The organism is Cytophagaceae bacterium ABcell3 (genome assembly GCA_030913385.1).
Taxonomy (GTDB): domain Bacteria; phylum Bacteroidota; class Bacteroidia; order Cytophagales; family Cytophagaceae; genus ABcell3.
Genome location: CP133159.1, coordinates 3,002,027 through 3,117,369, shown reverse-complemented (window position 1 = coordinate 3,117,369; position 115,343 = coordinate 3,002,027). Strand labels below are relative to the sequence as shown.

75 protein-coding genes (2 of these 75 running past the window's edge) are annotated in these 115,343 nt (G+C 38.6%); 31 read left to right on the top strand and 44 right to left on the bottom strand.

The window, feature by feature from the left end; translation table 11 throughout:
* The 3 genes from RCC89_12600 to RCC89_12590 form a co-directional block, all read right to left on the bottom strand.
* Nucleotides 1–268, bottom strand: the start of a protein-coding gene (locus RCC89_12600) for an MgtC/SapB family protein (protein ID WMJ73997.1). It extends 440 nt beyond the left edge of the window; 268 of the gene's 708 nt are visible here — the first part of the coding sequence; it begins with the start codon at nt 266–268; its stop codon lies beyond the left edge, outside the window.
* A 314-nt stretch (nt 269–582) separates the two neighbouring features.
* Nucleotides 583–1,149: an elongation factor P gene (efp, locus tag RCC89_12595; protein WMJ73996.1), complete on the bottom strand. Its 567-nt coding sequence runs from the start codon at nt 1,147–1,149 to the stop codon at nt 583–585.
* A gap of 105 nt (nt 1,150–1,254) precedes the next feature.
* On the bottom strand, nt 1,255–1,911 hold the full coding sequence (locus RCC89_12590; GenBank protein ID WMJ73995.1) for a hypothetical protein: 657 nt from the start codon (nt 1,909–1,911) through the stop codon (nt 1,255–1,257).
* A gap of 743 nt (nt 1,912–2,654) precedes the next feature.
* On the opposite strand from RCC89_12590, the gene RCC89_12585 reads away from it, so the two are divergent.
* The gene (locus tag RCC89_12585) at nt 2,655–3,002 is read left to right on the top strand and encodes a hypothetical protein (GenBank protein WMJ73994.1); all 348 of its coding nucleotides are present in this window, start codon (nt 2,655–2,657) and stop codon (nt 3,000–3,002) included.
* Nucleotides 3,003–3,588: 586 nt separating this feature from the next.
* Entirely contained in the window at nt 3,589–3,963 is a 375-nt protein-coding gene (locus tag RCC89_12580) for an STAS/SEC14 domain-containing protein (GenBank protein WMJ73993.1), read from the top strand.
* Between the two features lie 71 nt (nt 3,964–4,034).
* Here RCC89_12580 and RCC89_12575 read toward each other — a convergent pair whose 3' ends face one another.
* Nucleotides 4,035–4,397: a DUF1622 domain-containing protein gene (locus RCC89_12575; protein WMJ73992.1), complete on the bottom strand. Its 363-nt coding sequence runs from the start codon at nt 4,395–4,397 to the stop codon at nt 4,035–4,037.
* A gap of 155 nt (nt 4,398–4,552) precedes the next feature.
* On the opposite strand from RCC89_12575, the gene RCC89_12570 reads away from it, so the two are divergent.
* Complete coding sequence (locus tag RCC89_12570; protein WMJ73991.1) at nt 4,553–6,190, top strand: ABC-F family ATP-binding cassette domain-containing protein; 1,638 nt, start codon at nt 4,553–4,555, stop codon at nt 6,188–6,190.
* Between the two features lie 552 nt (nt 6,191–6,742).
* Here RCC89_12570 and RCC89_12565 read toward each other — a convergent pair.
* The 3 genes from RCC89_12565 to RCC89_12555 form a co-directional block, all read right to left on the bottom strand.
* On the bottom strand, nt 6,743–14,479 hold the full coding sequence (locus tag RCC89_12565) for a glycosyl hydrolase family 8 (protein ID WMJ73990.1): 7,737 nt from the start codon (nt 14,477–14,479) through the stop codon (nt 6,743–6,745).
* 563 nt (nt 14,480–15,042) lie between these two features.
* Nucleotides 15,043–15,762, bottom strand: a complete 720-nt coding sequence (locus RCC89_12560) for a hypothetical protein (GenBank protein ID WMJ73989.1) — start codon at nt 15,760–15,762, stop codon at nt 15,043–15,045.
* Between the two features lie 130 nt (nt 15,763–15,892).
* A complete protein-coding gene (locus tag RCC89_12555; protein ID WMJ73988.1) occupies nt 15,893–16,699 on the bottom strand; it encodes a hypothetical protein in 807 nt (268 codons plus the stop codon).
* A 270-nt stretch (nt 16,700–16,969) separates the two neighbouring features.
* On the opposite strand from RCC89_12555, the gene hrpB reads away from it, so the two are divergent.
* From hrpB to RCC89_12540, 3 genes are all read left to right on the top strand, one after another.
* Nucleotides 16,970–19,291 carry an ATP-dependent helicase HrpB gene (gene hrpB / locus RCC89_12550; protein WMJ73987.1) on the top strand — a complete coding sequence of 774 codons (2,322 nt, stop codon included), beginning with the start codon at nt 16,970–16,972 and terminating at the stop codon, nt 19,289–19,291.
* A gap of 574 nt (nt 19,292–19,865) precedes the next feature.
* A complete protein-coding gene (locus RCC89_12545; GenBank protein WMJ73986.1) occupies nt 19,866–20,573 on the top strand; it encodes an MgtC/SapB family protein in 708 nt (235 codons plus the stop codon).
* Between the two features lie 115 nt (nt 20,574–20,688).
* Entirely contained in the window at nt 20,689–22,206 is a 1,518-nt protein-coding gene (locus RCC89_12540; protein ID WMJ73985.1) for a DUF5982 domain-containing protein, read from the top strand.
* Nucleotides 22,207–22,281: 75 nt separating this feature from the next.
* Here RCC89_12540 and RCC89_12535 read toward each other — a convergent pair whose 3' ends face one another.
* The 9 genes from RCC89_12535 to RCC89_12495 all read right to left on the bottom strand — a co-directional run bounded on the left by RCC89_12535 (nt 22,282) and on the right by RCC89_12495 (nt 36,760).
* The gene (locus RCC89_12535) at nt 22,282–23,229 is read right to left on the bottom strand and encodes a DUF3365 domain-containing protein (protein WMJ73984.1); all 948 of its coding nucleotides are present in this window, start codon (nt 23,227–23,229) and stop codon (nt 22,282–22,284) included.
* 18 nt (nt 23,230–23,247) lie between these two features.
* Entirely contained in the window at nt 23,248–23,862 is a 615-nt protein-coding gene (locus RCC89_12530; GenBank protein ID WMJ73983.1) for a class I SAM-dependent methyltransferase, read from the bottom strand.
* Between the two features lie 36 nt (nt 23,863–23,898).
* Nucleotides 23,899–24,381, bottom strand: a complete 483-nt coding sequence (locus RCC89_12525; GenBank protein ID WMJ73982.1) for a YeeE/YedE thiosulfate transporter family protein — start codon at nt 24,379–24,381, stop codon at nt 23,899–23,901.
* 13 nt (nt 24,382–24,394) lie between these two features.
* Nucleotides 24,395–24,958, bottom strand: coding sequence for a YeeE/YedE thiosulfate transporter family protein (locus tag RCC89_12520; GenBank protein WMJ73981.1), 564 nt, complete (start codon nt 24,956–24,958; stop codon nt 24,395–24,397).
* A gap of 15 nt (nt 24,959–24,973) precedes the next feature.
* Nucleotides 24,974–26,386: an MBL fold metallo-hydrolase gene (locus RCC89_12515; protein WMJ73980.1), complete on the bottom strand. Its 1,413-nt coding sequence runs from the start codon at nt 26,384–26,386 to the stop codon at nt 24,974–24,976.
* Between the two features lie 11 nt (nt 26,387–26,397).
* Nucleotides 26,398–27,204, bottom strand: coding sequence for a sulfite exporter TauE/SafE family protein (locus RCC89_12510; GenBank protein ID WMJ73979.1), 807 nt, complete (start codon nt 27,202–27,204; stop codon nt 26,398–26,400).
* Between the two features lie 56 nt (nt 27,205–27,260).
* On the bottom strand, nt 27,261–27,572 hold the full coding sequence (locus RCC89_12505; GenBank protein ID WMJ73978.1) for a metalloregulator ArsR/SmtB family transcription factor: 312 nt from the start codon (nt 27,570–27,572) through the stop codon (nt 27,261–27,263).
* A 290-nt stretch (nt 27,573–27,862) separates the two neighbouring features.
* Entirely contained in the window at nt 27,863–32,662 is a 4,800-nt protein-coding gene (locus RCC89_12500) for an immunoglobulin domain-containing protein (GenBank protein ID WMJ73977.1), read from the bottom strand.
* Between the two features lie 48 nt (nt 32,663–32,710).
* Nucleotides 32,711–36,760, bottom strand: a complete 4,050-nt coding sequence (locus tag RCC89_12495) for an immunoglobulin domain-containing protein (protein WMJ73976.1) — start codon at nt 36,758–36,760, stop codon at nt 32,711–32,713.
* A 363-nt stretch (nt 36,761–37,123) separates the two neighbouring features.
* Between RCC89_12495 and rpsU the strand changes: the two genes are divergently transcribed.
* Entirely contained in the window at nt 37,124–37,318 is a 195-nt protein-coding gene (gene rpsU, locus RCC89_12490) for a 30S ribosomal protein S21 (GenBank protein ID WMJ75657.1), read from the top strand.
* Between the two features lie 27 nt (nt 37,319–37,345).
* On the opposite strand, the gene RCC89_12485 is transcribed toward rpsU, so the two are convergent.
* Nucleotides 37,346–39,070, bottom strand: a complete 1,725-nt coding sequence (locus RCC89_12485) for an FAD-binding protein (protein WMJ73975.1) — start codon at nt 39,068–39,070, stop codon at nt 37,346–37,348.
* Nucleotides 39,071–39,362: 292 nt separating this feature from the next.
* Here RCC89_12485 and wrbA point away from each other — a divergent pair, with 292 nt between their 5' ends.
* Nucleotides 39,363–39,980, top strand: coding sequence for an NAD(P)H:quinone oxidoreductase (gene wrbA / locus RCC89_12480; GenBank protein ID WMJ73974.1), 618 nt, complete (start codon nt 39,363–39,365; stop codon nt 39,978–39,980).
* A 111-nt stretch (nt 39,981–40,091) separates the two neighbouring features.
* Here the strand turns inward: wrbA and RCC89_12475 are convergent, their stop codons facing one another.
* A complete protein-coding gene (locus RCC89_12475) occupies nt 40,092–44,876 on the bottom strand; it encodes an endo-1,4-beta-xylanase (GenBank protein WMJ73973.1) in 4,785 nt (1,594 codons plus the stop codon).
* A gap of 236 nt (nt 44,877–45,112) precedes the next feature.
* Here RCC89_12475 and RCC89_12470 point away from each other — a divergent pair, with 236 nt between their 5' ends.
* From RCC89_12470 to RCC89_12460, 3 genes are read left to right on the top strand one after another with little or no spacing between them, the layout of a single operon-like run.
* Entirely contained in the window at nt 45,113–46,561 is a 1,449-nt protein-coding gene (locus RCC89_12470; GenBank protein ID WMJ73972.1) for an RNase adapter RapZ, read from the top strand.
* 55 nt (nt 46,562–46,616) lie between these two features.
* A complete protein-coding gene (locus tag RCC89_12465) occupies nt 46,617–47,333 on the top strand; it encodes a nucleotidyltransferase family protein (protein ID WMJ73971.1) in 717 nt (238 codons plus the stop codon).
* Between the two features lie 14 nt (nt 47,334–47,347).
* Entirely contained in the window at nt 47,348–47,554 is a 207-nt protein-coding gene (locus RCC89_12460; protein WMJ73970.1) for a hypothetical protein, read from the top strand.
* A 4-nt stretch (nt 47,555–47,558) separates the two neighbouring features.
* Here RCC89_12460 and RCC89_12455 read toward each other — a convergent pair whose 3' ends face one another.
* The gene (locus RCC89_12455) at nt 47,559–49,751 is read right to left on the bottom strand and encodes a sensor histidine kinase (GenBank protein ID WMJ73969.1); all 2,193 of its coding nucleotides are present in this window, start codon (nt 49,749–49,751) and stop codon (nt 47,559–47,561) included.
* Nucleotides 49,752–50,076: 325 nt separating this feature from the next.
* The gene (locus RCC89_12450) at nt 50,077–50,886 is read right to left on the bottom strand and encodes a DUF2231 domain-containing protein (GenBank protein ID WMJ73968.1); all 810 of its coding nucleotides are present in this window, start codon (nt 50,884–50,886) and stop codon (nt 50,077–50,079) included.
* Nucleotides 50,887–51,132: 246 nt separating this feature from the next.
* On the opposite strand from RCC89_12450, the gene RCC89_12445 reads away from it, so the two are divergent.
* On the top strand, nt 51,133–51,582 hold the full coding sequence (locus tag RCC89_12445) for a hypothetical protein (protein ID WMJ73967.1): 450 nt from the start codon (nt 51,133–51,135) through the stop codon (nt 51,580–51,582).
* A gap of 110 nt (nt 51,583–51,692) precedes the next feature.
* Here the strand turns inward: RCC89_12445 and RCC89_12440 are convergent, their stop codons facing one another.
* From RCC89_12440 to RCC89_12415, 6 genes are all read right to left on the bottom strand, one after another.
* Nucleotides 51,693–52,838: a PAS domain-containing sensor histidine kinase gene (locus tag RCC89_12440; protein WMJ73966.1), complete on the bottom strand. Its 1,146-nt coding sequence runs from the start codon at nt 52,836–52,838 to the stop codon at nt 51,693–51,695.
* A 132-nt stretch (nt 52,839–52,970) separates the two neighbouring features.
* Entirely contained in the window at nt 52,971–55,103 is a 2,133-nt protein-coding gene (locus RCC89_12435; protein WMJ73965.1) for a PAS domain S-box protein, read from the bottom strand.
* Nucleotides 55,104–55,616: 513 nt separating this feature from the next.
* Complete coding sequence (locus tag RCC89_12430) at nt 55,617–57,488, bottom strand: cellulase family glycosylhydrolase (GenBank protein ID WMJ73964.1); 1,872 nt, start codon at nt 57,486–57,488, stop codon at nt 55,617–55,619.
* A gap of 133 nt (nt 57,489–57,621) precedes the next feature.
* Nucleotides 57,622–58,419, bottom strand: coding sequence for an SDR family oxidoreductase (locus tag RCC89_12425; protein ID WMJ73963.1), 798 nt, complete (start codon nt 58,417–58,419; stop codon nt 57,622–57,624).
* Between the two features lie 105 nt (nt 58,420–58,524).
* Nucleotides 58,525–59,886, bottom strand: coding sequence for a PQQ-dependent sugar dehydrogenase (locus tag RCC89_12420; GenBank protein ID WMJ73962.1), 1,362 nt, complete (start codon nt 59,884–59,886; stop codon nt 58,525–58,527).
* Nucleotides 59,887–59,970: 84 nt separating this feature from the next.
* Complete coding sequence (locus RCC89_12415) at nt 59,971–60,969, bottom strand: bifunctional oligoribonuclease/PAP phosphatase NrnA (protein WMJ73961.1); 999 nt, start codon at nt 60,967–60,969, stop codon at nt 59,971–59,973.
* A gap of 424 nt (nt 60,970–61,393) precedes the next feature.
* Between RCC89_12415 and RCC89_12410 the strand changes: the two genes are divergently transcribed.
* The 3 genes from RCC89_12410 to RCC89_12400 all read left to right on the top strand — a co-directional run bounded on the left by RCC89_12410 (nt 61,394) and on the right by RCC89_12400 (nt 63,630).
* On the top strand, nt 61,394–62,200 hold the full coding sequence (locus RCC89_12410; protein WMJ73960.1) for a histidine phosphatase family protein: 807 nt from the start codon (nt 61,394–61,396) through the stop codon (nt 62,198–62,200).
* A 201-nt stretch (nt 62,201–62,401) separates the two neighbouring features.
* A complete protein-coding gene (locus RCC89_12405; protein WMJ73959.1) occupies nt 62,402–62,635 on the top strand; it encodes a hypothetical protein in 234 nt (77 codons plus the stop codon).
* A 140-nt stretch (nt 62,636–62,775) separates the two neighbouring features.
* Entirely contained in the window at nt 62,776–63,630 is an 855-nt protein-coding gene (locus tag RCC89_12400; GenBank protein ID WMJ73958.1) for a universal stress protein, read from the top strand.
* Nucleotides 63,631–63,640: 10 nt separating this feature from the next.
* Here RCC89_12400 and RCC89_12395 read toward each other — a convergent pair whose 3' ends face one another.
* Both RCC89_12395 and RCC89_12390 read right to left on the bottom strand, forming a co-directional pair.
* Nucleotides 63,641–64,276: an MOSC domain-containing protein gene (locus tag RCC89_12395; GenBank protein ID WMJ73957.1), complete on the bottom strand. Its 636-nt coding sequence runs from the start codon at nt 64,274–64,276 to the stop codon at nt 63,641–63,643.
* A gap of 71 nt (nt 64,277–64,347) precedes the next feature.
* Nucleotides 64,348–65,283 (bottom strand): NAD(P)-dependent alcohol dehydrogenase, encoded by a 936-nt coding sequence (locus RCC89_12390; protein ID WMJ73956.1) that lies wholly within the window; start codon nt 65,281–65,283, stop codon nt 64,348–64,350.
* 85 nt (nt 65,284–65,368) lie between these two features.
* On the opposite strand from RCC89_12390, the gene RCC89_12385 reads away from it, so the two are divergent.
* The 3 genes from RCC89_12385 (at nt 65,369) to RCC89_12375 (ending at nt 70,405) form a co-directional block, all read left to right on the top strand.
* Nucleotides 65,369–65,713, top strand: coding sequence for a hypothetical protein (locus RCC89_12385; GenBank protein WMJ73955.1), 345 nt, complete (start codon nt 65,369–65,371; stop codon nt 65,711–65,713).
* A gap of 400 nt (nt 65,714–66,113) precedes the next feature.
* Complete coding sequence (locus tag RCC89_12380) at nt 66,114–69,701, top strand: PKD domain-containing protein (GenBank protein ID WMJ73954.1); 3,588 nt, start codon at nt 66,114–66,116, stop codon at nt 69,699–69,701.
* Between the two features lie 194 nt (nt 69,702–69,895).
* The gene (locus RCC89_12375; GenBank protein WMJ73953.1) at nt 69,896–70,405 is read left to right on the top strand and encodes an ankyrin repeat domain-containing protein; all 510 of its coding nucleotides are present in this window, start codon (nt 69,896–69,898) and stop codon (nt 70,403–70,405) included.
* A 61-nt stretch (nt 70,406–70,466) separates the two neighbouring features.
* Here RCC89_12375 and RCC89_12370 read toward each other — a convergent pair whose 3' ends face one another.
* On the bottom strand, nt 70,467–71,810 hold the full coding sequence (locus RCC89_12370; GenBank protein WMJ73952.1) for a T9SS type A sorting domain-containing protein: 1,344 nt from the start codon (nt 71,808–71,810) through the stop codon (nt 70,467–70,469).
* 732 nt (nt 71,811–72,542) lie between these two features.
* Between RCC89_12370 and RCC89_12365 the strand changes: the two genes are divergently transcribed.
* The 3 genes from RCC89_12365 (at nt 72,543) to RCC89_12355 (ending at nt 77,272) form a co-directional block, all read left to right on the top strand.
* A complete protein-coding gene (locus RCC89_12365; GenBank protein ID WMJ73951.1) occupies nt 72,543–74,471 on the top strand; it encodes a PrkA family serine protein kinase in 1,929 nt (642 codons plus the stop codon).
* A gap of 99 nt (nt 74,472–74,570) precedes the next feature.
* The gene (locus tag RCC89_12360; GenBank protein ID WMJ73950.1) at nt 74,571–75,836 is read left to right on the top strand and encodes a YeaH/YhbH family protein; all 1,266 of its coding nucleotides are present in this window, start codon (nt 74,571–74,573) and stop codon (nt 75,834–75,836) included.
* Entirely contained in the window at nt 75,833–77,272 is a 1,440-nt protein-coding gene (locus RCC89_12355; GenBank protein ID WMJ73949.1) for a SpoVR family protein, read from the top strand. Before RCC89_12360 ends, RCC89_12355 begins: the two co-directional genes overlap by 4 nt.
* A 386-nt stretch (nt 77,273–77,658) precedes the next feature.
* Here RCC89_12355 and RCC89_12350 read toward each other — a convergent pair whose 3' ends face one another.
* Nucleotides 77,659–78,114 (bottom strand): cold shock domain-containing protein, encoded by a 456-nt coding sequence (locus tag RCC89_12350; GenBank protein ID WMJ73948.1) that lies wholly within the window; start codon nt 78,112–78,114, stop codon nt 77,659–77,661.
* 1,624 nt (nt 78,115–79,738) lie between these two features.
* On the opposite strand from RCC89_12350, the gene RCC89_12345 reads away from it, so the two are divergent.
* Entirely contained in the window at nt 79,739–80,788 is a 1,050-nt protein-coding gene (locus tag RCC89_12345; protein ID WMJ73947.1) for an SUMF1/EgtB/PvdO family nonheme iron enzyme, read from the top strand.
* Nucleotides 80,789–80,809: 21 nt separating this feature from the next.
* On the opposite strand, the gene dgt is transcribed toward RCC89_12345, so the two are convergent.
* The 4 genes from dgt to rmuC form a co-directional block, all read right to left on the bottom strand.
* Entirely contained in the window at nt 80,810–82,177 is a 1,368-nt protein-coding gene (gene dgt, locus RCC89_12340) for a dNTP triphosphohydrolase (GenBank protein WMJ73946.1), read from the bottom strand.
* Between the two features lie 321 nt (nt 82,178–82,498).
* Nucleotides 82,499–83,551, bottom strand: coding sequence for an acyloxyacyl hydrolase (locus RCC89_12335; GenBank protein WMJ73945.1), 1,053 nt, complete (start codon nt 83,549–83,551; stop codon nt 82,499–82,501).
* Nucleotides 83,552–83,729: 178 nt separating this feature from the next.
* Complete coding sequence (locus tag RCC89_12330; protein ID WMJ73944.1) at nt 83,730–84,584, bottom strand: HAEPLYID family protein; 855 nt, start codon at nt 84,582–84,584, stop codon at nt 83,730–83,732.
* Between the two features lie 143 nt (nt 84,585–84,727).
* Complete coding sequence (gene rmuC / locus RCC89_12325) at nt 84,728–86,302, bottom strand: DNA recombination protein RmuC (GenBank protein WMJ73943.1); 1,575 nt, start codon at nt 86,300–86,302, stop codon at nt 84,728–84,730.
* 51 nt (nt 86,303–86,353) lie between these two features.
* On the opposite strand from rmuC, the gene RCC89_12320 reads away from it, so the two are divergent.
* Together RCC89_12320 and RCC89_12315 are read left to right on the top strand one after the other, a co-directional pair.
* Entirely contained in the window at nt 86,354–87,193 is an 840-nt protein-coding gene (locus tag RCC89_12320) for an alpha/beta hydrolase (protein WMJ73942.1), read from the top strand.
* A 91-nt stretch (nt 87,194–87,284) separates the two neighbouring features.
* Nucleotides 87,285–87,638, top strand: a complete 354-nt coding sequence (locus RCC89_12315; protein WMJ73941.1) for an STAS/SEC14 domain-containing protein — start codon at nt 87,285–87,287, stop codon at nt 87,636–87,638.
* Nucleotides 87,639–87,785: 147 nt separating this feature from the next.
* On the opposite strand, the gene RCC89_12310 is transcribed toward RCC89_12315, so the two are convergent.
* Complete coding sequence (locus tag RCC89_12310) at nt 87,786–91,025, bottom strand: CheR family methyltransferase (GenBank protein WMJ73940.1); 3,240 nt, start codon at nt 91,023–91,025, stop codon at nt 87,786–87,788.
* A gap of 165 nt (nt 91,026–91,190) precedes the next feature.
* Here RCC89_12310 and RCC89_12305 point away from each other — a divergent pair, with 165 nt between their 5' ends.
* Nucleotides 91,191–92,198 carry a DUF255 domain-containing protein gene (locus RCC89_12305; protein WMJ73939.1) on the top strand — a complete coding sequence of 336 codons (1,008 nt, stop codon included), beginning with the start codon at nt 91,191–91,193 and terminating at the stop codon, nt 92,196–92,198.
* Between the two features lie 187 nt (nt 92,199–92,385).
* On the opposite strand, the gene RCC89_12300 is transcribed toward RCC89_12305, so the two are convergent.
* Entirely contained in the window at nt 92,386–93,603 is a 1,218-nt protein-coding gene (locus RCC89_12300; GenBank protein ID WMJ73938.1) for an ISL3 family transposase, read from the bottom strand.
* A gap of 547 nt (nt 93,604–94,150) precedes the next feature.
* Between RCC89_12300 and RCC89_12295 the strand changes: the two genes are divergently transcribed.
* Nucleotides 94,151–100,972 carry a glycosyl hydrolase family 8 gene (locus RCC89_12295; protein WMJ73937.1) on the top strand — a complete coding sequence of 2,274 codons (6,822 nt, stop codon included), beginning with the start codon at nt 94,151–94,153 and terminating at the stop codon, nt 100,970–100,972.
* A gap of 229 nt (nt 100,973–101,201) precedes the next feature.
* On the opposite strand, the gene amt is transcribed toward RCC89_12295, so the two are convergent.
* Entirely contained in the window at nt 101,202–102,407 is a 1,206-nt protein-coding gene (gene amt, locus RCC89_12290; protein ID WMJ73936.1) for an ammonium transporter, read from the bottom strand.
* Between the two features lie 228 nt (nt 102,408–102,635).
* On the opposite strand from amt, the gene RCC89_12285 reads away from it, so the two are divergent.
* Nucleotides 102,636–103,610, top strand: coding sequence for a potassium channel protein (locus RCC89_12285; GenBank protein ID WMJ73935.1), 975 nt, complete (start codon nt 102,636–102,638; stop codon nt 103,608–103,610).
* A gap of 46 nt (nt 103,611–103,656) precedes the next feature.
* Nucleotides 103,657–104,811: a PQQ-dependent sugar dehydrogenase gene (locus RCC89_12280; protein WMJ73934.1), complete on the top strand. Its 1,155-nt coding sequence runs from the start codon at nt 103,657–103,659 to the stop codon at nt 104,809–104,811.
* Between the two features lie 106 nt (nt 104,812–104,917).
* Here the strand turns inward: RCC89_12280 and RCC89_12275 are convergent, their stop codons facing one another.
* Nucleotides 104,918–105,328, bottom strand: coding sequence for an RNA-binding protein (locus RCC89_12275; protein ID WMJ73933.1), 411 nt, complete (start codon nt 105,326–105,328; stop codon nt 104,918–104,920).
* A 24-nt stretch (nt 105,329–105,352) separates the two neighbouring features.
* Complete coding sequence (prs, locus tag RCC89_12270) at nt 105,353–106,276, bottom strand: ribose-phosphate diphosphokinase (protein ID WMJ73932.1); 924 nt, start codon at nt 106,274–106,276, stop codon at nt 105,353–105,355.
* Nucleotides 106,277–106,532: 256 nt separating this feature from the next.
* On the opposite strand from prs, the gene RCC89_12265 reads away from it, so the two are divergent.
* Together RCC89_12265 and RCC89_12260 are read left to right on the top strand one after the other, a co-directional pair.
* The gene (locus tag RCC89_12265) at nt 106,533–107,591 is read left to right on the top strand and encodes a DUF4421 domain-containing protein (GenBank protein ID WMJ73931.1); all 1,059 of its coding nucleotides are present in this window, start codon (nt 106,533–106,535) and stop codon (nt 107,589–107,591) included.
* A 52-nt stretch (nt 107,592–107,643) separates the two neighbouring features.
* Nucleotides 107,644–108,954 (top strand): ferric reductase-like transmembrane domain-containing protein, encoded by a 1,311-nt coding sequence (locus RCC89_12260; GenBank protein WMJ73930.1) that lies wholly within the window; start codon nt 107,644–107,646, stop codon nt 108,952–108,954.
* Nucleotides 108,955–109,016: 62 nt separating this feature from the next.
* Here RCC89_12260 and RCC89_12255 read toward each other — a convergent pair whose 3' ends face one another.
* Nucleotides 109,017–111,254, bottom strand: coding sequence for a PAS domain S-box protein (locus tag RCC89_12255; protein ID WMJ73929.1), 2,238 nt, complete (start codon nt 111,252–111,254; stop codon nt 109,017–109,019).
* Between the two features lie 148 nt (nt 111,255–111,402).
* On the opposite strand from RCC89_12255, the gene RCC89_12250 reads away from it, so the two are divergent.
* Entirely contained in the window at nt 111,403–112,413 is a 1,011-nt protein-coding gene (locus RCC89_12250) for a hypothetical protein (protein WMJ73928.1), read from the top strand.
* Nucleotides 112,414–112,474: 61 nt separating this feature from the next.
* Here the strand turns inward: RCC89_12250 and RCC89_12245 are convergent, their stop codons facing one another.
* The 4 genes from RCC89_12245 to RCC89_12230 all read right to left on the bottom strand — a co-directional run.
* A complete protein-coding gene (locus tag RCC89_12245; protein WMJ73927.1) occupies nt 112,475–112,711 on the bottom strand; it encodes an acyl carrier protein in 237 nt (78 codons plus the stop codon).
* 425 nt (nt 112,712–113,136) lie between these two features.
* Nucleotides 113,137–114,099, bottom strand: coding sequence for a GTP-binding protein (locus RCC89_12240; protein ID WMJ73926.1), 963 nt, complete (start codon nt 114,097–114,099; stop codon nt 113,137–113,139).
* A gap of 144 nt (nt 114,100–114,243) precedes the next feature.
* Nucleotides 114,244–114,654: a transcriptional repressor gene (locus RCC89_12235; GenBank protein ID WMJ73925.1), complete on the bottom strand. Its 411-nt coding sequence runs from the start codon at nt 114,652–114,654 to the stop codon at nt 114,244–114,246.
* A 92-nt stretch (nt 114,655–114,746) separates the two neighbouring features.
* Nucleotides 114,747–115,343, bottom strand: partial view of a hypothetical protein gene (locus tag RCC89_12230; GenBank protein ID WMJ73924.1) — the 3' portion only. Its footprint extends 84 nt past the window's final position; only the last 597 of its 681 coding nucleotides appear in the window; the start codon falls outside the window, past its right edge; it ends in the stop codon at nt 114,747–114,749.

The window sequence follows — 115,343 nt, the reverse complement described above, 5'->3', positions numbered from 1 at the left end:
AGCCTATGCCCGAAACCACCTGTGCGGCAATTCGGCCCGGATCCCCGTTTTGGAAGTTCTGAAATGTTTGGGGTATGAATATTGAAATAAGCATCAAAAGGGTAGCTCCTAAACATATAATAATATGCGTCCTTAACCCTGCTTGTTGCTTACGGGTTTCCCTTTCCCACCCAATCAGCCCTCCAAGCACTATACTCATCACTAGTCTGATGGCAATGCTTTGCAAGTTAATTTCTGTGTCAGAAGAAAAAAGGTCGTAAATATCCATAATGGCTATAAGCGTTTCATTGTATATATAATGCTATAAGGAATAGCATTCACTCTCTCTAAATCTTTGCTAGGACTCGTTCTTATTTATGTAAGACATTAAGCCTTTCCTTTGTACCTAATGTCAAATGTTAAAAGTTCTACTAATGATGTAAAAAATTCCCATTTTAAAACATGTAAAGCTAAACAAAAGTTCTCCCGTATATATTTGCTACGAATGAGCCAAGGTTAAAGTTTAGCAAAGTCAGCTTCGGATAAATAAAAAAAGCTGACATGGATGACCGTGCCAGCTTTTTTCTGATTTTTTTAAAAAGGCTATTTGACCCTTTCCATATATTCTCCAGTCTCTGTATTTACTTTAATAAGCTCACCATTATCTACAAACAAAGGAACTTGTACAGTTGCCCCTGTTTCAAGCTCTGCTGGCTTCATAGTTTTGGTTGCTGTGTCCCCCTTGATGCCAGGTTCGGTATAAGTTACTTCTAACTCCACATGTTTAGGAGCTTGACCATATACAATTTCTTCATTTTCATCAAAAGAAACACTCAAGACCATTCCCTCTTTTATAAACTTTAACGTGTCGCCAAAAAGCTCTTCAGGCACCGGAAACTGTTCAAAGCTTTCCTGGTCCATGCAGACTAGTGCATCACCTTCTTTATAAAGAAACTGAACATCCCTGCTTTCGACCCTTACTAGTTCTATTTTTTCTCCTGAGCGAAAACGAATTTCACTTTGCTTGCCAGTTCTGATATTCCGGCTTTTAACGGTATAAATTGCATTTCCTTTTCCTGGTGTAATATGCGTATAGTCCATTACCATTACCAATTCTCCATTATGCCGTAAAAAAGCCCCTCTTGAAAGATCTGATGTAGTAGCTGCCATATATTTATAGATGATTAAAAATTAAATAATGATAAAGGTAAGGGATATGTACCATTCTGACAATTGATAAAGCATAAAATATGTATTAAAGACACCTTTTTTAACTCATAACATATTTTTTAAGTTTGTCATTGAGCTAATAAAAGCATCGCGTACAAAGGGGTCGGTAATCCAACGAGGCACATTAGATGGCGTAGACAATACAGAATAAGTTATATGCGTCTGTCGGCCTTCTCTTCTAATTTCCCACTGCCCTTTTACATAATCTATTCTATCTACTCTCCTAACGGGTGGTTTTGAGGGATAAGCAATACTTGAGTATTCAATCAGAATAGTAGAAGGTGTTTGTCTAACAATACGGTGCTCTAAAATACAATCTTGATCGTTAAATGGCCATGGAATATTATAACGCACATATTTTATCCAACAGTCAGTGTCTTGTTCAAGCATTTTAGCAGAACGGATACTGGTGTTCCACTTGGCGGTCAGATTTGCATTGCTTATAAGTTGAACCACTTCATTTGGACTTGCATCGACTTTAAGGGTTAGAATCACTTCTCTGGCATTAACCTTTTTGTCAGGTAGATTTACCCACCTTTCGTATAAAGAAATACCATTCTTGGTTTTTATTAATTCTGCACCTGGTGGTTTTTTATGGACATAACCTAAAGTTACCGATGAAGCAAAAACAATAAATGCAAAGGTTTTGATAAATGTTAAGCAGTTCATATTACGCGGGGTCAGCACTAAAATGTTGTTCATTACTTCCTTTAACGCAATATGTATTAAATAGTAGTTGTTGCCAAGGAAATTTTAAAGGTTTTGAGGGTTTCTTTTATACTCGGTAAGTAATTCTACTGAAATATTGTTAAAATAATTCAGTAGATCTGGTTACCTTTTTTACATAAATTGTATATATTAGGGTATGTTCAACCAACTATGCTGCATTTTTTATTTTTTACTTTAGTCCAATAATATGGATTACTTTTGCTAGTTTCCCGAGAATATTTTTTCTCGGGATTTTTTTTGGCAACTAAATCTTTAAGTAGGTTTAATTAAAAAGTTGTATTTGTGCATGTTATGCAGTTGCTTACATGAAGACTCATTTGAATATTTATAAAAAAAGAGGCAAGCTTACAGGCCTGCCCCCTACTTTACTAAACTATTCTATCCGCTTCTATCAACCCCTCTGCAATCATTTCGCCTCATCCAACTACGCTTCTTTCGCCTCTTACCAACTTCACTTCCTTATGAATGCCTTCTGTAAAAATAACAGGGTGTGCCATATTTTGTTTTTCCACTATTGTAAATTCCTCATACCAATAACCTCCTTTACTATTAAATAATTTGGAAGGCAAGGTGTTTATAATAGATAAAAAACCTAAATTCGCGGCCAAAAACACATATGTACTATATTAAGAAGCCAATTATACTGTTTTTCTTGGTTGGGTTGGCATGTCCTCTTTATGCGCAGTTTGACAGAGTAGACCGTTATATACAAGGATATGCCCATGGAATTGGGGTTTTCTGTTTCTTTTGCCCCATATGATATTGAGCATCCTTCGGAAGAGCGTTTGATTAGTGGAACAGCAGTAGTAGTTCCTGGATTTTCAGCAAACATACGACATAATTTATGGAAAGCTAAAGGAGACTTTGCTTTAAGTGCCGGGTTGAACATTAGTGGTGGGTACAATGCAGGAGAAAGAAGAGGCCTCTCTTCACGATATGCCAATTTCATGTTTCCTTTGACCATTAATGCAGCTTATGGATTGGGGGCAACCAATTTCAGCACCCGTAAATTTGGGGCTTCTAGCAGGCGCAGGATACGCATTTTCTACAACAGGTATTGTTAAATCTGATGATATTGCAAGGTCAGTTGTAGACTATAATTTACTGAGCCCTGTATTTTATGTGCAGTTGAAATATGAAATCAATGGTATACCTATGGGGATTGAGCCAATGTACATTTATGACAAGTATTACCCTGTTTATAACATTAAATTTATATTGGGCCTATACCTGAGAAATTAATAATAAACAAACAGAAAGAGACAGACTTACAGGTCTGCCTCTTTGTTTAACTTAACATTCCGCTCCTAGTCAACCCCACTGCATTCAAAACGCCTCTGCCAACAACACATTCTTTCAACTCTTTCCAACTTCACAACCCTTTTTGAATGCCTTCTATAAACCTAACTGTGCCTTTATACGCTTTGTTATCATAATTTTTTTGATTCCTTTACAGCATATGATTTTTCTATTTATATATATAAATATTTGCACCACTTTTTAAAAGAGTTTTTATTACATATCAGTATATCAGTGTTTTGTAAATAAAAATAAGATCCGATTATTTTTTCTTAAAATGAAAATGAAGTAAAAAATAACACAATTTCCTCTCTCATAAGTTACTTTCTCATAGGATAACAGCTAAGACAAATGGTAGAAAAACTAGATATCGAAAAAGATAATACTATTGCATTTAAGGTCGATGGAAAGGTGGCCTTAAAAGATGCACAAGAGGTAATGGACACTATCCAGACACAGTTAAAGACGTCTGATCACTTTAAAGGCTATGTTGAAGTGTATAACTTTGAAGGAATTGAACCCAAAGCCCTTTGGGAAAGGCTTAAGTTTGGTATAAGTAATTTTTCAGAGTTAACAAATAAAGTAGACAAGATTGCGCTGGTTACAGACCAGAAGTGGTTTCAGAGTTTGTCGGAAATAATTTATAAAGTAATTCCAGGTATTGAACTAAAAAGCTTTTCACTGGAAGATGCGGGCAAGGCTAAATCTTGGCTAAATGAAACATAGTTCTGTGAAACCCAGATTATACAAAACACTTAAAGACGTTAGTATAATCTGGGTTGCCCCTTTTTAATATTTTATCCTAAATCCTTATCGTTGGACTTTCCTTGCTTCCATGGCAGTTTTCCTTCAAGCTCTATCTCTAATGAAAAGCTCAAAAACGTCCGAATCAGTACAATCAGCCCTAGTGTTAAGACCCGCTCCATGGTGGGCTCTGTCACCACTGTAGCGATTATGTCAGCCGCCACTAAAACCTCTAGCCCTAACAGGATTACTTTCCCTAAATTATGCCTTAGTTGATAATAGGCTAAATGTTTGTCTTTGCGAAAAGAAATAGCAAATTTACTAAAAACATAAATTGTTCCTGTCGCTATAACCGTGACGCCTATTACCTCCACTCCTATAGCTACTACTTCAATATACTTGATTATTTCGCTCATGGTACTAGCTTATTATAAGCAGTACAATTGTTGAATTCTGTTATAGTTTAGAAAAAATCAGAAAAAGTATGTCCAATTGGGGATATTTGGGGAACCACGTTGCCGAAATCTAACTATTGATATATATCTTTACCTTTTATTTAAAGACAATATTTATGATTTCTGTTGATGGTGTAACGGTTGAGTTTAGTGGCTCAACACTTTTTAGTGATATTTGCTTCAATATTAATGAGAATGACAAAATAGCCCTAATGGGTAAAAATGGTGCTGGCAAATCAACTTTGTTAAAAATTTTAGCTGGTGTCAATACCCCTACACGTGGAAGAATTTCTGCGCCTAAAGATGCCGTCATTGCTTACCTTCCACAGCACCTTCTTACAGAAGACAACTGCTCTGTCTTTGAAGAAGCTACTAAAGCTTTTTCCACTATCCTTGACATGAAGAAGCGGATAGATGAGTTAAACAACCAACTTGAAACCCGGACAGATTATGAGTCTGATGGATATATGAAAATCATAGAAGAGGTTTCTGAACTTAGTGAAAAATATTATTCTATAGAAGAGATCAACTATGATGCGGAGGTTGAAAAAACCTTGTTAGGTTTAGGTTTTTTAAGGAGTGACTTCTCCAGACCAACAAAGGAGTTCAGCGGTGGGTGGAGAATGCGTATAGAGCTTGCTAAAATCCTGCTGCAAAACCCAGATTTAATACTGCTTGATGAACCCACGAACCACATGGATATTGAATCTATTCAATGGTTGGAGGACTTTTTGAAAAATAATGCGAAAGCGGTTATTGTCATATCTCACGACAAAGCTTTTGTAGACAATATAACCAATCGCACCATAGAGGTGACCATGGGCAGAATTTATGACTATAAAGTTCCATATACTCAATATTTACAACTTAGGAAAGAACGAAGAGAGCAACAACAAAAAGCTTATGATGAGCAACAAAAAGAAATTGCTGACATAAAAGCTTTTATAGAAAGATTTAAAGGTACCTACTCTAAAACTTTACAAGTACAGTCTAGGGTGAAAATGCTGGAAAAAATGGAATTGGTAGAAGTAGACGAAATAGACACATCTGCTTTAAATCTTAAGTTTCCACCAGCGCCACGTTCTGGCAACTATCCTGTAACCTGCGAGCAGCTTAGCAAACGCTACGGTGACCACACCGTGTTTCAAGATGCTTCATTTGCTATTGAGCGGGGGCAGAAAGTAGCTTTGGTAGGTCGTAATGGTGAAGGTAAGTCTACTTTTGTAAAAGCAGTTATGGGTGAAATCGATTATGAAGGTACACTTCAGCTAGGCCATAATTGTATGATTGGATATTTTGCCCAAAACCAAGCGTCTTTACTTGATGAAGACCTTTCGGTATTTCAGACAATTGATGAAGTAGCCGTTGGAGATGTCAGGACAAAAGTCAAGGACATTTTAGGTGCTTTTATGTTTAGTGGCGACGATATAGAAAAAAAGGTCAAAGTCCTTTCTGGTGGTGAAAAAACGCGGTTGGCAATGGTAAAGCTATTGCTACAACCGGTAAATCTCCTTATTCTGGATGAACCTACAAACCACCTTGATATCAAAACCAAAGACATCCTTAAAGATGCCCTTAAAGCATTTGATGGAACCTTGATTCTGGTTTCGCATGACAGGGATTTTCTAGATGGACTTGCAGACAAGGTCTTTGAATTTGGAAACAAGCGTATTAAAGAACACTTTGAGGATATTAATGGATTTCTCCGCAACAAAAAAATGGTGAATTTAAAAGAGATTGAACGAAAGAATTAATATTTAACCTGAATAATGTAATAGAACTTTCTGTTACGTAGCAATAAGTCTATTGTATTATAGGGTTACCCATTTAAATATCTTATGTGTTATTAGCTTACTTAGGCTCGCTAAGTTACTTTTTGCCTCGCCGGCAGGGCCTTACTTTTTTTCTTAGACAAAAAAAGTAAGCAAAAAAGTCAAGGCCTGTGATGAAATTTGCTAAACTTTATAACCATTACGCTATCCCGATAGCTATCGGGATGAAACTCACCCTCCTTGCGTCGGGCTCAAACAGCAAATTTTTTGGCCGCTTCATGCTTATAAAGTTCTTAACGCAATTTCATCAATGGCCGCCTTATTTTCTAACAGTGGTACATATCGCCATTTAAGAAAGGCAGTTTAAAGCATTTTATCGTACAAAAAAAACTTATTGCTTCCTAGAGACTTAAATGAATAACCCTATTGTATTACTCAGGTTTTAGAATGTACTCCTAATAAACTAAGAAACCCCAGAAAAGTAGTATTTCTGGGGTTTTCTTTATTAACTCTTATTCAAGACCCCTGTTGAGGTTAATAGATCAAAGTCACATGGCCTGTAAGTGTTTCTCCACTGCCGTCATTCAGGTGGATTACATAATAGTAAGTGGCTACAGGATATAAATGCCCTTTGTTACTTCTTCCATTCCATGGGTTGCCTGCATAGCTCCCTTTGTGTTCGTATACTACCATACCCCAGCGGTTAAAGATAACAAATTCTGCATCTGGATACCTTTCTATACCCGGCAGCTCCCAGTAATCGTTTATACCATCTCCATCTGGAGTAAATGCATTAGGAACTGTTAACTCGTTTAGCACTCTAACAAGAATACTATCTGTTGCGCTACAATTTCCAATGGTAGCATTTACTAAATACCAGTAATCACCAATTGGTGCATCGGCTCGGGTTATTATATTCCCGTCCACCTCTTCAGGGTCTGACAAGTTAAGGTGTGGCTGGGCACTCCAAACTGTTTGTTGAGGCTCTAGGTAAGAACCATCTATTTCCACCCATACCTCTTCGCTAGGGCTAAAGATGTATGCTTCTCCAGAGGAAACTGCTTGGTTATCTCTAATAAATATAATTTCAGGGACAGGTTCTACTATTACCTCAACTGTGTCACTATGCAGTAGCCCACAGCCAGGCTCATAAGTGAAATGGTAAACCCCTGCACGATCTGTGTTAAACTCATTTCCGTCTCCGACCTGTACGTCATTTTCATACCAAGTCCCTGGGCTGTTTCCGACCAGGACAAGATCATCCCCTTCGCATATAGAGATTATGCCATTGTGGCTGATAATTTCTGGTGAAAGTCCTAAATTAATAATAAATGTATCTTGATCACTCGGTTGCCCTATGCAACTACCCGTAATATTAACAATTGCAAAAATAATATCACCGTCTTCCCAATCCGGAGCGGTAAAGCTAGTGCCAGTTGTTGTCAAAATAGTTGTACCCGCCCGTTCTTGGGTCCAGGAAATCGTTGCATTGCTATTAGGTGTTTGAGCGTTGAGTTCTACTACTTGATCACCACAATAGGCAGGTTGCCCACCGGTCAAGCTTATTTCTGCATTTTCAGGTTCTGTAAAATTAAGTGTAATGACCTCTGAAGAAACGATTTGCGGTTCAGCACAAAGGGCATTGCTCGTCATCTGGACATACACCTGATCTTTGTTTTGAGGATTGCTTAATTGTAATGTAGTTCCTGGATTGGGATGTGCCTCACCGTTAACATACCATTCATAGTGTGGCGCTGGGCCTTCATTGGTTTGGGTGTTAATGGAAAAGTTCACTTCATCAGGTTCGCAAGCCCCATCAACGGCATCAGATGTAATGCTAATATCAGGAACCACTATTGGGTGTACTGTAATGGTAATCTCGTTGGAAATTGCATCAGAAGCTGTAACACAATTGATATCACTGGTAGCTATCAGTTGCACCACGTCTCCATCCTCTAGTATATCGCTTGAAAAAGTATCAGAAGTCTCAGCCTCTACCCCATTAATTGTCCAACTATAGACTGGATTGCTTCCTAAGTATTCACTGTCATCTATTGAAAAGTTAATATCGGTGCCTGCACATATTTCTGTTTCATCAGCAACAATATCCACAATAGGTGTTACAGGAGCTCCGATGTTAACCACAATTGCCCCAGAACTTGCAGTTGGTTGCGTAGCACAAGTTGAGTTACTGGTAAGCTCTACCGTAATTTCGTCTTCATTGTCAAGCGTTGCACTGCTAAAGGTTGTCCCTGTTTGACCACTGCTTGCACCATTGATGTACCACTCATAAGTTGGCGCACTACCTCCGCCTGATGTACTCGACACTTCGGCAGTAAAGGTTTCTCCATCACAAAGTGGATCAGGGCTTGTAGCGATGATTTCGACTTCAGGAGTTACACTATCATCTACATTGATAGTAATAACTTCTGAGGTAGCTGTATCTGTCGTAACACAGCCCTCGTCAGATATTGCAATAAGCTGTATTGCATCTCCATCATTTAAGATAGAGGTGATTAACTCATCAGATGTACCCTCTTCTACGCCATTAACCAACCATGAATAAGATGCATTGCCTAGATGCTCTCCTTGGTTAAGAGTAAAAGTTACAGATTCACCATTACAAATAGTAGTATTGGTGGCAGCAATATTTACTGTTGGCGTTACGGGATCTGTAACTGCAATAGCAATAGGTGCTGATACAGCAACAGGGTCTGTTACGCAAGTTAGGGAAGATGTCATGGTAAGTGTTACTTCATCGCCGTCTTCAAGGGTTGAGGTGGTGAAAACTTCTGAAGTTTCCTGCTCATTTCCATTTACAGACCAACTGAAAGAAGGAGTCTCTCCCGCGTAAATAGTGGAATCTATTTCAAATATAATTTCATCTCCGTCACATATAGTTGTTTGGCTTGCAACAATAGTTGCTTCAGGAGTTACAGGATCCCCGATATTCACAACAAGTGTATCAGAAGTTGCTGTTGGCTCTGAAGCACAAGAAGAGTTGCTAGTCATTACAACCGTAATTTTATCGCCATTAGCAAGAGACGAACTGTTAAATACATCTCCTGTTTCCCCAGTACTTAACCCGTTTACATGCCAATCAAAAGAAGGGTTATCTCCCCCACCCGTGACACTGGTGACTTCTGCCGTAAATGTTTCTCCATCGCAAAGCAGTTCAGGGCTAGTTGCTTCTATAGCCACTTGAGGGGTAATATTATCTGAAACTAAAATAATAATTGGTTCGGAAACCGCTTCCTCTGTAGTTAAACAGCCGAGGTCTGATGTTGCAGTCAGCTTTACCGTGTCCCCATCTTGCAGCGTGGTGCTAGAAAAGGCGTCACCTATCTCCTCTTCGACTCCATTGACAGTCCAGCTATAGGTTGCATTTCCAAGATATAAACTATCACCGATGGTGAACTGGACATCTTCCCCGATACAAATTACGCTATCAGTGGCTGCAATGGATACAAAAGGTGTTAATGGATCCATTACAGAAATTACAATAGAGTCAGACACCGCCTCTTCTGAAGTTACACAAGCAAGATCGGAAGTTGCAATGAGTTGAACCACATCTCCGTCTTCAAGGGCTGAAGTGCTGAACTCTTCTAACGTCCCTTGTTCAACACCATTGACAATCCAACTAAAAGAAGGTAAACCTAAATTGAGACTATCCGCAATGGAAAAGGTAATTGTTTCTTCTGCACAAATATCAGTTTCATCTGCTTGGATTTCTACCATTGGCTCCAACGGCTGAATAGTTTCAATAATCAAAGTATCTGATGGACCATCACCACAGCCATTGGTTGCGTAAACAGTAACAATATACTCTGGTTCAAGACCAATGTCCAATAAGGCTTCAAGACTGTCACCAGTAATTACACCATCATCAGAAACCGACCATGTATAGCTTTCTGCACCTTCAATTGGCTCTATTTGAAGCGCAATATCAGTAGTATTCGCACAAACTTCATTGGTTCCATCAATGCCGTCCGGTGCATCTGGCAATAAATTTTCTTCTAATTCAACAGGGTCAGATTCAATATAACAAGTAGCATCTGTTACCGAGCCATCGCCAATGCGTACGGTATACTCTCCAGCCTGATCGGCCATGATAGAGTTCCAGTCTTCCTGTCCAGGACCTAAAGCCACTCCATCCCTATACCATCTATAGAGTGCCCCTGAAACTTCTGTGGCTGTAAGTTCTACTGAATCACCAGTACAGAAAACTAAGTCAGAAGCATTTATTTCAGCTTCATCAGGAGGGGTACAAACGATGTCTTGGCCACAAGATACAATAGACTGTGCTTGTATAGAATTGTTAGGGACACCCATTAAGTTTGTATAGGCGTTATTGACAATTTGCCCACTGCTTGGGCAGCCAGCTACTACGCCTGTCCAGGTTCTCGTAATTGTTTCGCCTACAGGTACAGGGCCAGGGATTACCGGCCACTCAATGACTCCGTCTGTTACTGTAGCACCATCAGAGGCACTTATAAACTCTAAAGATGCAGGAATAGGATCAGTCATTATAATATCAAAACCAGAATCAAGGTGGGTCCTGAAGTTAACCAGCGTATGCTCACCCCATGTATCTTGTCCATCAGGAAACCCGTTAATGACACCTGCATAACCTTCCCTTACAGGAAGTCCGGAAACAGCCCAAGTAGGTGATGGGTTGGTCACGTTACCTAGCCAAAGGTTTAGTCGGTCTTCAGAAAGTACCACCCGGATATTAGTAGGCGAACCTCCAGGAAGACCAAGAGAAGTAGTGCTTAGTTCATCGGTGCCGTCATATAGTCTTACCTCCACATTACCTGCACCTGGATTAGGCTTGAACACTACATAAAGTCCATTATCTACAGCACCTCCTGTGTGCCTAAAAGCAAGTCCAAATGCAGCACTGGCAGCAAAATCTATAGAAGCATTGATAGCCCCATCGATACCATGTGAGTAATCATAGGTCATTACTCCTAAATTGTTTTGGACACTAGTAAGCTCTCCTCCTTCCACTGTCATTTCACTACCAGATTGAGAAGTCCAATTTTCCAAGCTGTTTAGGTTAGCCCGTGCTATGGAACCATCGGTGTTTTCATAGGATAATGTGTAGGTGATATTGTCACCAATTTCATATATAGTATCATCAGCCTCTTTGGTCATAGAAGAAGGTGGCGGAGGCAAAATAACTTCTGCACAAGTTACATTTACATCTGCATGGGCATAGGTAGGAGATTCATTGTCCCCTTCTATAGAAGCCGTATTGGTTTGAAGTTCATCCTCACGTTCACACTCTCCGGAAGAAAAGTCTGCGATAGCTGTATACCTAATTGTCCCCCCCTGCCGAACTTGTAATCTTGGTATACTCCACGTAATGGTCCTGGTTGCCTCATCATAAGTAGCCTCTCTTCCTAGTATTACGGCTGTATCACCCAAGCTTTCGCCATCTTCATCAATAAAGCCAGTAAAAGTAAAACCCTCAGGAAGTACATCCCTGACAATTACATTTTCAATTTCTCTTCCTGGAAGGGGGCCATCTCCAAACACCCTTCTCCAGGTGTATCCATCCCACTCTTCAACAAGAATATTGTCTACAAATTGAGAAGGCGTTTCACAAGCTTCATTGTGCCATTCCGTAACAGGAATGTCAGGATTGTTTATATCGGTCCAATCATTGGTAATAGGATAAAACAAACCATCATCAGCATCACCAGCGGAAGGAGCATAAGACCAATCGTCTCCCCAGTTCACATCAGCATAATTACTTGCGTTAAGTCTCCACTTAACCCTCAATGGTTCTGTACCGCCTTGGTGAATCCTTTGGCCCATGCCAAAGTACCGTGATAGATGAGGGGTAGTGGTTGCTAATTGTTCTGAGAATTGCACAACAATTCTTTGGTTCCATGCTCCTCGATCATCAGAACCAGGAACAATGGGTTCATTAAAAATATGCAATGCCTCAAAGTCTCCTCCTTCATAAATCTCATTGTTCAGTTGCCAACCAATATCACAATCTCCCTCTCCTGCTACACAGTCATATGTGTTATCATTAACAAACATGGATATCCTGTAATTTCCATAGTCGATATAAGGCTCATCAGCACCATGGTACAAGCGAAACTTTAAGTTCATTTCAGGGGCTACCTCTGCATCAGTATCTTGCGCATGAGCAACTACAACGCCTGGTCTACCCCCGTCAAGAAAACCTCCAGATGAAGCGTTTTTAAAATCTACTTCATATTTTACCTCTGTGCCTGGGTTTACTTCTTCATAGTTTACTTTTTTATCAATTTCAAGTGCCTTTTCTATAATATCCACACAGTTTCTTTCCATTACCGCAGTAATGTTATTAGGATATTCATTGGTGACCCACCCAGTTCCATTAGTACAGGTAATCTCAGCTTCGGCACAAATTCTACCAGAAAATTCCGGTAACACACGGTACACGACAGTGACCTCCCCCGTGGTAGGTTCAACCCCTCCATCTGTTGTAAATCCAGGGACAGTACCAACATCCCATACTACGGTTTCACCATTCAAAGAACCTCCATCAGAGGCAGAAACAAACTCATACCCCTCTGGTACTTCTTCCGTTATCCTTACCCCTTCTGCATCTACAGAAGCATAGTTTCGATAAGAAATGGTATAGGTAACCAAATCATCTGTAAAGGCATAGGTTCGGTCTACATCTTTATAGACTTTCATGTTTGCTTGCAGGACACTTGTTGCAGGAGAAGGGTGGTTTCCTGATAGCGTCAACATACCTAAAAGCCTAAAAAAACCATGGAAATAAACAGGAACACTTGTAATATAGTTGTCTCCCGGATCAGTCACATCCCACTCAATAGCACATTGCCTATACATTTTGCCCATAAGGTCAAAATCCTGTGCTGCTACTGCTGCTGGGGAACCTGTACCGTGCAGAAAGTTAAGGGTAAAAGTTGTAAGCTCGTCCCCTGTATTAGGGTCATAATAATACTTTAACTGTGAAGGCCCATTATAAGTGAGCTCGGGTCCACCCCCAACAGAATTACACGGGTTGCTCCAAGGAGCTTCTCCGGGGTTATTCATAAATTGGGCTAAACGTAATCCTAAATCCCTTTCATAAGTGTTTCCACCGGGTTCTACTTCCTTGGTATTTGGGTTCCAGGTCGTGTTGGGGTTTCCATGCCAGACATAGTTTAGGATGGTTCTCCAGGCATGTCTGAAATCTTCTCCATCCATAAAATTGGTATAAACAGGTCTGTCATCCCCTACTTCGTAATCAACCCAGCCTGCCAATGGTAACGCTGCTGGATTATCCAGCATTTGCCCATCAAGCCATTCGGAAGAGGCCTCGGCACGCAAAAATTGGTTGATATTCCAGACAAGATCTTGGGCATCGCCTTCTGTTTCCAAAAAATGAGCGAAGGCATGAAAGTAAGCTGGAGCATTGTAATCAATATGGTGTTGTGTAGGACCGGTAAACTCAGGACAATCTGGTTCTTGCCCTGTAGCCCAACTAGTAAGTTCTCCCCAAGTATTTCCGCCTTTAACATAGCCGTCAAATCCAATCGCGCCAGAAACTTTCCTACAGTCGGTTGGGTCAATGTCAGGGCTTTGGTAAACTTCTACGAGACCGCGAATAACATTTAAAGCTTCTTGTTTATAACTGATAGGGTTTCCACAGGCATCATCTACGCCCATAAATTCCCCCCACTGTTTGTAGGCAATTAATAAAGCAAGGGCAATATCGAAGTCACCATCAGCAGCAGCATCTACATTATCCATTAAAGAATTATCACCATATCTATAATCCGGGTCAGGTACTACACAATCCGAATACCTTGGATGCATAATCATCCTATGGTCATGTGTTCTCATCCAAAGACCATCAAAAGTTGTTTTGTCAGCCATTTCTGCAGCAGCAAGCAAAGCATATCCACACCCTTCTGAGCAGTCATAAGGACAGCCTATATTACCAATAATATATTGAACCCCCGCATGTTCTTCGCCCGTATATTCAAGTCTATTGGCCATGATCTGCCAAGCATCTCTAATACGTTGTTCCATTTCAGCATGTACTACTCCTGGAGCATTATTGGTGGCTAGGTTTCCTAAATAGTGTCCATCGTCTGTTGTATATGGATTAAATTGAGGAAAAGGAAAGTTTGGATTTCCTGAGTTTATGTCCACAGGTACTTGTGCATGTAATAATGCTCCTTTCCAAAGAAAAATAAGTAAGAAAATGAAAGTAAAGGACCTAAACCTGCTAGCTGAAGTTTTATAAAAATCCATATATAATTATATATATACTTATTTAAGTGACACTTGCAATTGCCTTTTAATACATTTGCTTATGCAGATGGTAACTAAAAAAATGAACTTTTTTTGCTTATTGATTAGCTGCTGTCCTATAGCTATGTGATAACAAGCAATTTATAACTGATTATGAAAGACTTAAACTTAAGTAGCTGTTAAGAAAAGGTCGTGATGAAAAAAATATCAGAAATGTTGATTCAAAAATAATTATAAAACTCTTGGCGAGGTATAGGTGAAAGTTTTTTCGATTATTCTTTTCATTACATTGAGAAAGTGTAGTCCATCAGTATTTGGGTTTTGTGACTTTGTCAGTAGCCCTAGGCAGAATTGTTTTATAACACCGGCACAAAGTTTTTTCATGCCAGTATGAAAACTTTAACCTAAAATATGCATTAGAACTTTCTATTGAGTGGCAAAATGACTTCAAATCAAGCGCTTCGCTCGCATTAGGTTTTTAACCATTGAACCACTATGCTTTGCAAATTAAATATACTGATTTTTTGTTCTTTTGCCCCTCATAACGAATGCATAATCCAGGTTTAAAATGGCAATTCCGAGTCATCATCTTCCAAACTATCATAGTTGGAATTGTTATTTCCCTGCTTTTCAACAAGCTTTCTTACTATGTGTTCTGGTTTGGCGATGAAGTATTTCTCATGAAAAGGATTGTCGAAACCAAGTTTTTGAAAAAAATTATATAATTTATAAGAAGCGGTTTCTTCATCATTAGATAAGTTATTTAGCCTCAGTTTTTTGCCCCACTTGGTTTGGAGCAAATATTCAGATTGCTGTAAAGGGACAGCTTTGGCAACAATTAAGCCACATGAATTATAAAATCGTGAAGCAATATCCTGTATCACCCGCTCGCCTACTCCCAACCCTCTGTATTCGGGCAAGAGCTCTAACCTTTCAAGAAACCCTATATTTAAGTTTTCAATCAGGGGTTCTTCTGAGTAATAATTATCAATCTTTTCCCAATAGTCACTTTCTTCTTCGTGTGAAAATAGGTAAGCGGACATTTCTAATACATGATCATTAACATCCATGATGTCAAATAGTGGGCAACCATTTTCCTCGGCCAGAGAAAAAAGGAGTACTGAAAACCTCCCCTTCCCTACAAGCTCTACTTTTTGATCACTAGAATCTAACAACCAAATCTTTATTTTGTATTCATTTACAAAATGGCTTGGCTCTTGAACTGCTGAATCGGTTAAAAAATTGGAAAATGTATATTTAATTTTAAATGCAGGTTCTCCCATTGTTTGCTTAAAGTAAATTCTAATATAAAATGAATAATAGAAACTTTAATGGATGAACCAGAGATTATTTTTAAATAATCTCTCTCTTGAAGAAAAGATCATGGGGTTGAAAGTTGAGCCACGAAACTTTCTAAGCTGATAGCCAGATCAAAAGGAGAAATACCACAACTGATACACTTCCGTATATCCCTAAAATCATCAGGAAAGGTTTCAAAAGCGTTTTTTTGCTGTTCTCAAGATAAATTCGCAGTTTGCCACGGTAGCTTTCAATATACTCAATGGATATGGAAATGTATTTTGAAAAATACTTCCCTCCGGTATCAGTTGTGTAGGAATGTACGGCCTTTCCAACAGAGTCATTGATTTCTACTGTTGCATGTGCCATAGATTTAGCAATTGCCTGATTAAGCGGGTATGACAAAACCCCAAGTTTTTTCTTCAGCGTTTTTTTAATTTCTTCTTGGACATCAGAGGAGACCTGGTTCAAAATTTCGGTGGAAGATACTTTTACGTGATCTCCAAACCACACAATTGCTTTCTGCTCCAGTTCTCTAATGGTTTTAATGGTAAAAACCAGACATAGATCCAGTATATTTTCTACAGCATTCATGATTCGGTTAATGCTAAGTACCATACCTAAAGAAAAACCACATAAGGCTGCTGTAGTGAGTCCAAATATTCCCATGGCAATCATTCCTAAGACCGAAAACCCTGCGTTAACAAGCAAACTGATCAATATTATGTCAGCAGATGCCAAAAGGAATACAGGAGCTAACAGAAATAAGTAAAGTCGAGAAAAAGTAAAGCCTATAATACTGACCTCTTTTTTTAGATCAGCCATGTAAAATGACTTTAGCTTTTCAAAAACTTTACTTTTTAGAGTATAGCCTTGCTCTTCTGTGTTATTGACGGGCTCTGTATTTATAGGATCATTCATGCCTGTAGACAAGTTTTAAGCGTACGGCACAAATTTAATTTTTTTATTGTAAAGCTTAGGTGCTTTGAGTCACTGTTGTAGATGCCTTTTGTCATATTTTTGAACGAACTAAAAGCTGCTTTTTCAATTTTTGCCATACATTCCCAAAAACATTCCGACCATTTTTTAAGATACTTCCTAAGTGTATATATTTTTTATGAACGGAGTTTGTCTATTTATGTGTTTTAAGTCATAAATTCGCACTGTCTTTACTTAAAATATAGCAAGATTTTGTCTTTTAACCCTTACAATATTGATCTTCCGGTAACAGAAATTATATCGGATGTACAACATCAGCTTCAGGAAAATCAAACTTTAATTATTAGTGCCCCTCCTGGAGCAGGAAAAAGCACCTTGTTGCCGCTAACGCTTATGAATGAGCCGTGGTTAAAAGGTAAGAAAATTTTGATGTTGGAACCACGTCGGTTGGCAGCGAAAACCATTGCAGAAAGAATGTCAGCGCTGCTGAATGACTCCTTGGGAAATACTGTAGGATATAGAATTCGTTTCGAGACTAGGGTTTCTGACCAAACTAAGATCGAAGTTCTCACTGAAGGTATCCTGACCAGAATGATTCATGGAGATAAGACTTTGGAGGATGTTGGAATGGTCATTTTTGACGAGTTTCATGAGCGAAACATTCATGCTGATGTGGCAATGGCATTATGCAGGGAAGTTCAGCAGGTTTACCGCCCCGACTTGAAAATAGTGGTCATGTCTGCCACGCTCAACATTCCACAGTTAAAAGAAAAATTTAAGGCTCCTGTGGTAGAAAGCAAAGGCCGTCAATATCCAGTGGATGTTATTTATACGGGTGGACAAGATGAAGTGGTTCTGCCAGAACTTACAGCACGCACAGTACATAAAGCTATTAAAGAAAAGCAAGGAGATGTACTTGTTTTCTTGCCAGGTGAAGGAGAAATAAGAAAATGCATGGATCTTTTAAAAAAGGAACTAAAAGGCTTTGCAATTTTGCCTCTTTATGGACAGTTGCCACCGGGCAAACAGTATGCTGCTATTATGCCTGATAAACAGGGACGAAGAAAAGTGGTTTTGGCAACCTCTATCGCAGAAAGCAGTCTTACTATAGAAGGAGTTTCCGTTGTGGTAGATACAGGCTATGGAAGAACTCAAAAGTTTGACCCAATGTCAGGGCTTTCGGGGCTTCAAACAATTAAAATATCAAAAGATTCTGCAGACCAACGTGCCGGAAGGGCTGGAAGATTAGGTCCTGGCACCTGTTACCGAATGTGGAACGAGGCAGATCACTATCGTTTGGCAGAACACAGAACACCTGAAATACTGGAGGCAGACTTATGTGCGCTTATGCTAGACCTGTCCCACTGGGGCATTATAGATCCTAACCAATTGACTTGGGTTACCCCCCCGCCTAAAAGTGCCGTAATCACTGCAAGGGAAACATTGGAACACCTAAGTGCCATTGAAGATGGTAAAATCACAGCACATGGCAAGGCGGTTCACCAACTGCCATGTCACCCTCGGATTGGCCATATGTTGTTAATGGCTCAACAAGCAGACTCCCTGTCCTTAGCCACAGACATTGCGGCCCTTCTTGAAGAAAAAGACCCTTTGTCTCGTGTAAGGGAAGCTGGTGTAGACATTAACGCCAGAATCGATGTATTAAGAAAGTACCGAAAGGAACAAGGTAAGGGCAGGTTGTTGGGCAGGGTTGAACGAATTGCCCACTCTTATAGAAAAATGTTCAATATAGAAGCAGATAATGAGGCGCATGACCCTTATGAAACAGGCGTGCTTTTGGCTTATGCATATCCTGAAAGGATTGCATGTGCCAGACCGGGAAACAACTCACAGTTCCAGTTGGCTAATGGCAAGTATGCTTCTTTTTCCCACAAAGACGATTTGGCATATGAACCATGGTTGGTTATTGCTAACCTGAATGCAAGGGAGGATACAGGCAAAGTTTTTCTAGCCTCTCCATTAAACCCCAAAGACCTGGCCCCTCTTGTAAAACAAAAAGAAGTAGTAAAGTGGGATCCTGAAGATGGCGAGCTTTCTGCTACATTAGATTTGAGTATAGGAAATATTGTCCTAAAGTCTCAGCCACTTCCTGCTCCAGACGAAGAACACAGTAAGGTGAGGGCTATATCGGATGCGATTAGAAAAGAAGGCAAGTCATTATTAGCGTTTAATGAAAAGGTAATTCAATGGCAAAACCGGGTTCTTAGCTTAAGAAAATGGCGTCCTCAGGAAGGATGGCCTGACGTAAGTACACACGCACTGTTACTTACTAACTATGACTGGTTAGGGAAATACCTTAAATCCATTAATACACCTGATGAGCTAAAAGCATTAAAACTGCTGGACATTCTATCCGTTTTTTTAGATGATGAACAAAAGAGGCTGTTGGACGAACTTGCTCCTACAACCATTACTGCATCTTCAGGTACTGTGGTAATGCTTACTTATAATCCAGAAGGGGCACCGCCCTATGTTAAAACTGCTGAAGAGGATGTGCCAAAGAATGAGGAATTATTTATCAATGAAGGAAAAACCTTGGTGCGAATAGTGTAATAGGTTCGATAAATTGGGGAATAAAACAATAGCTATAAACTCTAATTCGTAAAACTATCATGATAGAGTGTCTTTTAAGGCACTCTTTTTTTTATAATCAATTTTACTTTTAGGTGTACCCTATTTAATGTTTACTAACTTTAGTTCACTGAAAAAAAGGTGATTGACAAACCTTATAAAGTAATTATAGGTCAATAATGCTTGCTGCTAATGCCTTTCTAATAAAATTCTAATAAAACTCTAATAGCTTTCTAACGGTTTTTACAAATCGTTGAGGTTACTTTTGTACAAATAAAATAAATAATCACGACATGGACAGTAATCCCGATCCCGAACAACAGATTGTGAATTTTTAACCCTCCCGCAAAAGGACTGCCTTATGACCCATGGTTCCCTTTAAGCGGGAACAAAAACGTATAGTCATGAAAATATTAGCGATCCTTAACAGAAAATCTTCTTATGATAATTGCACCTTTGGTTTTGAAAACAAGCCATGTTTTCACCATTCAAAGCCTTACAAAAGAATAACCTCCTTTAAAGTTTTTGTTCATTTTTTCACGAAAGGAGGTAAAAAATGATGTTTACGGCATTTATTTTCCGGTTGCTTTTAGCCATTGTTTTAGGTGCTTTGATAGGATTGGAAAGGCAATGGCGGCAAAAGAGCGCCGGTCTTAGAACCAATACACTCGTTTCTATGGGTGCGGCAGCTTTTATCCTCCTTTCTCAATCTTTAACGGACGATATGGGTGACCCTTCTAGGGTTGCAGGCCAAATTGTGACAGGTATCGGCTTTCTCGGTGCTGGTGTTATAATGAAAAGCGGACTCAATATTTCAGGTTTAAATACAGCAGCTACCATCTGGTGTTCCGCGGCTGTAGGGACTTTGGCAGGAGCCGGTTTATGGGCAGAGGCTGTAGTAACCGCTGCTGCTGTTGCAGGCACCCATTTATTATTAAGGCCACTTGGGTTGAAAATGAACAGGTTTACCTTTAAAAAAGATGATTCGGCCATTCATTATTACGCTTTTAGAATCCGTTGCAAACAGCAAGTGGAGAACCATATTAGAGTAATGATCTTGAACGCAGTAAAGAAAGATGATCACTTACAGCTGAGGTCATTGAAGAGCAGCGACAATGGGAGCCCCGCCTTCTCTTATGTAGATGCTGAAATTATGGCCATTGGCAAGTTCGATCAACTTATGGAAAAATTGGCTGGCCAGTTGACACTTGAATATGGAGTAAGTGAGGTAAGTTGGCAGGTGAATGAAGAGCAACAAGGTTGAAAATAAAAAAATCTGAGATAGCTAAATTTCTGAATTTCTTACCAACCACTGATATACATACTCTCTAACACAAGGGATACAAAAACCTTGGAGTTAACCACGAAAAATAATTATAATGAAAAACTTTTACCTAGTTTCAACATGCCTGCTGTTGCTTAATACAGCTTTTGCACAAGTTCCTGCTCCAGAAGGAGAAACCGAAGGGGTAACAATTTTAAGGGATACAGTTAGGACTGATCCAGACACTATCCCTCCTCTGCCTTTTGATATTGCAGAAGAAAAAAGACTTTCTCCACAGGATATTGAAGACAAAAAAGAAGGTATATTCTTTACTGGATTACCTAGGGTAGAATTTGACCCAATCCGAGGCTTTGGAGCAGGTGGTAATCTGTTTATGTATCAAAACAGGACCAGAGAAGACCCGTTTTTTTACTACACACCATATAGGTACCGTGTGAGTACAGAATTCTTCATATTTCAGAACGGTAGAGTAAGGTATGAATTAAATTTAGATGCCCCTTATATTTTTAACACTAAGTGGAGGTTACGTGCTGATGCTGTATTGTGGGAAGACCCTCATGCGCAATATTGGGGCATAGGTAGAGAAACCTTACAGCCATTGACTTTTGCTGATAAAAGTGAGGGCAGAATAGGTGCACAAAGAAGGTTTAACAGAGTCAACAATTATGAAGACAACTTGGCGACCGCAGTACCGCTCAATGGAAATGGTCAATACGTGACGGACTTCCATTACAACCACTTCATTCAAAGGGAAATGCTTTACAACCTTCTATTTGAAAGAACGGCTATGGATGGTAGGTTAAGGTTTATGTTCGGATATGAGGCTTTGTTTACGCAGTTTGAAGATTATACTGGGAGGGTAGCCGAAGAAGCATATACCGCAGCAGGTGAAGAAGTGGAAGCCATTAACAGGGAAACATTATTCCATCAGCAAATGAATGATGGTACTTGGGATAGGTTTAATCTCTCTGGCTTCTCAGACCGGTTTCAATTTACCAGTATGTTGGCCGGTGCATTAATTTATGACACAAGGGACTTTGAGCCAGATCCTTCTAAAGGTATCTTTTTAGAATACTCACATGAGTTCTCTAATCCGGTTATTGGTTCCCAGTTTAACTTCAATAAGTTCATGTTGCAAGGTCAATTTATCCATACCTTAAAAAGATGGAGAAATGGAAAAAGCCGTATAACCTTTGCTGGTATGGGTGCTTTAGGCCATATTTTTGGATCCAATATCAACTTTATAGAAATGTGGGATTTATCTAGCCAAGCGGAAGCTGGAGGTATATTGGTTTTGGGTGGCGAGCGTTCTCTCCGTGGTTTCAGAGAGGCAAGGTTCTTAGCTCCTACGGTTGGTTTGATCAACTTGGAAATGCGTACCCGTCTGTATGACTTCCGGTTACTGAACCAACACTTTGTTCTAGGCCTTACTCCTTTCTATGATATGGGTAGTGTGTGGGACAATTTAACAGATATAAATTTACGTCAATGGAGAGGTGCCCCAGGTATAGGCGGCAGGGTCGCTTGGAATCAATCAACTGTATTGCGTTTAGATTATGCACAAAGCCGTGAAGGTGGTCAGTTCTTCTTAGGGTTTGGACATATATTCTAATAATAATTAAAAATAAACTAATGAAAGTCAATTTTAGACTTTCATTAGTTTTATATCATGATGGCATGTTGCTTTTCATTGCCCTTTCTCAAATTCAACCACAAACATCCCCCTCACCTGACCTTCATCATACCCAACTGCTTTGTCATTAGGATAAAGCTTGTTAATTTTTGTAAAAGTTTCTGGCGCAATGTCTTTTTGGGGCTTTCCATGACATTGAAGGCACATTTGGTTGGTTTCGATACTGTAGTAAGCAGTTACCAGTTCGTTTTGGGTCTGTACTTCTGTGATGTTTTTATGACCTTTAGCCAGTTTTTCTTTAAATGTGTTTAAAATTTTAAGCTCATCGTTTGTGGCCATATTTTCAGGGTTTCGTGGTTTATCGCTCACCCTTTTTACCAAAGCCTTATAAGCCCCAGCCATACTATCTGTAAGTGCAATAGCTTTTGTGTTACAAAACTCCACCGCATAGACACTACCACCCTCGTGAATAGCCTTCATTAAATTTTTGCCCAAGGTAGCTTTCGTGCCATTGGCAATTTTTCTGCCTTTCTCTTCATAGCTTATACTATCCTCTGAAATATTGTTTTTTTTGCTAAGCGCCAACCAGTCCTCCTCTTTGAGTGTTTTAAAATCTGTTTCATGAATAAGCTTTGAAACCAACATTATATCTTCTTCTTTAAAAGGTATTTTTGGCATAATTCCATATTTCTCAACTGCCTTTTTTATCATGGACAATTCTTCTGAGGGGGCAAGGATAAATTTTGTCATCTTACTGGAGAATTCTGTTTGACTATTTGACCAATAGGCCTTTCGTATTTCATCCATTGCTGGGGCAATTTGTTTTTCAGAGCTCGTCAGTGAATGGCATGATGCGCAGCCGTCTTGAAACAACCCCACAGCTTTCTGTTTTTCTTCTAAGCTTAGGTTATTGTTTTCCTTCTCTGTTGTAGTTTGACAAGCATGAATAACAATAGCCAAGACCAATAAAAGTGTAGAAGTTAAAATATGCTTTTCTTTCATAAAAAATTTTATAGAGTGTTATGATTTTCTAAACAAACAAAATGTAAAGTTTTGTACTTTTCCTGCAGGTGTAAGATGGGCTTCTTCAAAACAATTTTCACATGTGAAGCCCTCTTTAAACACCGTTTTCAGTTCTTCAGCTGAATATCGTTGGATATCCAGGTTGCTGCACTTTGAAGGGCCTGACGGTGCAAATGTTCCTATGCTCATATCCCCCCTTACGGATGATGCTGCAATGGACCGGTACATTTCGACATCTTTTTTATCTGTTAAGAAATGAAAAACAGCCCTGTCATGCCAAAAGTCAAACGCTGTGTCTGGTTTAAAGTGGGTAATGTCTGAAACTATCCATTTTACCAGGTCCGCCTTTTCCCCTAAACGTCTTTTTGCCTTATCCAAAGCTTTTGAAGATATGTCCAGAGCATATATATTAGTAAATCCGTGAGATATAAGTTGATCAATGAGCATAGAATCCCCTGCACCAATATCTATGATCGGAGCGTTCTTTTTTGGGTTTACAGATAGGATTAAGTTTATTGAAGTTTCCGGTATTGGCTGGTACCAGCTTACTTCTTCTGCTTTTTTTTCTTCAAACACTTTTTCCCAGTGCTTTCTTCTGGATATATTTGACATACATTATCTTTTTAACGGTTCGACCCAATTATTTCATTAATGTGGTAACTTACCCCTCAAAAGCCCATAAACCCATGTCCCTGTAATAGCACTTAACAAAGTGACCGATATGACAGTTGCGCCCGTACCGATTTGAGCAAATAAAGGACCTGGACATGCACCTGTCATTGCCCAACCGAAACCAAACAACAACCCTCCTAGTATCTGTCCTTTATTAAAAGTTTTTGAATGAAAAACAATTGGTTCTCCATAGATAGTCTTGATATTAAACTTTCTAATAATCCATACTGAAAGCGCCCCTACCGCTACAGCACTACCAATTATCCCATACATGTGGAAAGACTGTAAACGAAACATCTCTTGAATACGAAACCAGCTAATTACTTCAGCTTTTACAAATACGATTCCAAAGGCAAGTCCTACCAGCAGGTACTTGATATTATGCCACCATTTATGTTGTAACGTACTTTCGTTTGTGCAAATAGCATTTTGATTTCTTATTGCCTCTTTATTTTCCATAATTATTAAGTATTTATAAAGAAAGAATTAGGGGTAATATAATATTGGCCATGAGAAAACCTCCTGCCATAAAACTAACGGTTGCAATGAGCGATGGATACTGTAGTGTAGACAAGCCCATAATAGCATGACCGCTGGTGCAGCCTCCAGCATACCGGGTTCCAAATCCCACCAAAAACCCACCTACTACCATCAGCAGAAAGCCTTTTAAGCTAAATAACGTGTTCCAATTAAACAGGTCTTCTGGCACCAGGTTTTGATAACTTGTAATTCCATATGCCTGTAATTCTTCCGCAAGACTTGGATTTATATTTACAGGATCTGGGTTATAAAAGAAAGTAGCCGTGAGTACTCCCCCTAAAAGGATGCCTGTCACAAAGAATAAATTCCAGACCTCTTTTTTCCAATTGTACTTAAAAAAAGGGATATTGGCTGGCATACATGCCGCACATATATGCCGTAAAGAAGAGCTTATTCCAAAAGATTTATTTCCCAGAATAAGGAGCAAGGGAACAACCAAGCCTATGAGAGGCCCGGCCACATACCATGGCCAAGGCTTATAAATAAATTCTATCATTGTTTAGTGCTTTTGTTATACATTCATTGTCTTACTTTGGCAAACAAAATCTGATTTAGGAACCTCAGTTTTTTTAATAGCCCCAAAACCTCCTTCAATTTCTGAAAAGTTCCTATATCCCCTTGCTTGTAACACAGATGCTGCAATCATACTTCTATAACCTCCAGCACAATGCAGGAAGAAATGCTCTTTAGGATCAATTTCTGATATCCAGTCATTAATATATGCTAGTGGGCGGTTATATGCACCCTCTACATGTTCAGCTGCATATTCACTTTCTTTACGAACATCTATTACTTTGCTGCCTGTTTTCAATGCTTCTGAAAACTTTTCTGCTTCAATACGATTGACGGTATCAATTTCCTTTTCAGACTTAACCCATGATTGATAACCACCCGACAGATGCCCAAGAATATTGTCAAACCCCACCCTGCTCAATCGCGTCACAGCCTCTTCTTCTTTTCCAGGTTCTGTTATTAATAGCAATGGCTGTTTAACATCTCCAATCATAGCTCCTACCCAAGGTGCGAAATCACCGTTTAGACCGATATTTACAGATCTGGGAATAAATCCTTTAGAAAAAACTTCAGGAGAACGTGTATCAAGAACCAAAGCTGCATTAGTCTCTGCCAATGTTTCAAACTCATCTGGAGATAATGCTTTTAACCCATTATTTAAAACTTGGTCAAAACTTTCATAACCATGTTTATTCATTGTAACATTCATAGGAAAATATGCTGGAGGAGGGAGTAAACCGTCTGTAACAGCTTTAATAAAAGATTCCTTATCAGGTTGGTTGAGCGCATAATTCACTTTTTTCTGGTTGCCAAGCGTATCAACAGTTTCCTTCATCATATTTTTTCCACATGCACTTCCTGCGCCATGGGCTGGGTAAACTATAACTTCATCAGCCAGTGGCATTATTTTATTCATTAAGCTGTCATATAAATATCCAGCCAATGTTTCTTTGGTAACATTAGCCGCTTTCTGTGCAAGATCCGGCCTTCCTACATCACCAAGGAAAAGGGTGTCTCCCGTGAATATGGCATGGTCTTTACCCTTTTCATCTTTTAATAAATAAACCACACTTTCCATCGTATGCCCAGGAGTATGCAGCATTTTTATAGTAAGCTTGCCTAACTTAAACTCTTGTCCATCTGTTCCAATAATAGCGTCAAATGAAGGCTTTGCTGTTGGACCGTACACAATGGATGCTCCGGTTTTTGCACTAAGGTCTAAATGTCCGGAAACAAAATCTGCGTGAAAGTGTGTCTCAAAAATATATTCTATAGTCGCATTGTTTTGCGCTGCTTTTTGGATATATGGATCAACCTCCCTTAAAGGGTCTATAATAGCCGCTTTGCCATCAGACTCAATGTAGTAGGCACCTTGTGCCAAACAACCAGTATAAATTTGCTCTATTTTCATATTTATTTTATTTAAAACATTTCGTTAATTAAAATTACAATACCTAAAATCAAGGTAAACCAACCAAAACTTGGTTTTAAGACATCGCTTCTAATTTTTTTGGATAAAACGGTGCCCAAAGCAATTCCAATGATGGAAAAGCTAGTAAAAATTATTAAAAATGGCCAATCAACTAATAAGCCTGCAGAAAGGTCTCCTGTAAACCCTATTAATGATTTTGCAGCAATAATTAACAATGATGTACCTACTGCTATTTTCATTGGCAACCCTGTCAACAATACAAGTGCAGGAATAATCAAAAAACCTCCACCTGCACCTACAAACCCAGTTATCACACCTACTATAGCCCCTTCCAACATTATGAAAGAGTAATTAAATTTTAATTTTTTCCGGTCAAATAAATCAGCGTCATTTCCTTTTACATTCCCTTGTCTAATCATTGTATAAGATGAAGCAATCATTAGAATTGAAAAAATGGCCATTATCATCAGCTGCTTTGAAACAACATAATTGCCAAGGTTCAATATATGGTCTGGGAAAAGAGGCATCAAATATTTTCTCGTTGCAAATACAGCTATAAAAGAAGGAATGGAGAATACTGCTGCCGCTCTATAACACAATTGGCCTTTTTTTAAATACCCAATGGCTCCTACCAGTGAGGTAATACCTACTATAAACAATGAATATGCGGTTGAACTTAATGGGCTAAGTTGCATAATATATACTAGCACCGGTACTGTCAGTATAGATCCTCCCCCGCCTATAAGGCCTAGAGAAAGCCCGATTAGAATTGCTAAACAATAACCCAAAAATTCCATCATAAAAATATTAAATTATTTACATATTTAGATAATTGCATATATTTTAAAAAAAATTATTCCATTTCGCATTGGGAAAGGCAATCCAATATCTTCACAATCTTCTTTTCTTTTAAAGAATATACCATATTTTTTCCATCTCTAAAACATTGCAAAACTCCTTTATCTTTCATATTGATTAGATGGTGAGAAAGTGCCGCTTGTTCTATTTCTATATGCTCCTGAATTTCTCCCACATTTAATTGTTCATACTTATCCAGTAGTTCAATCACTGACATCCTTACAGGATGGGCGATAACTTTAAGTATCCTGCATGCTTTTTCAAGTTTCTCAGGAGTAATTTGCGGTCTAGTATCAGAATTATTCATACATATTTCCTTTCTTCTATAACCATAACGCTAACATATGAAAAAAATTTCATATGTTAAAAAAATAATATGAAAATATTGGCAAATATTAGTTAGAATGGAAATTTTAAGAATTTTTGTCATTTGAAAAATGGCATGAACAAAGTCGTAATTCGATAAGTCTACAGGGAATCTAAAACTTTAAATCTGTGCTTAAAAAGCTCAAGGGCTACGCAAAAGGATAATATAAAAAAAGCTGCCAGAAAAAATCCGGCAGCTTTTTTTGTAAGGGCACAACACATGCCTTATGGTTACTGAACCACTATTTTAGCATGTTGTACCTTGCCTTCATATTCAACGACCAACAGGTAAACTCCTGAAGGTAAATCTGAGATGTCAAAACGATCAACTGTGTTGGTACTGTTTACAGACCTGACTACTTGACCTAAACCGTTTAACAAAGTCAAGGTTTTAGTCTCCACAGCTTGATATTCAACAAACAACTCTGTACTTGCAGGGTTAGGATAAACATTTACCTTGGCACCCAACTCTTCGCCATTGATGCTGGTAACACATTCATCCTCATCTAATGTTGGCTCAATGCCTGTGTTTCCTCCTGCGCAAATACCACATACATCATAAAAGGCATCGCCCCAAATATCATCATTACAGTCTACCGGTTGGGTAACTGTTAGCGTAATTTCCTCGCTTTTGGTCTCACCGCCATTGCTGCTTGTAATGACAACATGATATGTACCGGCGTCTTCCTCAGAAGTTTCTTCTACAGAATAAGTACTGTTGGTAGCTCCATTTATTGGTTGGTTATTATGGTACCACTGGTAAGTGAAAGATCCCGGTCCAGAAGCGTTTACGTTCAGCTCAAACGGCTCTCCTAAAGTCGCTTCTAGTGCAGTTGGGATACTTATGATTTCTGGGTTCACCACTGGGCAAGAAGAACCAGGTTCGATACCTGTATCGCCACCGGCACACTCTCCACATTCGTCTATTTCGGCAGTACCGCCAGCTACGCCATTACAGTCTACCGCCAAGCTTACATTCACATGTATCTCATCACTAGTGACAGAACCATTGTCATTGGTCACAACTACATAGTAACTGCCTGCATCGGCCACACTAGCAGAAGGAACCGTATAGGTACTTTCTGTAGCGCCTTCAATTGGCTCTCCGTCTTTGAACCACTGGTAAGTGTTCTCTCCAGGACCGCTTACAGAAACTTCCAAAGTAAAGTCTTCACCTTCTTCTACATTGATGTCGCTGGAAACAACTTCTACTGTTGGTGCTGCGCAAGTGAAGCCCGGCTCAATACCTGTATTGCCGCCGGCGCAGACATCGCACTCGTCAATTTCCGCTGTTCCGTTTTCATCGCCGTTGCAGTCTAGTTCAGGTGCTGCAGCAATGCTTACTTGAATTGGGTCACTTGTGGTAGCGCCATTGTCATTGGTCACAAACACATGATAGCTTCCCGCATCGGAACCGCTTGCAGAAGTAACCGTATAGGTACTTTCTATAGCACCTTCAATCGGCTCTCCTTCTTTGAACCATTGGTAAGTGTTCTCTCCAGGACCGCTTACAGAAACTTCTAAAGTAAAGTCTTCGCCTTCTTCTACATTGATGTCGCTGGAGATAACTTCTACTGTTGGATCTGCGCAAGTGAAGCCTGGCTCAATGCCTGTATTGCCACCGGCGCAGACATCGCAATCATCGATATAGGCTGTCCCCCCTTCGTCGCCGTTACAGTCGACTCCCTGGATGATGCTTACCTCAACAGAGGCACTTTGCGTGTCACCGTTTTCGTTGCTTACCACCACTTGGTAAGAGCCCGCATCAGAAACAGCAGCTTCAGTTACGGTATAGGTAGCATCGGTGGCACCTTCTATGGCTTGGCCGTTTCTGAACCATTGATAAGAAAGTTCATCAGGGCCAGAAGCTGTGACTGTTAGCGTTAACGCTTCACCTTCTTCAACTTCAATGACCTCGCTGATGGACTCAATTTCAGGCTCAGCGCAAGTATAACCCGGTTCGATACCTGTTTCGCCACCAGCACATACATCACATTCGTCAATTTCGGCAGTCCCCCCTTCGTCTCCGTTGCAATCGATGGCAGGTTTCACTATAACCTCGATATTGTCACTTGTTGTAACACCACCATATTCATCGGTTATAGCTACATGCCATATACCACTGTCTGATTCACGGGAAGATTCAATTTCTAAGGTTGCTGATGTCGCATTTTCTATCAGCATTTCATTATGATACCATTGATAGCTTAAAGTGCCGCTTCCGGTTGCTATAACTTCCAAAGTAATAGCTTCTCCTTCCGAAACTTCGATTTCAGTAGGCAAGCTTTCCACCACAGGTTTGGCAATAACATGAACAGAATAGGTTAATGAACTTTGGGCGCCACATTCGTTGGTAAAATTAACCTCATAATTGCCTGTACTTTCCATACCAATATTGGCAAAAGAGATTTCCCTAGTACTTTCTGAAGAACCGTTAATATCTATCCACTCCCACTTCCCATCAGAAGCTACAGGGGATAATGTCAGGTTTTTACCCTCCGAAATTGAAATTTCTTTATTTTCTTCTGGTTCATTTTCCCCAATTATTACCATGGGAGAAATGGTGTTTGTATCACAAAGAGAGAGAATGAAAGAAACAGTTGTATCCTTTCCACAAACGTTGGTAAATGAGGCAGCGTAGGTTCCAGTAACTTCAGAACTGAAGTTTTCTACTGTTAGTGATTCATTATCAGAGATTAGTTCGTCTGGGCCAGTCCATTCCCAAGTACCTTCTTCTGTGGTTTCGACAGATAGGGTAATATTGCTTCCAAGCGGAGCAACCACTTCATTAACCTGCTCTTTTTCCTTGTCCTCTATTTGACTAAAAGCTGTAATTTTGGGTTTTTCACATTCTTCTGAAGCTACCTCCCCAAGAATTATACCCCTTCCATTTGTAGCAACATAAACTCTACCATATACCCTTGGGTCTCCTGTAATGGCAGTATTTATAGCGCCAAACTGATTTAAATCATTATTAATCCTAACCCAATTTTCACCTGCATCATCAGACCTGTAAATACCATAGGTATTATTTACAGAACCTGTGATAAAGATTGCAGGATATTCCTGACCCGGAGCTGCTTTTCCAAACCCTACTACGTCAGCACTTTGCACCTGGTTATTTCTTTCAAAAGAATCACCACCATTGGAAGAATGATACAGGCCGTTGTTTGCAGGAACCCATATATGATTTTCATATCCAGGTACAGCTTTAAGTTTTGTGCCAGAAAAACCCGAAGTGGCAGCTGCGGAAAAATTAACACCACCGTCTGTACTTCTATAAAAAGTATTGCTTCTGATAGCATAAAATTTATTGGAATTTACCCTATCAGAAACCAGAGTTGCGGTACCTCCAATTCCATTTACCTGCGTCCACTGACTTCCTCCATCAACAGATCTATAAGGAGCTTGATTTTCAGGCGCCCAAATAATTATTTCACCATCCGCACTCAATGCTATCATACCATCTTCCATGTCTGCTGGATGATTTTCAAATCTGGTCCAGTTTTCACCTGCGTCTGTTGATATGGCTCCCATGTAGTCAACAGGTTCATAATCGTGCCCGATAATGGCGAACACAGAAGGGTTTAGTTCTGCAAAATCTACACCAACACCATCTTTAAAAGCAGGGTCTATCATACCAGCTTCAGGAGATTTCCTGATATCATTATGTACAAATCCACAAATATCCCCTATTCCACTCAACAGGCTAGGCCCTTCATTAGGACTTGCCAGTGAAAGAATGGCAGTTTGTTCTACCCCTTGAGCACGTATTTCCCATTTGATGGGGTTTTGGTCATCAGCATTACTTATTTCATCACAGCCCCAAACGGTTGCCCCTGTAGCATATAGCACTCTGTCTGAGTCAAATGGATCAATGGCCAAAGCACTTATCCAGTTTCCTGTTCTAATATTATTATCTTCAGAAGGGTCATTTCCCCACCTAATATAGGGTGAAGCAGACACATCCCTGTTTATGTAATCCCTGCCAGTGCCTACTGCTATCCAATTGTCACCGCCATCTGTACTACGGTACATTTGGTCGTATGGCCACCACCTGCAAATTGACCCAACCATGATAGTGTTAGGATTATTAGGATCAACAGCTATACCACCGAAACCATATTCCATATCAGGGTCAGGTGCTTTAATACGTGTCCATTCTTCACTTTGAGTATTAAATTTATATACAGCTCCATTATCAATATCATTTGGCCCGGGAGCGTCTGTATAGCTTATATATAAAGTCCCATTGCTGGCAAGTTTAGCCTGATAAGGCATAATTCCTGTAGGAGCACCAGGTATCCCTTCCCAAGATTCCCCGCCGTCTGTGCTTCTGTATAAATTCGTTCCATCATTACGTGCGACTCCCACATATATAACCTGAGAAGGGTTTCCCGGAGAGCCAGATGCTGCATCGATTACTACAAATCCAAGACCTACATCACGTGGTGTATTTATATTTGGAAATGAACTTACCTGAGACCAATTAGCTCCTCTGTTGGTAGATTTGTAAAGGCCGTTTTGCCTAGTACCTAAATAAAGGGTTTCAGGTGCATTAGGATCTAAAGCCAGACGTTCGCCCATGCCCCGACCATCTTCATTGGCGCCTAGTTTAAAATCAAGATAAGTTCTTTCCCAAGTCTCTCCACGATCAGTTGAACTAAAGAAAGAAGCATTTCCTGCCCAGTCATGGTAAGCATAGGTACCGCAAGCCATATAAACCCTATCCGGATCTGTAGGATCTATGGCCATACTTTCAATCCCCATCATGTTCCAGTCATCTGCATCAAATACATCAGTCAGTGGTTCCCACCTTCTGGTAGTGCCATCTAGTCTGTAGGCACCACCCATATCTGTCCGGGCATAAGCAAGGCCCTGTTCTGTGGGATGGTAAACAATACCTGTTAAAAAGCCTCCTGCGACAATTTCCACATTTCCCCAACTGTATTCACTTTGTCCATAACTTGTTGGGATGTACAGGACAAATGTTAAAAAAAATACCCAAAAATTACATAATCGTTTTCTCATAGAACCTTATTTTATAAGAAAGGCTGTCAAACCTGGCTGCTTTTGAATTTAATGTTTAATAAATGAGATATGCTTAATTGAATCATTACCCTGTATTGTAATATGATACATTCCAGCAGGTAAGTCGTTAACATTTACTCTTTCTGTTGACAGACTGTTTTCTATAGACACTACTGCCTGTCCATGATTATTGTATACTGTAATGTTTACGGTATTTGTAAAACCATGTTCCACAAACAACTCTGTATTAGCAGGGTTAGGATAAACTTTTACCTGGCCATTAACGTCTTCTGCGTTAATGCTGGTAATGCATTCATCTTCATCCTCTATAGGTTCTCTGTCCGTATTACCGCCTGCGCATTCACCACATACATCTATAAAGGCATCTCCCCAAGCGTCTCCGTTACAATCTACCGGTTCGGTTACTGTCAGCGTAATATTGTCACTTCTGGTCTCTCCTCCATTGCTGCTGGTAATGACCACATAGTAAGTACCGGCGTCTTCTTCTGAGGTTTCATCTACAGTATAACTGCTGCTGGTAGCACCATCTATTGGGTTACCATTGTGATACCACCGGTAAGTGAAAGACCCTGGGCCTGTAGCATTTATATTCAACTCAAATAGTTCTCCTAAAGTAGCTTCAAGCTCTGTTGGGATACTTACAATTTCTGGGTTCTCTACCGGACATGAAGAACCTGGTTCGATTCCTGTATCGCCACCGGCACATTCTCCACATTCGTCTATCTCAGCAGTACCTCCAGCTACCCCATTACAATCTACTGCCAAGCTTACATTCACATGTATCTCATCACTAGTGACAGAACCATTGTCATTGGTCACAACTACATAGTAACTGCCTGCATCGGCCACACTAGCAGAAGGAACCGTATAGGTACTTTCTGTAGCGCCTTCAATTGGCTCTCCGTCTTTGAACCACTGGTAAGTGTTCTCTCCAGGACCGCTTACAGAAACTTCCAAAGTAAAGTCTTCACCTTCTTCTACATTGATGTCGCTGGAAACAACTTCTACTGTTGGTGCTGCGCAAGTGAAGCCCGGCTCAATACCTGTATTGCCACCGGCGCAGACATCGCACTCGTCAATTTCCGCTGTTCCGTTTTCATCGCCGTTGCAATCCACTTCAGGTGCTGCGGCAATGCTTACTTGGATTGGGTCACTGGTAGTAGAGCCATTGTCATTGGTCACAACCACATGATAGCTTCCCGCATCGGAACCGCTTGCAGAAGGTACCGTATAGGTGCTTTCTGTAGCGCCTTCAATTGGCTCTCCGTCTTTGAACCACTGGTAAGTGTTCTCTCCAGGACCGCTTACAGAAACTTCTAAAGTAAAGTCTTCACCTTCTTCTACATTGATGTCGCTGGAGACAACTTCTACTGTTGGCTCTGCGCAAGTGAAGCCTGGCTCAATGCCTGTATTGCCACCGGCGCAGACATCGCAGTCATCGATATAGGCTGTTCCCCCTTCGTCGCCGTTACAGTCAATTCCTTGGATAATGGTTACCTCAACAGAGGCGCTTTGCGTGTCACCGTTTTCGTTGCTTACCACCACATGGTAAGTGCCCGCATCAGAAACAGCAGCTTCAGTTACGGTATAGGTAGCACCAGTGGCACCTTCTATGGCTTGGCCGTTTCTGAACCATTGATATGAAAGTTCGCCAGGGCCAGAAGCTGTAACTGTTAGCGTTAACTCTTCCCCTTCTTCAACTTCAATGTCCTCGCTGATAGATTCAATTTCAGGCTCAGCGCAAGTATAACCCGGTTCAATGCCTGTTTCGCCACCAGCACATACATCGCATTCGTCAATTTCGGCGGTTCCATTTTCAGTTCCGTGACAATCAGTACAACTTTCATGATCAGGATCTACTACCACAGTAATGGGAGTTCGCCCACATACCAAATCTGACTCAACTGAAATTTCCCATTCGTAGAAAAAGCCATATCTGCCATCACTTAATACCCACTCCTGGGTACCAGTAAATGACATGATATTTGGAAGTTCATATGGAAAACTAGCTCCTTCTGCTTGATACTGTAAAGTTCCGGAGGTTCCTACAGGGTCTATGGTGTATTCCCCTGGGGTAAGCGATACATTCAAGGGTATTCGCTGCTTGCCTGTCCCTACTGTATGGATAACTTCTTCAATAACATTGGTACCTTCCAAAACCCTAATTGTTACTTCATTGTTTGCTGTTGCAGAATAAACATGTATAGCATTAAGGGTTAATTCCTCATAGACAATAAAGGCAATGTTTTTATCGTCATCAGCAAAGTCAGTACCTGAAAGCCCCCATTGTTCTACACCTGCCGGTCTTTCAATTTCGCCCATTATATACTCTGCCAAATGAGGCTCTGCACCAAGGTCTTCTACATAAAAAACTGTGGTCTCCTCTACTTGTAGCTGATAAGACTCTCCTTCATATAATGCTTCTCCACCTGTTTCTTCTGCAAACCATTCATAAGGCCCGTTGCCGCCAGAAACGCTTATTGTTGCCTCGCCAGCTATACATAATGTATCCCCTGTTGCCTCCAGCAATCCAGAAACCACCTCTACTTCGTCAGTTGCTTCACAATCGATAGTAGAAATAGTAACCCGATACATACCAGGTTCATCAATTTCCAAAGTATTGGAAGATGCACCACTTATTTCCTGTCCGTTAAAGGACCACCCAAATTCAAAATCATCATTAAGTTCTACCCCTGAATCAAGCTCTAGTACATTACCTGGACAGGTTACCAGTTGAGTTCCTAAATCTGGTTGGGGGCAAGGTGTTCTTACTGTTATAACTATTGGGTCGGAAGTAGTAAAAGCTCCACCATCGTCCGTGGCACGAGCGGTAATTGTATGTTCTCCTTCTGGGGCATTTTCCCAAGTAAACGTATAAGGCTCAGAGTCAACTATCCCCAATAAAACATTGCCATTAAAAAAACGGACATTAGCCACTTCTCCATCAGGATCTGATGCTTCTGCTGACAATATGATATCTTCTCCATGAGGAAATGAAGCTTCATTTTCAGGTGCTATCAAACTTACAACAGGAGGTTCGTTATCACCATCAGAGAGGAACACAGTGGCTGTTTCAGCAGTTTGGGTTCCATAAGTTCCATTTACTATTGTTTCTCCCCATGGGGTAAGATCTGTTCCACTCCAGTTGTTACTCAAGTCTAGATATTCCAAAGGACTGCCATTACCAATCCATGACCATGCTAGCCAACCAATACCATGTTGTTCCCCAATGCTTAAAATAAGCTCCTCGTCAATATCACAAATACCACCAGGTTCATCATGTTGGAAACCAAACTCTCCAACAGTAATAGGAATTCCTGCGTTTTTCACAGCTGGAAGCAAAGTTGCTATATCTGAATTTCCAGTGGTACTCCATTCACAGTACATGTGTAACGAAAACATAAGATTGTTTTCAGGGTCAGCCTCAATAACCTCTGGCGCATAGTTTAGCAAAGTAGAGCTTTGATAGTCTTGGCCGTAGCCGGGGGCGTCAATTACCAAAGTAGTGGTAACTCCTGCATCTCTAATAGTTTGGACTGCATCAATATAAGCATCACGCCATAAACTTTGTGGCGGGTCATTATTAGGACTACTCATCCACCAATCCCCCCATTCATTGACAATATTTATGAGTAAATACCTTTCATTTTCAGGTCTGGTCAAAAAATCTGCTTTCGAAGCCCACCATTCAGCTACAGCCTGTAAGTCTTCAGGATCGTTGCTCCCCAGTACATTATGAACTTCTACCATTGGGATCATATTATTTTCAATACACCTCTCTACTGCCAATTGCCAATCTTCATCCCTGGTATTCCAGTTTGACCCCGTTCCATCATTTGGGGTATAGCCATTCCCAATGACGATCCTCAAACAGTTAGCGTTGGTGTTTTCACGAATGTTTTCAATGTTGTCTAAAGTTTGGTTAGTAAACCACGCCAAAGGGACATTGATACCTTTCATAACAAAGGGATTTCCATTAGCATCTAATAGTTCTGCTCCCGAGGTTTGAAACCCTTGGGCATTTGCGTACATAGAGGCAACGCAGCCCAATAACAGCATTAGTAAAGTTCGTTTCATATCGATGTTTAATGTATTAAGAAAAAATTAGCAGAGAAAAAATGGAACAATCTCTGGATTATATTGAATAATACAAGTATAGCGGCAATAAGTAACAGCTTTTGCCATTTTTTAATTTTCAAAGCTGGTTTCAACCTTGTTTTAAGGGTACTAAGTTAAGTTGCGAGGAAATCTTATAGTTTTAAATTTACTGGTCATAAATAGGTGGCACACCAATCAAACACAGATACGCAACTAAAGCTTTGGTTATTTAGTTATTAGTATAAAGGAGAATATTTTTCTTAATGCTACTTGCATTAAATAAAAAAAAGTGATACATTTGCGAATCAAAATTTGAAAATTAAACAGAAAGAAGGATTTATTATGATCGTAATTAAGGTAAAAGAAAATGAGTCTATTGACCGTGCTTTAAAGCGTTATAAAAAGAAATTTCAGCAGACAGGTACTTTAAATGAAGTTCGTTCACGCTCATATTTCGAAAAACCTTCAGTGGCTAGAAGAAACCAAAAGATCAAAGCCATTTATCGTCAGAAAATGCAGAATAACGAAAACATATAAAAAAAGCCCGAACAATCGGGCTTTTTTTTATTCTAATTGGTGGTAATCCAATCTATAATGCGCTTCAAGTACTTCTTTAATATCTCTACCAACTTCTGGAATATCTTTAGATGATATCTGATATCCGGCTTGAGTTTTCCCCCACAAAATATTTTTACACCAATGCTTCCTCTCTTCTGGAAAATCTTCTCTAAAATGCGCACCTCTGGACTCTTTTCTTTCTAAAGCTGATTTTAAAATAAGTTCAGCTACCACCATTATATTATGTAAGTCTAAAGACATTAAGAAGTTCTCAGCATTAAATTCAGTTTGTTGTTCATGGCCCTTTAGATTTTTTTGGATTTTTTCTAGCTTTTCCAGACCTTCTTCAAGTATTTTTTGAGAACGAATTATCCCGGCATGTAACCACAGGAGCTCTTTAACATCTTTGATAAGTTTTTCTGCGGAGAGATAATTAGGGAACTGTGGCAACTGTATGGTAGTGTCATTCCCTTTTTTCTCAATAGTTGCCTGTGTAGTTAAGTATTCAGCAATACTATTGCCAGTTATTTTACCCAATACTATAGTTTCTGCTAATGAATTTCCTCCGAGCCTATTTGCGCCGTGCAAACCTGCTGTAGCCTCACCTACTGCATATAGGCCTTTAACACCTGTACTGCCAGTGGTAAAATCCACCTCTATACCTCCCATAGAATAATGGCTGGTTGGGGCCACTTCCATAGGTTTTTTAGAGATATCTATACCAATCCCTGAAAAGCGTTCGTACATATGTGGCAAACGATCTTTAATAAAGTCCTTATCTTTATGTGAAATATCCAGGAAAACTCCACTGTTTTTTGTGCCACGTCCTTCTAGGATTTCCTTTGCAATGGCTCGTGCTACTTCATCTCTTGTAGCTAGCTCCATTTGCTCTGGAGCGTATTTTTCCATAAAACGCTCTCCTGTTTTATTGACCAATATCCCTCCCTCTCCCCTAACAGCTTCTGTTACTAATTTACCCAGATATGATTGAGGGCTAACCATTCCCGTTGGGTGAAACTGGACCATTTCCATATCCATGACCCTTGCTCCTGCTTGCAGTGCCAAGGAAATACTATCTCCCGTATTTTCACCTTGCCTTGAAGAAGACCTACTGTATACCGATGCATATCCCCCACAAGCGATAACAACAACAGGTGATAAATAATGTACGAATTGTTCATTTACCATATCATACCCTAAAGCCCCGGTTATGCGCTCATTGCTTTTAAGAATTTTAAAAATATAAATACCTTCTTGGTGTTCTATAGCCTCAGCTTTGGCTTTAGCAACCAATGTTCTTAAAATTTCTTTGCCCGTTTCATCTCCTGAAAAACATGTACGTCTAAAAGACTGGGCACCAAAGAAACGTTGGTTTATCTTTCCATCTTCAGTCAAATTAAATTTACAGCCCCATTTTTGCAATTCTAAAACAGCTTCCGGAGCTTGTTTGCACACTACTTCCACAGCAGATGGATCATTGATAAAATAACCTTCTCTAATAGTGTCCGCCGCATGTATTTTCCAGTTGTCATCAGGATCAAGGCTACCCAATGATGCATTAATTCCACCAGCAGCCATTTTGGTGTGGGCATCATCGTGTTTCCGTTTTGAAATCAGCAAACAAGATATATTGTTCTTTTTAAGTTCTATAGCTGTCCTGATACCAGCAGCTCCTGCACCTAGAATTATTACTTTATAATCAAAGTTTGTTACTATATTAGGGTTTTCCATATGTGATGTGTTCTAAATGAAACCTTGGAAGAAAGGACTCCTGAACGCATCATTGCAACTTGTTCGAGTTTTTCATCACCAAGATTTATGAAACCTAACTTTAAGTTTTAACCAAAAGCTTTTTCTCCTTATTCCGGAATAATGTAAACTTTAGCACACTCATTATGTTTGTGGTTTGCTTAGAGCGAGGGCAAATGATTGTTTGCTAAGGTATTTACCTTGACAAACAATTTGAGTCTTTAAATGTTTATCAGAGACAAAATACATGTTATAACATTTAATTTAAACAACAATGGCTACATTAAAACTCGCAATAATCTACTACAGCTCTACAGGAGGAAATTATAAAATGGCTAAAATGGCCGAAGGGGCAGCAAAAGAAGCTGGTGCAGAAGTTAAGGTTTTGAAAATTAAAGAAATTGCCCCCAAAGAAGCTATTGACAAGAATCCTGCCTGGAAGAAAAATGTAGAAGCAACCAAAGATGTTCCAGAAGCAACTTTAGAAGACCTAGAATGGGCTGACAGTATTATTTTCAGCATACCTACCCGATATGGAAACATGCCTTCTCAAGTACAATCATTTATAGATACTACTGGAGGGCTGTGGTTTCAAGGAAAACTTGCAAACAAGGTAGTGAGCGGAATGACGTCTGCCATGAACCCACATGGAGGACAAGAAACTACCTTAAGGTCACTATATAAGATTATGTCACATTGGGGGGCAATACTTGTTCCTACTGGTTATACTGACCAATCTATATTTGAAGCAGGAGGTAATCCATACGGCACTAGCGCCACCATTGACTCAGAAGGAAAAATACAAAATAGTGTGGAAAAAGCGATAAAGCACCAAGCAAGGAGAACTGTAAAAATTGCCAAATGGGTGAAAGCAGGTTTGGCTGAAGGGTAATTTATAATTTATTATCCAATGTTAATTTCTTAGCTTAAGTTATAAAACAAAAAAAGCTGCCAGAAAAAATCCGGCAGCTTTTTTTGTAAGGGCACAACACATGCCTTATGGTTACTGAACCACTATTTTAGCATGTTGTACCTTGCCTTCATATTCAACGACCAACAGGTAAACTCCTGAAGGTAAATCTGAGATGTCAAAACGATCAACTGTGTTGGTACTGTTTACAGACCTGACTACTTGACCTAAACCGTTTAACAAAGTCAAGGTTTTAGTCTCCACAGCTTGATATTCAACAAACAACTCTGTACTTGCAGGGTTAGGATAAACATTTACCTTGGCACCCAACTCTTCGCCATTGATGCTGGTAACACATTCATCCTCATCTAATGTTGGCTCAATGCCTGTGTTTCCTCCTGCGCAAATACCACATACATCATAAAAGGCATCGCCCCAAATATCATCATTACAGTCTACCGGTTGGGTAACTGTTAGCGTAATTTCCTCGCTTTTGGTCTCACCGCCATTGCTGCTTGTAATGACAACATGATATGTACCGGCGTCTTCCTCAGAAGTTTCTTCTACAGAATAAGTACTGTTGGTAGCTCCATTTATTGGTTGGTTATTATGGTACCACTGGTAAGTGAAAGATCCCGGTCCAGAAGCGTTTACGTTCAGCTCAAACGGCTCTCCTAAAGTCGCTTCTAGTGCAGTTGGGATACTTATGATTTCTGGGTTCACCACTGGGCAAGAAGAACCAGGTTCGATACCTGTATCGCCACCGGCACACTCTCCACATTCGTCTATTTCGGCAGTACCGCCAGCTACGCCATTACAGTCTACCGCCAAGCTCACATCCACATGTACTTCATCACTTGTGACAGAACCATTGTCGTTGGTCACAACCACATGATAGCTTCCCGCATCGGATCCGCTTGCAGAAGGTACGGTATAGGTACTTTCTGTAGCGCCTTCAATTGGCTCTCCGTCTTTGAACCACTGGTAAGTATTTTCACCAGGACCGCTTACAGAAACCTCCAAAGTAAAGTCTTCACCTTCTTCTACATTAATATCAGCAGAGATGGCATCTATAACCGGCTCCGCACAAGTGAAGCCTGGCTCAATGCCTGTATTGCCACCGGCGCAGACATCGCACTCGTCATATTCAGCTGTTCCATTTTCATCGCCGTTACAGTCTATTTCAGGTGCTGTGGCAATACTTACTTGGATTGGGTCACTGGTGGTAGCGCCATTGTCATTGGTCACCACTACATAGTAACTGCCTGCATCGGATCCGCTTGCAGAAGGAACTGTAAAGGTACTTTCTGTAGCGCCTTCAATTGGCTCTCCGTCTTTGAACCACTGGTAAGTGTTCTCTCCAGGACCGCTTACAGAAACCTCCAAAGTAAAGTCTTCGCCTTCTTCTACATTGATGTCGCTGGAGATAACTTCTACCGTTGGCTCTGCGCAAGTGAAGCCTGGCTCAATGCCTGTATTGCCACCGGCGCAAACATCGCACTCGTCATATTCCGCTGTTCCGTTTTCATCGCCGTTGCAGTCTACTTCAGGTGCTGAGGCAATACTTACTTGAATTGGGTCACTGGTGGTAGCGCCATTGTCATTGGTCACAACCACATGATAGCTGCCTGCATCGGATCCGCTTGCAGAAGGTACGGTATAGGTACTTTCTATAGCACCTTCAATCGGCTCTCCGTCTTTGAACCACTGATAAGTGTTCTCTCCAGGGCCGCTTACAGAAACTTCCAAAGTAAAGTCTTCACCTTCTTCTACATTGATGTCGCTGGAGACAACTTCTACTGTTGGCTCTGCGCAAGTGAAGCCTGGCTCAATGCCTGTATTGCCACCGGCGCAGACATCGCAATCATCGATATAGGCTGTCCCCCCTTCGTCGCCGTTACAGTCGATTCCTTGGACAATGGTTGCCTCAACAGAAGCACTTTGCGTGTCACCGTTTTCGTTGCTTACCACCACATGGTAAGTGCCAGCATCAGAAACAGCAGCTTCCGTTACGGTATAGGTAGCATCGGTGGCACCTTCAATGGCTTGGCCGTTTCTGAACCATTGGTATGAAAGTTCGCCAGGGCCAGAAGCTGTAACTGTTAGCGTTAGCTCTTCACCTTCTTCAACTTCAATGTCCTCGCTGATAGACTCAATTTCAGGCTCAGCGCAAGTATAACCCGGTTCAATGCCTGTTTCGCCACCGGCACATACATCACATTCGTCAATTTCGGCTGTCCCCCCTTCGTCTCCGTTGCAGTCGATGGCAGGTTCTGCTTGTACCTGCACCTCATACCTTATTTGTTTCGTACCGCATTCAGCAGTATAGCTTACTGTATAAGTACCAGAAACTTCAACAGAAGCGCTTTCTATTGAAACTTGCCTTTCATTGGAAACAAAATCATTAGGCCCTGCCCAGTACCAACCATCTTCTGGCTGTCCAGGATATGGTTCAGGGCCAGGAGTGGATGTAATAAGTAAACGTGGATCTAACAGTAATTCATCGCCTTCAGCAACTATTATTTCCTTGCTCTCGATTTCTTCTTCATTGACAAAAGCAAAAGGGAGTATGTCAGATATATAACAGTAAGATAAAGTAAATATAATACTGGTATCCCGACCACATTCATTGACAAAAGTCACTTCATATTCACCTTCATGCGACTCTGAGAAGTCTTCTATTGTAATTTCACGAGTATCAGCTTCAAAACCGTTAGGGCCAGTCCAACTCCAGATGCCCTCTTGTTCAGTTTCAGGTATCAATCTAACGCTTGCCTCATCAGGAACAGACATACTGTCTACCTCTTGAACTTCTTCCTCATTTTTTTGGATATAAGTTAAAAATTCGGGTTTTGGACATTCTTCTACATTAAAAGTTATTTCCACAGAATCAATACAACTTTCTGTTGTAGCTATCAATATAAAAGAATGCTCTCCTGCTTCAAACCCGTCTTCTTCAAAGTTGAAATTCTCCCCTTCTTCTGTATAAATGATTTCTCCTGATTCATTTTTAAGCTTCCATGCATCTCCCCCGCCATTGGCTAACTCCGCGGAGAAACTAATGACCGCAGGTTCTACCAATACAACTGTAGGAGCTTCATAAGATATTTCAGGTTTAGGGTCAACAGAGATTCCAAGGCTTTCTGAAGTACCAGTACAGCCATTAGCATAAGTCACCTCAACATTGTACTCTCCATCTTCTTTTGCCCACAAAGTCCTTGAAGTACCTATATTGTCACCGTCTTTTCGCCATACATAAGAAGCACCTTCTGTAGCTGTTAACTCGAGCGAATCTCCTTCACATAAAGTCCTACTTCCTTCATAAGAAATTTCCGCATCACAGGTTTCCGGCGGGGTACAATTTTCAAAGGTTTCTACTAAGGCATCATAGGCCGGCTTGGGAAAGTAATTATGGTCAAAGATCAAAGCTTCATCTCTTTCTCCACCTGAAAAGTTTGGAATCCAAGAATGTTTGTCAGTAAAGCCCCATAAGCAAAAAGTTTCAATGGTAGGCCGGTTGTCCAGGGCTACTTGCAAAATATTAGCATAAGTAGCAGCTTGGTCTTGATAATCTTGTTCCGTTACTGGTGTATGAATACCAAGGTCTAATTCTGTAATGGCCACTTTCAATCCTAGTTCCCCGATCCTTTTAATATTCTGGTCCATTTGGGTAATCAGGTCGTAGTGCATTTGGAGACCTTCATTGTAATTACGGTGCGATTGCAGACCAACACCATAAATAGGAGCACCTCTTTCTTTCAGTCCGTTTACTAAGTCATAAACAGCATCAGACTTGCTGTTCATGGTTTCGGCACTATAGTCGTTATAATAAAGTTTACAGTCGGGGTCTGCTTCATGTGCCCACTTAAAAGCTGAGTCAATAATTTCCACTCCACCAATATTGAACCACAGTTCATCCCTTATAGGATTGCCAGGGCCATCACTTATTACCTCATTGGCGACATCCCATTCTTGGATTTTTCCTTTATAGTGGGTAACTACCGTGGTGATGTATTCTTTTAAGTAATCCATCAACTCTTGTTTGGTCCAAGACCTGTCGTTCATCCATCGTGGCATTTGGCTATGCCAAAGTAATGCGTGTCCACGCACCTGCATACCATGTTCTTCTGCAAAATCAACCAGTCTGTCGCCAGGTTCAAAATTATAAGGGCCGTCTTCAGAAGGTTTAATGGTCTCCATCTTCATTTCATTCTCGGCCACTACCATTCCAAATTGTTGGATAATGGTATTTCTGTAATGCGTTTCGTTTCTCAGGGGAGCATCAGCCACAGCAGTTCCTACATACAAACCACAATACTCTCCCAGCTCTTTTAAGGATGTTTCTAACACGGGAGGCTCAATTTCAGGGAGCACTTCTATAGATATGTCATCGATGTGAAAAGTTCCAGTTTCAATGTAATGCAACCGGAACGATGGGTTTGATTCTTGAGCGGTAAATGTCCAAGTGTAGCTGTTCCATTCTGTACTTAATGTGACAGCATGTGTCAGGTAAACTTCATTTTGGTTCACCAGACGTAGTCTTTTTCCATTTTGGTCTGCTTTGGCGTGGATCGTAACTTGGTAATCCCTTCCAACTTCTGCTTCCCAACCGGAATGGATGGACTGGATATCCCAACTTTCTGCTCCAAGCGTATTGGCCTGAACCCTAAGAGCATTCGATCCACTGTAAACATCATCTGTTACTAGATCAAAAGACGCATTGGATGTTCCACCTGCTTGATGGTTCCAATCGGTATCCCCATCTTCAAAATCTCCATTGCTTAAAAGGTTTTGCGCATTTGCTGATAAAAAGCTCATATTTAGAAAAACCAACAGCAACAGCATTCGCCTAAGCGTTAAAAAGTACAGTTTCTTCATAAAAGTTAGGTTTGGTTGATTATAATGTAAAGCATACACTATATACATTTTACATATATTAAGGTAATGGAATATTTTAAAAAAATCTTAAAAAATTTTAATATTATTATATTCTAAAGGGTTGTGTCATTTCTTACAGAAAAACCTGCAACAAACTTTATATTTTATAAATTTGTCAGCGTTATACTTAATAAGAATTAAGCGGAATTGTTTTTCGCCTTTAAATAGACCATAATATGCCTACCATAATAGATCAGGTAAAAGCTTTTTTTGAAAATTGGAAACCAGAGTTGGCCATTCAGGACATTAAGCAGCTTGCTTTAGCGGGAAGTGACAGAATGTACTTTAGGGTCAGCACTGCTCAGCGGCCATATATCGTAACCTACAATACAAATGTTCGTGAAAACACTGCTTTTTTAGAGTTTACCAAACATTTTAGCAGTAAACAAATATCTGTTCCAGAAGTGTATCATGTTAGTGCTGACAAGCAATTTTATGTACAAGCTGATTTGGGAAGCACTTCCCTTCTTGATAAATTGCAGGAAGAGGGATATACAGACCATACCTTTGAGCTTTATCAAAAAACCTTAGCGCAACTGGCCCGCTTACAAATCCAAGGAGGCACCGGATTGAACTACGACTATTGTATTGCTACACGCTCTTTTGATAGACACGCCATTTACTCTGATTTACTTTATTTTAAATACTATTTCTTAAGGGCTCTAAAGCTTCCTTATGATAAAAACCTGCTTTTAAACGACTTTGAAATGCTGAGCTATTTCTTAATGCAGGAAAAAAATAAATTTTTCATGCATAGGGATTGCCAAAGCAGAAATGTAATGGTCAAAGATGATAAGGTGTATTTTATAGATTATCAAGGTGGTATGCAAGGGGCATTACAATATGATGTGGCTTCTATGCTATGGCAAGCCAAAGCTGCTCTACCTTATGAATGGCGTGATGAGTTATTTGACTATTATTTTGACAGGGTAAATGACTTGTTGAATGGTCAGCTTAAGCGTGATGAGTTCCTTGACAACTACCATGGTTTTGTCCTTATCCGAATGTTGCAGACGCTTGGGGCTTATGGATACAGGGGATTATTTGAAAGAAAGCCACATTTTATCAGTAGTATTCCGTATGCTTTAAAAAATTTGAAATGGTTTCTGGAAAACAAAAGTATACCAATACGGCTTCCAGAACTACAAAAAGCGTTGGAGGCCATGACCTCAGATGATATTATAGCTCGGTACGAAAACATTAAAGCTACAGATGAAAGCAAACTTGTAGTTAAAGTCCACAGTTTCTCATATAAAAAGGGGCTCCCAGAAGACCCTAGTGGCAACGGGGGCGGTTTTGTTTTTGATTGTCGGGGTATTTTAAACCCTGGTAGGTTTGCTCCTTATAAAAAACTAACTGGACGCGATAAGGAGGTGAAAGATTTTTTAGTTTATCAAACCGAAATGCCTACCTTTTTACAACATGTCTATAGTTTGGTAGACATAAGTGTGTCCGATTATTTGAAAAGAGGATTTGAAAGCTTGCAGGTGAGTTTTGGATGCACTGGTGGCCAACATAGAAGCGTTTTCGCAGCAGACAGTGTGGCTAAACATCTTGAAGATAAGTTTGGCGTAAAAGTAGAGCTTAAGCATATTGTTCAGGAAGAAAAAAATTGGATAAACTGATACTTCAGTAAAAAACTATTAAATTACTAGTAGAGAACGATATTAACATACTCTGATGAAAGCAATGATTTTTGCTGCTGGTCTAGGGACTCGCTTAAAACCATTTACAAATAACAAACCAAAAGCCTTGGCTGAAGTCAATGGAGTAACTTTACTAGAAAGAAATATAGGTTATTTGAAATCTTTTGGAATCAATGAATTTATAGTAAATGTTCACCATTTTCCAGACCAAATATTAAACCTGCTGAAAGAAAATGAGAACTATGGCTGTAAAATACATATTTCAGATGAAACAGAGCAACTGTTAGAAACTGGAGGAGGGCTAAAGAAGGCTACACCAGTTTTAGATGGTCAGGAACCTTTTGTTGTTATGAATGTAGATATCCTTACAGATTTGGATATAGCAAGCATGCTCGACTACCACCAAAGACATAAGCCCATGGTTACACTTGCAGTAACCAAAAGAACAACCAGCCGTTATTTTTTATTTAATGATAAAAACGAATTGTGTGGCTGGAAAAACACCAAGTCAGGCGAAGAAAAAGTTGTAAAAGATGAACCCGAGCTTGAAGAAAAAGCTTTTAGTGGTATACATATTATAGAGCCAGACTTTTTACATATGATTTCACAAGAAGGTAAATTTTCTATTGTGGAGGTATATTTAGAGCTGTGCAAAAATCAAAAGATTTTAGGTTTTGATCATAGCAATGGTATATTGATAGATGTTGGAAAGCCTGAAGCTGTCAATGAGGCAGAAAAGTTATTCAAGTGACAAAAAAATCAATTATGGAGTTTACACAAGAAGAATTTAAAGAGAAGTTTCAAGAAGGCCAAGACCAGTTACTCGCAGTGATGGCTGAGGACAAAGAGGTAAGCATGAGCAAATTTTATAGTATGGCTTGCTTTCTTGAAAACCTTACTTTTTTCACACCATTTCTTTACTCCCTGCTCAAGGAAAATAAAAGTGATAATCCGGAGGTAAATGAGGAATAAAAGTTTATAGTTGCGAAGTTTCTGTTTTGCTCACTTTTTTCTTGACTTTCTTTACCGGAAGGTGGATTTGAAAAGTAGTTCCAACACCTGGTGTGCTTGAAACCTCAATTTTCCCATCCATTAATTCTACTTGAGTTTTAACCATAAATAACCCCATCCCCTTTCCTTTTACATGAAAAGAAAATCTTTTGTATAATCCAAAGAGTTTGCTTCCATAAGCTTTCAGGTCAATGCCCATGCCATTGTCTTCAAATAAAATATAAAGCGTATTCTGATCAAGGTATCCAGAAGATACTTTAATGCTCGGTTTTCTGTTTTCACTTTTATATTTAATGGCATTGCTCAATAAATTATAAAACACACTTAACAGAAAAGGCTTAACAGTATAGACTTCAGGACATTCAGAGAAATTTACTTCAACATTTGTTTCGGTTGCATAAATTTCCTTTTGGAGCATTTCCTGAGCTTTATCAAATGCTTCCGAAAGCGTAAAGTGCTCATGTATTATATTAGCGGGGTCGCTGACATTAAGGATATTGTTTAGGTCTATTATAATATGATCTAGTTTAAGCGATGTTTCCTTGATTTTTTCAATAACCATCAGGTTTTCCGGGCTGACATTTTGAGGATTAAATATATTCGTCAGTCCTAACAGGGTTGATACTGGCGCGCGTAGGTTATGGGCTGCAACATAATTGAACTGTTCCAATTGAAGCGTTTTCTTTTTGATTTCGTCATAACTTTTTGAAAGCGCCCTAGTCCGGTCTTCTACTTGCTGCTCTAAAGAGGTATTATAGTGGATCAACTCATTGTTCTGTTTTCTGATGATCCTATTTTTTAGTTCTATTTCAATACGTTGCTGCTCAATTTCGCGTGTCCGTTCACTTACTTTAGCCTCAAGTATCATGTTTTGCTGTTTTACAAGTTTTTCGTTTTTCCGCAAATGTTCAAGCATGTCTGCTTCCAACTTATTGTTACTTCTTTTGTACTGCTGAAAACGATCTGCTACCGCGACAGAAGCAAAAATTATACTAACCCCAACCCCAATAGAAAAACCATTATAGGTTAATAGGCTATAAGAAATTAAGCCAGCGGAAAGCAAAACAGAGCAAACAACCCCTGTAAGATATAAAACCCATCCTGCAACAAATATCTTTGTTGGCCTATCCCCTTCTGACGCTATAAAAACACCTAGAATCAGCACGAAAACGGTTAATACAAATGCTGTAACTTTTAACAGTACCCTAGAAACATTATGCATTTCTGCTATGTCAAATACTATAATCATTAACAGGGCTTGCATTATGATCAGTAAGGTAGTTCGGCAAGACTTGTTAATGAACTTTACATTTAAAAACTTGCATACAAAAAATATGGTGGGCAAAGAAAAAAGAGCGATTAAACCCGTTTGGTAAGTATGTATAAAAGTTGAGTTAGGAAAGAAATATTGCTTAGCGTGCCCCTGATAAATACCAACAATTAGCACAGTCCCTAATACATGTAAAAGATAATAGACTGAAAGCCTATTTTTTTCAACAATTAGAGTAGTAGCAAATACCATAACTACTAGTATGGACAAGCCTAGAAATATACCTTGCCATAAATCATAGGTATGATAGCTTTGAAAAAGCCCATGTTTTTCAGAAACTTTTAAAGCTACATGTATAGGATTGGTAGATTTAAGCCTTAAATAATAGGTATCACAGTCTGGAATTAAGGAAAATGAGAAAAGCGGATGGGGTATTTCCCTTGTATAAAAATTAAATAAATTACCTGTAACAACCTCTTTCTCAACAACAGAATCCCCTTCTATTCCATAGAAAGAAAGTTCATCTACATCAGGAAATTGCAAGCTTAAATAATAGTAGTTTTCAAGGGAAATGTTCTTTACATTAATCTTAACCCATAAGCTTGACGATTCTTTTGGTGTAAAATGAATGGAGGAACGATGATTAACCGTAAACTGATTCTGAGTATCTGCCTGAAGAATATCCTCTATTGAAAGCTCCCCTTCTTTATCTTCTAATGAAAGCAAATATTGTCCAATATAACCTGAAGGTACACCTTTCTCTAAGTCTATGGTAGGTGCTCCAAAAGCATGAAAGGAAAAAATAAGTAATAAAAATAGTATAGCTGTAATTTTACTATCTGTTTTCTCTAGTAAGATAATTAGGTATTTTTTTATTTTTTCTAACACAGAAACATCTATTTCAAGACCATACTAACTTACTAAGTTACATGATATATGTTAAAAGCCATACATTTACCCTATATTTTTTTTACACCAGCCGTTTTATTTCTTACTGAAAGGAAAGGGTTAATACTTAAACAAATACCTTTTTGTTAAATGTAATTTAATTTGCCGCTATTTACTAGTTTAGCAAAATCGTTAGTTCAAATGTACAATTTAAGGGAGTTTTAACCTGGATTATGCATTAGATTTTATTATGAGGGGCAAAAGAATCTGATTTGAGGTCACTTTGCCACGCAATAGAAGCTTCTAATGCATATTTTAGGTTTAACTATTTATGACCTAAGTCAATTGGTTGACCCAGCATAACCCTGCCATTTTTAATAGTGACTTTATAAGTTTTGATCTTTTCTTTAGCAGGCCCTTCTTTGACCTCCCCAGTATGCACATCAAATTGGGAGCCATGCCACGGACATTGCACGGTATTACAAACGACAGAACCTCCAGCCAAAGATCCTCCTTTGTGAGAACACCGATCATCATAAGCTACATAGCCTGCCTGTGTTTTGGCCAAAACTATTCTTTTTCCATTTAAATGCAACAGCTTCATTTGATTCATTTCAAGCTCGTCTTCTTTAGCAAGCGGCTTTTCCTTTGCTTCCGGGTCAACAGACTCCTCTTTCCATTTTCCTGCTCCCGCAAACCTATGGTCTACACCAATTTGGTTACGGTAAACCAATGTTCCTCCCATCCAACCACCAACAGTCAACAATCCAAGCGCTACAACTTCAAGCCCTAAGATTATAAAAGGGGTAATACCTCCCAGCTCACCACGAAGTATATATACCAGTACAAAGATTAATATTGCAGAGGTGTTTACCCGTGCATGGTTTGTGCCTCTGGTTTTGGCTGAACTGTCAGGAGGAATCGTATAATAATAATCTATAATACCAGGCACCGCAGCCAGCAAACCACCTATTATACCTGCTATATTTAAATGACTTCCCGTTTGCCAAAAAGTGGAATTCCCGCTAAGCACTGCCAATAAATCAAAAATGAACGCAGTAAACAGTAATCCTAAAGGAAAGACTACCAACATTGGGTGAATAGGGTGTGTTTTAAAATTTGCCTTGCTTCTCATATCATAGTTTTTTCCATATAACCCATATCAGTCAGAAGGGTTTTTGTAATTAAAACATTTTTCTTGAGACTTTAGATTGACTGCAGTTCAGTACCCCAATTTACTTGCAGTCTCTTAAATAATGGGCATCTAATAAACATTATATCATGCCAAGTAAGTAAATTCTAAGATAAATCTTATTTTTTTAGTTAAAATAAAAGGTTATTTAGCTATATTCGCCTTTATTTTATTTGAAACAATTTAACTATGAAAAAACATTTACTTCTTCTTTTACCTTACCTCCTACTTACCGGTTGCAATGCATTTTTGGATTCAATTGCTGCTGACAAAACCTTAAACTTGGTAGGCGTTTATGAAGGGAACCTGTCTGCTGAAGGTGTTATTACTAACAATGACATGATTGAGGTGTTGAAAGTAAAAGATGACGAAATTAAGATTGTACCTTATAACGAAACAGATGCATCATCTTTTAATGCCAAAGTAACACGCACAGAAGATGATGAATACTTTTTAACGATTGAACCACAAGAAATTGATGGCATTCTTATTGAAGGAAGATCACTTAGTTCAAATGATCCAGATACACACGGAAGGTTTGATTTGGAAACAAAAAAACTAAACTACTGGCTAATTCTTACCAATGAAGAGGATGAAGTTTTTGAAGAGGTTTTTACTGGTTGGAAAATTGAAGAATAGGTAATCAATAGCATTAAAAGAGCTTTTTGGCTGCTTCAAGTGCGCCAAAGAGCTCTTGTTCAATTTTAGTATTTCAAAAGCAAAGTTTTTGTTTTTGAAATTCACCCTAACTATTTACCTTGAGGAATATACACCCTGAATTCCGTACCTTTATCTATCCGGCTATCAATCTCTATTTTACCACCAGCAGACCTAACCATTTTAGCAACAATGGCCATCCCTACACCACTTCCCTCTACGTGGGTATATATTCTTGAATAAATCTCAAAAACCTTTTCTTGATCTTCTTTTTTAATCCCCAACCCATTGTCCGAAATTTTTAAAACAATGTAGTCCCCTTCTTTTTCAGATGATATATTAATATTAGGGTTTCTTTGTGGATGTCGATATTTGATCGCATTGGAAAGCAAATTGAATATAATGCTCCTCAAGTTCTTTCCTGAGTAATAAATATCTGGAGCTTTTGAAAAATCTACATTTAGTGTTGCATGAGACTCTTGAATTTGCTTAAGCAAACTTATTTTGACCTCGTCGAAGATCTTCTGAAAGTTACTTTTACCATAGTCGGCCTTCGTTTTAATTTTTGCTTTGGCTGTGCTTGCTAATTCTATTACTGTATTTCGAAGTTTTTGGAGCGAAATGTCTACCATTCCCATAATATCTTCAGTTGCTTTTTTGCTTTCCTCACTTAAATCTTCTTGTAAGGTCTGAATTAAAGCTTCTATATTACTAATTGGAGCTTTTAAGTCATGGGAAGCGGCATACACAAAAGTATCTAGCTCTTCATTAAGCCGTTGTAGTTCATCAAGTTTCTCCAAAAGTATTTGCTGAGACTCTTTCAAATGTTTTTCAAGCAGCTTTTGCTGATTGATATCATAAAGTATTTTAATGATATAAGAATTTTGTTGGTTGTCCTTAACGCTAATCGACTCTCCATGAACAAAAATTTTAGAACCATCTTTGTGAAGGAGGTAATTATTGTCTGATGCATGTCCTTTTAGCAAAGCCTCCTCCAGCTCTATTTCTGGAAGTTTTTTTAATCTGTCTTTTTCCAGAAATGTTTCTTTAAGATGTTTTCCTCTCAAATCATTTGGTGCGTAGCCGAAATTTTTTTGAAAACCCAAGTTAGAATCTAAAATGACTCCCTGTGCATCCATGATCAAAATACATGTAGTCTGAGAGTTTTCGTTTATAAACTTAAAAAATTGGTTGGTATCAATATTCAGGTGGTCTTGATGAAATATAGTGTCGTCCATAAAAGCACTTATTTAAATAACTTAGCGCAACATTTAAATGGTTGCAGGAATAAAATGTTATTCCTTAACTTATTTATAAACTAATTGTTCAATTTTAGCAACACCTATAAAAGGTATTCACTATAAAAGGAACTAGTCTTTTTTTGGATTTCTTTTTCTTTGTAATCCTTTTTTGGGTTCGCGTTTTTCAGGTAAACGCTGTCCAATATATGGGGAAATGCCGCAATTGGTAATATCCCTGAAGTCAAACACGCCAGCAGTAATCTTCCCTTCATCGTCTGTTACGGGTTTTCCAGAAATAAAAATACGCCTGCCATTGACTTCCCCTTTCGGTTTTATTACTACTTCTGTACTTTCAGTAACATACCCTTGTAATGCCCTTGAAAGTGGGAGGTTTTCTTTTGGGTATGGAGTCTCTCCATCTGGATAATAAATCTCATAATCTTCTGTCCAATGTTCCGAGCCCTTGGTTTCTATCCCTTCCCCTAAAATCTCTTTTGCTGCTTCATTCATCAAAATTAAATTTCCGTGATTGTCACTCACAACAATACCTTCCTGTACAGTAGAAATTATGGCTCTCAGGTGCTTTTCTTTGTCTTCAATTGCTTTTTGGAGTTTTCTACGCTGAGTTACGTCCCTAAAAACTACCACTGCAGAAGGTTTTTCAGAGTCATAATTAATCGGGGTACCCGTAATGCTTATCTTTTTTCCTTCAGGAAAATCTGGATTTTTTATAAGCAATTCTACTTCATGTGTTGTTTCGCCTTTCAAGGCTCTGTTTAAAGGAAGCAGTTTAGAAGGGAACAACTTTCTTCCATCTGGATAATACACTTTATAATGCTCTGACCATTGCTCTGGTGGAATATTATCCGCCGTAGCTCCTAGTATTTCTTTAGCTTTACTGTTATAAACAGAAAACCGGCCATCGTGCTCGGCCACTACAATGCCTTCTCCAATATTTTCAATAATGGCTTTTAATCTTTGCTCCTTCTGAGAAAGTTCGGCTTCATATTCTTTATTTTTTGAAATATCCGTAGAAATTCCACATACCGCATATATTTGACCTGTATGGTCGGTTAATGGAAATTTATTGTTTAAGAATGTGTAAGTATAATCCCCAACATTTACTTCCTCTTCAGAGGTGACAGATCTCCCGGTTTCAATCACTTCTTCATCTTCCTGTAAACCTATTGCTGCCATTTCTTTTGGAAATACTTCCGTAATATGCTTTCCTATTATATTATCTTTTTTAACATCATAAAGCATTTCATACTGGCGGTTTACAGTCATATACCTGCCTTTCAAGTCTCTTATAAAGATAACTGCTCCGCTATTGTTCATGATAGAATGCAGTCTTAGCGCATCTTTTTTGATTTGCTGCATGGCTTTTTTTCTAACATTTCTTAGGCGGTATTGGATAAGCGATTTTCTGCCTAACAAAAAAATAGCAATAGAGTAAGACAAAACTGCAAATACGGCTGTACCCATCTCATTGGTAAGAATCCCATGATTAACAGACCAAACTACAAACCATCCAAACAGTAAAGGTAGGATGAAAGCTAAAATGCGAAGTACAAATACTTCAAAAGGGTTTTCCCCTATAAGTAATGCCATAGATCCTTTATGTGGCCGTAAAAACAATACGGAAAAAGAAAGGGCAAGAAAGCTAATGGCACCAGGAAATGACATTGGAATATAGGCTGCAAGACCTATTAAAAAGTCTACACCATACACATAACCGTAAAGGTTTAACAGTGACATCAAAGAAACTGCTATACAAAATATTTCAGAAATAGTTCTTTCCCTTTGACCACGTGTACTGTCAATAAGAACAATAGCCAAACCAGACAAAATAAAATTCAATGCCGTATTGGGTGCCATTTGGACAAGCCCATTTTCGGAAGCGTCTATTAAACGGTTGCCCATGATGAACCGACTAAACACCAATTCATAGTCGAGAACAATAGAGCCCAATTTAGTTAGCCCAACAAGGGCAATCACGCCTCCCATTAATTGAGAAATGTTCCTATATTTAATAGGGTATCGTTTGTTTCTAACTAACCACAATGCTACCCCAGACAGTATGAATAACAAGGCTGTAACAGGATCAGTAAGTGGTGAGTCTGATATGCCTCTAATCAGGCGGTCGCTGTTGCTGATCCAGCCCAAAAACACCAATGTCCCAATAGCAATGACTAAAAGGCATAGGCTTTTACCTATTATTCTAATATTATTAGCAGCTACAACTTTATGTCTATCTGACATGAAAACCCCTTCTTTTTTATAGTGAATAACTATTAAAAAGACTATAGGTTACTCATTTCTGATTTTTTCATCTAAAACATGCTATAGATAAACTTATCTAATGATCTATCAAGGTCTATTTATTTTTATAGGGTTACCCATTTAGATATCTTATGTGTTATTAGCTTACTTGGGCTCGTTTAGTTACTTTTTGCCTCGCCGGCAGGGCCTGTGATGAAATTTGCTAAACTTTATAAACCATTACGCTATTCCGATAGCTATCGGGATGGAACTCACCCTCCTTGCGTCGGGCTCAAACAGCAAATTTTTTGGGCGCTCCATGCTTATAAAGTTTTAACCTGTCTGCCGACAGGCAGGCGCAATTTCATCAATGGCCGCCTTATTTTCTAACAATGGCACATACCGCCATTTAAGAAAGGCAGTTTAAAGCATTTTTATCGTAGAAATAAAATCTTATTACTAGAGACTTAAATGGGTAATCCTATTATTTTTAAAGAAACAAACATGGTAAAACTAATTTTTTACCACTTTGGTACTATAGTTCCCTGAAGGGTATAAGACTTTAATTATATATATTCCCTGAGGGATGTTCTTATTAAAACTTTTTTGTTCGTTTGGGAGCAAACTTTCTTCCCAAAGCTGCTCCCCTTTATTATCAATAAGTGTAACAGAAAGCGCTTCACTACCAGTATTGTATAAGTTCAGGTCATCTTTATAAGGGTTGGGAAATACTTTTAGGGCTCCTTCTTCTATTTCTTTCTCTTCTACATATAACACTCTTGTAGAGGAATCAATAAAAATTTCCTTCAATGCATCGTTTCGTGTAGAACGGTCTACATGTCCATCCCAACCATCGTAATAACCAAACCCTCCTTCACGCCATACATGATAGGTATAATGAAACCCTAACTCATCAAATATTTCGACTACATCTCTTACCCAGCGTTCACCACCTTTATCATCTTCAAATGCTGCTCGGACAACTCCAAACTCCCCATAATAAACAGGGAAGCCTTGGTCTCTTATATACTTGCTGTACTCTAGAATCCTCTCCTTCAAGTAATCGTAATTTCTAAAAGACAAACCTTGTCCAGATGGAGAGTATTGAAACTCTGTTGTTATAATAGCAAAAGCTTCAGCAGGTATCTCTTCGCCTTTCATCCAGCCACTAATTTTATAGTATTTACCTTCTTCTACCTGAAAAGATAAGCTTGCTACTGTTACAGAAGATTTTCCAGATGTACCTGACAACCTTATAGCATTTCCAGACTGTCTTCCAGCCACCATGCTTTGTTCTCCATCGTTTTCTTCTGACCAAAACCATATAGAAGGGGTAGAAGAAATGTCAGAATTGTGTATTTCACGAATTTCTTCACCATTTTCATCAGTTTCTATTAGACGAATGTCGTCATAGTATGCAGTGCCTGATTCTAAGTTGTTTCCTATAAAAACTACTCTTCCCATGATTAAGGAATCACCTTCTATTTTAAAAGGGGAGCCCTCAAAATACGTCCATTCTGTATCGCCTTCGGGCAATGAAGGGTTAGAATAATTACCTGTAGCATAAGTAATATCAGAAGGCTCTGTAATTTCATTTTCGTCTGGATAAGTTCCACCATCGCCGGTGTTGGCCCACTCTTGCATTTGGTGTGTATATTCATGAGGGTCATAAAAGTGGACGGTATACATCAGGTTATCTTCTGTAATGTCTGGATAGTTATGGTTTCCGTCATTATACCCATAGTCGCAATCTATGGCAATGGCCCGCTCAGCAATGATCAAGTGATTATCATCTACCGAACGAATGTTATCTATAATTTCTTGGGCTAAAAGGCTCCACTGCTCTACCGATTCTGTTGGTGTTGGTTCGTTTAAAATATCATATCCAGCAATTTGCGTTTCGTCTTTATACCTTTCTGCAATGGCTTTCCATAATGCTACTAAACGTTCTTGATTTTCCTGCTCCTCCCAAAGAGCAGTACCTTCACACTGGGACTGAAAACCTCCTTGTGGTACATGAATGTTTAAAATTAAAAATACATCATGCTTTTTCGCCCAGCTGATATTTTGATCTATCCATTCCCACCCTTCTTCTTTATAGGTGTACGGGTTTTCTTCATCTTCAAAAGTCAAATAGTTTAAATAAAAGCGGACAGCATTTAACCCCATTTCATTGACCTCTTGGTAATCTTCTTCTCCATGATGCTCATTTGGCAACGGATCGCCTATCCAAACCCGGTTTCCAAAAGCAAAACCTCTTAAGAGTATTTCCTCTCCCTGATACTTTAGCAATGTACCCTCCCGTGTAACAAAAGATTGTGAAGAAAGGGTGTGAAAACTAATTGCAAAAACTATCAGGAGTAAAACTTTTCTAAGAGATCTCATGGGCACTAATTCATGTTTTTAGATTCTAAATATGCAATATTTTCTTTATAAAGTCTAGTATAAAACAAGTGTTAAACTACTGGTCACGGCAAAACCACGATTAAAGCAAATTAAGACCTATTGCCGTTTTAACTTATATCTTGTAATGGTTTAAAATTATCTTTTCAAAAACATCGTCTGGGGCTAACCTCTTTACTTTTACAGATAGTTTTTCGTTAAACTTTCCAATCCGGTAAATCCTTTTTGTTTTGTCAGCCATTATTATTTTTTCTAAAATAGGGCCAAAATCCTCAGGCTTTAAACCCTTGGAAACACTATGATTAATAACTTTATAACACCGGTCAAAGCTGTTTTTATAAGGGGATTCTTCAGGCAACGGGGTTAAAACCCTGTTTGCATTGATGTCAGTTTGTATACCACCAGGTTGCACCACACAAGCCTGCACACCAAATTTCTTAACTTCCATACGTAAGGCTTCGGTCAAGCGGTCTACTGCTGTTTTGGTAGAACTGTACCCGCCTCGATAAGGTAGTCCAAACTCTGACCCTATGGAACTGATATTAATAATTTTCCCTTGCTTTTGCTTTCTCATATACGGCAAAACTTCTTGGGAAACCCGTAAAACACCCAATACATTGGTATTATAGACATTTAACATGTCTTCTTCTTGTAAGTGCTCTACAGGACCAGCCAAACCAAGTCCGGCATTGTTAATGACGACATCTATTTTTCCTTGCTCACTTATAATAGTTTCAATAGCACTTTTGACACTTTCTCGGCTAGTAACATCCATTTGCAATGTTTTAAATGGTATGCCTTCCTGCTGAATCTTTCTGGAAGTACCGTATACTGTAAAATTCTTAGTATGTAAGTGTTTTGCTATTGCAAGTCCTAAGCCAGTTGAGGCACCGGTAATAAGTATAGTTTTCAAAATCTATAGAAGTTAAAATAAAGCCCAAAAATAAAAGGCTTCTTTTAAATAAAAAATAGATTTACGGCTTAGCACTCACCAAGACAATCATCATAAATTAAAAGGTTATTGGCTAATAAGCAGTTTTTGGGTATAAATTATACCTGAAGCATCTGTCATTTGCACCACGTAAACACCAGTTTTTAATGATAAATCATTAATGTTAATTTTTTTACTTTCAGGAGCATATTGTCTTAAAGTAATCCCCAGTTTGTCTACAATCTTAACCTCTGCCATAACTTTAGAAAAGCTAACATTAATGGACTGATAAGCAGGGTTAGGAAAAACTTTAAAACTATTTTTCGTGACACTTTCCTCAATGGAGGTTACTTCATCTGTAAACTTATGTATGGCTCCATTATACTCCCCAAGATATAGTTCCCCATCTTCGTCTTCCCCAAAGGTAGAAATCATGAAATCTGTAGAAAACAACAACGTATTTTCATAAGTTTCTTCATGCAATGCCCATACATTCCCTGAACAGAAATCACCGTAAATATAATGTCCCTGAAGGTTCGGATTCATGCTACCCCGGTAAACATAACCACCTATAATGGCACATTCATCTTCTTCGTGTATACTATATTCAAACACAGGAAGCGTACCTATGACTTCGCAGTCTATGTCAGGAGGGTAGCACAAAGAACCTTCCATAAAATTCCATCCATAGTTAGTACCAATAGCAAGTAGGTTTATCTCTTCTCGGTGATTTTGCCCTACATCCGCTATCCATATTCCGCCGGTTTCCCTGTCTTTTGATATTTTCCAAGGATTACGTAAGCCAAAAGCATAAACTTCACCTAGCGCATTACCTTCATTGACAAAAGGGTTGTCTGCAGGAATTCCGTATGGATCACCTTGGTCAACATCAATTCGTAAAATTTTGCCATGTAAACTCTCCAAGTCCTGCGCATTCATCTCCGGATCTCCAACACCACCTCCATCACCGGTAGCGATATAGAGGTAACCATCATTTCCAAACAACATGGCGCCACCATTATGGTTGTCAAAAGGTTGTTCAAGTTCTAGTATTATAGTTTCCGTTTCAGGGTCTCCCGATTGACCATCATTTACGGCTTGAAAACGGCTAACCCTAGAGTGGTGGCTTCCATCTATGTTTGTAGAATAATATAAATAAAAGTAGTTATTATTTTCAAAATCAGGATGAAAGGCTATTCCTAGCAAGCCCATTTCTGTATGATCAATAAATACTTGTTCTGAAATATCTAAAAAAACATCGGCACCTGGTATTGTTTTAACTATGCCTTCTTTTTCAAGAACAAACAACCTGCCGGAACCATCGCTTGCATGCGCTATATCTGTAGGTTGATGAACATTGCTTTCAACCAGTTCAAGATACCCTTCTTGACTAAAAATGGGTACTAAGCAAGAAAAAGTGAATGCTAAGCTAAGGAAAAGTTTTTTCATGAAATAAGGTTTTCCTTATTACCACAAAAGTAGCAAAATGTTATTTTCAGGTATAGCTTTCTATATGGGAGCTTGACAAGAATATCAAAAATATGAAGGAACTAAAGACTTAAGTTTCTGAACAGTCTCGTCTATAGATAAAAAGCTAACCCCACCAGAGGCGTTGGCATGACCACCACCGTCAAAATGCTCAGCAGCAAGCACATTAACAGGGTTTTCTTCTCCTTTGGAACGGAAAGACAATTTAACCTTACCATCTTTCTCTGCCACAAATACTGCTGCTTTTATTCCTTTAATTGATAAAGCTATATTGGCAAGGTTATCTGTATCACCTTTTGCATAATTAAAACGCTTTAGCTCTTCTGCAGTCATAGAAATAATGGCCACTTGGTGCTCATCCAAAATTTCTAATTTTTCACTAATTGCATAACCCTGAAGTCTTAACCGGCTGGCGGTATTATTGTCATTGAGATGCTCATGAACAAGATGATGTCTGACCCCATGCTGAATTAATTTTCCAAGCACTTCATGCGTACGAGGCTTAACAGACGAAAACCTAAAAGAACCAGTATCTGTCAATATTCCCAGGTATAATGGCATTCCCACCTGCTCATCTAAAAGTTTCAGGCAACCAGACTGCTCTATCAATTCATAAACAAGCTGTGCGGTAGAAGAAGATGTAGGATCTGAGACGGCAATATCCACAAAATCTACAGGATCGAGGTGGTGGTCAATCATTATCCTTTTACACTTGGCGTTTTCCAACAACGATTGCATTTCATCCCCTACCCTATCTGGTCCGTTGTAATCAAGACAAAAAATCAAATCTGCTTCTTCAAAATGTCCTTTAACCTTGTCAGAGTTCAATTGCATTGTTAGGATGGATCCAAAGTCTTCTAGCCATTCAAGAAACGTAGGCGCAGGGTCAGGGTGACAAATGTAGGCTGTTTTGCCCAGCTTCTTTATAAATTGAAACAGGCCTAAAGAACTGCCAATAGAATCTCCATCTGGAGACTTATGAGAAGTGATAACAATGTGTGAGGCTGTCTTAATTTCTTCAAGAATATGTTTGTAAACGCTCATTATTTAATGCTTAAAAAAAGTGAAGGTAAGCAAAAATCATGAAATAGCCTTTCTCAAAAAACAAAAAAGCAAGTCTGCATGCTTGTCCGGCTCACTCATATTAGTTTTGGAGAAAATGTTATGTGCGCGTTGGCAGATATACGATTTCCTGATGGATCCGTGAGCATATACGGCCGGAGTCAAGATACAAACTTGCTTATTTGGTGAAGCTATTTTTCATACTTTTCGTTCCATGGACTCTAGCAATTTCAAAAAGTAAAAACCACTCCTCTTATCTATAGTTTTTCATCAAAGCACTTCCAGTAAATAGTCATGACACCAAGCCTGATTGGTCAATTTCAAGAAAATAAAAGGAAAAACAGAACCAATGCAAGGCAACATAAGTTTGTAAGACAGAAAACCTGATCATCGTCAGTATCTTTTTATGCGTAGAATGTCAATAATTGCTTTATTTTCCATCTTTATTACTGTTTGGCCTGTGTTTGCAAGTATACAAGAGCACCAAAGTTCTAATGATATAAAATCCGTTAAGCAAACATATAAGAGCCTCAGAGATGAAGCTTCTTATGTTTATGTAGACGGTAAAGAGGTCGCCCGAAGGATTAGGTTTGTGCAACCAGAAGACAATGTTGTAGAAGATTATGATAAGCTGCAACAAATAGCCTTGATCAGACATGGCGAGCCGGACTTATACAAAAGTGGAAGGTTTTCTAGAGACGAAGCCGTTGAATATATGCTATGCTATGATACTGCTTGTATTATAAAACCCGATGCACCTTTTTTCATGTTGAAAGAACAAGAGGAGGTGAAAGTTTTTGCTAGTCCGCTAAACAGGGCTTTGTCTACCGCTCATTACGTTTGTGGCCCTGACAAAGAAATTACCGTGTCCCGAGATTTTAGAGAGTTTGAAACCTATTTAAATGCCAAGGGCAAAAAGCCAAGGTTGCGCATGCCCATTAAATATTGGACTACTACAGCTAGGATTAAATGGGCATTAGGATTTAAAGCAGCAGAAGGGGTTGAAAACTATTCTCAAGCCAAAAAAAGAGCACGCAAGGCTGCACGTACATTAGTAGAAAGTGCAGAGGAAAACCACAAATCCATGCTTTTCGGGCACGGCATGCTAAACCATTACATAAAAAAGGAGTTAGAAAAGATGGGTTGGCAGATCGTAGAAGATACTGGAAACGATTACTTTGGCACTTCTATTTTAGTCAAAATTAACAGTTGAGTGTTAATATTATTGGTGAGGGGTTGAAAAAAACAAACTAGAGGACTAAAAACAGGGTGACACAATCCTCTGTTTCAAATACAAATAGGCAGCAAACTACTAATCACCTATATCAAAAAGCTGTATTTCCCTTTTTATCAATAAATAGTATATAATACTAAACTTTCCATAAGATCTTCTGTTTCCTATTAAAAAAAAGCTATGACAGATCTGGAAAGAAACCTATTTGAAGAGATGGTTCGCACTATACATTTACTAGGCGGAAAAGATGATATTATTGGTGCTCTGGGAACCCTAAACACTCAAATGCCTCAGGGAGAAGCTACGGAAGAAACTTATAGATTGGTAAAATGCTGGAATGACAATGTTGAATCCAAGCTTGAAAAGATACCAGAGAATAAAATTTATAAGTCAAATGGTGAATATATTTGCTAACAATTAGCGTTAGCTGTTGTATCTGGTTTTGTTTTTATTCAATTGCTTAAAACCCGGTTTATGCGGCAAGTTTTTTTTAACCAAAGTAATAGGTTTGCATACATCGGGTTTTAAGCTACTTATATAAGTATACTTACATTATGAAAAATGGTATCAAAGTATTGTTTGCCACAGACTTTAGCCCCTGCGCAGACAACGCATTAAAATATGGACTTGACTTTGTAAAAAAGTTTCAGTCAGAATTTCTTGTTGTGCATGCGTACAAAACTTTTAATATAGTTACAGATGTTAGAGACTATGACAAAGTAAAAGACCAGAAAAATAAGATAGCAGCCGAAACCGAACAAGAGACCAGCAAAGCCTGCAACATTATTCACCAAGAAGCCCCAGAAGCTCCTTGTAAATCAGTCGCATTGGAAGGTTTGCCATATAAAGAAATATGTAAAGCCGCCAAAGAAAATGATGTTGACCTAGTTGTGTTGGGTGCAAAAAACAGCAATATTCTAGAAAGATACCTGTTCGGAAATACCACTGCTAAAGTAATTGAAAATGTCCAGTGCCCAGTATTGGTCGTTCCCCAAAAATCTGTTTTTTCTCCTATTAAAAATATTGTTTATGCTTGTAACCTTTCTGAAAATGAAATTCAAAAAATCAATCAGTTAACTGTACTTGCCGAAGCATATGACGCACAATTATCTATTGTCAATATATACACAGGGGAGCAGGAGAACAACAAAGTCATCTTTGAAGAATTTAAGGAAAAAACTTTAAGAGTCGTAAATTATCCTAAAATCGAATGGTTAACTGCACAAGGGAATAATGTCATCGAATCTTTACAGCACTTAGTAATAGACAAACATGCAGACCTATTGGTAGTGAGTGCCCATGTACCCGTTTTCTTGGAAAACTTATACAGAAACAGTGTAACAGAAGGAATCCTTAAAAAACTAACCTTACCTCTGCTGGTTTTCCACCTTGACACAGAAGATACTTAATCGTTAGTGGTTAAGAATGCTTATTTAAAAGGTAGTTTTTCACGTTAATGGCCAGCGCTTCATCATTGATCGCTTGATGTAGTATTTCGCTGCATGGTGTTTTATCATATATCAATTCAAAAACTTGGGCTACCGAAAGGGAGTTGTGGCTTTTATTCACCAATTGAAAGTTATCTCCCGCTTTTACAAAACCTTCTTCTAAAACCCTAACATATACTCCTGGATAAGGAGTGCTTTTGAATGCCTTTACCATCTTTGGGTCTTCAAACTTCACCCCTAGCTTATAACATGGCTGCCTGGGTTGTGACAGTTGGACTGTGGCCGTACCAACGTTAAAAATATCACCTATATTAACTTCAGCTTCATTTAACCCTTGCACGGTTAAGTTTTCTCCAAACATTCCATAGTCCCAATTCAGGTTTGGATATTTTGCTCTCCAGAAATCGTAATGATCAAATGAGTATAAATAACAAGCCTTATCTGGCCCTCCATGATGCACCCTGTCTCCTATTCTATCTCCCTCTACTCCATTTTTTCCCAACGAAATTGGACGGTGTACGACTGATTTAAAAAAGCCGGTTTTCTCCTCCCGGCCGTTTACAGAAATCTTTTTAAGTTCAGATATATTGGTAGACAAAACTTCCATAGTTCCCCATTCCCGCTATTGGTACAACGCTATTCTACCGGAAATATAAAGTTCTAGTAACAAGAAAGCAACTAAATCTCCAAAGCTATTTTCCCAACAAAGCTTTCATCTTCTAACATTTTATGCGCAGAGGATATATCTTTAATATCAAAAGATTTGGCAATGTATGGCCGCAGCTTTTCATGTTCTATCAACTTTTTAATATTTTCTAAAGTTTCTGTTTCAGGAAATACCACTACCAGCTTCATTCTTTTCTTCACCAATTCAAAAGAAGACCTGAGCATAGTAGCAAGATTTTTCATAACAGGGATGGTTACGACCAATTGCCCCTCTGGCTTTAAAGAGGGTTCTACATCTGAAAGGGATAATTTGCCAGCAGTATCAAATATCAAGTCGAACCTATGATCTTGTGGTAGTTTGTCATTTTGATAATCAAGTACATCATCACACCCTAACTTTTTTGCATCATCCAGGTGCTTATTCCCGCAAACCCCAGTTACCGTAGCACCTATACTTTTAGCAATTTGCACAGCAGTAAAGCCAACCCCTCCAGTGCAACCATTTATTAAAACATGCTGACCTGACGCTAATTTTCCAAGTTTGAGCAGTGCCTGCCAAGATGTACTGGCAACCAAAGGCAAAGTTGCAGCTTCTTTATATGATAGATTTTTGGGTTTGAGTACTGCATTTTTTTCATCAACAGCTATAAGTTCACCATAGGCATGTCCTTTGGTAGCCGTAACAAAGCCAAAAACATCATCACCCTCTTTAAAATGACTGCTCTTCGACTCTATGACTTTGCCACTAAAATCACTTCCTATAATGGAAGCCCCAAACAAACCAGAAGCAAACCTTAGGTTCCCACGTCTAACCTGTAGATCAACAGGGTTGACGGACGATGCATAATTACGGACCAATACTTGTCCTTTTGAAATGCTAGGCGCAGAAGTTTCTTTTATTTCAAACACATCATGCTTTCCGTAGCTTTTTAATACTGCTGCTTTCATAAAATTTCCTCTTTTCATAAAATAATTCATTTTTCCCCATAGTGTTATTATCTTGGCTACATCATCAATAAACCTATATGCGAAGATGAACTATACATTTACAAAATCGGAAAAGAAACTGGTCAGGCAGTTACTGGACAAAGGGCTAGAGCGGGATTACATCAATGGCATCAATAAAATAAAGGCGTTGCTAGACCAATGGGAAAAATCACAGCAAAACCCTCGAGAAACTTATCTCAACATGTATAAGACATTGGATAAACATGATAGAAACCTGTCAAGAAAATTTGATGGGTTGACCGGAGGCAGGTACTTTATGGCCCTGGTAGATTTAATGATCGAAGGTTTGGTTTCTGAGGAAGAAATTGAAGGTTTATCAAAAGAAACTAAAGAAAGAATTTACTTTTTATTGGGGAAAGATATGGAATAATCAACTTTTTCCAGCATAGGATAGACGTCGATAGAAATGATGTATTTCGGACAGAGCTATATGGTACAATTTGCTCACATATTGAAATTTATATAATTTTTTAATATTTTTATATTGTTTGTACTAGCATTCATGGTTGTGAAAAAAGATAATCCGAGCAAATTTTCACAGTATTGCTATAATTATAACAAACGGGGAACAAAGTAAATGAGCTTTGCTGAGTTTTTGTTGCCACCTTTTTAAACATTTAATGATATTTTTCACTTTCCATTTTTCAGGAAGATTATTGGCTATGCAGTTATTTGAAAGCAATCAAAAAAAGAGATTTTTTTAAGACAAGAATTATAACTTATCCATTGTCTACTATTTTTTAGCTAACTGCCCATTGAGCGTTATAATTATGCTAGGTTTAAGATTACATGCACCATTTGTCCATTGCAAACAGCTATATATAAAGTTTGTACCTTTTTTATTATTGTTTTGGGTTTTCAACTCTTTAGAATCACATGCTAAAACCTTTTCCACACCTCATCACTACTCTGCCCCAACATTAAGCAATTGCCAAGAAAACCCAATAGCTTCATTTTTACTTGAAAACAATACCAGCTGTCAAGCTCCTCACACAGTAACTTTTATAAACACCACAGAAATTACCCCACACCTCAACTTTACATGGCATTTAGGAGACGGCACCATAATTTCCACTAATGAAAAAACCATAAGCCACACATATACAGAACCTGGGGCATATCACATAAGGTTAGAAGCTATTAATGAGATTAACAGGGACGTGCTAAATGCCATTCCGGAAAAAGATTCTATGGCATATATCGGAACACCAAAAGCCGAAATAACTTACCACCCAGCATCTATTTGTGAAGGAAGGTTTGATACGATACAAGGTAGAGACCCTACAGGCATTGCCAATAGAGCTTACTGGTACTTAGAAGACATAGACGATATATCTGGAAGAATGAACGATATAACTCATTTTTTTAACAGACCCGGAACTTGGACATATAAATATGCGACATATAATGATGTTTCGAACTGTATTAGTGATACTGCCGAAGCAACAGTTATTGTTAGGCCGTCTCCCGTTGGAAACTTTAGGCTAAACCGGAGGGTAGGATGTTCTATCCCTCACGAAATTGAAATCACAAACTTATCTACCAGTGCAGAAAATTTCTTTTGGAGGTTGGGTGATGGCACAGTAATAGAAACCAACTCAGACAGCACAATTACACATAGTTATCAAGAATATGGGATTTTCACTATTACGTTAAATGCGAACAGTAACTTTGGATGTCAAACTTATTCAACCTCATCCACTATTAGGAATTTGCCTTTGTATATTGATACTTTAAACATAACCCCTGCGCAAAGCTGTCTTTCTCAAAGCGTACATATACGTGCAATAGGGAATTTTGGAACCCACGTTAATACCCAATTTATTTTTGACTATGGAGATGGAAACATTGACACTTTGATAAGGCCTCATAACAATCACACCTACAGAGCACCTGGTGTCTATCCAGTAACTGTAAGTGTTTTCAATGGTCAGGGATGCATAGCAGGCTCTGAAACCTACGAAGTTATTGTTGAAGAATGTGAAGATGTTAACCCTCTCAATGAAACCATAGAATTATGTTCTGATACAGAAGGCACTCCACCACAAGTTTCCAGTTATGACCTGACAGACCATAATAGCAGGCTTATAGGGAGAAGAATGGCCTTCGTGAGATGGTTTAACGATGAAAACTATACCTCAATAGTAGAAAACCCTGAAAGCGTAACAGTAACCAATGGAGATAGTTTCTATGCAAGCGTTATTAACCCCGCAGGAGACGAAGATGCCAATGCCCGTTTAGATTTTATCATCAAAGAGTCTGTCCAAGTGCATTTTGAACCAACCCCGTACGCTTGCCACCCATCTATGTTTAAAGCTCCTTTTGATGTTTCTCCTGAAGGGGGTGTTTTTATTGGAGATATCATTACAGAAGAAGGTTATCTTATCGACTCTTTAACGCCGGGTTTGCATACAGTTCAATATACAGTTTCGAATACAGATGTCTGTTCTGATACAGTCCAACGCACTGTTCACATTTTCCCAAGCCCTCGAATTCCTACTGTGATATCCGATACACTAAGATACTGTCAAAATACGCCAGAGTTACCTAATCTTCCTGTAGCTCCGATCCCTGTTGCGGCTATGGGACAACATGTATGGTATAATTACGAAGATACATTAGAGATAGCTAATGCACCCGAATTAGGAAGAACCGCAGGAACTTTTAAATATTATGTTTCGTATAGAGGACTCATTTGTGAAAGCCTTCCTTCAAAAGTCACCATTATAGTAGACTCTATCCCTCCTTCTCCAACTGTATCACCATTAGACCCTCTGTGTCAATATTCAGACCGAACATTAAATGTTTCAGGTTCACCCGACAACAATTATTCATGGTCATTGGACACAGGAGATAACATTTTGATATATGAAACTGCTGCTGATTCCATAACTTTTACAGCGCAAGACGCTACCACCATTACTGGAAGCGTTAACGCGCTCTCTCCAGAAGGGTGCAGTAGCGATACCAGTACTTTTACCATTCCACTAGACCTCCTACCTTCAGAAGCAACTGTTTCGGACCAAAAGCAGGATACTTTGTTTTATTGCGTAGCAGGTTCAAACAAGTCTATGACTGGAAATATACCTATTATTGGCACCGGCACTTGGAATATTATATCAAACACAGGTAATGCCATCATCGAAGCCGACAACCCAGCTTCGCCTATTAGAAACTTTGATAGTTTAAATGATACATTAATAGCAGAATGGGTGATATCCAATGGAGTGTGTCCACAAAACAGCGCACTATTGACCATTCTTCCAGAAAGACCATTTGAAACAACTCTTAGCATTACAGGACCTGAAGAAGTTTGCCAAGGAACAGAAATAAACCTAACTGCTGAATCACAAAAAGACCCAGGAGAACACCCCCAGTTTTATTTTTCAAATGTAAACCACGAACTTTTGTATGAACATTCTCACTCCAATATGTTACAGTTTTCTCCCGAAGAAGATGTACAAATTTTTGCAAAATTAATCCCAGATTACCATTGTCTATTATCTGACACAGTCTATTCTGACACCCTTAATATTGCGATTTTAAACACCCCTGTTGCAGAAATTGAAGTTAACAAAAACACCATTTGTGAGACAGACGAGCCTATTCTCGTCACTTCGAAAGACAATATAGAAAGGCAGTTTTATGAATGGTTTTTAAATGGAGAAATCATTTATAGAGACACAGTGCCCTATACTTTTGATGTCCACTCTCCCGGCGCTACTGGTTGGTATACCTTAATGGCCAGCAACGGCCAATGCCCTCCCTCTTATGATTCAACCTATTTAGAAGTGTATGAACAGATAGATGTATGGTTTGAAGATAAAGAAGTTTATGCAACCTACGGAGTTGATGACCAAGTGTTACTGCCACTTCAGTTTCATACTCAAACAGAAAGCCATATTTCAGAAATCCTATGGAGCCCTACCGACTTTTTGAATATTGCCGAAAATGGGATAAATGCATATTACACGCCTCAAAATGAAAATATTGCTTTAACATATGAAGCAACTATTTATAACGGAATAGCTAACCAAGGATGCCAAGCAACCGCCTCTATTGTAGTAAACAATTACAGGCCTGTAGATATTAGAAATACTTTTACGCCTAATGGAGATGGAAAGAATGACACATGGGAAGTGCTGGGGTTGGAAAAGTATTCTTTATCAAAATTACAGATTTTTAACCAATGGGGTATGGTATTGCATGAACAGGAAGCTAATAGTAAAGTCTCTTGGAATGGAATACATAATGGACAATTGGTACCTCCTGCAACATATTACTATGTGCTAGACTTAAAAGGCAGCCCTGATGATTCTGATTATATTGCCACAGGGTGGATACAGGTCATATACTAGGGAGCGCTGAAAAACACCAAAAATACTAATCTGTTTATATTTGTATAAAATTATGAGTTATAGGTGCAAAGTTTGGCTACACACACTTGTGACTTTTTTAGCAGGCCCTATACTAAAGATTTAAACCATAAAAGTATTTTAAAGTTAATACTTGAAATATCTTATAATATTTCTAAACCTAAAAATACTTTTTCATGAATTTTTATTCAACAGACCCAACCATCTTAATCATGGACGCTGCCAGAAAAGGCGACACAGAATACCTGAACCAGCAGGTTCAACAAGGCCAAGATATGAATTTTAAAGACTCGAAAGGTTTTACTCCACTTATCCTAGCATGTTATGAAGGACATTTAGATGCTGTCGCGCTGCTTACTCATAAAGGAAAAGTGGATTTAGATTTGCAAGATATGGCTGGAAACACAGCCCTTATGGGATGTTCTTTTAAAGGATACCATGAAGTGGCAAAACTGCTACTTCAAACAGGAGCCAACCCAAATGTCCAAAACAATAACGGAATGACTGCTTTAATGTTTGCTATTATGTTTGGAAGAAATGACGTGGCCAAAACCTTGCTGGCGTATAAAGCAGACCCTGAAATGAAAGATACCCGAGGACTTTCTTCTATAGACCTTGCCCGGCAGTCTGGAAACATGGAAGCGCTAAAAACCCTTGAAACTTACAAGGCAGAAAAAGCTTCATAAGAAAATAAAAAAGGCTGTCCGTAAAAGACAGCCTTTTCAATATTTATGTGTGTTGTTTTAATTATCTAACAACAACTCTTTCAGCACCTACGATTTCACCATCAGCAATGATGTTAACCATATAGATACCTTGTAGATTTGAAAGGTTAAGAGTAGCACCATTGGCACGGCCAGGAACAGAAAGAACCTCAATACCCATCATGTTTACAACCTTCACTTCGATGTTCATGCTAGGAAGCGCAGAATAAGTAACTTCAGCAAAACCATCTTCAGCAGGGTTAGGATAAATTTTAAGTCCAGCGCTCAATTGAGCTCTTGCAGCAGAAGTTTCGTTTTCTTCTTCTTCTTCTGTTGCTACAGCGTCTGACCAAGATATTCTACCATTTGCAACTGTACCTACAATATAATAGTAAGTAACACCTTCAGTTAATGGCTGGTCAGGGTTGTCATAGTGAGTAAAATCTGTTGTATTTCCATCCACTTTAGTTACTTGAACATAACCAGTTTCTTCTTCTTCTGAATAAGCAACAATATACTCGTCAGCATCAGCAACATCTTCCCAAGTAATACTTACAGAGTTTTCTTCTGTATCTTCATCATCAATTAATGCAATAACTTCTTCAATAGTGGTTGCTACTGGTGCTTCTCCAGGAACATCTCCAATTTTGAAGTTTTCAAAAACCAAGGTTCCATTGTAGGGAACAAAATGCGTAGCTATACCTCTATCAGCCTCAGGTTCAGCAAGTTCACCATTAACAGAAAAGTTAAAATCAACAATTTGAGAAATATCTAAAGTGTACTCTGTTTCAGGACATTCATCAGGGCCACCACAGTCCCAGCTTAAAGCTTTTAAACCACCAATATTACCGTATGATGACAAATCAATGAATATTTCTTTGGTTTCGCCAGGGTTTAGAACAAACTGAATTTTTTCTTTTCTTCCAGGATCCCCCCAATCATTAGTTACATCCTCTATATCAGGATGTATATCAGCTCTGTTAACCCATTCATCACCTTCTTTTGGGCCATCAGACCCTATTACGATTGTCACGTGGGCAGTATCTTGATCAGTTTCAGCTTCGTTGGTAACAGTAAACCTTAAATCAAGGTTATCACCAAAGTCATGGCTATGAACACCTCCATCAGGGTTTTCACCAAAAGATAATCCAAAACCACCCCACGCTTCTGAACCAGTACCTACAACTCTCAACGTACCGTCACCAGGTCTATCTACAGAAAGGTTTGGCCCATCATACCAGAAAAGACCTTTTGCTCCATCCTCATCACTAACCATATAATCTGTTGATAAACGGAAATCATCATGAATGAATCCGTCTCCTATTTGTGCATTTGCATATAGTATAGTTGCAAATGACATTAAGGTAGAAAGTAAAATTTTCTTCATAACTTTTATTTAGTTTAAAATTTTGGATCAAATATAAATGGTTGATGTGACAATTTCATACCATAAATGAAAAAAAATTTACTAAACCTATAAAATCTGTGATAGAAAGTACGTTACCCTGCGTAAACTTAACTTTTTCCTTATTAAAATAGTGATAAAAGCAAGGTTGTAACATGTTTATCAAGTGGGACACTGTCCCTCACTAGAACATAAAAAAATGCTATGCGTACAACCATTTAAACAATTACTATACAGATAATTAAGTTCTTATTATGATTATTCAACAGGAGCGTTAATAAGCATTTGTTGCAATACCTTTTTATTACAATAACATTTTACAAATTTCTTGGTATTTAATGTAAGGTATAATAAAAAAAGTTGGGTGTTTTTTTCGGAAGTCTAAGACTTTTTGCCCATTTTATAAAAATACAGGCTATTTTTAATCAATACTAACACAAACCTATTTTTAGGACATTCGTAAAATCAATTATAAGTAGGTTATTTTTTAAGCCATATTTGAAAATCAGAAGCTTTAAAATAACTTTTTGACATTATTATATAAAGTTACATGTTATTATTTCGTTCTTATATATAGTAGAACCTAATAATTGGCACCAAGTGCCTAAATATTATATTGTGTACTTCTGTCTGCCTTTTCGGCGGAAATCCCTCCAGAATTAATAATAAGCTCATTCGTGAGATATTTCTAATCACATAAAAACATTAAGACTCATGAGCATCTTTGAAAAAATTAAAACAAACTACAATAGTTCGCAGGACGAAATGACTGTGGGAGAATACCTGACCATGTGCAGGAAAGACGCCAAAGTCTATGCAAGACCTGCAGAGCGTCTTCTGGATGCCATTGGTGAACCAGAAGTTATTGATACACGTGAAGACCCGGTACTTAGCCGCTTGTTTTCCAATAAGAAAATCAAGATCTACCCTGCATTCAAAGAGTTCTATGGCATGGAAAATACCATAGAGCAAATTGTTTCCTACTTCCGCCATTCCGCACAGGGGCTGGAGGAGAAAAAGCAGATCCTTTACCTTATGGGGCCTGTGGGTGGCGGTAAAAGCTCTCTTGCAGAAAAGATCAAAAGTCTTATGCAAAAGAACCCGATATATGTGCTAAAGGCAGGTGATCAAATAAGTCCTGTATATGAAAGTCCATTAGGGTTGTTTGCTGACTACAAAAAGGAAATAGAGGAAGAGTATAAAATCCCCCCGCGGAACATTCCGTTTTGTATGAGTCCATGGGCGGCAAAAAGGCTAAAAGAGTTTAAAGGCGACATTAATAAGTTTACAGTAGTCAAGCTATATCCTTCTATTCAGGACCAGATAGCTATGGCTAAAACTGAGCCTGGAGACGAAAACAACCAAGATATTTCCACGCTTGTAGGGAAAGTAGATATTCGTAAACTCGCACAGTTCCAACAAAGCGATCCCGATGCCTATAGTTATACCGGGGGCTTGTGTCTCGGCAATCAAGGTGTCATGGAATTTGTGGAAATGTTTAAAGCTCCAATCAAGGTATTGAACCCACTGCTTACCGCTACGCAAGAGGGGAATTTCAAAGGTACTGAGCCAATTGGTGCCATTCCGTTTGACGGTATTATTCTTGCACACTCCAATGAGTCAGAATGGGCAAAATTTATCAATGACAAAAAGAATGAGGCCTTCCTTGATAGGATTTACAAGGTACAGGTCCCTTACTGCCTACGTGTCAGTGAAGAAATTAAAATTTATGAAAAACTCATTCGGGAAAGTTCTTTAGGAGAAGCTGTTTGTGCACCTAAAACCTTAGACTTGTTGGCTCAGTTCGCTGTAATGACCCGACTTAAAGAGCCTGAAAACTCTTCATTGCATAGTAAAATGCGCATTTACAATGGCGAAACTTTAAAAGAGACAGATCCTAATGCCAAGTCGCTACAAGAATATAGAGAAGAAGCCGGCATTAATGAAGGAATGAACGGTATTTCTACCCGTTTTGCTTTCAAGGTGTTAAGTAAAGTCTTCAACTTTGACAGTGAGGAAATTGCGGCCAACCCTGTCCACTTACTTTATGTATTGGAAGAAGAAGTGGTAAAAATGATGCTGGACAAGGATACTGAAGAAAAGTACCTCAACCTAATCAAATCTGTGTTGGCTACTAAATACGCATCCTTTATCTCTGACGAAATCCAAAAGGCTTATATTGAATCATATAATACTTACGGACAGAACATCTTTGAAAAATATGTGGTCTATGCTGACCATTGGATGCAACAGAATGATTATCGGGATCCAGATTCTGGGGAAGTATTGAGCAGAACCATGCTCAACGAAGAGCTTGAAAAGATCGAAAAGCCAGCAGGAATTGCCAATCCAAAAGACTTTAGGTCAGAAGTGACAAATTTCTTTTTAAGGTATAAGGCAAACAACAATGGAGAGAATCCAAGATGGGATTCGTATGCGAAAATCAAGAATGTAATCGAGAAGAAAATATTCACCAATACTGAAGACTTACTACCGGTCATATCATTTACAGCAAAAACCAGCAACGATAATGAGAAGAAGCACCAAGACTTCCTGAACCGTATGCAAGGCCGTGGATATACCTATAAGCAAATAAGGATATTGGTAGATTGGTTTATGCGCGTGAGAAAATCGATGGGCTAAGCTTTTAGCGGAGTGCATGTGAAATATGTGTTCCGCTAAGACTTTGAAACCATTGAACCAGTTAAGACGAAACAGTATTGTTTCCTAAATTATTCCAGCATGAGTATCATAATAGACAGGCGTAAAAATACATCAGGAAAGTCAATTAATAACAGGCAAAAATTCCTAAAGAGAATTGAAGGCCAGATAAAAAAGGCGTTACCGGACATTATAGGTTCTGAAAAAATAACCGATAGTAAGAACGGTGGTGCCGTAAAAGTTCCTGTAAAAGGCATGAAAGAGCCAGCCTTTCGCCATGATCCTGCTACTGGAGACAAGAATATCGTGCGGCCTGGGAATGATCGCTTTGCTGAAGGAGACCGTGTTCCTAAACCCGAAGGCGGAGGCGGTGGATCAGGAAAAGGAAAAGGGTCTAACCAGCCCGGTACTACCGAAGATGAGTTTAGCGTTATCTTGAGCCGTGAGGAGTTTTTAAAATATTTTTTTGATGATTTGGAGTTGCCTAATCTTATCAAGGAGTTTCTGGAAAGTACAGAAAAATATAAAAACCGCAGGTCAGGGTATATCAAAGATGGCGTGCCATCACGGTTAAATATACAGAGCAGCTACCGTCAGGCTTTAGGCAGAAAAATTGCCCTACATGGTGTTTTTGAGCAAAGGCTTAAAGATCTTAAGGAGCAGTTGGAAAAAGAAAAAGACCCTAAAAAAAAGGAAAAGCTCAAAGAAGAAATAGAGCTAGCCAAAAACCAATTAGCAACCATTCCTTTTTTTGAAGACTTGGACCTACGGTACAACAATTTTGAGCAAGTTCCTTTACCGGCTACCTCTGCCGTAATGTTTTGCATAATGGACGTATCTGGTTCTATGGGTTTTCATGAAAAAGATATTTCAAAAAGGTTTTTCACCTTATTATACCTTTTTCTGACCCAGCAGTATGATAAAGTCGAGATGGTTTTTATCCGCCATCATACAGAAGCAAAAGAGGTAGACGAAGAAGAGTTTTTCAATTCAAGGGAAAGCGGTGGCACCATCGTCGCTCCTTCATTGAAGCTAATGAAAAAAATCATAAACGAACGGTACAATGATCACCAATGGAATATCTATTGTTGTCAGGCCAGTGATGGGGATGTCTGGGGAGATGCTGATGCCATAGAGTGTCAAAACCTGATAAAAGAAGAAATCCTTCCGGCTATTCAATACATGGCCTACATAGAAATCAACGAAAGTGAAAGAAGCAGCAGCCTTTGGGATGCTTACCAAGTTCTCCAGGATGAAGATAAGTTTTCTATGCGCAATATATTTGAAGTAAATGAGATATGGCCGGTGTTTAAAGGACTGTTCAGAAAAAGAAATGTTAGCAAATGAGCAAAAAAGATAAATATAAAAAGATGTTTTGTTGTCCCACCTGGGACTATGAAACCCTCTTGGCAGCTGATGAAGTTACAGACCGTATTGGGAAAAAAGATTTTAAGTTAAAAACTTATCCTAATCAAATAGAGATAGTAACTTCTGAACAGATGCTAGACGCTTATTCATTAATAGGCTTGCCTACCTCCTACCCTCACTGGAAGTTTGGCAAAGACTTTGTCATCAACCAAGGGAATTATTCCAAGGGCAGAATGGGGCTTTCCTATGAAATGGTAATAAACTCAAACCCTTGCATCAGTTACAATATGGAAAACAACACCACTGCCATGATGGTGTTGGTCATAGCCCATGCTTGCCAAGGACACAATGCTTTTTTTGCCAACAATTACTTTTTCAAAGAGTGGACATCAGCAGAATCCATTATAGATTATATGGTTTTTGCTAGAAATTTTATCTTGAAATGTGAGGAAGAGTATGGGCATGAGGAAGTGGAAAATGTTCTGGATGCCAGCCATGCCCTTATGAACCATGGCATAGATAAATACAAAAAGCCACAAAAACTTTCTACAGAAGAAGAAATTGCCCGACTGAAGAGGCTTTCAGACGTAAAACGTGAAAATTACAACGAGCTTTGGCGGACATTGCCAAAAGACAATGACCAATCTTTAGAGTCTACGACAGGTACTTTTCCAGAAGAACCAGAGGAGAACATTCTTTATTTTATTGAAAAAAATGCGCCGACTATGCCGGGCTGGAAGCGTGAAATCATTAGAATAGTCAGAAAAGTTTCTCAGTACTTTTATCCTCAGGGAATGACCAAGGTGATGAATGAAGGCTTTGCTACCTTTATGCATTATCACATAATCAATAAAATGTTTGAGGAAGGTTATTTAAGTGACGGGTTTATGCTTGAGTTTATGCATAGCCATAGTTCGGTTTTATTTCAACCTCCATATAACAGTAAGTTTTTCTCAGGAATAAACCCCTATACATTAGGTTTTAATATCTTTATGGATATTAAAAGAATTTGCCAAAACCCTACTCAAGAAGACAAAAAATGGATGCCAAACCTCATCGGCAAAGATTGGTTGGAGCAAGTACATTATGCTATGGAAAACTTTAGGGACGATAGTTTTATCTTACAATATCTTTCTCCCAAAGTAATTCGCGACATGAAGTTATTTGCTATAGCCGATTTTGAGAAAGAAAAAGAATATATTATCAATGCTATCCATAATGAAAACGGATATCAAAAAATCAGAGAAATGCTCAGTGAGCAATATACCCGTACAAGCTATGTTCCGGACATACAAATAGATAGAGTAGACTTACACCAAACAAACCGTATGCACCTAACGCATAATATGGTTAATGGAAAAAGGCTGGATTCTCAAGAGGCGCATAGTACTGTTGAATACTTGCAGTTTTTATGAGGATTTCCTGTTACACTTCATTCAAGAAATCGTTTGGGTGTGGTTGAAGCAGAATATAGTTCTTAACTTCTAGAGTGAAGAAAAAGAACAGGATAAAGGTTAATGAGTAAAAGATACAGTAAACATTCTGCTCATTAAGCCTTTTTTATTCCAATTATGATATAATTCTCAAAATAGACATCACGCATGAAGACGTATCGATGTTTATTTCAAATGTAAGGCCATAATAGGTGAAGTATTTTTAACTATGCAAAACATAGTAGACAATAGACTTTTGAAAAAAATAATGCATAATAATACAGGAAACAAGATAACCATCTTGTACCTGTATATCAAAACACTCTAAATAGCTCTTAAAGGGAAATATTTAAGAACATATTAAGATGTTATTTAATAAGTTTGACACCAATGGCATTTGGTCCTTTAGGAGTCATTTCTACTTCAAAGTTTACTTTATCTCTTTCCTGAATAGAATCTACTAGACCATTGAGGTGGACAAATATACTTTCTTGTGTCTCATGGTCTTTGATAAAACCATATCCTTTGGACTCATTGAAAAAACTTACCGTTCCTTTTCTGATCAAGTCTTCAGGCCCTAAATCTTCTTGTTTAGGAACACCTATGAGAATGCTCTCTTTTTTGACTTCTTTCTTCTTGGTAGGGTCTGGCGGAGTTGATGTGATATTGCCGTTTTCGTCAACATAAGCCATCATTTCATCAAGACCAACTCCTTGATTATTATTAGATTTCCGTTCTTCCCTGCGTTCTTGCTTTTCTAATTTCTTCTTTAATTTCTTTTTCTCTTTTTCTTTTTTACTAAAAGTTTCTCTTGATTTTGCCATTTAATAATTTTAAGGTTCTAAAAGATTTAGCTATCAGGTACAGGTAATAGATATAAGTTACCAAGCCTGATAAATGTTCAAAATTGCCTCAAGCAGGAATAACAGAGAAAAGCTAAACAGGTTAACTGAAAGATCTGTATTTTATTTAAGAGGATTTTACAAAACAAACACTTTTTCGCTTCATAACCTAGTTTTAATTTTTCCACTGATGTAAGAATTCATTCAAAATATAGATATAAATTACCATTCCCACTATATTAAAACCGAAAAAGTCAAAGGTTTATTTTAATTATGCTATAGAGAAAAATAAAATTCCCGAAAACAAATGCCCTAGCTTTTTTACTTCGCCCACACAATAAGTACTTATACCTAACTATTAGGCTTTAATATAGAACACAATATACTCTCTTTTTTCTTTTTCATATTTCAAACATGAGTAACTTTGTTAGTGAGATTACAGTATAATTATTATCAACTTTGCTAAAAACCTACATTAAAAAGGTAGATTAAGTTCTTAACAGGAAAAAAGGAACTTTGGAACCATTCAGCACTTTCCAGGAATAAAAATTGCAAAAGGTTACCTTTTCTATACAAGAAAGATTATTAAAGGTCACAGGTGAAATATGACCACCTATCTGACAATTTTGAACGGTTTAGCTTAAATGACATTATTGCCTATGTAACCCAGAACAGAAAGATACTTTACTAAGTACTTTAATGAGTATCATTTCCAACAAAAGGAATTAATTAACCCTATTGCCCTTAGGTTTACTCTAATAGAACATTGCCCCAGTTAAGCATACACACATTTTTGGCAATCTATTTCAACGGGTAAACACCACAGAAAGTTGATTTTTGCTATTGAAAGCTGTATTTTTATTCTATGCAAAGATTAACAATACTGATACTCACATTTATAACCTTTACATTTTCTGAGTTTGTATTTGCACAACCCCCATCGGTATATGATAAAAACGAGGAACTTTACTATTACTCTGAGACGAACTTCAATAACATAGACACTCTGACATATTGGTCTTATAAACTTGAACTTGAGTATAAATCAAATGATAAAATAAACAATATCAAACCACTAGGCCTATTGACGTTCACACGAACCAAACCCATAGTTGATAGTGTTGTGCAAAAAGTTCATAAAGAACCCTACACTCCTACCATTTCATTTGAAATATATAATTTGGCCGACTCAACGATTTGTAAGCAAGTATCCAAGCAAACTCATTTAATGTCCAGTTGTTCTCCTCCAAATGTCGGTGGGGACTATTTTGTATATGGCAATTTTATTTTTTTAAATAGAGATGTATGTCTTGAATGTTCCCCCTACAGCACTCACAAAGATTATTGCAGACCGGTAGTCAACTATATTATTAATAGCTTATTTGATAAAGAGATCCGAACAATACAAGACCTGTCTAAACAAATCAAAAACGCCCAATAAGCATACTTGGCTTTGTTCCTGAACCTTTAGTATTTTTAACCTGAAATATGCAGTAGAACTTTCTTATTTTGCTCCTCATAGCGGAAATCTATCGCATAGTTCAGTTTAAAGTATAAAAACCCTATATTTTGAACAATGTTTTTGCCACTGGAGCATTAATTTTATATGAGCAAATTACTCAAAGTACTTATTCTGTTTATCATTCTCGGACTGACAGTTAACCTATCAGAGTATCCCTTTTCAGGGAAAATTGGATATAGAGGACAAAAGTCTGGCATTCACTACAATTCAGAAGAAGGCCTTACTATCAAGGTTTTTCAAAAAACGGTAGACGAGAGAAAAACATTTAAAAGGAAAGCGTCTAAACAAGATGAACTTACAGATTGGTCTATGGACACCGTCTCTCCTTCATCGATAGCAGATGACAGAGCTTTAGCATATAAATACTATAGTGACATCCCTGGAATGGTATGGGTCGAAAAAACCCTTTTTTGTGATGAGACAGAAGTAACCAATCTTGACTGGTTAGAATATATGACTTTGACTAAACAAAAACCTCGATATATCCATCAAAACTCACACCTCGATGAGGTTAAATACTTTAAAAGCCAACAGTTCTTTTATTTCCCAGTAGTCGGCATTAGTCATGAAGACGCTGTGGGCTACTGTAAATGGAGATCCGAAGTAGTAACGAAAAGTTTTAATAAAAAAAAAGGGTATACACCTACTGACCGAGAATACACAGAATTCAACTTTAAATTGCCTACTAAGGAAGAGTGGATCAAATGTGCCGCTTTTGGTACAGACACATCTAAGTACCCCCATGTTTTTACCAAGAAAAAAATAACCACAAAGATTAACACCAGAAACTTAGAATTTCTAAACCTACTAGGCAGTACTATTGACCAAGATTCCGCTAAGGTATTCAACAAAAAAATCAAGAAAGATTACCTCATCAATTGTTTTCGGCCTGATAATGAATATTTAAACCTGAACACCCCGTTCTATGTTTTTGATTACCCTAAGAATAACCTAGGTATATTTAATATGCTGGGCAACGTGTCTGAAATGGTTGAAGAAAAGGGTGTAGCCATGGGAGGCAGCTTTAGAGATACTTTTGAAGAATGTACTGTTAACAGCACATTCAACTATACCACACCTCAAGACAATATTGGTTTCAGGTGTGTTTTAGAGTTAAATTGGCCCAACAAATAAATTCCTATTTATGCTAAGGGTCTAACCATGCTTGGGGATTTCAATACCGAATACTTTGCGGTACAACTCTGTCGCATAAGAATCCGTCATGCCAGATACAAAATCCAGCACACTAAGCACACGTTCGTAAGCAGTTGCTTCTTTGCTGAACAGAAACTGCTCAGGAAGTAAGCGTAATACTTTTTTATCTTTATGGCTTGGCGATTGTTTTAAGACTGCCGGAACCATCATACTTAATATATCTGACATGACATTATATCCTGCAATTTCTATTTCAATTACAGAATCGTGGTTATATATCTTATCTACTGAAACTTTAAGGATTTCTTGCAAAGCTGGGCAACGGTCTTGAAGAGCGTCAATAAGAGTGTCATTATAAGTTCCTGTAATGATTTCATCTGAATATTGTGAGAAAATCTCTACTGTCTGGGTTATCAAAGCATTGATGCTTCTTGCCCTTAAGTAAGAGATCCGTTCATTTTTATCAGAAATGCGATTCAAAGTATTATTCACTTTGTCCATATTTTCACCTAAAGACTCCAAAAGCATGGCCAATAACCCTTCAGCTTCTACAGATGGCAAAATCCCTAAACGCTGCGCATCCTCCAAGTCTATTACCCTATAACAGATGTCGTCAGCAGCTTCAGTAAGGTATACAAAAGGATGACGTTTGTACGAGGTAGGGTCAGCACTTTCTTCTAACATATTCAAAGACTTGCATATGCGCAGCACCGTATCTTTTTCAGATTGAAAAAAACCATACTTTTTCCGATGCTTGAGGTTTTTATCGTAAGCAACAGATTCACATGGGTATTTTAGAATAGCTGCAAGGGTAGCATAAGTAAGCTTCATCCCCCCTTCAGATTTCCCATTAAATTGATGTGTCAGTATCCGGATGGCATTAGCATTACCCTCAAAATTTTGAAAATCGCTCCATTCTTTAGCATTGAAATAGTCTTTGAGTGCAACACCCTCTATAACTTCGGATTTATATTCCTTAAAATAGTTAGAAATGGCTTTTTCACCAGAATGCCCAAAAGCAGGATTGCCGATATCATGCGCAAGGCAGGCTGCAGCTACTACATTGGAGAGTTCATAATTATAAAAATGCGTAGTTTCTTCTGGAAGTTCCGGATGTTTTGCAGCTATTTGCGAGCCAACTATTTTACCTAAAGACCTGCCTACGCTGGCAACTTCAAGAGAGTGCGTAAGCCGGTTATGAACAAAAGTAGATCCTGGCAAAGGAAAAACTTGTGTTTTGTTCTGCAACCTCCTGAAACCGGATGAAAAAATCAGACGGTCAAAATCTATCTGATACTCACTTCTTGGCCCCGTGTATTTAGGGTCGGTTTCGGATCTTTTTTCGGAGATAATATTCGTCCAGTTCATGAAGGTTGTATAGTTTACTGCAAATTTGGTGGAAATATACGAAAAAACCTGCCAGTTATCCTTACTACCTGCCTTTTTCGAGTAGCTATAAATAGAAAACGCAGGCTTACGGGCCTGCGCTTTCTCCTATATTTAACCACTTAAATCATGCTATCTCCATATCAACCCTTCAATTCCAACCGCCTCTTTCCAACATCACTTATTCCTTCGTTCCAACTTCACTTGCCTTTCTATATAAATAACACAACAGATTTAGAAATTGTTCACCCATGGAACGAGGAGTATAAAATGCAGCGTTAGATTGTCATTTCCTGCATTTTCCTAAAAAAGGAAACCTACCCGGAGATCAACATTGTCAGCGATTGCACGGTGGGTTTTCAATGAAACCCCAGCTTTAAACCTAGGGGTTACTTGCATGGTGAGGGTGTAACGCTGAAAAAAGTTAAAAGGTACATAACCTTCTGGTTTAAAAAGGTAATAAGCGATCCGTTGACTAAAATCAAACCTTCCGATTAGAAAATGATGAGAAATATAAGGTGCTGTTATAAAACCTTCTACCTCTTCTTCTTCATCTACACCTAAAGAACGGTCAAAATTAGCCTCAACACCACCTCCAAGTGCATTATTGGCACCTATATTATAATAAGCGCCCCCAGATATTCCATACGAGGGCTTCAAGTTTGCTCCGGCCACTCTCAAATTAAAAGTGCCGAACACCTCTGCGTAATACTGCATTTTGTGAGACACACTTGGAGCTGTATACGATGGTTTAGGCTGATGATCTACCAAATAAGAAGCCCCCAACCCTACCATTGGAAAGTTCATGCCATAGTTTGGGAGACTTTGCCCGCCATTTGAAATATGGTTGAATGTAAACGAAAGGTTTAATTGCAAATAATCATTTACAAGATAGTTGACCCTAGGGTTTATGAACAGCATAAAATTTAAAGGAATGCTAAAAAAGACATTTTCAGGGTTTGTTTCTTCATCAAAATATTCAGAGACATAACTTAACCCCATACCACTCCGGAGGGTAAGTTCAATTCTTTCATTGCTATATAAAATCGGTTCAAAAAATAAAGCAGCAGAAGAGGCTGTCCCTAAAACTTCAGGATCCATAAAATTGTGGTATGCAAGGCTCACTCCGGTATAGTAAAAGCAATTACATGCCCTCCAGTGTTCTTTAGACAAACCCAGTGAGCTATAGCTTAAATTAATCCCCCAAGGATTGGGTTTTGAAATATCTCTTACAGCTGGTGAATGAGGAATAATCATTCCATACTGCCCCTCTACTTCAAACCTCTTAATTGATTGGGCAAAGGCATGATGCGATAAAAATAACCAACCCAATAACACGAATAAAATTTTTCCCACAAGCTTTAAAAATCTGATCCACCCTAATAAAATAAGTGGCCGACTGTAAGCTTTGTTTACCCGTAGTATGCAATTATTACGGATGCCATGGAGAAAATAACAAAGAGGGCCTGCTGAAAAAGTCGCAAGTGTGGGTGTGTAGCCACAAAACATTTCTTGTGGCTGCTGCACATAGGAATTAATCAATGTCTCTAATAAGACGCACAAAAGCACTCATTCGCTGTGTTTCATGTTTAATAGGCAACCCTACTAAAAAACCCAAAGAAAAGTCCCTACTAAGATTAATTAAAACCTGTGGTCGAGCGATTATAGCAAAATCATTGTTTTCTAATTCTTTGTTAATCTCAATACCCAGAAAATTACCAGTTCCAGGAATCATATAGTGAAAATTGGAATTTATCTGCCAAACAACACCTAGGTCTTGTTCTCCAAAATTGTGTTCAATAATAGGCCCGGCATATATAAGCGTATGGTAGTTTCTACCAAACCGTTTTGCTGCAACGAAAAAAGGATTATACCAATTTCCACGGATTAGGGACGCACTGCCATAGTCCCTAAATTCAGGAAGCTTGAGCCTGTTTATATAACCTACTGCCATGGAAGTTTGGTGTTTTTCGGAAACCAAAAAAGTATATTGCATAGAAGTTTCCAATGCGTTAACACGGCTCCCTTCCCGGTCATCATCTTGTAAGTTGTTTGATTCTGAATAAAGTGTCAATGGAATTTCAACTTCAAATCCGAGACGGTCTATAGGCACAAACTCATACTCAAGGAATGTGGAATATCTATAATATGATTGATGGTCTTGTATTTCGGAACCTAATTCTAAGGCACGCTCTCCTTTACGTGCCCCAAGCTCAGAAATCAGGTCTATAAAAACAGGCTCTGCATGGAAAACCTTAGCAGGCTCTCCCTCCTCTTCATCCGCAATAATTAGGCTATCAACAACATTTCTTTCTTCTGTGTCCAAAAATGGGGATTGACTAAAAGCGATCACAGGAAGTAAAAGAAAAATAAAAAATAAAAATTTCATAGACACTATACCTCAATCCTACAAGTTTTGTTAAGTAAATTTGCTAAAAACACTTTTCCAATAGAAAAGGTCAAGCAAAAGACCTTACTAAAAATATAAGGGAACAGCAACCTATATGATTGAAACAACTAAACCAAAGACCTTTACAAGCCTTTGGTATTATCAGGCAGTTGTTGCACATTGTTCAAACGCTTTTGAATAGCGCGTGTACGAACACCAAGTACATCTTCAATTTGACCAGACGCAGTATCTATGTTCTTTTTGGCTTTTTCAAGCATACCTGCAAATTTGGCAAACTCTGTTTTGACACCTCCAAGAATTTCCCAAACCTCACTGCTACGCTTTTGAATGGCCAATGTTCGGAAGCCTAACTGAAGGCTGTTAAGCAAAGCAGCTAAGGTGGTTGGCCCTGTAATGATAATTTTATAATTTCTTTGCAACTGTTCCAGTAAGTTTGTCCTTCGCACCACTTCAGCATATAGGCCTTCGACAGGTAAAAACATAATAGCAAAATCTGTAGTATATGGAGGGTCAATATACTTTTCTGAAATGTCTTTGGCACACTTTTTAATAGAGGCTTCCAATACCTTTCCAGCGGCATCTATTAAAGCGGCATCCGCTGTTTCATAAGCAGTTTGGAGTTTATGATAAGCTTCGGTAGGAAATTTGGAGTCTAAAGGTAAGTAAACACTCCCCTGCCCTTCGTCACGACCTGGGAGTTTAATAGCAAACTCTACCATATCACCAGAGCCTTTCTTGGTTTTTACGTTACAGTCAAACTGCCCTGGTGACATAATCTGTTCTAGAATATTTCCTAGTTGGATTTCACCCAAAGTACCACGGGTTTTCACATTGCTGAGCACTTTTTTCAATCCGCCTACATCTTGGGCCAGGCTTTGCATTTCCCCTAAACCCTTTTGAACATTTTCAAGTTGCTTGCTTACCAAAGAAAAAGACTGCCCTAGCCTTTCATGCAGCGTTTTTTGTAGTTTTTCGTCTACGGTTACCCGCATTTCTTCAAGCTTTTTTTCTGTACCTTCTACCAGCTTCTCCTGCTGAATGGCAAGCTGGGCAAACTTCTCTTTTTGCACTTCATTAAATGCTTGGACACTTTTATTAAAACTTTGCTGAAAGTCTTTAATAGACATGATCAGTGTATCGCGAAACTGGCTGTTGTCTTTTTTGTTTTGTTCCGTTAGCTCCCGCAAGTTTTGAGACACTTCACCCTTCACTTTATCCAGTTGTACGATATTATTATTGCCAAACTCTTTGAGGCAGCGCTCCAACAGTTCCCGGTTTGCTCTTTCATTAACATCAGCCTTATCCAGCAAAGCAGTTATTTTGTTTTCCAGCGTAAGGTTTAGTTTTTCCAATGTTTGTTGATTTTGAGCATGTATACTTTTCAAAGCATCCCAAGTCTCCCTCCGGCTTTCTTTCAAAGCTTCAGTAAGTTCGTCACGATTGGCCTTAGCTATATGACTGCTTTCCTCCCTTTGGATGCGAAAGTCATCTTTAAGGTTCCTTTCAATCCTTTCCAAATATTGTTCAATGCCTTTTGAGTGCTCCCCACCGGAAGTACTAAACTGAGTTTTATAAAGTAGAAAAAGGTTTACCAAAGCCAATATTAGAAGTAGTACTAAAAGTATGGTCATCATAATAAAACTGTTGATTGTTACTGCAAGATAGTCAATTGCTACGCATTGTAATTGCGTTGTCATTTTTCTGTATAAATATTAAAACCAAAGCCCAGCAAAGCAGCTTTATCAATTATGGAGAATTACTATAAAGTAAATCGGATAAAATTGCATGTGGTGGAAGATGGTCCAGAGGATGGTAAAGCAATTATATTTCTTCATGGGTTTCCTGAGTTTTGGTATTCTTGGAAAGCACAGATACCTTACTTTACACAAAGAGGATATAGAGTAATTGTTCCTGATCAAAGGGGCTATAATTTAAGTGACAAACCTGTCCATGTTAAAAATTACCAGATCAAAGAACTGGTTCGGGACATTGTAGAACTAATAGAAACCGCCGAACAAAAGCAGGTATATTTAGTAGGACATGATTGGGGTGGAACTGTTGCCTGGAAATTGGCGGAGGCATACCCTCAGTTAATTTTCAAGTTGATAATAATCAATATGCCCCACCCCAAAGTCTTTAAGGAAACGATTAAAAAGAACTTAAAACAACGACTGACCAGTAGCTATATATTAATAGCACAGCTCCCATGGATTCCAGAAAAAATACTAAAGTGGACAAACTACAAGGTTCTACTTAAATCTATGGATATTAGTTCGAGTAGTTCAACATTTAAAAGCCTAGACCGTGCAAAGTACAAAGAAGCTTGGAGCCACAAAAACAGTCTGAAATATATGATTAACTGGTACCGCGCAGCAAAATACAGTAAAGAACCAGATGAAAACATTACCATCCGGGTTCCGGTACTTGTAATATGGGGAAACCAGGACAAATTCTTTAGGGAAAACACTATACAAGCATCCTTGAAGATGTGCAAAGATGCCCACTTATACAGAACAGAAGGTACCCATTGGTTACACCATGAAAAACCAGAAGAGGTAAACAATAAAATCCTGGAATTTATAAAGTAAATAAAGATATAGTTAGGGTTTCCTTAAAAAGCGAGTGTCTTTATTTAATTAATATTAAAGTAAAAAGTAACACTTTAAAAAACAGAAAGGTATGATAGAACAAATAAAGGTTAAAGACGAAGGGATTATGGCTTTTAAAATAAAGGGACAGTTAGAGGAAGAAGATTTCAATACCATTAATCCTTCCCTACAAGAAACCCTTGAAAAGACACCTCACCCGAAAATGTATATGGAGCTAGAAGGATTTAGTAGCATAGAGCCAACTGCCATTTGGGAAGATCTAAAAAATACGCCCGAATATTTAAAGTTTGATAAAATTGCAGTGGTTGGAGACCAACAATGGGAAAAATTTCTTACAGATTTCGGAGGAAAGCTTATTAAACCAGAAGCAAAATATTTTTCTATGGAGAAAAAACAAGAAGCTTTTAACTGGTTGAACAATTAAACCCTAACTATGCAATAGAAATTTCTATTGATGAACGAACGAACAGGGTAAAACCTTCCAATGAATTTAAAAATCAGGGTGTTTTAAGGACACCCTTTTCTAATTTCCCATACAAAGTGCACAATTTATTATCCAGAAGGTTTAATCTCAAACTTTAAGAAAAACACGAAAAATAGCACCTTTACCAGGTTCACTTTCAACCTCAATTCTCCCTCCACCATTTTCCACAATTCGTTTTACCATATACAAACCAATGCCTGTCCCTTCTACATGATCATGAAACCTCCTAAACATTGAGAACATTTTGTCTTGTTTGTTTTTGCTAATACCGAGACCATTATCCTGAACAGAAATCATACAATACTCTTCGGTTTTTGATGAGGTTATTATCACTTCAGGTGTTCTTTTAGGAGACCTATATTTAATAGCATTGCTCAATAAATTATAGATGATACTCCTCATATTTTTGCCAGAAAACTGAACCCTCGGGCAACTGTCAAAATTTGAGATAATTTTGGCATTATTTTTAACTACCATTTCCCTGAGGCTTGTTTTTACTTCATCTAGTAGTTCAGAGAAGACTACCTCCCTAACATCATTATTAATTGATTTTTGGATTTTACTGATTTCGGTAAGCTCTACAATCGTTCCTTTCAATTTTACTACAGATTCATTGATCATAGCATATAAACGATTTAACTCTTCACTCTCAAAATCTTGAATACCTTCAATAGCATATAGAAGACCCTCAATATTAGAGACGGGAGCCCGTAAATCATGAGAAGCAGTATAAATGAAGCCATCCAAGTCTTGGTTTATCTTGGTCAACTCCTCGTTTTTCTGCCTTAATACCACTGCATTTTCGGCAATCCTTTTTTGGGCTTGTTTCTGCAGGGTTATATCATTAAAAGTAATAACAGCGCCATCGGTTCTGTTGTCCTTTTGCCTGATGTATGGCTTAATTATCATCTGAAACCATTTGCCCCCCTCAAGCTTAACCTCCTTTTCGCAGACAGTAGATTCAGAAATGACTTTGGCAACATAGTCTATCATTCCTTCAAACTTGAGGTTAGATGAGATATTGCTCAAAGACCGTCCAAGATTGTTATCTCCAAGATTTATTTCTTTAGAAGCAGAGGGGGTGAACTTTCTTATTATTAAGTTTTTATCTACAAAAACCTGTCCATTGACACTATTGTTAAAATAGTTGTCAAGATCGTCATTTAGCTCCGCAAGCTCTTTAATTTTAGACTGATACTCGTTATTTACCGTCTGAAGTTCTTCATTGATAGACTGTAGTTCCTCGTTAGTGCTTTGCAACTCTTCATTACTAGAAACAAGTTCCTCATTATAAGCATGCGTATGCTCATTATAACTTTGGATGGTAGAATATGCAGCTTGAAGATCTTTTTTGGTAACTCTCAACTGCTCTTCCAAATCGTTAAGATAATGTTTGGTAAATCTGTCAGGTTCGAAAATTTCATGCTCTTTGATTTCTTGAGTCTCATTCTCTCCTAAAAAAACTATAGCATTGCTTACCTTATTTTCTGGGAATACAGGCTTTACGAGTATGTTTACAGAGTTTATTTTACCTAGGTTTCTATAGTTTATACCTTTAACTTTAACTGCTTCTTTTGTATTAAGAGCTTTTCTTACAGTTGTACCTACCGCAATAGAAAGCTCTTCGGGGAGCAGTTCCATCAAATTAAAATTAAACCTTTTGGGCAGGAGAAACTCTTCAATATTTCCACATGGCTTGATAATTGTAAAATATTCATCTATGTAAATAGCTGCACTATATAGTGTTTCTTCAAGGACCGGAAGCAAGACCAATTCATTAATATTATTCTCTTGGATAACTTGAACTGGTTTACTCATAGGAGTAGAAAGTGAGAAGTCGTTGCGGATGTCTAAGCTTGAAGAAGGGTATGAGAAGAACCCTGAGCGCTTGTTGTCAAGGTTTTTGTAAACTTTCCATTTTTTGTCAATCTCCTTAAAACTTTGCCCTAGCTGTCCGACACTTTCGCTAGGCCCTAAAAATAAGTACCCGCCCAAATTAAGGCTATAGTGAAGGGTAGAAATTACTTTTTTCTGCAAAACAGGGTTGAGGTAAATCAACAGGTTTCTACATGACAGTAGGTCTATTTTTGCATAAGGAGGCTGTGTAGTAATATCATGGTTAGCAAAAATAACCATCTTTCTAATATCATCTTTCACACAATAATACTCCCCAAAATCATCAAAAAAAACGTTCAGTCTATCAGATGACACATTATTGCTGATACTCTTTGCATACTTTCCTTTGGAAGCAAAAGAGACCGCTTCCTTATCTACGTCGGTCGCAAATATTTTCACATCAAGATTTATATGATGTTCGTCAAAAAACTCTTTGATGACAATAGCAAGGGAATAAGCTTCTTCGCCAGTTGCACAGCCGACTACCCAAATTTTTATGCTTCCCGCTTCCTTTCTTAATTTAACAATCTCAGGAACAACCTTGGTTTTGATAACCTCAAATGCTTCAGGATCTCTAAAAAAGTGCGTTACATTAATCAAAAAACGGCTAGACAAAATTTCTACTTCTGAAGGGTCTCTTTTTAAAGTTTCCTTAAATTCACTTAAAGAAGAGATATTCATCTCTACCATTCTTCTCAACACCCTTCGAACAATAGTCGGCCTCTTATAATTTTTGAAGTCCAGCGGGGTGACTTTTTTAACCAAATCTAATATCTCTAGTAAGGTACCTTCGTCACCTTCGTTTAGGTCATCGATATATTTTAAGATTTGACTAAACTGGGATATGTAATTAAAAATAGCACCAGGCATTTTTTCTGGGGATAAGATCAGGTGTGCATTTCCAGAGTCAACAACACGGGAAGGCATCCCCTTGTGCAGGGCAGTTTCAGGATCTTGAACAACCACAAGCCCTCCCTGGTTTTTTACGCATTCAGCACCTTCGGTTCCATCTGTTCCCGAACCAGACAAGATTACTGCTATACTTTTACTCTTTTGATCATTCGCCATAGACTTGAAAAAAGTATCTATAGCCGTATTAGGATGCTCATCATTAGACTCAGCCATATAGAGCTTTCCCTTTTCTATGGTAATATTTCTTCTTTCTGGCATCAAATACACACAACCTGGTTGTACCTCTATACCATTTTCTATTTCAATAATTTTAAGATTGCTAAACTTTGGAAGCATCTCTTTCATTTGGCTTCTATATCCATGAGGAAGATGCTGAATAACTACATAAGAGTTATTATTATGACCGGTATTTTCGAAAAAAATTTTTAATGGGTCTATCCCCCCAGCCGAAAACCCAACACCAATGATATATCTTTCCGATTCAGCAACAGAGCGCGCTAGCTCGTCTTTTTTACTCATATTATTATCTCAACTATATAACTACTAAACATGACAAAAAATAAACCTCCAAAATATTTTAGTAGACAATGCTCAACTAATATTTTGGCCATTTGTCCGTTATCCTCTAAAACTTTAAATTTACTAAATTGCAGGGAGTTTACCTATCTAGCTAAAAGATAAATAATGAAATTACTAAAATTACTTTTTACCTTTTCTTTGATCGTTACACTTTTTCCGTCTCACGCACAGAAAAACCAAGGGTTGGTTAACTGGATTACGATAGAGGAAGCCGAAAAGAAAGCCAAAGCTAAACCTAAACCAATTATGGTTGATGTTTATACCGATTGGTGCGGCTGGTGCAAAAAAATGATGAACACTACTTTTTCCGATCCGCAAGTGGCTGAGTATATCAATAAAAACTTTTATGCCGTAGCTTTTAATGCCGAAACCAAAGATACCATTACTTGGCAGGGAAAGACCTATACCAATAAGGAAAAAGGCCCAAGAGGCACCCATGAGCTTACCTACCATTTTTTGCCTGAAAAACGATCCTACCCTTCCACTGTTTTCATGACAGGCGATATGAAAAACTCAACCCTTGTCCCAGGCTACCTTGATGCTAACACCATCTCCCCTATCTTGGTATACTATCAAGAAAACTTATTAGGCAAGGCAAACATTAATGACTTTATGGCTTATTTTGATTCTACATTTTCCGAAGACAAAAAACCACTTTTGCAAAAAGAAGTCAAATGGTACAGTATACAAGAGGCTTTTGAGTTAAACAGTAAACATCCAAAAAAAATATTCATACACCTCCAGAACAAAGAAAGCATAAGCAGTCAGGTAATGGACAGCACCTCCTACACACATCCAGTAATTGCAGACTACCTAAACAAAAACTTTTACCCTGTGAGGTTTGATGCAGAATCTAAAGAAACTGTTAATATACTAGGGCATACACTGGAAAAAAAAGGCAAATACCACCAACTTGTTTCTGTCGGAATGAACAACAAGATATCTTTTCCGTCTATTCTTTTATTCAATGAGCAAAATGAACTCATTACCCCTATCCCCCAGTACCTTACCCCAAAATTTATGGAACAAGTATTATATTTCTTTAAAGAAGATGTGTACTTAAAAAACTCCTTTGCAGATTTTCAAAAGAACTTTCAAGGTTCCATACATTAACCGTGATTAGCCCGCATAAGGGTTCGACATAGACAGGAGGACCAATGGCTATTAGGGTAGTCGAAATGTTATGACAGCGTCTCGAAGATAACCTCTAAAAGAAAACCCAACGAGCCTGACCTAATAAAAAGATCAAAATATCAAAAAATACTTACACGTTTTTCACATAAACACCACTTATTAGGCCCTATGTGGAATACTGTGGGTAATTGAATTTCAATTTAGAGGAAATAAAGTAAATCATGTTGATAAAATTTGTAATATTCCGATATCCACGAGCTCTTCTTTTAGCTAGTTGTATTTTGCTGTTAATCCCTTCCATGACACCATTGGCAATCTGGGACTCGACATAATTGGTAATTCCTTGCCAGTGGGACTTTATTGTGTTTACAAACTTCTTGAAGGCATACAAGCCTTCCTCTTCAACAAGGTCACACCAGTAAGCCAAGAAAGCAGAGCCCTCTTCTTTTGTTTTAAACTCCCAAAAGCTCTGAAATAAGGTCTTTAACCGATAAGCCTTCCCAATAGTTGGTAACAGTTCAATAAGTACCTGCCGGTCCTGCTTCTGTTTAGCGCTAAGTTTGTGTGTGGACTTTAATAGCGTGTATTTGTGTCCTTTAAGTATTGAGTGTTCTCGGACTTCTCGCTTACGTACATCGTCCATAGCTTCATTAAGCAGTTTGACTACATGAAATTTATCAAATGTTACCGAGGTGTTAGGAAAATGTTCGAGCATGCCTGCGATAAAACCTGTAGACATATCAATGCATGCGTCGGTAATTGACAGATGTTCAACACCCTTTGCTTTTAAATGGTCTTTAATTCTTCCGATAGTGTGCCGATCCTTGCCTGGAGTAACATGAATCACACGGCGAGTAGCCAAATCTGCTGCTACGGTCACATAATCATGTCCTTTTCTTACAGAAGTCTCATCAATACCCAATTGGGTCACCGAGCTTTGATCATCTGCCCGATAGGCAATTTGTATCCAGTAGTTAAATATATTCCATATGCGCTGTGGGTACTCATTCACTAAATCAGCTGCTTTGTTCACGGGCATCTCTCGCTCAATCAAAGCCATGCTAAAAGCCTCAAACAACAAAGTAAAACCACTTCCTTTTCTAGCCCACGGCACTTCCACGGTTTTTACCTTTCCATCCGTTGTTTTGATTCGAGGGACTTTGCAATGAAGATAACATTCATGTTCAAAAAAATTGAGGTGACGCCAAGTCCTATATTGAGTATCATGAACTTTACTTTCTGGTTCAAATACGAAACCACGCTCAAAGCTAATGGTTATATGAAGTTCTTGTTTACCATTGGATGCTTCCTGAAACCTAACATCGGTTACCGACCAAGGCTTTGTTAACTGCAAAGCCAATTGAAATATTTCGATACTGTTCATTTTGTAAAAATAACTACATTATATCACCTTTCCACAGTAAATCATATAGACCCACTTATTAATATCCTTTTTACAAAAATAACAAACAGAAGCTCTAATATATAAGGAGCTTTTTTTTATCCTCATCCCAATCATCAATTTTTATACTTTTCGCCACCATTCACTGGGAAAAGTCATATTACTTAATTATTAAAACACTCCACTTTTCACTTGCAAAAATCCAGTCACTTATAAGAAATGTGCAATATATAAAAAATGCAATTTTGCACAAAACATGAGAATATTATTTAAAATTTGCAAAATTCCATAGGACATCATCAAAAAAAATATAATTTTTCAAACATTTCTTTTCAAAAAGTCAAAATATTACACTTTTGATATAATAATATTTTTAAGCTAAAAAATTGCAATATATTGTAAAATACTTAGATTTAACCGATTTATTCAAGGTTGAAAAAATTGAATAATCTGGTTGTATTATTAATCTAACAAAACCCGAATGAAAAAACGTTTCCTGCTTAATTTTTTAAGCGTTTTCTGCTTCATTATGTTATATAATGGAGTAGTCAAGGCACAAATAAACACCCCGGCTGGGGCGGTAGTGCCTTTTGGAGCCAATCAAGGTTATGCGTTTGGTATTATGCCAAACAATTTACCTAGTGGAGGCCCCTTTGGAAGATCTCAGCATGCGGCTGAGGCATACAATGAATGGAAGCAACATTATGTTGCCGCCTGCCCTAATGGAAGGTTCAGAGTAAAGTTTGACGATCCTAACAGGGTAGTATCTGAAGGTATAGCTTATGGTATGCTTTTGGCCGTTTATGCGGCAGACAAGCCATTATTTGATGGTTTATGGCATTACTATAAAGACAACTCGAATGGTAACGGTGTCATGAACTGGCTTATAGAAGGTTGTAATACTGTGCGTGGATTTAACGGCGCAACAGATGCAGAGTTCGACGCTGCCATGGCCCTGCTTCTAGCACAAAATCAATGGCCTAATGCTACTCAACCTTTTAATTATGGACATGAGGCCTCTCAGCTTATTGATGCTATTTGGCGTACTGAAATGGACCACCAGCGGTTTCAGGCAAAAAATGGTGATGCCTGGGGATGGAGCTCGTGCCGTAACCCAAGTTATCAATCTCCAGCTTATTATCGTGAATATGCTAGCCATATGCCAGCATTGGCTGCCAACTGGAACAATTCAATTGATGGAGCATACACGATGCTTAACAGAAACGCACACCCTATAACAGGCTTAGTAAGTGACTGGTGCAATGAAGAGGGTGTAATGAACACCTGTAATGGAGGATACATGGGTTATGGTTATGATGCATGCCGTTTCCCATTCCGTATGGCGCAAGATGTCATCTGGAACAACGAGCCTAGGGCAAAGAACCTGCTTGAAAAAATGACCAACTACTGTAAGAGCCAAGGCGCTGGAAACCTAAGAGGGCCGAGAAACCTTGATGGTTCTGGAGCCGGTGCTCATAATGCTACGTTTGTTTCTACTTATGCCCTTGCAGCAATGGGTACAGATGCTAGCAACCAGGCGTTCATGAACAGTATGTACAATGAGGTACGTTTTACAAAAGACCCTATCAACAACTTCCAGCCTTCTGGATATTTTGGCAATACTTTAAGGGTAATGTCTTTGTTCATGATGACGGGTAACTTTTGGAAGATGGGAACCACTTCATTCCAAGATATCAATGTCCGCGTTGGAACAACCGATATCCCAAGCCAGACAGAATATGATTTTCAAAACGTTATCCAATCAGGCAATAAGGAAATAACTTTTACGATAGAAAACAAGGGCGCAGAAACTTTACTACTGAATGGCACACCTAGAGTAGCCATATCTGGTGAGGATGCAGCTAACTTTACGATCAACCAAAGTGCAGTCCCTGCTTCTCTTGGAAGAAACCAGTCAGCTACTTTTACTATTACATTTAGCCCTAACAGCACAACAGGAACAAGAACTGCATTGGTTACCATAGCAAACAATGACCCTGATGATCACGAAAACCCTTACACCTTTACTGTTACTGGCACGGGAACTTTAACCGCTACCGCACCTCGAATTGCTGTGTTTGCCGCTGGTAATTCTATAGCCCGCAATAGCACTTTTGCAATGGGTACTGGAGCTACAGCTTCCCCTAACTCTCACAGATTCGAAATCAGAAATACAGGCGATGCCCCGCTAAATATTGCTGATATTGTAGGGTCTACAGGTTTTGCTGTACAAGTCCCTATCCCAACGACTGTTGGAATTGGAGAGTCTGAATATTTTTGGGTAACAGCTACCTCTACCACCGCTGCCAATACTACTGGCTCATTTACTATTACTTCTGATGATGCCAGCAATCCTGCTTTTAGGGTTAATTTATCAGCTAGCTTTGTAGCATGCGGACAAGCCATTACAGCAAATGAAGTTTTTCAGGACTTTGATGCAAACACGGCAAACTCGACACTCGATTATGCTAACCCTGCATGGACAACAGTAGCCAACCCTTATGTAGATGACAAAAACCAAAGTTATAGAGTAGCTTCTTTTGTCAGGCCTGCAACAGGAGACTACAATGGTGTTAGATATAGGCTTTGTGGAACCAACAGCATCAGCTTGTCAAGTGAAAAGCATATTATAAGCATGTTGGTTTACTCTCCAGTAGCAGGAACTCCTGTTCTTATGAACCTAAAAACAGCCGCCGATGTAGCCGATACAGATACTTACCCTGCTACTTCTAGTGTCACTGTAAATACCACAAAAACTAACCAATGGGAAAGGTTGTACTTTGACCATAGTGCCGCTCTAGGGGTTGCCGGTGTTAGGTTTATAGAGGTTTTTATTGATCCACTAGCCTCACAAGGTACCCAAACTTATTATGTAGATGAAATAAAACTTGATGTCGCACCGTGTTTGGCAGACATTCCTGCTTCAGGTGTATTACAAGATTACGACAACCACCGTAACATGTCCCTTCCATGGGCGCCTCCAGGCACTTTTAATGAAGTTTTTGCCAACCCTTTTGTCGATGACAAAAACCCAAGTGCCACTGTGGCCCATTATGTAAGACCTGTAGGTGAATTCCAAATCATTAGATATGCTACTTGCGGTGCTTATTTAGACTTGGAGGAAAAGGCATATATCAGTATGTTGATATATTCTACCCGTGCAGGGGTACCTGTAACCATGTCTTTAAAAAACAGTGCTACTGCAGAGGAGCCGCTAGAAGTAGCAGCTTTTACAGCCATGACTACAAAAGCTGGCGCATGGGAAAGATTGTACTTTGACTTCAGCGCCATTCAAGGAAATACCAGTGTCAGGGCTATTGATATTTTCATTGACCCAGATGGCAATAACACTGGCACTACAGCATCTAGGACTTATTACATCGATGACATCAGGTACGAAGAAGGTTTACCTTGCGTAACCCAAATTCAAGCTACCAGGATCCTTAATGACTTTGATAGTAACCGGTACGTTACCTTGGCATTTAGTCCAACAGGCTCATACAATGAATTTGCTACAAACACTGTTCTAACAGGAAACAGCAGTGCTGGATGCGCTAGCTATGTAAGGCCTGCTGCTGCAACTGCAGATGTTATCCGTTATGCGGCATGCGGCGACTATTTTGACCTTAGCCTTGGAAGAACCGTTTTGAGCTTACAAGTTCTTTCCCCTAATCCTGAAACCGAGGTTATTTTGTCCTTGAAGAAAGATGACGGAGAAACAGAAGTCGCACAGGCTTATGCAAGGATGACCAGAACTAATGTATGGGAAACCTTAAACTTTGACTTTACAGACGCAATCAATTCTCAGGAAGCGGCTTTCATTGATATAATTATTGACCCTAATGGAACCCATACTGCTACTCTAGCACAAAGAAGCTATAGAATTGATAACCTCATATACTCTGTTGAACCTGAAATCAATGTCAGAAGGGGGATAGAAAATATCCTTACAGGCTCTACCATAGCTTTCGAAAATATAGCTACAGGAGAAAGCAGTGAAGAGGTTACCCTGACTATTGTAAACAATGGTGTCGAAGACCTTATTCTTTCAGGAGATCCTAAGATCAGCATTACAGGTAATGATGCCGACCATTTCACGATCAATCAAGAATTGGTTACTTCACCTGTCACTTTAGGAAGAGCGACTTCATTTACCATAACCTTCACCCCTATTTCTAGTGGCCTTAAAACAGCCTCTATAGAGATAGAGAACAATGACAGTGATGAAAACCCCTACTATATAAACCTAGAAGGTATTGGAATAGCTCCAGAAATCAACCTTGCTGTTGGTTCAGAATCTATTTCACCGTCTGAAACTTATGATTTTGGTGATCAAGAAATGGAGACCAGTAGTGAGGCTGTAACATTTACCATCGGAAATAGTGGGCTTGCTACACTTCACCTGACAGGAACACCTTTAATCTCTGTTACAGGTGATGCTGCTGAAGATTTCATTGTTTCACAAGAGTCTACGACAGCCACGCTTTCCGAGGGAGAAAGTACTGCATTTAGTGTAATTTTTGCACCTTCAGCACCTGGCTTGAGAAGTGCGGAGATATCTATAGAAAGTAATGATCTGGAAAATTCTCCTTTCATTATTACTTTGTCGGGTAATGGCATAGCGCTCAACCCTGAAATAATGGTAAGGCAAGGGAACAACCCAATTTTATCAGAAGGCGCATATGCATTTGCCAACGCACTTGTGGGCCATGAAGGAACAGATGTTGTGTTTGCCATTGCCAACGATGGAAATGCAATACTTCACCTTTTAGGAACGCCAGTGATCAGTATTGGTGGAGTAAACGCGGACGATTTCACCATCAACCAATCTGATACAGAATCTGAAATTGCCGCCGGAGGGTTTACTACATTTTCTGTTTCCTTTAACCCTACAGAAGCTGGCGAAAGAGTTGCTATAATTACCATCGAAAACAATACAGAAGAATCACCTTATACCTTTACGGTTACAGGAACAGGTGTAACGGAAGAGCTTCCAGAAATAAGTGTTCAAGTAGGCAGTACTGCAATTTCATCAGACGGGGCTTATGCTTTTGCTGACAGATTAGAAGGGACAAGTTCTGCTCCTATACTGTTTACTGTGTTTAATCGTGGCACAGCACCATTAACACTGGACGGAGATCCGCTTGTACTCATATCCGGTGATCATGCTACAGACTTTATCGTTAATACGACTACTACAGCATCTACTGTAGAAGGTGGACAGAACACAACATTTTCAGTTGTTTTCACTCCTTCTGGTGTTGGTATAAGAGAAGCTGTTCTTACTATTTCAAACAATGACAATGAGAACAATCCTTATATCATCAACCTATCAGGTATAGGTGTTGCTCCTGTGGCAGTTATCAGTGCAAATATTGCACACACAGAAGTTTCTAATGTAGGCAATGTGACTGTAGGTTCTACCGGAACACCTGTGGTGTATACCATTACCAACACAGGAACTGGTACCCTAAACCTTGTAGGCACACCGGCAGTTGCGGTATCAGGCTTACATGCAGACGAGTTTACTGTAAATCTTTCAGCGACAAATACATCTTTAAGCCCTGAAGAATCAACTACCTTTACTGTTGTTTTCTCCCCGGCTGCTGAAGGTACCAGAAGCGCCGTGCTAACAATTGCGAGCAATGACCCGGAAACTACTGAATATGTAATTAATCTGACAGGAAATGGAACTATTGAACCTACTCCTTCTATCAGTTTGAATATAGCTTCAGGTGGACTTTCCTCTTTCGGCAGTGTGCCTTCAGGATCTGATAGCGACTTAGTAACTTATACTATTTCCAATACAGGTTCGGCAGTTTTAAGAAATATTTCTGTATCCATTACTGGAACAGATGCTACAGATTTCATTGTGGTCCAAAACCCTGCTGTAAGTGTAGCTGTAGGAGGCTCTACAACATTTTCTGTGGTATTTAGACCATCTTCAGAAGGTGAAAAAGAGGCAACCATGACCATTGGAAGCAATGATCCGGAACAGCCAGAGTACACCATCAATCTGGCAGGGACAGCAACTGCTCCACTTACCGGCAGCATTAGCTTAGATGTTCCTTCTGGAAGCACTTCATCTTATGGAGAAGTAAGCGTAGGTTCAGAAAGTCAGGTGATATCATATACCATTACCAACAATGGTTTAGCTCCACTAAACATTTCAAGTGTGAGCATTGACGGAACCAATGCAGGTGACTTCATTATTGTTTCAGAACCAGCTTCACCTTTAGCTATCGGCAGCACAACCACTATTTCAGTGGTGTTCTCTCCAACAGCAGAAGGTACACGCACTGCTAGCTTGAACATTGTGAGCAGTGATTCAGAATTGGAAACATATACCATTAACTTAACAGGTACAGCCACAGCGTCTACCACGTTAGCCCCAATAATAAGGCTCAATGTAGTGGCAGGTAGCACACAGCCGTTTGGAAATGTAGAGGTTGGAACACAAAGCGAACCAATCACCTTTACGGTTTCTAACATTGGTACTGCCCCTTTAACTATTAGTGGTGTTACAATTTCTGGCGCCATGTCAGCAAACTTTGTAGTCTTAACAGAACCTACTTCAACAATAAGTGCCGGAGGTTCCTCAACCTTTACCGTTGCATTTACCCCAAGTGCTATAGGAACAAGGACAGCCACCTTAGTTGTTGCGAGCAATGATCAAGAAAGGCCTTCGTACAGCATTACTTTATCAGGCAATGGCACTTCTCCAGGACAAACACCTCCGAACGGAAGTATAAGCCTAGATGTAGCTAATGGTGAATTTTCTGACTTTGGAGTAGTAGCCAATGGACAAACTGCACAGGTTACGTATACCATAACCAATAATGGTACAACACCTCTTACTTTAACAGGAAACCCTCTGGTGCAAATCGGAAGGTGGAATGCTGAATACTTTGAGGTGGTAGAGTATCCTAATGCTATCATTCCTGTAGGAGGGTCAACCAGTTTTACTGTAGCATACGTCCCTACCTCTACAATTTCAGGTTCACATGTTGCTGAATTGACTATTGTTAGTGATGATCCAAATGTAGGTACTTATACAATTATCTTAACAGGAGCATCTACTGTAACAAGTATCAGCCCTGAGGCGTTAGCAAGTGAGATTTACTTTTACCCTAACCCTGTACAAGAGATAGTATTTGTTAGCACAGGAAGTATCAGCAATATCAATGAGGTTGTTGTACGGAACAGTTTGGGAATTATAGTATTTCATGATGTGAACCACATCACAAGCGGGTATGGTTTTAATGTTTCCAAACTTGCTTCAGGTGTTTATTTTGTGGAAGTAAAGTCACAAGAAGGAATCTCTGTAATTAAGAAGCTTGTAAAACAATAAAAGAAAGCTAATAACCAAGGGGTTTTCCTAGGTCGGAATATGCAGTCCGGCTTAGGAAGCTCCTTGTTTTTTTAATTAAGAATTTTAGTCAATGGCCGACTTATTTTTTAACATTGGTACATCCCACTATTCAAGGAAGGCAACTCGAAAAAACGCCATACAAGTAAAAAGACCTATTACTTCTTGCAGACCTAAACGGGCAACCCTTATCTTATTTTATATCAAAAGGTCACCGGTATGCCTTCATTCCGTGTTCTTCAATATCCAAACCTTCTATCTCAACTTTTTCAGAAACCCTCAAACCTATGGTAACCTTAAGTAAGTAAAAGAAAACCATAGAAAAAGTAAAACTAAAAGCCCCTATGACCAGAATGGCGAAAAGCTGGCTTAGAAATTGGTTCCAACCTGCTAAATCTCCCATAAGTCCAACTGCCAAAGTGCCCCATATGCCACAAACTAAATGTGAAGGGATAGCAGAAACAGGATCATCTATTTTAACTTTATTGAAAAACTGAATAGTAAAAACCACCAAGAAACCAGAAACAAAACCGGTAATGCCAGCTTCATGTGGAAGGAATAAGTTAGCACCAGCCGTAGTACTTACTAAAGCGCCTAGAATCCCAGATATAAAAGCAGGTAAATAGTGAGTTTTAATAAAAATCCATGTAAACAACCAAGAACCAGCGGCTCCAGCAGAACCACCTATAGCAGTATTAAGAACTACTAAAGACACATCTAATGGTTCAGCGGAAAATACAGAGCCGGCATTAAACCCAAACCATCCAAACCAAAGCAAAAAAATACCGGTTGTGGCCAAAGCCATACTGTGACCTTCAATTTGATTACTTTTCCCATTTTCAAACTTACAAATACGCGGACCTAACATAATAGTTCCAGCTAAGGCGCCCCAACCTCCCACGGAGTGAACAATGCTGGCACCAGAAAAATCATAAAAAGGGGTTTCCATGGTACTCAGATATCCCCCACCCCACAGCCACATACCCACAACAGGATAGCAAAAAGTAACAAAAAGAATAGAGAATATCATAAAACTCCTAAAATGTATCCTTTCTGCTACAGAGCCTGAAACAATGGTGGCTGCAGTGGCGGCAAACATAGCTTTAAATGAAATCAAAGCCCAAAATGGAAACTTCCTGTCATATATATGTTCTTCATTTACGCCTTCATGTCCCCATCCGCTATATCCAAACCATTGGCCACTAAACTCTTCTCCCGGATACATGAGATTATAACCGACATAGGTAAAACTCATTATACCCACTACTGGAACCAGCAAGTTCTTAAATAAAATATTGATCGTATTTTTTGACTGCGTAAAACCTGCTTCCAGGGCAGCAAACCCCAGATGCATAACAAAAATCATCATGGTGCAAACAAGCATCCATAAATTATTAATGGTATAAAAGTTTTCCATACTATTTTACAATGCACTGTAAATACTAAGAATAATGGAAATAGTTTGGTTCAGGTGGTTATATCAAAAAAGCCATTTCATTAACCACTTCAATTTTTGCAAGCCCCCAGATTTTTTGACGGATTTAATTAAACTGCATTAAAAAAAACAAACACATGAGCAAAAGAAGGGTTAACACCAAGTGTTTGACCCTTACAATTTTTTGCATTTTTTGTAATAGATCTGAACATGAAACTAAGCAAGTTTAGAAGAGCATTGTCCTTGTTCATTAGCAGCATTATCATAGGTATTTTAGGGTTCATTACTATAGAGGATTTAGGAATGGTCAATGCTTTGTATATGACCATATTAACCCTTAGTACTGTAGGTTTTACTGAAGTTCAAGAATTGTCAAGCCTAGGTAGGGTATTCACATCTGTCTATATTTTATTTAATCTGGGACTTTATGCCTATGCCGTTACCATTATTTCCAAATACATATTTGAAGGAGAGGTAAAGAAAAAGTGGCAGGAGATAAATAAAGACAAAAAGATAAAAAAGATGGAAAATCATGTAATCGTATGCGGGTTTGGCAGACATGGTATCAAAGCAACACAAGAACTGCTAAAGCATGACGTAAAAGTCGTAGTAATTGAGGCTAATGAGGAAGAACACTTATCGGATGTTCCTGAATTTAAAGACGTGATCTTTATAGCGCAAGATGCCACAAGAGAATCTTCCTTGGAAAGGGCCGGATTAAAAAAAGCCAAAGGGCTTATATGCTCATTGCCCAATGATGCTGACAATGTACTTATTTCTTTAACAGCGCGAGAAATGAATCCGGCCATCCTCATTGTAGTAAGGGCATCGGATCCCAGTGCGGAAAAAAAACTAAAAAGAGCTGGCGCAGATCATGCAGTATTAACAGATGTTATAGGCGGTCTGCATATGGCAGGTCTATTTATAAAAAAACAAGTACAATCCTATTTCCAACCCTCTGCCGAAGAATCCACTTGCGAATACCATTTAACAGAGGTTAAATTTAACAAACTGGATGAAAAGTTTAAAGACAAACGTATCTCTGACATAAACCATATCCTAACTGACGTCATGGTAATTGGCTATAAAAGAAACAACAAAGTATATATAAACCCAGATGACAATGTCATTTTCAGACCCGATGACACTTTGTTAATGATCCATAATCATGAGGAAAAACAATAGCAGTACAACGCTGTTAGAATTAGAGATAAAAGCAAATGTTTAATTTATGAAAATATTAAATCTAGCTCAACTTTTAATCCTAGCAGCTATTATCGTTTCCTGTAATGCCAAAAGTCAGGTAGAGGAGCAGACATCACCTATGATAGATGGACTTACAGAGCCTACCGATATTGCCAATGCGGGCGACGGAACACATCGATTATTTATACTAGAAAAGCCTGGTACCATAAAAGTATATGATGGAAATACTGTCAACGAGTTTCTGGATATTACCGAGCAGGTCTATATTGACCATACCGAAATGGGACTTTTAGGAATTGCGTTTCACCCAAACTTTGACGAAAATGGCTACTTTTTCCTCAATTATACTGCGGAAGAGGGAAATGAAAAAATCACAAGGATTTCACGCTTTACCGCTGCCGACGACAGACAGTCTGGTATGAAGGACTCTGAAAAAGTGCTTTTAGAATATGAACAACCTATGGGCAACCACAATGGAGGAGCCCTTATTTTTGGAGATGACGGTTATTTATACATCGCAAATGGTGATGGTGGAGGGGCTGGTGACCCTGAAGAAAACGCACAAGACCTGATGGCTTACAAAGGAAAAATTTTAAGAATAGATGTTGACAAGGGAGACCCATATGCTATTCCTGAAGACAATCCTTTCGTTGGGGAAGAAAACGTAAGGGAGGAAATTTTTGCGTATGGCTTAAGAAATCCTTGGAAGATAACCCAAGATAGACAAACTGGGGAAATTTGGATAGCTGATGTAGGACAAGACCATTTAGAAGTCATAAATCGGTTAGAAAAGGGAGGTAATTACGGCTGGCCTGTTATGGAAGGAACTATGTGTTTCCCTCCTGGCACAGAGTGTGAGCCCTTGGGAATTGAACCACTTTACGAATATTCTATTCAAGATGACAATTGCTCTATTATTGGGGGTTATGTCTATAGAGGTACAGAAATGGAAGACCTTCAAGGCAACTATATTTTCGCAGACTATTGCTCAGGAAACATTTGGGCGCTACAAGAAGATGAAGATGAGGTAACTTCTGAACTGCTACATACTGTTGATTATATGATTTCAACATTTGGAGAAGATGAAGATGGAAACCTCTATGTTGGCGATTTTGGCAATGGAAACATTTATAGACTCGCTGATTTAGTAGAACATGAAGTGGCAGCAAGAAATAACTAGACGGTAATACCTAATTAGGGTATCTTGGGTGTTTTTCAGCGCAACCTAATTAAGCTTACCTTCTTCTTACACCAGGGTGAGCTTAATTAGGTATCAAAGAGTGCCTTTATTTCCTCTTCCTTTTGTGCCTCAATGTTTTAATCCGCCTATCCCGTTTTTGTGTTTTTTCATCCTTCTGCTTAGAATCTTTATACCGACCTATCACATTGACCTTTTTCTTTTTGGTAATAACTTTTCCACTTCTAAGTAACTCTATGGCTTTTCTATTATCTTTTTCTTTACTTTCAGATTTGCTCGCTTTAATCTTTCTTCCCATTACCTCTGCCCCATTCAACTCTTTAATAGCCTTTAAAGCATCTCTATCATTGGGCATTTTCACAAAGCCGAAGCCTTTGTTTTGTCTGGTAATGTTATCAATAATAATGGTAACAGAAGCAACTTTCCCGTATTGTTCAAACAAAGACTTCAGGTCCTCCTCTTTAATTTTAAACGGCAAGCTGCCAACAAAGATATCCATATTTCACTAATGTAAATTCAATATTTAACACTCAATTTCAGCTACCCTATCAGCAAAGAGCTTCGCTACAGATCTCACCTCTAAAAGCGGGTTATTGATTTTTAAAACATTTGGATGGCTGTCGGTGCAAATAACTTTATAAAACAAGCCACTTTTCTCTATCCTTTCCATTCCGTTATTCGTAAACAATCCATGGGTGGTAATAGCTGCTACCCTAACCGCTCCGGCATTCATATAGGCCTTAGCTGCATTGACCAAAGATCCACCTGTCCTGATCATATCATCGTATATTACAACAGTCTTGCCTTTAACATCTGCTGAAACAGATGTTATTTCTGTTTCTTCCCCAGACAACCTTCTTTTAAAAACAAATGCCGCATTTACACCTAAATCATTAGCCAAAGACTCTACCCATTTTGCCCTACCTGCATCAGTACAGGCCATAACAAAATTATCTCCACCAATTTCTCGGGCTGCATTTAATATAATAGACTTTCCATAAATATGGATATGCCTAATATTGCCTTCTAGATAATGAGGCAAACCTTCTGTATGTAGATCTAAAAAGATAACTTTATTCCCCATCCCTGTTAGTGGAATAACTGAAATTATCCTAGCACGGGTTTTAGCAGTAATAACCTCTCCGGGTTTTACATTTCTTTCCATGGTGCTATACCCAAAATAAGGTATAATCATCAGCAGAGATCTAGCGCCATGTTTAACAAGCGCACATGCCAAATCGTAAAATTCAAGCGTATCGCTGTCTGAAATTGTACCTCCTATGAGCACAACATCTCTGCAGTCGGCGCTGGTTAGTACTCTTTGATATCTTTCCCCATCGGGAAAATACTTTACTTCAACTTCTCCTTTATCAAACCCTCCTTGGGAAACTACCATATCACGCATGTATAGGTAGTTTTGGGTAGCGAAAATTAACTTTTTTTCCATGACCCCGAAATTTACCGCTACTATTTAAAAGAAACAAAGGAATTTTACTCTAAAAAGCATGCTATCCCAATAACTCAATCAAAAATCAGAAAAAGCAACAAAATCGGAGCTCTGCATTATCTAAGATATAACTTAATACAACAGCCATCATTCCTACACGGCTGTAAAAATTAAAATAGCTTCCTTCGTAGAATAAACATTTCCTTAGCACTACCTGTTGATAAATCATATTATTTTTTTGTACAGGTATAGGTCCATGATGCTTAAAAACACTTTTCTAAACATTATTTGTTTAACATGTATATCTTTTGCTATAAAAGCACAAATAATTGAAGATTATGAAGAAGAGGTAGAAGGTGAACATTATATAGTTTTTGAAGATGCGATAAATAGCAGGTTGTACCTTTCTCAAAAGTTCACCTCATTCCGTATTAACGACCGACTTACAGGTACCGATTATATGTACATGCCTAACACTACCTTAAACTTGGGCATTGGGGCTACTTATCGATGGGCGACCTTAAACTTGGCATACGGTTTTAATTTTCTAAATCCCGACCAAGGCCAAGGCGACACTCGCTACCTAGACCTGCAGGCCCATGCCTACCCCAGGGCCATGGTAGTTGATCTGTTTGGTCAGTTTTATAAAGGATATCACATGCTACCTGAAGGGAAAGCGGCTCCTGATGGGGAAAATTTTTACTATAGACCTGATCTTGTTGTAACCAAACTTGGGGCTTCGGTACAATATGTCTTCAATTTTGAAAAATTTTCTTTTAATGCAGCTTTCCTGCAAAACGAATGGCAAAGAAAATCGGCCGGTACGCCCCTTTTAGGTTTTGAAATGTATGGAGGAAGGGCACGAGGCGACAGTGCTTTGATTCCGATAGAATTAATAGAAGATCCAGAAAGAAACTTTACGAGAACCCGTTTTTTTGACCTTGGACCAAACCTAGGGTATGCCTATACATTGGTATTTTTGAAAAATTTCTTTGTCACCGCTTCTGCCTCTACTAATCTAGTAATCGGCCATGCAATTCAAGACGGTGACCACTACAGAGAGAGAGATTGGGATGTACGTCCAAACCTCTTTTTCAGAATTTTTGCAGGATATAATTCAGAAAGGTGGTCTTTGAACGGCAATTTTGTTTATAACAATGTGCGCTTTGCCTCTACGGAAAACTTCACTAATTCCATGATGACCGGAAATTACAGAGTTAATTTCATATACAGGTTTATACCAGGCGGACGACTTAAAGAAAGGCTACAGCCCATTAGGGGCATTGACGATGAATTGTCCCCTAATAATAATTAGCCAATCTAAACACTTATAGCTGCCATTAGTATATTATATAGAATATTTTTCAATGAAATACAGTTACCACAGAGGCATAGGATGGTTAATAATTTATGTAATAGTTGCATTGGTGCCATTGGCTATTGCACTTATTGGGCAATTTGATATAACCAGAGGTTTTGGCACAGAGCTTGGCACAGCCACCGGATTCTTGGGACTTGGTTTGTTTGCCTTACAATTTGTAATTTCCGGAAGAATTAAACATGTAGCACCAAGCTATGGCATGGACAATATTATTCAATATCATAGGGAAATAGGTATAATTGCGTTTATTCTAATTCTTTCACACCCCATAATACTTTTTATTTCCGACCCATCCTTCTTAGCATTCCTTGATGTTTCCGTAGATGCACTCAGGGCTATTTCTTTGATTTTTTTGCTAATGGTATTATTCACCATATTAGCCACTAGTTTAAAGAGAACATTGTTTAACCTTAGTTATGAAAAATGGAGGCTATTGCATGGGATTTGTGCAGTACTTATTCTATATGGGGGTTTAATTCATGCTTTTCAGGTATCTTGGTACACAGACCCATTATGGAAAAAAGCTACCTTAAGCGTTTTTGTTGTGGTATGTAGCTTTGCCCTTTTTTACTCCCGGTTGATCAGACCATGGAAGAATAAAAGAAAACCTTATATAATTCAAAAAGTCATTCCCGAGAGAGGCCAGTCCACCACGATTACTTTATTGCCGGAAAACCATGAAAAGATGAAATATGTGGCCGGTCAGTTTGCATGGTTAACTGTAGGAGAAACACCATTTTCATTGCAACAACACCCATTTTCTTTTACCTCAAGCGAGTTAAGTCAAGAAATCAGTTTTACAGCAAAAGAATTCGGTGACTTTACCTCTAAATGGAAGCACTTTAAACCTGGCACAAAAGTGTTTTTAGAAGGACCGTTTGGCTCTTTTACACCCGAACCAAACCACGACATCTTTATGATTATGGGAGGTATAGGTATAACACCTGCCATGAGCATGTTGAGAACATTTGTAGACACAAAAGGCAAGCGAAAAATCAAGTTAATCTATGGAAATCAAACCATAGAAAACATAACATTTAGAGAAGAACTAGAAGATTTATCCAAAAAGCTAAACCTACAGGTAATCCACCTGCTTTCAGAACCTCCAGAAAGTTGGCAAGGAGAAACAGGTTTCGTAAACCAATCGCTCTTAAAAAAGCATTTACCTGCAAACCCCAATCAATATATGTATTTCATTTGTGGTCCAGACCCCTTAATGGATGCTGCTGAATATGCGCTAAGAAACTTAAAGATTGACTGGAGAAACATATATACTGAACGTTTTCAAATAGTTTAATTATGAAAAATACCAAACTATTATACTTAACCATAAGAAGAATAGCCGACATAGTAGGAGTCTTACTGGTTCTGGCCGCTATCCTTTTCGCTTCCAGAGGCTGAACTCTGCAAGCGAAAACGTAACGTAAAGGCTGATCCCGCTCCAACCTTGCTTTCTACATGAATTTTTCCGCCAGTATTTTCCATAATACGTTTAACAATATATAAGCCAACACCTGTACCTTCTACATGATCGTGCACACGCTTAAACATTTTAAAGATTTTACCTGCATCTTCATTTTTAAATCCTATGCCATTGTCTTTAACAACTAAAACAAGCTCTCCTGATCCCCTATCCTCATAAGTCTTGATCAATATTATAGGCGCTCTTTCTGGATGCTTATATTTAATAGCATTGCTCAAAAGGTTGTGCACAATGGTTCTAAAATTCTTCTTAGAAAACAAAAAATGCTTTTTATCGAGCTCAACTAAAAACTGTGCATGACTGTTTTTTATAGTTTCCTGGTTATCCGTAAAAAAATCATTAACAACCTGTTGAATATCGACTTTTTCATAACCTGCATAAAAATCTTTCTGTACACGGCTAATTTCTGTAAGTTCCGCAATAGTATCTCTTAGCCTTTCTATGGACTCTTCTGCCATATGAACCATTACCCCGATTTCATCACTGCACTGGCCGTCCATGCTATCTTCTATGGCCTGAAACAAGCCTTCTATGTTGGATATTGGCGCTTTGAGGTCATGAGAGGCCGTATAAATAAAGTTGTCCAAGTCATTGTTGATTTTTGTCAACTCAAGGTTTTTTAATTTAAGTTCTTCATTTTGTTTTTTTTGATCATGTATATCCGTGGCAGTTCCCAACCATTTTATCACTTTGCCATTATTATCTTTGGCAGGCCAAACCCGCGCCAAATGCCAGCGGTATTGACTGGTCTTTATGTTTTTAAACCGCGCTTCATAGGTAAGCACTTCTTTTCGTTCCAGTCCATCACTAACTTTTTCAAGCACTGCTTTGGTATCATCAGGGTGAATAACTGAAATCCAATTTTTGTTCAGTGAACCAGTTTTAGTTAAGCCTGTATAATTGTACCAGTTATTATTGAAAAAATCAACCTCGCCATTGGGCAAAGCTGTCCACACCAGTTGAGGAATACCTTCAATCATTGACTTATATTTGGCTTCACTTGCCGCTAATTTTTCCTGAAACTTTCTTCTTTCAGTTATGTCTGTTGCTATAGCAGTCATGCCTTGGATATCACCTAAACTATCCCGAAACGGAAAATAAAACTCCCGATAAAACCTTCCTTTATACCCTAACTCCTTTTCAAAAGATTTACCTTTTAATGCTTCTTCAACATTTTTAATTACATTTGGGTAATCCGTAAAAGCTTCATAAATAGAAATACCACTGAGCGAATTGGGTTTCATATTTAACTTTTCAAGACCTTTACCATCAAATACGGTTATATTTTTTTTATTATTGACTGACCATAAAACAACCGGTGCGTTTTGCAGCACAGCAGATAAGTGCATAGTCCTGGCAACCACCCTTTTTTCAAGCTCCTGGTTTAGATTTCTTAATTGATCCTCAAATTGTTTCCTTTCCGTTACGTCTCTCACCGAAGATTGAATTTCCAAAAACTTTCCATCACTGTCTATTATAGGCTTAGTTATTGTCTCTATCCACTTGTAATTTCCATTTTTACACCGAAACCTAAACTCAATAGTGGTCAATTGGGGATCTTGTACAAATTTTAGATTTATGTTTTTTACATGTCCGTAATCATCAGGGTGAACAAAGCTATAGAAGGATTTACCGAGCAACTCTTCAGGATGATATCCTAAAACCTTTAAAGAGGAAGGTGATACATACAAAAATTGCGCACGAAAATTAAGCCTGCAAATCATATCAGTAGAATTCTCGGTTAACAAGCGATAGGTGCGCTCACGTTTTCTGAGTTCCGCTTCTGTTTCTTTCTGCTTGGTAATATTATTGCAACACACGAGCAATTCTTCTTTGTATTTCATTACATGAACATGCAGCCATAACCCATCTTTCTTTACATGCCATGTAAACATCTGAGGGTTGCCTAAATAGTATACATTCTTTAAACAATCATATAGTTTTTGGTCACCTGTATCCCCTTCAATAACCACAACTTTACGGCCCTCTCCGTCTTCAGAATTGACAAGTTTTCCTTGAAAGCGTTGTACTCCACCAACATTATCCTCTTTCGCATTGAACACATAGACTCCTGTTTCTAAACTTTTAGTATAATTTTCAAGGAAGTGATTCATAGTACTGGCGATTTACAACATGACCTTTGGTCAATTACTTACATTTAACCGCATATCAGGATGAATGTTAATTTCTTTATGGCTGCTCATATTTTAAAATGGGGCAAAAGGCTTACATTTGCAGTTGTTTTTAAACCGGATTAAAACAATGAGTGAGGCATCAGAATTTGACAATGAACGGGAGCTTTGGCGTACGAGGTTCAATGCAGCTATTACAAACCTGTCATGGTCTTATGATACAAACTTTCTGTGTGTTGCAACAAAGCAACAGATTGGAATCATAAATACGGAAGAAGCGAAAGTTAACCTACTCTCAGACTTGGGAGAAATAGCCACTATTGCACACGCTCCTTCAGGATTGTTTCTTGCTTCCGCAGATCATCAAGGCCAAGTGACAATATGGAAAACCGACACCGGTGAAAAGCTAAAAACTTTTAAAGCCCACACCCACCAAGTGACTTCTATAACATGGCATCCAAATGGCAGTTGTTTTTGCACCACTGCAAATCAAGAGTTAAAAATTTGGGATCATCATGGGTTGTTGCAGTTAGCTTATGAACACCCTGCTAATCGTATTACCGCAGTAGATTGGAATCCTCATAGGCATTGCTTTACCGTTGCTTTTGAAAATACGATTTTAGAATTTGACCCTACAGAAGAAAAAACTAAGGATCAATTAATTGTAGAAGGAATAGTAAGCTTTATTAGATGGCATCCGCATGAACCATGTTTAGCATTGGGCACAGAAAAAGGTTGGGTTAAGGTATATGCTCCTTCAGAAACCTATGAAATGGCAGGATATGATGGAAATGTTAAAGCATTAGATTGGCAAAACAAGTCAAATCTATTGGCCGCAACAGGCTCAAACCAAATTTCTTTTTGGGATAATATTAACAAAGAAAATCTAGACCCTTCAATATTAATAGGGCACAAACACTTTGTATCAACGCTAAAGTTTCAAAACCAAAAGAAAGCATTGGTTTCGGGAGATGAGGCAGGAATCATTCTATTTTGGAGGCCGGATATAAAAAATGAGCTAATAGATATAGCCAGAATGCCTAGTGCAATAACAGCAATTTCTTGGTCACCGGATGACTCTGAAGTTGCCATAGGAACGGCCAATGGTGAATTGATAATTTTGGCAGAACCTATACAGTAAGCAATGGTTCCTAAAAAAAGCACTTGCATGAAGCTTCAAAATTGACAATCAAGCAAGTAGATCAATTTTTATCAGAAGTATGTCTTTCTACATATTGTACAATTTCACCTACACTGTTTATTTCAGTTTCTTCAGGAATGTATAAACTAAATTCTTGTTCAATTTCGGTTATCAACTCAAGTGAATCTAAAGAGTCCATTCCAAGGTCCTCTTTTAGTTTATGAGATAAAGAGACTTCCTCTTTAGGCACCCCATTGATTTTGGCAACAATACTGATAATCAAGTCTTGTAGGTTCATAGTAGTTAAAGATATTGCGTGTTATTCTTATTAAATCACAAGCTTTTAAGGCTTGAAAATTTATATTACTTTTAAGAAGTGTAGCTATTTTTGTGGCTTAATCATACTTTTTTATACGACTACTCCCAAAATAAGTTATACCAACTACCATTATTTTACACACTCAAAATTTTACAAAAAAATAAATCCTGAATATCAGCATGGTATAGATAAAAGGTAAATAAACAAAAAAAATAGTCTTTAATAGCTGGTTTATTCTTAAAAAAAATAATTGAAACAAATATACACTAAATGTTTTATAGTTAGGCATATGGCCTACGTAATTTTTGTATTTTTATTAAAGAAAAACTATAGCCAAGATAATACTATAAAGTTTTAAAAATGAATTAAATACCACAATAGTTAAAAACAAGAATCTAGCACACTTACCCTTTTACCAGACATTGCCTAAGCATTTTCTCATAGCCTTCAGCTTTTAAACTCTTGCCGATAAAAACTATCCGGCTTTTTCTTTTAGCTACCTCCTTCCATTCATGCCCTTCTTCCACATTTAGACTTTTACCGACAGATTGAAAAACAACCTGATGTGTATGGCTTCCGTTATCAACAACACCTTTCATCCTATACAGGTCTTTTGATTGAAATTGTAAAAAAACAAACAAGCGGTTATAAAGCTCATCGACATCAAAAGGTTCTGAAAAAGTAAAAGTTAAAGCACTTATGTCACCGTGGTGGTGGTGATGGTGACCATGATCATGATCTTGGTGCTTGAAAGTCTCTGTACCAACATGTTCCTCTCGCTCATAATTAAAGATTTCACTTATAGGATACCCGTTTTTATTTCCGGCCATAATTTTCGCCATGGGGTTTAGTTTTGAAAACAGTTCTCCAAGTTCAGTATGGTACCCCTCTGTAATACAATCTGTTTTATTGATCAAAATTATATCACTAAAAGCCATCTGTTTTCTGGCCTCTTCTGTTTCCTTTAGCCTGTCTTCAGCCAATACAGCATCAGCCAGACAAACTATGCGTTTTAAAGGAAAAGCTTTTTTTATGGCAGGGTGTGTCAAGAAAGGAGCTGCAATACCCGCTGGGTCAGCAATGCCAGTAGACTCGATTATCAACTCATCAAACTGCTCGCTTCTTTCATGAAGCTGGTTAAGAATGTCATATAAATTGTCGTTGAGGGTACAGCATAGACAGCCATTGTTCATCTCTACAAAATTATCATCAGAGCGAAGAATCAACTCTCCATCTATGCTCTCTTCGCCAAACTCATTTTCTATGATGGCAAAACGAACACCTTTTCTTTCTGCTAAAATGCTATTTAAGAATGTGGTCTTACCCGCTCCAAGGAACCCGGTAAGAATCGTTACTGGCTTTTGCATGTAAATCAAGATTAAAACTGAAATATACTGCTCCTCATGAGGAAATCTATCACATAACTTCAGGTTATAGCAAAATTACTGAAAAACTCGAAGAACAAATGGCCTTAGCCTAACTTTTCAACTTAGGTAATGGTAGAAAAGGAATTATGAGCATTTTTGACACATCCCTTCTGCCAAAAAAGTAACATTTTTTAAATGTAGCTTAGATAAGCTTGCTAAATACTCTTTAGGCAAGTCGGGCAAACAGTAAACCATATCACAGTTTGTACACTTAAAATGGGGGTGGCTGCCGATTTTTTCATTGGCGTGTTGATGTGTATTAAAAATATATCTGGCAGTTCCAGTTTGGTCTACAATTTTGTGGATAAGCTCAGCATTGGTAAGGACGATAAGATTTCTATAAATACTAACTCTGTCAGCTTTCTGCACAATAACCTCAGCCAACTCTGCATGAGAAAGGGCTTTTTCGCTACTAATAATGGATTGTAAAAGTTTTGTACGTATTGCTGTGGCTTTCAGCTTCCTTTTCTTTAATATATCCGCTGCTTTTAGCATATTATATGGTAATAGATGTTATAAGGATCCTTTGGGATAATAATCCAAGAGGGGAAAGAAAGTCCCTTCCCTACCCCTCTGAACCCTATTTTTTATAAATGATCTACAATATTATGAGTAAGATACAGCACCCCTGTCAAAATAATGGCATAAGCACTAATCTTCTGGATCAATAGATTTCTCTTTTCATTGAAATATTTAGAAACCACTTTATTTTTAATAAAAGAAGCCCCTATAATTAAAGCAGCCATAATTAAGATAAACCCAACAACGTATAAGCCCATCATACAAAGGGCGCTTTTGGAGTCACCTGTAGTGCCTGACAAAGAAAAAACGGCAATAGCAGAGGGACACGGCAACAGACCTCCTGTAAAACCTACCAAGGCAGCTGTCCTTGAACTAATTTTTTCCCCAGGCAAGGCAGTCCCGCCATGGCTACAGCTATGGGAAGAACACCCACAAGAAACCTTCTTTTTATACAAACGATACAGCATATACAGCCCTATACCAATAACAAGCGATGGCGATCCAATAAGTAGGAAATCACTAATATAGCCTGCTGTTTGTGATGAAAAGAAAAGGATCATCAAGCCTAACAAGAACAATACCAAGGTATGAGACAAAGCCATGCTCAATCCCATAATAAATAATTGCATCTTACTACTCCTTCCAGTGAGCAAGTAACTGGT

Bases quoted from the DNA above. Each gene is read 5' to 3' on its own strand.
- RCC89_12575 (WMJ73992.1), bottom strand. From the start codon at position 4,397: ATGAGCGAAATAATCAAGTATATTGAAGTAGTAGCTATAGGAGTGGAG.
- RCC89_12385 (WMJ73955.1), top strand. From the start codon at position 65,369: ATGAACTATACATTTACAAAATCGGAAAAGAAACTGGTCAGGCAGTTA.
- RCC89_12260 (WMJ73930.1), top strand. From the start codon at position 107,644: ATGAAATACAGTTACCACAGAGGCATAGGATGGTTAATAATTTATGTA.
- RCC89_12435 (WMJ73965.1), bottom strand. From the start codon at position 55,103: ATGTCAGATAGACATAAAGTTGTAGCTGCTAATAATATTAGAATAATA.
- RCC89_12265 (WMJ73931.1), top strand. From the start codon at position 106,533: ATGATGCTTAAAAACACTTTTCTAAACATTATTTGTTTAACATGTATA.
- RCC89_12280 (WMJ73934.1), top strand. From the start codon at position 103,657: ATGAAAATATTAAATCTAGCTCAACTTTTAATCCTAGCAGCTATTATC.
- RCC89_12570 (WMJ73991.1), top strand. From the start codon at position 4,553: ATGATTTCTGTTGATGGTGTAACGGTTGAGTTTAGTGGCTCAACACTT.
- RCC89_12255 (WMJ73929.1), bottom strand. From the start codon at position 111,254: ATGAATCACTTCCTTGAAAATTATACTAAAAGTTTAGAAACAGGAGTC.
- RCC89_12460 (WMJ73970.1), top strand. From the start codon at position 47,348: ATGGAGTTTACACAAGAAGAATTTAAAGAGAAGTTTCAAGAAGGCCAA.
- RCC89_12530 (WMJ73983.1), bottom strand. From the start codon at position 23,862: ATGTCAAATATATCCAGAAGAAAGCACTGGGAAAAAGTGTTTGAAGAA.
- RCC89_12520 (WMJ73981.1), bottom strand. From the start codon at position 24,958: ATGATAGAATTTATTTATAAGCCTTGGCCATGGTATGTGGCCGGGCCT.
- RCC89_12525 (WMJ73982.1), bottom strand. From the start codon at position 24,381: ATGGAAAATAAAGAGGCAATAAGAAATCAAAATGCTATTTGCACAAAC.
- RCC89_12395 (WMJ73957.1), bottom strand. From the start codon at position 64,276: ATGGAAGTTTTGTCTACCAATATATCTGAACTTAAAAAGATTTCTGTA.
- RCC89_12555 (WMJ73988.1), bottom strand. From the start codon at position 16,699: ATGAATGATCCTATAAATACAGAGCCCGTCAATAACACAGAAGAGCAA.
- RCC89_12465 (WMJ73971.1), top strand. From the start codon at position 46,617: ATGAAAGCAATGATTTTTGCTGCTGGTCTAGGGACTCGCTTAAAACCA.
- RCC89_12560 (WMJ73989.1), bottom strand. From the start codon at position 15,762: ATGGGAGAACCTGCATTTAAAATTAAATATACATTTTCCAATTTTTTA.
- wrbA (WMJ73974.1), top strand. From the start codon at position 39,363: ATGGCTACATTAAAACTCGCAATAATCTACTACAGCTCTACAGGAGGA.
- RCC89_12410 (WMJ73960.1), top strand. From the start codon at position 61,394: ATGCGTAGAATGTCAATAATTGCTTTATTTTCCATCTTTATTACTGTT.
- RCC89_12535 (WMJ73984.1), bottom strand. From the start codon at position 23,229: ATGAAAGAAAAGCATATTTTAACTTCTACACTTTTATTGGTCTTGGCT.
- dgt (WMJ73946.1), bottom strand. From the start codon at position 82,177: ATGAACTGGACGAATATTATCTCCGAAAAAAGATCCGAAACCGACCCT.
- RCC89_12515 (WMJ73980.1), bottom strand. From the start codon at position 26,386: ATGAAAATAGAGCAAATTTATACTGGTTGTTTGGCACAAGGTGCCTAC.
- RCC89_12250 (WMJ73928.1), top strand. From the start codon at position 111,403: ATGAGTGAGGCATCAGAATTTGACAATGAACGGGAGCTTTGGCGTACG.
- RCC89_12355 (WMJ73949.1), top strand. From the start codon at position 75,833: ATGAGCAAAAAAGATAAATATAAAAAGATGTTTTGTTGTCCCACCTGG.
- RCC89_12275 (WMJ73933.1), bottom strand. From the start codon at position 105,328: ATGGATATCTTTGTTGGCAGCTTGCCGTTTAAAATTAAAGAGGAGGAC.
- amt (WMJ73936.1), bottom strand. From the start codon at position 102,407: ATGGAAAACTTTTATACCATTAATAATTTATGGATGCTTGTTTGCACC.
- RCC89_12415 (WMJ73961.1), bottom strand. From the start codon at position 60,969: ATGAGCGTTTACAAACATATTCTTGAAGAAATTAAGACAGCCTCACAC.
- RCC89_12305 (WMJ73939.1), top strand. From the start codon at position 91,191: ATGAAATTACTAAAATTACTTTTTACCTTTTCTTTGATCGTTACACTT.
- efp (WMJ73996.1), bottom strand. From the start codon at position 1,149: ATGGCAGCTACTACATCAGATCTTTCAAGAGGGGCTTTTTTACGGCAT.
- RCC89_12380 (WMJ73954.1), top strand. From the start codon at position 66,114: ATGCTAGGTTTAAGATTACATGCACCATTTGTCCATTGCAAACAGCTA.
- RCC89_12345 (WMJ73947.1), top strand. From the start codon at position 79,739: ATGAGCAAATTACTCAAAGTACTTATTCTGTTTATCATTCTCGGACTG.
- RCC89_12445 (WMJ73967.1), top strand. From the start codon at position 51,133: ATGAAAAAACATTTACTTCTTCTTTTACCTTACCTCCTACTTACCGGT.
- RCC89_12245 (WMJ73927.1), bottom strand. From the start codon at position 112,711: ATGAACCTACAAGACTTGATTATCAGTATTGTTGCCAAAATCAATGGG.
- RCC89_12375 (WMJ73953.1), top strand. From the start codon at position 69,896: ATGAATTTTTATTCAACAGACCCAACCATCTTAATCATGGACGCTGCC.
- RCC89_12370 (WMJ73952.1), bottom strand. From the start codon at position 71,810: ATGAAGAAAATTTTACTTTCTACCTTAATGTCATTTGCAACTATACTA.
- RCC89_12495 (WMJ73976.1), bottom strand. From the start codon at position 36,760: ATGAAACGAACTTTACTAATGCTGTTATTGGGCTGCGTTGCCTCTATG.
- RCC89_12500 (WMJ73977.1), bottom strand. From the start codon at position 32,662: ATGAGAAAACGATTATGTAATTTTTGGGTATTTTTTTTAACATTTGTC.
- RCC89_12485 (WMJ73975.1), bottom strand. From the start codon at position 39,070: ATGGAAAACCCTAATATAGTAACAAACTTTGATTATAAAGTAATAATT.
- rpsU (WMJ75657.1), top strand. From the start codon at position 37,124: ATGATCGTAATTAAGGTAAAAGAAAATGAGTCTATTGACCGTGCTTTA.
- RCC89_12320 (WMJ73942.1), top strand. From the start codon at position 86,354: ATGGAGAATTACTATAAAGTAAATCGGATAAAATTGCATGTGGTGGAA.
- RCC89_12235 (WMJ73925.1), bottom strand. From the start codon at position 114,654: ATGCTAAAAGCAGCGGATATATTAAAGAAAAGGAAGCTGAAAGCCACA.
- RCC89_12440 (WMJ73966.1), bottom strand. From the start codon at position 52,838: ATGGACGACACTATATTTCATCAAGACCACCTGAATATTGATACCAAC.
- RCC89_12330 (WMJ73944.1), bottom strand. From the start codon at position 84,584: ATGAAATTTTTATTTTTTATTTTTCTTTTACTTCCTGTGATCGCTTTT.
- rmuC (WMJ73943.1), bottom strand. From the start codon at position 86,302: ATGACAACGCAATTACAATGCGTAGCAATTGACTATCTTGCAGTAACA.
- RCC89_12510 (WMJ73979.1), bottom strand. From the start codon at position 27,204: ATGGAATTTTTGGGTTATTGTTTAGCAATTCTAATCGGGCTTTCTCTA.
- RCC89_12505 (WMJ73978.1), bottom strand. From the start codon at position 27,572: ATGAATAATTCTGATACTAGACCGCAAATTACTCCTGAGAAACTTGAA.
- RCC89_12310 (WMJ73940.1), bottom strand. From the start codon at position 91,025: ATGAGTAAAAAAGACGAGCTAGCGCGCTCTGTTGCTGAATCGGAAAGA.
- RCC89_12580 (WMJ73993.1), top strand. From the start codon at position 3,589: ATGGTAGAAAAACTAGATATCGAAAAAGATAATACTATTGCATTTAAG.
- RCC89_12565 (WMJ73990.1), bottom strand. From the start codon at position 14,479: ATGGATTTTTATAAAACTTCAGCTAGCAGGTTTAGGTCCTTTACTTTC.
- RCC89_12295 (WMJ73937.1), top strand. From the start codon at position 94,151: ATGTTATATAATGGAGTAGTCAAGGCACAAATAAACACCCCGGCTGGG.
- RCC89_12300 (WMJ73938.1), bottom strand. From the start codon at position 93,603: ATGAACAGTATCGAAATATTTCAATTGGCTTTGCAGTTAACAAAGCCT.
- RCC89_12545 (WMJ73986.1), top strand. From the start codon at position 19,866: ATGATGTTTACGGCATTTATTTTCCGGTTGCTTTTAGCCATTGTTTTA.
- RCC89_12365 (WMJ73951.1), top strand. From the start codon at position 72,543: ATGAGCATCTTTGAAAAAATTAAAACAAACTACAATAGTTCGCAGGAC.
- RCC89_12475 (WMJ73973.1), bottom strand. From the start codon at position 44,876: ATGAAGAAACTGTACTTTTTAACGCTTAGGCGAATGCTGTTGCTGTTG.
- RCC89_12315 (WMJ73941.1), top strand. From the start codon at position 87,285: ATGATAGAACAAATAAAGGTTAAAGACGAAGGGATTATGGCTTTTAAA.
- RCC89_12540 (WMJ73985.1), top strand. From the start codon at position 20,689: ATGAAAAACTTTTACCTAGTTTCAACATGCCTGCTGTTGCTTAATACA.
- RCC89_12450 (WMJ73968.1), bottom strand. From the start codon at position 50,886: ATGAGAAGCAAGGCAAATTTTAAAACACACCCTATTCACCCAATGTTG.
- RCC89_12240 (WMJ73926.1), bottom strand. From the start codon at position 114,099: ATGCAAAAGCCAGTAACGATTCTTACCGGGTTCCTTGGAGCGGGTAAG.
- RCC89_12585 (WMJ73994.1), top strand. From the start codon at position 2,655: ATGCCCATGGAATTGGGGTTTTCTGTTTCTTTTGCCCCATATGATATT.
- RCC89_12430 (WMJ73964.1), bottom strand. From the start codon at position 57,488: ATGAGATCTCTTAGAAAAGTTTTACTCCTGATAGTTTTTGCAATTAGT.
- prs (WMJ73932.1), bottom strand. From the start codon at position 106,276: ATGGAAAAAAAGTTAATTTTCGCTACCCAAAACTACCTATACATGCGT.
- RCC89_12400 (WMJ73958.1), top strand. From the start codon at position 62,776: ATGAAAAATGGTATCAAAGTATTGTTTGCCACAGACTTTAGCCCCTGC.
- RCC89_12470 (WMJ73972.1), top strand. From the start codon at position 45,113: ATGCCTACCATAATAGATCAGGTAAAAGCTTTTTTTGAAAATTGGAAA.
- RCC89_12360 (WMJ73950.1), top strand. From the start codon at position 74,571: ATGAGTATCATAATAGACAGGCGTAAAAATACATCAGGAAAGTCAATT.
- RCC89_12590 (WMJ73995.1), bottom strand. From the start codon at position 1,911: ATGAACAACATTTTAGTGCTGACCCCGCGTAATATGAACTGCTTAACA.
- RCC89_12350 (WMJ73948.1), bottom strand. From the start codon at position 78,114: ATGGCAAAATCAAGAGAAACTTTTAGTAAAAAAGAAAAAGAGAAAAAG.
- RCC89_12420 (WMJ73962.1), bottom strand. From the start codon at position 59,886: ATGAAAAAACTTTTCCTTAGCTTAGCATTCACTTTTTCTTGCTTAGTA.
- RCC89_12405 (WMJ73959.1), top strand. From the start codon at position 62,402: ATGACAGATCTGGAAAGAAACCTATTTGAAGAGATGGTTCGCACTATA.
- RCC89_12390 (WMJ73956.1), bottom strand. From the start codon at position 65,283: ATGAAAGCAGCAGTATTAAAAAGCTACGGAAAGCATGATGTGTTTGAA.
- RCC89_12285 (WMJ73935.1), top strand. From the start codon at position 102,636: ATGAAACTAAGCAAGTTTAGAAGAGCATTGTCCTTGTTCATTAGCAGC.